Annotated in this window: 118 protein-coding genes and 1 pseudogene (2 of these 119 cut by a window edge); 33 read left to right on the top strand and 86 right to left on the bottom strand. The window is 43.7% G+C overall.

Annotated elements, in window-relative coordinates:
* Both rluA and rapA read right to left on the bottom strand, forming a co-directional pair.
* Positions 1–557: the 5' portion of a bifunctional tRNA pseudouridine(32) synthase/23S rRNA pseudouridine(746) synthase RluA gene (rluA, locus tag VHA01S_RS01035; RefSeq protein WP_023402497.1), read on the bottom strand. The gene continues 181 nt to the left of window position 1, outside the view; only the first 557 of its 738 coding nucleotides appear in the window; the start codon lies at positions 555–557; the stop codon falls past the left edge of the window.
* A 13-nt stretch (positions 558–570) separates the two neighbouring features.
* Entirely contained in the window at positions 571–3,477 is a 2,907-nt protein-coding gene (gene rapA / locus VHA01S_RS01030; protein WP_023402496.1) for an RNA polymerase-associated protein RapA, read from the bottom strand.
* Between the two features lie 299 nt (positions 3,478–3,776).
* Between rapA and VHA01S_RS01025 the strand changes: the two genes are divergently transcribed.
* A complete protein-coding gene (locus VHA01S_RS01025; RefSeq protein ID WP_023402495.1) occupies positions 3,777–5,153 on the top strand; it encodes a PhoH family protein in 1,377 nt (458 codons plus the stop codon).
* A 77-nt stretch (positions 5,154–5,230) separates the two neighbouring features.
* Here VHA01S_RS01025 and VHA01S_RS01020 read toward each other — a convergent pair whose 3' ends face one another.
* Both VHA01S_RS01020 and mpl read right to left on the bottom strand, forming a co-directional pair.
* On the bottom strand, positions 5,231–5,872 hold the full coding sequence (locus tag VHA01S_RS01020; RefSeq protein ID WP_023402494.1) for a flavin prenyltransferase UbiX: 642 nt from the start codon (positions 5,870–5,872) through the stop codon (positions 5,231–5,233).
* Positions 5,863–7,227, bottom strand: coding sequence for a UDP-N-acetylmuramate:L-alanyl-gamma-D-glutamyl-meso-diaminopimelate ligase (mpl, locus tag VHA01S_RS01015; RefSeq protein WP_023402493.1), 1,365 nt, complete (start codon positions 7,225–7,227; stop codon positions 5,863–5,865). Before mpl ends, VHA01S_RS01020 begins: the two co-directional genes overlap by 10 nt.
* Before the next feature lie 220 nt (positions 7,228–7,447).
* Between mpl and fbp the strand changes: the two genes are divergently transcribed.
* The gene (gene fbp, locus VHA01S_RS01010) at positions 7,448–8,464 is read left to right on the top strand and encodes a class 1 fructose-bisphosphatase (RefSeq protein ID WP_023402492.1); all 1,017 of its coding nucleotides are present in this window, start codon (positions 7,448–7,450) and stop codon (positions 8,462–8,464) included.
* Here fbp and VHA01S_RS01005 read toward each other — a convergent pair.
* The 4 genes from VHA01S_RS01005 to tamA form a co-directional block, all read right to left on the bottom strand.
* Positions 8,461–8,982, bottom strand: a complete 522-nt coding sequence (locus VHA01S_RS01005) for a lipocalin family protein (RefSeq protein WP_023402491.1) — start codon at positions 8,980–8,982, stop codon at positions 8,461–8,463. The two genes, fbp and VHA01S_RS01005, sit on opposite strands and share 4 nt — an antisense overlap.
* A 47-nt stretch (positions 8,983–9,029) precedes the next feature.
* Complete coding sequence (locus tag VHA01S_RS01000; protein WP_023402490.1) at positions 9,030–9,374, bottom strand: gamma-glutamylcyclotransferase family protein; 345 nt, start codon at positions 9,372–9,374, stop codon at positions 9,030–9,032.
* Between the two features lie 92 nt (positions 9,375–9,466).
* Entirely contained in the window at positions 9,467–13,312 is a 3,846-nt protein-coding gene (tamB, locus tag VHA01S_RS00995; RefSeq protein WP_023402489.1) for an autotransporter assembly complex protein TamB, read from the bottom strand.
* A 2-nt stretch (positions 13,313–13,314) separates the two neighbouring features.
* Complete coding sequence (gene tamA / locus VHA01S_RS00990; RefSeq protein ID WP_039969911.1) at positions 13,315–15,039, bottom strand: autotransporter assembly complex protein TamA; 1,725 nt, start codon at positions 15,037–15,039, stop codon at positions 13,315–13,317.
* Positions 15,040–15,175: 136 nt separating this feature from the next.
* Here tamA and msrA point away from each other — a divergent pair, with 136 nt between their 5' ends.
* From msrA to VHA01S_RS00960, 6 genes are all read left to right on the top strand, one after another.
* The gene (gene msrA / locus VHA01S_RS00985; protein WP_023402487.1) at positions 15,176–15,808 is read left to right on the top strand and encodes a peptide-methionine (S)-S-oxide reductase MsrA; all 633 of its coding nucleotides are present in this window, start codon (positions 15,176–15,178) and stop codon (positions 15,806–15,808) included.
* A 110-nt stretch (positions 15,809–15,918) separates the two neighbouring features.
* The gene (locus VHA01S_RS00980; RefSeq protein WP_039969909.1) at positions 15,919–16,470 is read left to right on the top strand and encodes a YtfJ family protein; all 552 of its coding nucleotides are present in this window, start codon (positions 15,919–15,921) and stop codon (positions 16,468–16,470) included.
* A gap of 169 nt (positions 16,471–16,639) precedes the next feature.
* Positions 16,640–17,365, top strand: a complete 726-nt coding sequence (gene zrgA, locus VHA01S_RS00975; protein ID WP_023402485.1) for a zinc uptake protein ZrgA — start codon at positions 16,640–16,642, stop codon at positions 17,363–17,365.
* Between the two features lie 75 nt (positions 17,366–17,440).
* Positions 17,441–18,160 (top strand): ABC transporter ATP-binding protein, encoded by a 720-nt coding sequence (locus VHA01S_RS00970; protein ID WP_023402484.1) that lies wholly within the window; start codon positions 17,441–17,443, stop codon positions 18,158–18,160.
* A complete protein-coding gene (locus tag VHA01S_RS00965; RefSeq protein WP_023402483.1) occupies positions 18,157–19,416 on the top strand; it encodes an ABC transporter permease in 1,260 nt (419 codons plus the stop codon). The genes VHA01S_RS00970 and VHA01S_RS00965 overlap by 4 nt, the downstream gene beginning before the upstream one ends.
* Positions 19,417–19,426: 10 nt before the next feature.
* Positions 19,427–19,918, top strand: coding sequence for a DUF3299 domain-containing protein (locus VHA01S_RS00960; RefSeq protein WP_023402482.1), 492 nt, complete (start codon positions 19,427–19,429; stop codon positions 19,916–19,918).
* A 77-nt stretch (positions 19,919–19,995) separates the two neighbouring features.
* On the opposite strand, the gene cobA is transcribed toward VHA01S_RS00960, so the two are convergent.
* Entirely contained in the window at positions 19,996–20,844 is an 849-nt protein-coding gene (gene cobA, locus VHA01S_RS00955; RefSeq protein ID WP_023402481.1) for a uroporphyrinogen-III C-methyltransferase, read from the bottom strand.
* 240 nt (positions 20,845–21,084) lie between these two features.
* Here cobA and VHA01S_RS00950 point away from each other — a divergent pair, with 240 nt between their 5' ends.
* A complete protein-coding gene (locus VHA01S_RS00950; RefSeq protein WP_023402480.1) occupies positions 21,085–21,540 on the top strand; it encodes a GNAT family N-acetyltransferase in 456 nt (151 codons plus the stop codon).
* A 3-nt stretch (positions 21,541–21,543) separates the two neighbouring features.
* Here the strand turns inward: VHA01S_RS00950 and VHA01S_RS00945 are convergent, their stop codons facing one another.
* Positions 21,544–22,128, bottom strand: coding sequence for a LysM-like peptidoglycan-binding domain-containing protein (locus tag VHA01S_RS00945; protein WP_023402479.1), 585 nt, complete (start codon positions 22,126–22,128; stop codon positions 21,544–21,546).
* 287 nt (positions 22,129–22,415) lie between these two features.
* Between VHA01S_RS00945 and bamJ the strand changes: the two genes are divergently transcribed.
* The 3 genes from bamJ (at position 22,416) to VHA01S_RS00930 (ending at position 25,097) form a co-directional block, all read left to right on the top strand.
* Positions 22,416–23,036, top strand: a complete 621-nt coding sequence (gene bamJ, locus VHA01S_RS00940; RefSeq protein WP_039969907.1) for a BamJ family beta-barrel-assembly machinery protein — start codon at positions 22,416–22,418, stop codon at positions 23,034–23,036.
* 157 nt (positions 23,037–23,193) lie between these two features.
* Positions 23,194–24,462, top strand: coding sequence for an O-acetylhomoserine aminocarboxypropyltransferase/cysteine synthase family protein (locus VHA01S_RS00935; RefSeq protein WP_023402477.1), 1,269 nt, complete (start codon positions 23,194–23,196; stop codon positions 24,460–24,462).
* Positions 24,463–24,605: 143 nt separating this feature from the next.
* Positions 24,606–25,097, top strand: coding sequence for a DUF2780 domain-containing protein (locus VHA01S_RS00930; RefSeq protein ID WP_023402476.1), 492 nt, complete (start codon positions 24,606–24,608; stop codon positions 25,095–25,097).
* A 99-nt stretch (positions 25,098–25,196) separates the two neighbouring features.
* Here the strand turns inward: VHA01S_RS00930 and rplQ are convergent, their stop codons facing one another.
* From rplQ to fkpA, 37 genes are all read right to left on the bottom strand, one after another.
* The gene (gene rplQ, locus VHA01S_RS00925; protein ID WP_021712504.1) at positions 25,197–25,577 is read right to left on the bottom strand and encodes a 50S ribosomal protein L17; all 381 of its coding nucleotides are present in this window, start codon (positions 25,575–25,577) and stop codon (positions 25,197–25,199) included.
* A 26-nt stretch (positions 25,578–25,603) separates the two neighbouring features.
* Positions 25,604–26,596, bottom strand: a complete 993-nt coding sequence (locus tag VHA01S_RS00920) for a DNA-directed RNA polymerase subunit alpha (protein WP_023402475.1) — start codon at positions 26,594–26,596, stop codon at positions 25,604–25,606.
* A 24-nt stretch (positions 26,597–26,620) separates the two neighbouring features.
* Entirely contained in the window at positions 26,621–27,241 is a 621-nt protein-coding gene (gene rpsD / locus VHA01S_RS00915; RefSeq protein ID WP_021712506.1) for a 30S ribosomal protein S4, read from the bottom strand.
* Positions 27,242–27,272: 31 nt separating this feature from the next.
* Positions 27,273–27,662 (bottom strand): 30S ribosomal protein S11, encoded by a 390-nt coding sequence (gene rpsK / locus VHA01S_RS00910; RefSeq protein WP_004398450.1) that lies wholly within the window; start codon positions 27,660–27,662, stop codon positions 27,273–27,275.
* 18 nt (positions 27,663–27,680) lie between these two features.
* On the bottom strand, positions 27,681–28,037 hold the full coding sequence (rpsM, locus tag VHA01S_RS00905; protein WP_021712507.1) for a 30S ribosomal protein S13: 357 nt from the start codon (positions 28,035–28,037) through the stop codon (positions 27,681–27,683).
* Positions 28,038–28,184: 147 nt separating this feature from the next.
* Complete coding sequence (gene rpmJ / locus VHA01S_RS00900; RefSeq protein ID WP_039969906.1) at positions 28,185–28,298, bottom strand: 50S ribosomal protein L36; 114 nt, start codon at positions 28,296–28,298, stop codon at positions 28,185–28,187.
* A 39-nt stretch (positions 28,299–28,337) separates the two neighbouring features.
* The gene (secY, locus tag VHA01S_RS00895) at positions 28,338–29,672 is read right to left on the bottom strand and encodes a preprotein translocase subunit SecY (RefSeq protein ID WP_023402474.1); all 1,335 of its coding nucleotides are present in this window, start codon (positions 29,670–29,672) and stop codon (positions 28,338–28,340) included.
* A 20-nt stretch (positions 29,673–29,692) separates the two neighbouring features.
* The gene (rplO, locus tag VHA01S_RS00890; protein ID WP_021712509.1) at positions 29,693–30,127 is read right to left on the bottom strand and encodes a 50S ribosomal protein L15; all 435 of its coding nucleotides are present in this window, start codon (positions 30,125–30,127) and stop codon (positions 29,693–29,695) included.
* A 5-nt stretch (positions 30,128–30,132) separates the two neighbouring features.
* A complete protein-coding gene (rpmD, locus tag VHA01S_RS00885; protein ID WP_021712510.1) occupies positions 30,133–30,309 on the bottom strand; it encodes a 50S ribosomal protein L30 in 177 nt (58 codons plus the stop codon).
* A 5-nt stretch (positions 30,310–30,314) separates the two neighbouring features.
* The gene (rpsE, locus tag VHA01S_RS00880; RefSeq protein ID WP_021712511.1) at positions 30,315–30,815 is read right to left on the bottom strand and encodes a 30S ribosomal protein S5; all 501 of its coding nucleotides are present in this window, start codon (positions 30,813–30,815) and stop codon (positions 30,315–30,317) included.
* A gap of 14 nt (positions 30,816–30,829) precedes the next feature.
* Positions 30,830–31,183 carry a 50S ribosomal protein L18 gene (rplR, locus tag VHA01S_RS00875; protein ID WP_021712512.1) on the bottom strand — a complete coding sequence of 118 codons (354 nt, stop codon included), beginning with the start codon at positions 31,181–31,183 and terminating at the stop codon, positions 30,830–30,832.
* 9 nt (positions 31,184–31,192) lie between these two features.
* Complete coding sequence (gene rplF / locus VHA01S_RS00870; RefSeq protein ID WP_023402473.1) at positions 31,193–31,726, bottom strand: 50S ribosomal protein L6; 534 nt, start codon at positions 31,724–31,726, stop codon at positions 31,193–31,195.
* A gap of 10 nt (positions 31,727–31,736) precedes the next feature.
* The gene (gene rpsH, locus VHA01S_RS00865) at positions 31,737–32,129 is read right to left on the bottom strand and encodes a 30S ribosomal protein S8 (protein ID WP_021712514.1); all 393 of its coding nucleotides are present in this window, start codon (positions 32,127–32,129) and stop codon (positions 31,737–31,739) included.
* 29 nt (positions 32,130–32,158) lie between these two features.
* Positions 32,159–32,464 (bottom strand): 30S ribosomal protein S14, encoded by a 306-nt coding sequence (rpsN, locus tag VHA01S_RS00860; RefSeq protein ID WP_017029090.1) that lies wholly within the window; start codon positions 32,462–32,464, stop codon positions 32,159–32,161.
* Positions 32,465–32,481: 17 nt separating this feature from the next.
* On the bottom strand, positions 32,482–33,021 hold the full coding sequence (gene rplE / locus VHA01S_RS00855; protein ID WP_023402472.1) for a 50S ribosomal protein L5: 540 nt from the start codon (positions 33,019–33,021) through the stop codon (positions 32,482–32,484).
* 24 nt (positions 33,022–33,045) lie between these two features.
* Positions 33,046–33,363, bottom strand: a complete 318-nt coding sequence (gene rplX / locus VHA01S_RS00850; RefSeq protein WP_023402471.1) for a 50S ribosomal protein L24 — start codon at positions 33,361–33,363, stop codon at positions 33,046–33,048.
* Between the two features lie 11 nt (positions 33,364–33,374).
* Positions 33,375–33,746, bottom strand: coding sequence for a 50S ribosomal protein L14 (gene rplN, locus VHA01S_RS00845; protein ID WP_006075569.1), 372 nt, complete (start codon positions 33,744–33,746; stop codon positions 33,375–33,377).
* Positions 33,747–33,910: 164 nt separating this feature from the next.
* Complete coding sequence (gene rpsQ / locus VHA01S_RS00840; RefSeq protein ID WP_023402470.1) at positions 33,911–34,165, bottom strand: 30S ribosomal protein S17; 255 nt, start codon at positions 34,163–34,165, stop codon at positions 33,911–33,913.
* A complete protein-coding gene (rpmC, locus tag VHA01S_RS00835; RefSeq protein WP_021712518.1) occupies positions 34,165–34,356 on the bottom strand; it encodes a 50S ribosomal protein L29 in 192 nt (63 codons plus the stop codon). Before rpmC ends, rpsQ begins: the two co-directional genes overlap by 1 nt.
* Positions 34,356–34,766 (bottom strand): 50S ribosomal protein L16, encoded by a 411-nt coding sequence (gene rplP, locus VHA01S_RS00830; RefSeq protein ID WP_017029096.1) that lies wholly within the window; start codon positions 34,764–34,766, stop codon positions 34,356–34,358. Before rplP ends, rpmC begins: the two co-directional genes overlap by 1 nt.
* Positions 34,767–34,777: 11 nt before the next feature.
* Positions 34,778–35,476, bottom strand: a complete 699-nt coding sequence (gene rpsC / locus VHA01S_RS00825) for a 30S ribosomal protein S3 (RefSeq protein ID WP_023402469.1) — start codon at positions 35,474–35,476, stop codon at positions 34,778–34,780.
* Positions 35,477–35,492: 16 nt separating this feature from the next.
* On the bottom strand, positions 35,493–35,825 hold the full coding sequence (gene rplV, locus VHA01S_RS00820) for a 50S ribosomal protein L22 (RefSeq protein ID WP_021712519.1): 333 nt from the start codon (positions 35,823–35,825) through the stop codon (positions 35,493–35,495).
* A 10-nt stretch (positions 35,826–35,835) separates the two neighbouring features.
* Positions 35,836–36,114 carry a 30S ribosomal protein S19 gene (rpsS, locus tag VHA01S_RS00815; RefSeq protein ID WP_004736729.1) on the bottom strand — a complete coding sequence of 93 codons (279 nt, stop codon included), beginning with the start codon at positions 36,112–36,114 and terminating at the stop codon, positions 35,836–35,838.
* A gap of 19 nt (positions 36,115–36,133) precedes the next feature.
* A complete protein-coding gene (gene rplB, locus VHA01S_RS00810) occupies positions 36,134–36,958 on the bottom strand; it encodes a 50S ribosomal protein L2 (protein ID WP_023402468.1) in 825 nt (274 codons plus the stop codon).
* A 15-nt stretch (positions 36,959–36,973) separates the two neighbouring features.
* Positions 36,974–37,276, bottom strand: coding sequence for a 50S ribosomal protein L23 (rplW, locus tag VHA01S_RS00805; RefSeq protein ID WP_017029101.1), 303 nt, complete (start codon positions 37,274–37,276; stop codon positions 36,974–36,976).
* A complete protein-coding gene (rplD, locus tag VHA01S_RS00800) occupies positions 37,273–37,875 on the bottom strand; it encodes a 50S ribosomal protein L4 (RefSeq protein ID WP_023402467.1) in 603 nt (200 codons plus the stop codon). Before rplD ends, rplW begins: the two co-directional genes overlap by 4 nt.
* A 16-nt stretch (positions 37,876–37,891) precedes the next feature.
* Positions 37,892–38,521 carry a 50S ribosomal protein L3 gene (rplC, locus tag VHA01S_RS00795; protein WP_023402466.1) on the bottom strand — a complete coding sequence of 210 codons (630 nt, stop codon included), beginning with the start codon at positions 38,519–38,521 and terminating at the stop codon, positions 37,892–37,894.
* A gap of 14 nt (positions 38,522–38,535) precedes the next feature.
* On the bottom strand, positions 38,536–38,847 hold the full coding sequence (rpsJ, locus tag VHA01S_RS00790) for a 30S ribosomal protein S10 (protein WP_001181007.1): 312 nt from the start codon (positions 38,845–38,847) through the stop codon (positions 38,536–38,538).
* Positions 38,848–39,309: 462 nt separating this feature from the next.
* A complete protein-coding gene (gene tuf / locus VHA01S_RS00785) occupies positions 39,310–40,494 on the bottom strand; it encodes an elongation factor Tu (protein WP_023402465.1) in 1,185 nt (394 codons plus the stop codon).
* A gap of 150 nt (positions 40,495–40,644) precedes the next feature.
* Positions 40,645–42,738, bottom strand: coding sequence for an elongation factor G (gene fusA / locus VHA01S_RS00780; RefSeq protein WP_023402464.1), 2,094 nt, complete (start codon positions 42,736–42,738; stop codon positions 40,645–40,647).
* Between the two features lie 139 nt (positions 42,739–42,877).
* The gene (gene rpsG, locus VHA01S_RS00775; protein ID WP_023402463.1) at positions 42,878–43,348 is read right to left on the bottom strand and encodes a 30S ribosomal protein S7; all 471 of its coding nucleotides are present in this window, start codon (positions 43,346–43,348) and stop codon (positions 42,878–42,880) included.
* A 114-nt stretch (positions 43,349–43,462) separates the two neighbouring features.
* Positions 43,463–43,837: a 30S ribosomal protein S12 gene (rpsL, locus tag VHA01S_RS00770; protein ID WP_004399892.1), complete on the bottom strand. Its 375-nt coding sequence runs from the start codon at positions 43,835–43,837 to the stop codon at positions 43,463–43,465.
* A 194-nt stretch (positions 43,838–44,031) separates the two neighbouring features.
* A complete protein-coding gene (gene tusB, locus VHA01S_RS00765; RefSeq protein ID WP_023402462.1) occupies positions 44,032–44,307 on the bottom strand; it encodes a sulfurtransferase complex subunit TusB in 276 nt (91 codons plus the stop codon).
* A gap of 3 nt (positions 44,308–44,310) precedes the next feature.
* Entirely contained in the window at positions 44,311–44,667 is a 357-nt protein-coding gene (gene tusC / locus VHA01S_RS00760; protein ID WP_023402461.1) for a sulfurtransferase complex subunit TusC, read from the bottom strand.
* Positions 44,664–45,056, bottom strand: a complete 393-nt coding sequence (tusD, locus tag VHA01S_RS00755) for a sulfurtransferase complex subunit TusD (protein ID WP_023402460.1) — start codon at positions 45,054–45,056, stop codon at positions 44,664–44,666. The genes tusC and tusD overlap by 4 nt, the downstream gene beginning before the upstream one ends.
* Position 45,057: 1 nt before the next feature.
* Complete coding sequence (locus tag VHA01S_RS00750) at positions 45,058–45,771, bottom strand: helix-turn-helix transcriptional regulator (protein ID WP_023402459.1); 714 nt, start codon at positions 45,769–45,771, stop codon at positions 45,058–45,060.
* A 160-nt stretch (positions 45,772–45,931) separates the two neighbouring features.
* Positions 45,932–46,732, bottom strand: coding sequence for an FKBP-type peptidyl-prolyl cis-trans isomerase (gene fkpA, locus VHA01S_RS00745; protein WP_023402458.1), 801 nt, complete (start codon positions 46,730–46,732; stop codon positions 45,932–45,934).
* A 365-nt stretch (positions 46,733–47,097) separates the two neighbouring features.
* On the opposite strand from fkpA, the gene VHA01S_RS00740 reads away from it, so the two are divergent.
* On the top strand, positions 47,098–47,340 hold the full coding sequence (locus VHA01S_RS00740; protein WP_023402457.1) for a SlyX family protein: 243 nt from the start codon (positions 47,098–47,100) through the stop codon (positions 47,338–47,340).
* A gap of 113 nt (positions 47,341–47,453) precedes the next feature.
* Here the strand turns inward: VHA01S_RS00740 and slyD are convergent, their stop codons facing one another.
* The 4 genes from slyD to kefG form a co-directional block, all read right to left on the bottom strand.
* The gene (gene slyD, locus VHA01S_RS00735) at positions 47,454–48,002 is read right to left on the bottom strand and encodes a peptidylprolyl isomerase (RefSeq protein WP_023402456.1); all 549 of its coding nucleotides are present in this window, start codon (positions 48,000–48,002) and stop codon (positions 47,454–47,456) included.
* An 86-nt stretch (positions 48,003–48,088) separates the two neighbouring features.
* On the bottom strand, positions 48,089–48,286 hold the full coding sequence (locus VHA01S_RS00730; RefSeq protein ID WP_039969933.1) for a YheV family putative zinc ribbon protein: 198 nt from the start codon (positions 48,284–48,286) through the stop codon (positions 48,089–48,091).
* Complete coding sequence (gene kefB, locus VHA01S_RS00725; RefSeq protein ID WP_023402454.1) at positions 48,276–50,087, bottom strand: glutathione-regulated potassium-efflux system protein KefB; 1,812 nt, start codon at positions 50,085–50,087, stop codon at positions 48,276–48,278. The genes VHA01S_RS00730 and kefB overlap by 11 nt, the downstream gene beginning before the upstream one ends.
* Positions 50,074–50,670 (bottom strand): glutathione-regulated potassium-efflux system ancillary protein KefG, encoded by a 597-nt coding sequence (gene kefG, locus VHA01S_RS00720; RefSeq protein WP_023402453.1) that lies wholly within the window; start codon positions 50,668–50,670, stop codon positions 50,074–50,076. The genes kefB and kefG overlap by 14 nt, the downstream gene beginning before the upstream one ends.
* A 118-nt stretch (positions 50,671–50,788) precedes the next feature.
* On the opposite strand from kefG, the gene VHA01S_RS00715 reads away from it, so the two are divergent.
* From VHA01S_RS00715 to crp, 6 genes are all read left to right on the top strand, one after another.
* On the top strand, positions 50,789–52,708 hold the full coding sequence (locus tag VHA01S_RS00715; protein ID WP_023402452.1) for an ABC transporter ATP-binding protein: 1,920 nt from the start codon (positions 50,789–50,791) through the stop codon (positions 52,706–52,708).
* Positions 52,709–52,714: 6 nt separating this feature from the next.
* A complete protein-coding gene (locus tag VHA01S_RS00710) occupies positions 52,715–53,179 on the top strand; it encodes a TIGR02444 family protein (RefSeq protein WP_039969896.1) in 465 nt (154 codons plus the stop codon).
* A complete protein-coding gene (locus VHA01S_RS00705; RefSeq protein WP_023402450.1) occupies positions 53,172–54,152 on the top strand; it encodes a hydrolase in 981 nt (326 codons plus the stop codon). The genes VHA01S_RS00710 and VHA01S_RS00705 overlap by 8 nt, the downstream gene beginning before the upstream one ends.
* Before the next feature lie 18 nt (positions 54,153–54,170).
* A complete protein-coding gene (locus tag VHA01S_RS00700) occupies positions 54,171–54,392 on the top strand; it encodes a YheU family protein (RefSeq protein ID WP_023402449.1) in 222 nt (73 codons plus the stop codon).
* A gap of 65 nt (positions 54,393–54,457) precedes the next feature.
* A complete protein-coding gene (locus VHA01S_RS00695; RefSeq protein WP_023402448.1) occupies positions 54,458–55,327 on the top strand; it encodes a phosphoribulokinase in 870 nt (289 codons plus the stop codon).
* Positions 55,328–55,550: 223 nt separating this feature from the next.
* A complete protein-coding gene (gene crp, locus VHA01S_RS00690; protein ID WP_017029447.1) occupies positions 55,551–56,183 on the top strand; it encodes a cAMP-activated global transcriptional regulator CRP in 633 nt (210 codons plus the stop codon).
* Between the two features lie 87 nt (positions 56,184–56,270).
* Here crp and VHA01S_RS00685 read toward each other — a convergent pair whose 3' ends face one another.
* From VHA01S_RS00685 to VHA01S_RS00610, 16 genes and pseudogenes are all read right to left on the bottom strand, one after another.
* A complete protein-coding gene (locus tag VHA01S_RS00685) occupies positions 56,271–57,068 on the bottom strand; it encodes a DUF1338 domain-containing protein (protein WP_023402447.1) in 798 nt (265 codons plus the stop codon).
* Positions 57,069–57,130: 62 nt separating this feature from the next.
* On the bottom strand, positions 57,131–58,594 hold the full coding sequence (astD, locus tag VHA01S_RS00680; RefSeq protein ID WP_023402446.1) for a succinylglutamate-semialdehyde dehydrogenase: 1,464 nt from the start codon (positions 58,592–58,594) through the stop codon (positions 57,131–57,133).
* 23 nt (positions 58,595–58,617) lie between these two features.
* Positions 58,618–59,637, bottom strand: coding sequence for an arginine N-succinyltransferase (gene astA / locus VHA01S_RS00675; protein WP_023402445.1), 1,020 nt, complete (start codon positions 59,635–59,637; stop codon positions 58,618–58,620).
* Between the two features lie 24 nt (positions 59,638–59,661).
* Entirely contained in the window at positions 59,662–60,870 is a 1,209-nt protein-coding gene (locus VHA01S_RS00670; protein ID WP_023402444.1) for an aspartate aminotransferase family protein, read from the bottom strand.
* A gap of 296 nt (positions 60,871–61,166) precedes the next feature.
* Positions 61,167–61,757 (bottom strand): aminodeoxychorismate/anthranilate synthase component II, encoded by a 591-nt coding sequence (locus VHA01S_RS00665; protein WP_023402443.1) that lies wholly within the window; start codon positions 61,755–61,757, stop codon positions 61,167–61,169.
* Between the two features lie 107 nt (positions 61,758–61,864).
* Positions 61,865–62,890 (bottom strand): tryptophan--tRNA ligase, encoded by a 1,026-nt coding sequence (gene trpS, locus VHA01S_RS00660; protein WP_023402442.1) that lies wholly within the window; start codon positions 62,888–62,890, stop codon positions 61,865–61,867.
* 133 nt (positions 62,891–63,023) lie between these two features.
* Positions 63,024–63,710, bottom strand: a complete 687-nt coding sequence (locus tag VHA01S_RS00655; protein WP_023402441.1) for a phosphoglycolate phosphatase — start codon at positions 63,708–63,710, stop codon at positions 63,024–63,026.
* A 16-nt stretch (positions 63,711–63,726) separates the two neighbouring features.
* Positions 63,727–64,398: a ribulose-phosphate 3-epimerase gene (gene rpe, locus VHA01S_RS00650; protein WP_023402440.1), complete on the bottom strand. Its 672-nt coding sequence runs from the start codon at positions 64,396–64,398 to the stop codon at positions 63,727–63,729.
* A 104-nt stretch (positions 64,399–64,502) separates the two neighbouring features.
* The gene (locus VHA01S_RS00645; RefSeq protein ID WP_023402439.1) at positions 64,503–65,324 is read right to left on the bottom strand and encodes a Dam family site-specific DNA-(adenine-N6)-methyltransferase; all 822 of its coding nucleotides are present in this window, start codon (positions 65,322–65,324) and stop codon (positions 64,503–64,505) included.
* A gap of 67 nt (positions 65,325–65,391) precedes the next feature.
* Positions 65,392–66,828 carry an SPOR domain-containing protein gene (locus VHA01S_RS00640; RefSeq protein ID WP_023402438.1) on the bottom strand — a complete coding sequence of 479 codons (1,437 nt, stop codon included), beginning with the start codon at positions 66,826–66,828 and terminating at the stop codon, positions 65,392–65,394.
* A gap of 22 nt (positions 66,829–66,850) precedes the next feature.
* Positions 66,851–67,954 (bottom strand): 3-dehydroquinate synthase, encoded by a 1,104-nt coding sequence (gene aroB / locus VHA01S_RS00635; RefSeq protein ID WP_023402437.1) that lies wholly within the window; start codon positions 67,952–67,954, stop codon positions 66,851–66,853.
* A gap of 35 nt (positions 67,955–67,989) precedes the next feature.
* Positions 67,990–68,508: a shikimate kinase AroK gene (gene aroK, locus VHA01S_RS00630; RefSeq protein ID WP_023402436.1), complete on the bottom strand. Its 519-nt coding sequence runs from the start codon at positions 68,506–68,508 to the stop codon at positions 67,990–67,992.
* Positions 68,509–68,659: 151 nt separating this feature from the next.
* Positions 68,660–69,691: pseudogene (locus VHA01S_RS00625) on the bottom strand (type IV pilus secretin PilQ); the annotation flags it as partial.
* Positions 69,692–69,815: 124 nt separating this feature from the next.
* Positions 69,816–70,373 carry a hypothetical protein gene (locus tag VHA01S_RS00620; protein WP_023402434.1) on the bottom strand — a complete coding sequence of 186 codons (558 nt, stop codon included), beginning with the start codon at positions 70,371–70,373 and terminating at the stop codon, positions 69,816–69,818.
* A complete protein-coding gene (locus tag VHA01S_RS00615) occupies positions 70,370–70,915 on the bottom strand; it encodes a PilN family protein (protein ID WP_023402433.1) in 546 nt (181 codons plus the stop codon). Before VHA01S_RS00615 ends, VHA01S_RS00620 begins: the two co-directional genes overlap by 4 nt.
* Positions 70,915–71,775: a hypothetical protein gene (locus tag VHA01S_RS00610; protein WP_023402432.1), complete on the bottom strand. Its 861-nt coding sequence runs from the start codon at positions 71,773–71,775 to the stop codon at positions 70,915–70,917. Before VHA01S_RS00610 ends, VHA01S_RS00615 begins: the two co-directional genes overlap by 1 nt.
* A 132-nt stretch (positions 71,776–71,907) precedes the next feature.
* On the opposite strand from VHA01S_RS00610, the gene VHA01S_RS00605 reads away from it, so the two are divergent.
* Positions 71,908–74,568 (top strand): penicillin-binding protein 1A, encoded by a 2,661-nt coding sequence (locus tag VHA01S_RS00605; protein ID WP_023402431.1) that lies wholly within the window; start codon positions 71,908–71,910, stop codon positions 74,566–74,568.
* 56 nt (positions 74,569–74,624) lie between these two features.
* Here the strand turns inward: VHA01S_RS00605 and oxyR are convergent, their stop codons facing one another.
* The 6 genes from oxyR to argC all read right to left on the bottom strand — a co-directional run bounded on the left by oxyR (position 74,625) and on the right by argC (position 81,348).
* Entirely contained in the window at positions 74,625–75,515 is an 891-nt protein-coding gene (oxyR, locus tag VHA01S_RS00600; protein ID WP_023402430.1) for a DNA-binding transcriptional regulator OxyR, read from the bottom strand.
* A 182-nt stretch (positions 75,516–75,697) separates the two neighbouring features.
* Positions 75,698–76,045 carry a RidA family protein gene (locus VHA01S_RS00595; protein ID WP_023402429.1) on the bottom strand — a complete coding sequence of 116 codons (348 nt, stop codon included), beginning with the start codon at positions 76,043–76,045 and terminating at the stop codon, positions 75,698–75,700.
* A gap of 255 nt (positions 76,046–76,300) precedes the next feature.
* The gene (gene argH, locus VHA01S_RS00590) at positions 76,301–78,175 is read right to left on the bottom strand and encodes an argininosuccinate lyase (RefSeq protein WP_021714278.1); all 1,875 of its coding nucleotides are present in this window, start codon (positions 78,173–78,175) and stop codon (positions 76,301–76,303) included.
* A 56-nt stretch (positions 78,176–78,231) separates the two neighbouring features.
* Positions 78,232–79,446, bottom strand: coding sequence for an argininosuccinate synthase (locus tag VHA01S_RS00585; RefSeq protein WP_021714277.1), 1,215 nt, complete (start codon positions 79,444–79,446; stop codon positions 78,232–78,234).
* 77 nt (positions 79,447–79,523) lie between these two features.
* Positions 79,524–80,306, bottom strand: coding sequence for an acetylglutamate kinase (gene argB / locus VHA01S_RS00580; protein WP_023402428.1), 783 nt, complete (start codon positions 80,304–80,306; stop codon positions 79,524–79,526).
* A gap of 22 nt (positions 80,307–80,328) precedes the next feature.
* Positions 80,329–81,348, bottom strand: coding sequence for an N-acetyl-gamma-glutamyl-phosphate reductase (argC, locus tag VHA01S_RS00575; protein WP_023402427.1), 1,020 nt, complete (start codon positions 81,346–81,348; stop codon positions 80,329–80,331).
* Positions 81,349–81,479: 131 nt separating this feature from the next.
* Between argC and argE the strand changes: the two genes are divergently transcribed.
* From argE to VHA01S_RS00560, 3 genes are all read left to right on the top strand, one after another.
* Entirely contained in the window at positions 81,480–82,637 is a 1,158-nt protein-coding gene (gene argE, locus VHA01S_RS00570; protein ID WP_023402426.1) for an acetylornithine deacetylase, read from the top strand.
* A 186-nt stretch (positions 82,638–82,823) separates the two neighbouring features.
* Positions 82,824–85,454 (top strand): phosphoenolpyruvate carboxylase, encoded by a 2,631-nt coding sequence (gene ppc / locus VHA01S_RS00565; RefSeq protein ID WP_023402425.1) that lies wholly within the window; start codon positions 82,824–82,826, stop codon positions 85,452–85,454.
* A 465-nt stretch (positions 85,455–85,919) separates the two neighbouring features.
* Entirely contained in the window at positions 85,920–86,450 is a 531-nt protein-coding gene (locus VHA01S_RS00560; RefSeq protein ID WP_023402424.1) for a PadR family transcriptional regulator, read from the top strand.
* A 163-nt stretch (positions 86,451–86,613) separates the two neighbouring features.
* Here the strand turns inward: VHA01S_RS00560 and metF are convergent, their stop codons facing one another.
* The 3 genes from metF to VHA01S_RS00545 form a co-directional block, all read right to left on the bottom strand.
* Positions 86,614–87,498, bottom strand: a complete 885-nt coding sequence (metF, locus tag VHA01S_RS00555; RefSeq protein WP_023402423.1) for a methylenetetrahydrofolate reductase — start codon at positions 87,496–87,498, stop codon at positions 86,614–86,616.
* A gap of 170 nt (positions 87,499–87,668) precedes the next feature.
* Positions 87,669–90,077 (bottom strand): bifunctional aspartate kinase/homoserine dehydrogenase II, encoded by a 2,409-nt coding sequence (locus VHA01S_RS00550; RefSeq protein WP_023402422.1) that lies wholly within the window; start codon positions 90,075–90,077, stop codon positions 87,669–87,671.
* 2 nt (positions 90,078–90,079) lie between these two features.
* Complete coding sequence (locus VHA01S_RS00545; RefSeq protein WP_023402421.1) at positions 90,080–91,243, bottom strand: O-succinylhomoserine (thiol)-lyase; 1,164 nt, start codon at positions 91,241–91,243, stop codon at positions 90,080–90,082.
* 190 nt (positions 91,244–91,433) lie between these two features.
* On the opposite strand from VHA01S_RS00545, the gene metJ reads away from it, so the two are divergent.
* Positions 91,434–91,751: a met regulon transcriptional regulator MetJ gene (gene metJ / locus VHA01S_RS00540; RefSeq protein ID WP_021714268.1), complete on the top strand. Its 318-nt coding sequence runs from the start codon at positions 91,434–91,436 to the stop codon at positions 91,749–91,751.
* Positions 91,752–91,861: 110 nt separating this feature from the next.
* On the opposite strand, the gene VHA01S_RS00535 is transcribed toward metJ, so the two are convergent.
* Positions 91,862–93,124 (bottom strand): malic enzyme-like NAD(P)-binding protein, encoded by a 1,263-nt coding sequence (locus tag VHA01S_RS00535; RefSeq protein ID WP_023402420.1) that lies wholly within the window; start codon positions 93,122–93,124, stop codon positions 91,862–91,864.
* 213 nt (positions 93,125–93,337) lie between these two features.
* Positions 93,338–93,556: a 50S ribosomal protein L31 gene (rpmE, locus tag VHA01S_RS00530; RefSeq protein ID WP_021714266.1), complete on the bottom strand. Its 219-nt coding sequence runs from the start codon at positions 93,554–93,556 to the stop codon at positions 93,338–93,340.
* A gap of 300 nt (positions 93,557–93,856) precedes the next feature.
* On the opposite strand from rpmE, the gene priA reads away from it, so the two are divergent.
* From priA to hslU, 5 genes are all read left to right on the top strand, one after another.
* Positions 93,857–96,058: a primosomal protein N' gene (gene priA / locus VHA01S_RS00525; RefSeq protein ID WP_023402419.1), complete on the top strand. Its 2,202-nt coding sequence runs from the start codon at positions 93,857–93,859 to the stop codon at positions 96,056–96,058.
* A gap of 190 nt (positions 96,059–96,248) precedes the next feature.
* Positions 96,249–97,253, top strand: coding sequence for a DNA-binding transcriptional regulator CytR (gene cytR / locus VHA01S_RS00520; RefSeq protein ID WP_023402418.1), 1,005 nt, complete (start codon positions 96,249–96,251; stop codon positions 97,251–97,253).
* A gap of 66 nt (positions 97,254–97,319) precedes the next feature.
* Positions 97,320–97,880, top strand: coding sequence for an SPOR domain-containing protein (locus tag VHA01S_RS00515; RefSeq protein ID WP_023402417.1), 561 nt, complete (start codon positions 97,320–97,322; stop codon positions 97,878–97,880).
* A gap of 152 nt (positions 97,881–98,032) precedes the next feature.
* A complete protein-coding gene (gene hslV, locus VHA01S_RS00510) occupies positions 98,033–98,557 on the top strand; it encodes an ATP-dependent protease subunit HslV (protein WP_023402416.1) in 525 nt (174 codons plus the stop codon).
* Positions 98,558–98,566: 9 nt separating this feature from the next.
* Complete coding sequence (hslU, locus tag VHA01S_RS00505) at positions 98,567–99,901, top strand: ATP-dependent protease ATPase subunit HslU (RefSeq protein ID WP_023402415.1); 1,335 nt, start codon at positions 98,567–98,569, stop codon at positions 99,899–99,901.
* A gap of 164 nt (positions 99,902–100,065) precedes the next feature.
* On the opposite strand, the gene VHA01S_RS00500 is transcribed toward hslU, so the two are convergent.
* From VHA01S_RS00500 to VHA01S_RS00480, 5 genes are all read right to left on the bottom strand, one after another.
* Positions 100,066–100,890, bottom strand: a complete 825-nt coding sequence (locus VHA01S_RS00500) for a hypothetical protein (RefSeq protein WP_023402414.1) — start codon at positions 100,888–100,890, stop codon at positions 100,066–100,068.
* Positions 100,891–100,946: 56 nt separating this feature from the next.
* Positions 100,947–102,092, bottom strand: coding sequence for a zinc-binding dehydrogenase (locus VHA01S_RS00495; RefSeq protein ID WP_023402413.1), 1,146 nt, complete (start codon positions 102,090–102,092; stop codon positions 100,947–100,949).
* Between the two features lie 51 nt (positions 102,093–102,143).
* A complete protein-coding gene (locus VHA01S_RS00490) occupies positions 102,144–103,445 on the bottom strand; it encodes an MFS transporter (protein ID WP_023402412.1) in 1,302 nt (433 codons plus the stop codon).
* Positions 103,446–103,613: 168 nt separating this feature from the next.
* Positions 103,614–105,236: a dihydroxyacetone kinase subunit DhaK gene (locus VHA01S_RS00485; RefSeq protein WP_023402411.1), complete on the bottom strand. Its 1,623-nt coding sequence runs from the start codon at positions 105,234–105,236 to the stop codon at positions 103,614–103,616.
* Between the two features lie 53 nt (positions 105,237–105,289).
* Entirely contained in the window at positions 105,290–106,378 is a 1,089-nt protein-coding gene (locus tag VHA01S_RS00480) for a glycerol dehydrogenase (RefSeq protein ID WP_023402410.1), read from the bottom strand.
* A 318-nt stretch (positions 106,379–106,696) separates the two neighbouring features.
* Between VHA01S_RS00480 and dhaK the strand changes: the two genes are divergently transcribed.
* Positions 106,697–107,755: a dihydroxyacetone kinase subunit DhaK gene (gene dhaK, locus VHA01S_RS00475; protein ID WP_023402409.1), complete on the top strand. Its 1,059-nt coding sequence runs from the start codon at positions 106,697–106,699 to the stop codon at positions 107,753–107,755.
* Positions 107,756–107,770: 15 nt separating this feature from the next.
* On the top strand, positions 107,771–108,406 hold the full coding sequence (dhaL, locus tag VHA01S_RS00470) for a dihydroxyacetone kinase subunit DhaL (protein WP_023402408.1): 636 nt from the start codon (positions 107,771–107,773) through the stop codon (positions 108,404–108,406).
* A 61-nt stretch (positions 108,407–108,467) separates the two neighbouring features.
* Here the strand turns inward: dhaL and dhaR are convergent, their stop codons facing one another.
* On the bottom strand, positions 108,468–110,396 hold the full coding sequence (gene dhaR / locus VHA01S_RS00465; protein ID WP_023402407.1) for a dihydroxyacetone kinase operon transcriptional regulator DhaR: 1,929 nt from the start codon (positions 110,394–110,396) through the stop codon (positions 108,468–108,470).
* A gap of 759 nt (positions 110,397–111,155) precedes the next feature.
* Between dhaR and VHA01S_RS00460 the strand changes: the two genes are divergently transcribed.
* Entirely contained in the window at positions 111,156–112,730 is a 1,575-nt protein-coding gene (locus tag VHA01S_RS00460) for a BCCT family transporter (RefSeq protein WP_023402406.1), read from the top strand.
* 59 nt (positions 112,731–112,789) lie between these two features.
* Here VHA01S_RS00460 and VHA01S_RS00455 read toward each other — a convergent pair whose 3' ends face one another.
* Together VHA01S_RS00455 and VHA01S_RS00450 are read right to left on the bottom strand one after the other, a co-directional pair.
* The gene (locus tag VHA01S_RS00455) at positions 112,790–113,956 is read right to left on the bottom strand and encodes a nucleotide sugar dehydrogenase (protein WP_021714260.1); all 1,167 of its coding nucleotides are present in this window, start codon (positions 113,954–113,956) and stop codon (positions 112,790–112,792) included.
* A 15-nt stretch (positions 113,957–113,971) separates the two neighbouring features.
* On the bottom strand, positions 113,972–115,108 hold the full coding sequence (locus tag VHA01S_RS00450; RefSeq protein ID WP_039969891.1) for an LPS O-antigen chain length determinant protein WzzB: 1,137 nt from the start codon (positions 115,106–115,108) through the stop codon (positions 113,972–113,974).
* Between the two features lie 170 nt (positions 115,109–115,278).
* Between VHA01S_RS00450 and rfaD the strand changes: the two genes are divergently transcribed.
* A protein-coding gene (rfaD, locus tag VHA01S_RS00445) for an ADP-glyceromanno-heptose 6-epimerase (RefSeq protein ID WP_023402404.1) crosses the window boundary here: on the top strand, positions 115,279–115,343 show its start. 877 nt of this gene lie beyond the right edge of the window; the window shows 65 of its 942 coding nt (coding positions 1–65); the start codon lies at positions 115,279–115,281; its stop codon lies off the right edge, out of view.

Genomic DNA, 115,343 nt, shown 5'->3' with positions numbered 1-115,343 from the left:
CTTGCCTCACCCTCTGCATAGAATTCATCGCCGACAATAGCGTGTCCCATTTCACTCATATGCACACGTAACTGATGGGAGCGTCCGGTAATTGGCAACAAACGTACAATACAGGTTTGCGCTTCTTGCTGAACTTTTTGGTAGTCAGTGCGCGACGGTTTTCCATCTTGAGTACACACTTTCTGCCTTGGTCGATTGGGCCAATCACAGATTAGGGGCAGATCAACTATGCCTTCTTTTTCTTCTAGCTCACCCCACACACGAGCGTAGTAGATTTTATGGGTCAAACGGTATTGAAACTGCTTCTTGATGTGTCGCTCTGCGTCTTTAGTTAGAGCAAACAGCATCAAGCCAGAGGTGGCCATGTCTAAGCGATGCACGACTTGGATTTCTGGATAATCTACCACCAGACGACTCCATAAGCTGTCGTAGTGTTTTGCTTCTCGTCCAGGAACCGACAGTAAGCCTGCCGGTTTATTTGCCACCAAGATATAGTCATCTTGGTACACAATATCGATCCAAGGGGTTGTGGGTGGATTGTACTCAATCATGGCCATGCTCTATTTCACTCTAATTGTGAGAAACAACGATCAAGCGCAATGAATCCAACTGGATTTGAGCTTGAGAGATGAAACCTTCTAATTCAGTGATTTGCTGCTCAATAACTTGAACTTCTTCATCACGAATATTTGGATTCACCGCTTTTAGTGCCAGCAATCTTTCAAGTTCGGCACTTAAACTGGCTTTCATTTCAGCATTAGCTTGCTGTTTCACCTGCTCATGCTTAGGCAGTATCACTTCATCGCCTTTGGTAATTAATGCTTGAACTTGAGCTTGTACCGAAGTCACTAGTTTACTTGCCATATGACGGTTAATTGGGCTTAATTGACGGTTAAAGCTATCAAATTCAACTTGCGCTGAAAGATCATTCCCTTTGCCATCTAACATCAATCGAATCGGTGTCTGCGGTAAAAAGCGAGCGATACCACTGCGCTTAGGTGCTTGTGCATCCACTAGATAAACCAACTCTAACAGCATAGTACCAACGGGTAGCGCTTTGTTTTTTAACAAAGAAACCGCTGATGCGCCTACCCCTTCACTTAATAATAGATCAATACCGCCTTGGATCATTGGGTGCTCCCAAGACATAAAGTTCATGTCTTCACGAGACAGTGCAGTATCACGGTCAAAAGTAATCGTAGCGCCGTCATAAGGAAGCCCCGGATAGCTAGGCACTAACATATGCTCTGATGGGGTAACCACAAGAGCGTTTTCACCCTTATCGTCTTGGTTCAAGCCTATGCAATCAAATAGGCTCAGGGCAAAGCTAACAAACTGAGTGTCATTGTCTTTTGCCGCAATTTTTTCCACTAATTCTTGCGCGCGCTCACCACCATTAGAGTGCATCTCTAACAAACGGTCACGACCATGCTCTAAGTCTTGTTTTAACTGCTGATTAATTTTCACTGATTGCGCAATCACATCATCCAGCGTTGAGCTATCACCTGTCGCAATCATTTCTGTTAATTCATAAGCAAATTGCTCGTAAACCGTGCGACCAGTTGGGCAGGTTTCCGCAAACGCATTTAAACCTTCGTTGTACCAACGGGCTAATACACTTTGCGAGCTGCCTTCAAGATAAGGTACAAACACATCAATATCTGAGTTCTGACCGATGCGATCCAAGCGACCAATACGCTGCTCTAAAAGATCAGGGTTAAATGGTAAATCAAACATCACTAGCTGATTGGCAAACTGGAAGTTACGACCTTCAGAACCGATTTCTGAACAAATAAGCACCTGTGCACCGCCGTCTTCTTGGGCAAAATAGGCCGCCGCTTTATCGCGCTCAATAATCGACATTCCCTCATGGAATACCGTTGCACGAATACCTTCACGCTCACGTAATGCTTGTTCGAGTTGTAGTGCTGTGGTCGCTCTAGATGCGATCACTAAGATCTTATCCGCACGTTTCTCTTTTACTTTTTCAATCAACCAATCCACGCGGCTATCAAACTGCCACCAAGAACCTGAGTCACCTAATTCTTGGAATACCTCTTCTGGGTAGAGCATGATGCCCGCTTGTTTTTCTAAAGATAAATCAACATTAAATATCTTAGAGACTTTAATGGCGCGCACGTATTGCTCGGGCATTGTCATTGGTAATAAGTGTACGCGGCGCTCAGGGAAACCTTTAATTGCCGCACGAGTATTACGGAACAATACGCGACCCGTGCCATGGCGATCCATTAAGTTATCCACCAGTTCTTGTCTGGCTAGCGCTTGTTGCTCTGGATGCTGATCATCAGAGATCGCTTTAAAAATTGGCTCAACATCTTGTTCTGACAACAGCTCAGTTATTTGATTTTTAGCCTCGTTAGGCAATGCTTGCCCAGACAGAAGCTGGCTTACAGCCTCAGCAACGGGTGCGTAATTGTCTTCTTCATCGACAAAGCTTTGATAATCATAAAAACGATCAGGATCTAATAGGCGCAGACGGGCAAAGTGACTCTCGCGACCTAATTGCTCAGGGGTAGCCGTTAGCAGTAATACCGCAGGTATTTTTGAAGCCAAAGATTCAACCGCTAGATAGCCTGCACTCGGCGCATCGACACTCCACTCTAAGTGGTGAGCTTCGTCAACCACCAGCAAATCCCAGTCAGCTTCTAGCGCTTGTTGATGACGTTTAGCGCTGTTTTTTAAGAAGTCCAATGAACACAAAACTAATTGCTGAGTATCGAAAGGATTGGCCGCATCTGCATAAGCTTCAATGCAGCGCTCTTCATCAAATACTGAGAAATGCAGATTGAAACGACGCATCATCTCAACCAACCATTGGTGAGTCAGGGTTTCTGGCACAACAATTAAAATTCGCTCAGCGCGACCAGCCAACACTTGCTGATGGATGATCATGCCCGCTTCAATGGTTTTACCTAAACCAACTTCATCAGCCAATAACACACGTGGTGCGTAACGACGACCAACTTCTTGGGCAATGAATAGCTGATGAGGAATCAAGCCAGCACGCATGCCGGTAAGGCCACGCAGAGGGCTTTTATGCTGCTTATATTGATTGTTCAATGCGTGATAACGCAGTACAAAGTTGTCCATGCGGTCAATTTGTCCGGTGAACAGTTTGTCTTGCGGTTTATTAAATCGAATTTGGTGGCTTAAAAATATTTCTCTAAGCTCAACGCCTTGCTCACCGGTATCTTCTCTGGTACCTGTATAGCAAAGTACGCCTTTGTCTTCTGTCACGTCAGTGACGGTAAGTGACCAACCTTCATGCGCTTCAATGGTATCACCAACCGCAAAAGTAACGCGCGTGATTGGAGCATCGCTGATGGCATACAGTCGCTCTTCTTCCGAGGCGGCAAACATTAAGGTAACCGTTCGGGCATCAATTGCCACTATCGTTCCTAGCCCTAAATCACTTTCTGTATCACTAATCCAACGTTGACCAATCGCAAATGCCATTCAGCTAAAACCCTTTATCAATTTAACTCTAACAATAGTAGAAGAAATTTAAGCAAATTTACCTAAGTTTCCTGCCAGAAAAAGGGCGTAATCATAGTACATTGCGGCATTAGGAGCACGAAAAACCTTACACATACTGGGCATAAATCATGCAATCAAACTGTCAACTAAATGAAACTAAACTAGACTAAAAATAGAAGAGGTTAACGATATCTAGTTGTGCTCTCTTCATCGGTCTATCAAACTGAATATTGAGAACACTTAGGTTTCACAACATCAAATAAGCACAGGAGCCGCTTATGGGTGATAGAAAACGTAAGATTTTTGTACTCGACACCAACATCCTACTTCACGAACCGCACGCTATTTTTTCCTTTCAAGAACACGACGTCGTCATCCCAATGACGGTACTCGAAGAGCTCGACCGTATCAAAGACAGTAAACGAGATGTTGCTCGTGATGCACGCATTGCCATTCGCACATTGGAAGATATTTTCCGAGAAGCCACTCCTGAACAAATATCAGAAGGTATTTGCTTTAACACAGAAGCCAAATCAACCGGCACTTTATCCATATTGGCCGACTTTGAACTGCACGAAACGGTGAAAGCATTTGCCGATAAAGCCGGTGATAATCGAATTTTAAATGCGGTTATCCATCTGCAAAAAAAGAGCGCTTCGCGAGATGTGGTTCTGGTCACTAAAGACATCAATATGCGGTTGCGAGCCAAGGGAGCAGGAGTTCGTTACGTTGAAGATTATCGCACCGACCAATTAATTGATGACGTGCAGTATTTAACCAAGGGTTTCGTCCAATGCGAGGGCAATTTTTGGGATAAAGTCGATGAGGTTAACTCCATCGCATTAGCCGGAAAAACCCATCATTTAGTGCATCAATCAACCATAGAACAGCCGTATATCAATCAGTATGTGTTGGATACCGACAGCGACTTTGCCACTCGTGTCACTCGCATTGAAGAAGAATCCATCACCTTAAAAGATCTCGGACGAGATAAATTAATGAGTCGTCGCGCTTGGGACATTAAACCGAAAAACATCTATCAAGGCATGGCGTTGAATGCCCTACTCGACCCAGATATCGACTTAGTTATTCTAACGGGCGCGGCAGGTAGTGGTAAAACTCTATTGGCGATGGCGGCGGCATTGGAGCAGTCTGTTGAACAAAAGATGTTTGATAAAATCATCGTCACTCGCAACACTCCCGAAATTGGCGAATCGATTGGCTTTTTACCCGGGAATGAAGAAGAGAAAATGTTGCCATGGTTGGCGGCTGTCACCGATACCTTGGAAGCACTGCATAAAAACGATCACTGTACTGAAGGCTCACTCAGGTACATCTGTGAGAAAGCCAATATTCAGTTTAAATCCATCAACTTTATGCGTGGACGCTCCATTCAAAATGCCTTTGTGTTACTCGATGAGTGTCAAAACCTGACCGCTTCGCAGATAAAAACCATCATCACTCGTTGTGGTGAGGGGACGAAAATTGTCTGCTCAGGAAACTTAGCGCAAATAGATTCACCCTATTTAACCCCAGTGACATCGGGACTGACTTATATGGTTGAGCGCTTTAAAAACTTTGAAGGTTCGGCCAATGTGCATTTAAACGGTGTGGTGCGCAGTCGCTTGGCAGAGTTTGCAGAGGAAAACTTGTAGGCATTCGCTTTTATTAATTTTAGCAAGGCGTAACAAACTAGGACTCAGAGCAAGCTCTGAGTCCTAGATAAATAAGATTACTGACGTCTATCGTAACCCCAAGGCTGCACTAAATCTTGCGCAACCCCAACATGGTCGAGCACCCGCGCTACCATAAAGTTCACTAAGTCTTCAATAGTTTGTGGCTGATGATAAAAACCAGGTGCGGCCGGCATAATGGTTGCCCCCATCTTGGACAGCTTGAGCATATTCTCTAAATGTAAGGTCGAAAATGGCGTTTCTCGCACCACTAAGATCAATTGTCCACGCTCTTTAAGCACCACATCCGCAGCGCGTTCGATAAGATTATCCGACATGCCATGCGCAATAGAGGCAAGACTGCCCGCCGAACAAGGACAAACAATCATTTGCTTAGGGGCAGCTGAGCCCGATGCTACTGGAGAAAACCAATCTTCCTTGCCACACACCACCAGCTGAGCTTCATCGCACTCTAGGTGCTTTACAAGCGCAGATTTAATGGCATCTGGGCCACTCGGAAGCTTTAGGTTGTGCTCTGTGGCTAATACCACTCGCGCTGCTGATGAAATCAAAAAATAAACTCGATAATCCGCAGCCAATAGTTTTTTCAGCAAGGCTAAACCATACGGAGCGCCCGATGCTCCGGTCATCGCCAAAGTGATGCTTTTTTGCTGTGCGTCTATTGGTTGTGTTATTGGCATGAATTACCTGCTGTTTGTAGGGCATCTAGCAGTTTGCCGTGTATGCCTTCAAAGCCACCATTACTCATGATCAGAATATGATCGCCACTGCGAGCCTCAGCCACTAACTCTTTAACAATGTCATCGACAGAGTCCGAAGTAAAAGTCGGTTGTAAGCACTGCTTCGCCACATCCTTCACTGACCATTGAATTGTGTCTGGCTGATAGAGATACACTTTATCGGCCAAACCTAATGAAGCGGCCAATGTGTCTTTGTGCACCCCCATTTTCATGGTGCTGGATCTCGGCTCTAATACCGCTAAGATTCTTTGTTCACCCACTTTGTTACGTAAACCATCAAGAGTCAGTTCAACGGCGGTTGGATGATGAGCAAAATCATCATAAACCGTAATCCCATGCACTTCGCCTTTCAGCTCTAAGCGACGTTTGGTATTAATAAAGCGAGCCAATGCTTCACACGCTAAATCAGGTACTACACCGACATGACGAGCCGCCGCGATGGCCATTAATGCATTATTCACATTATGGTCGCCCACGAGATCCCACTGTACCTCGCCAACTTTTTTCTGTTCAAAGTAAACTTCAAAATGACTGCCATCAGCGTGCAGTTTATTCGCTTGCCAATCTTTATGCGTAAACTCAGTCTCACTCCAACAGCCGCGAGAGAGCACATCATTCAGAGCAGAGTCATCGGCAGGTGCCAAAATACGCCCATTGCTCGGAACGGTTCTCACCAGATGATGAAACTGACGTTTGATCGCTTCCAAATCGTCAAAAATATCCGCATGGTCAAACTCAAGGTTATTCATCACCAAAGTGCGTGGATGGTAATGGACAAATTTAGAGCGCTTATCAAAAAAGGCACTGTCATATTCATCGGCTTCAACCACAAAGAACATACTCTTACCTAAGCGCGCTGACTGACCAAAGTTACCTAATACACCACCGACCAAAAATCCCGGCTCGTAACCACAGTCATCTAGAATCCACGACAGCATACTTGAAGTGGTCGTTTTACCGTGCGTACCAGCTACAGCCAACACCCAGCGATCTTGCAGTAAGAAATCTTGTAGCCATTGTGGGCCTGATGTGTATTTCAAATTATTGTCTAGAACATACTCGACACATGGATTGCCACGGCTCATTGCATTACCAATGACAACAAGATCAGGTCGCGGTTCTAATTGCTGAGGATCATAGCCTTGAATAATTTCAACGCCCTCTGACTCTAAAAGAGTGCTCATTGGAGGGTAAACATTGGCATCACTGCCTGTCACTTTATGACCCAGTTGTTTTGCCAATACCGCAGCACCTCCCATGAAGGTGCCACAAATGCCAAGTATATGAATATGCATAACTTTCCTGTTATCCTTGCGCGGTGGCTTTATTTTTTAAGCACACCAATAAGCCGTATTAAGAGATTCTAACTAGATTCTGGACACGAACGTATACAATTCCAAGTGATTAAAGTCAGAAAATTGTGAAATAGATCGGTTAGTTTGCGTGTCTTAATATGTTTTGTGCTGTATATTTGCCTAAAAAAAGAACTTGTCATACAAATAAACGGAATCCCCCATGTCCAATTTAAGAACGCTAGGTGAATTTATTGTAGAGAAGCAGAATGACTTTCCTGCTGCAAGTGGTGAATTATCGTCACTACTCTCTTCTATCAGTCTTGCTGCTAAGCTAGTTAACCGAGAGATCAATAAGGCTGGCCTTGTTGATATCACTGGTGCTGCTGGCGCAGAAAATATTCAAGGTGAAGCACAGCAAAAACTTGACGTATTTGCGAACGATAACTTTAAGGCTGCCCTTGAAGCTCGTGACCAAGTGTGTGGTATTGCAAGTGAAGAAGAAGACCAAGCGGTTTCTTTTACTAAAGAGCAAAACCAAAACGCTAAATATGTTGTGTTGATGGATCCTCTGGATGGCTCAAGCAACATTGATGTGAATGTTTCTGTTGGTACTATCTTCTCGATCTACCGTCGTATCTCGCCAATTGGCTCTCCAGCTCAAGAAGAAGATTTTCTTCAGCCTGGTACAGAGCAAGTTGCATCTGGTTATGTAATCTACGGTTCTTCAACCATGCTAGTTTACACAACAGGTGCAGGTGTTCATGGCTTTACGTATGACCCTTCAATTGGTGTTTTCTGCCTATCTCATGAAAACATGACGATTCCTCAAGATGGATTCATCTACTCTATCAACGAAGGTAATTACGCTAAATTCCCACTAGGTGTGAAGAAATACATCAAGTATTGCCAAGTAGAAGACACTGAAACTAAACGTCCATATACCTCTCGTTATATCGGTTCTCTAGTATCAGACTTCCACCGTAACTTGCTAATGGGCGGCATCTTCTTGTACCCAAGCACTCGTTCTTACCCTCAAGGTAAACTGCGTCTTCTTTATGAGTGCAACCCAATTGCATTCTTGATGGAACAAGCAGGTGGTAAAGCGACTGACGGTACACAGCGCATCATGGAGCTTAAACCAACAGAACTACACCAACGTGTTCCGTTCTTTACTGGTTCAAACTCAATGATCGATACGCTGCATGAGTTTATCGCACAGAACCCTGACGAATATTAATCTGCGGTCTGTTTGACCCAAATTAATTGACTGATATCAAAGCCAAGCTCTTCTGCTTGGCTTTTAAATTTCTGCTGTATCTCGGCGCTCACTTCAGGAGTTCGAGACAATAACCATAGATAGGAATGATTAGGGCCTGAGATGAAAGCGTAATCGTAGTTTTCTTTCTCAAGTTCAAAGACGATATAAGAGCCATAAAATGGGCCAAAGAAGGACACTTTTAAATAGCCCTCATCGCTAGAATCGACAAAATAGGCTTTGCCTTCAGCACTTTTCCACTCTTTATCTTGGGTAGAATAACCGCGATTTAATACCTGAACTCCGCCGTCTTCCTTCATTGAATAAGTTGCAGTGACCTGATTCATTCCTCGTTCAAAAGAATGGTCCAAACGCGCAATTTCATACCACTTACCTAGATAGCGGTCTAATTGAAAATCCTTAACTGCGGCCACTTTTTCCGGCTTGCCCACGCAGCCAAATAGCATGATACATGCCAATACTATTAACGGTTTTTTCATCTTACTTCCTTGTTTAATGAAGATAATTTTTAGGGTTATTTGTATGACTAATTACGTAGATTCCAGTCTCCAGACTCTATCGCTTTACCTGATTCAGTGCCCTGATAGATATAAATCCAAGCTTCACCAAAGGTGGTGTCGATAGTCTCTCTGCGGTATTCAATGGGTATATCTTCCAAAATATCTAATTTAGCCAACACCTCATCACTGATTCTATACACTTCTCCTGTGATGCTGTTGTGACCTTCCACAATGCCAGGGTAAGCACTAAAATCATACAAAGAATATTGTGCGGGTGTTTCATAGATGCCAAGCAAATCACTCTCTTGCAAAAGGTGATGATTAGACTCGCCTTGCCTTAAGGTTCCGTAAACAAAAACTAAATGCTGCATACCCTCATCCTGTGTCTATGATACCAATCGTACTAAATAACGGGTCATTCTAGCTTGTTAAAATACTCACTTACTTAGTGTGATTGATATGATTAATCAAATTCAAACTGATACAACAAATCTACTGCACTATCGGTACCTGAAACCAACTCTAAATAGAGATCCTTCATTAAACGATAACGGAAGGTAAATTCACCAATAGATTCAAAAATCCCAACGCCATACTTAACCTGTAACCCCGGTAGAATGTAGCCACTCACAGTCACTTGCGAATCATCTCCGCTACCTGCGGTATCAAGTTGCAGATCACTTACGCCAAAGGCTTCACCGATTTCACCGACCACACGTCCACTACGAGCTAAACTCAGCCCAATCAAGGCAGTGGTCATCGCATTGCCACCGGACTCACTATCCAGATCTTGTCCTCGCAAAATATATGATAAGGCATTGGCTTGCGGCATGGATGGCTCTGAGAACACTTCAATACTTGGTTCATCAGCAGGGCCAGTAACTTTGATTCCGGCAATAACATCATCTTCAGTGTTATCTGGATTACGAATCGCTTTAATGGATAAGTATGGCAAATCGGCCGGACCATTGAACTGAACTTTACCCTCTTGAATAAGTAAGTCTTGACCGAATGAGCGATATTTACCATCAACGATATTCACTTCACCCAAAATAAACGGTGCATTGTTCTTTTGCGAAACGTTCATTTCACCCACCAGACCGCCTTTCAAACCAAAGGCGCTCAGTAAGAAGTCATCCCCGATCACCACCTTAATATTGGTTTTTATTTCAAATGGGAACTTGCTACTTTCTTCTAAAGGTTGCAGGTCTTTATTCACAATCACTTCATCAGAAGAGACTGAAATTGCCGATGGCGGAAGTTCTTCAACCGTAATTCGTCCCCACGGCAAACGTACTTCACCTTTGACATCAATTAATCCCGGAGATATTGCAACATCAATATCGGGTTCAACCTTAGCTTTAACCATTGGCGGCACTTCGACCAATAATTGGTTAGCTGACAAACTGAGGTTAGCTCTCCAATCATCAATATTTTGCCAATCTCCATCACCCTTCATCAATAAGTCACCGTCTTGGGTCACTATGGTTGAATCCAGTTTGCCTTGATAGCCAGAGAAAGTAGCAACTACCTGACCACCTGTGATATCCACAGGGCTAATATCACCGGTGGCTATTATGTTTTCTACTCTAAAATCACCAAACACTTGAGGCTTAGTTACCGGCCCTTTGAGCTTAATATCAGAATTGATATCAGCCGCCACTTTACTGAACTCACCGAACATTGGAGCAAGCATATCTAAAGTGATTTTTTGCAATTGCAGTTGCGCATCAATCTGTTTGTCTTTTTTGGAGACTTTATCCAGTTCAACCCGACCTTTCACCGCACCATTATCGGTTAGGTCGATATCCCAATCGGCTTTTAAGTCATCTTTGAGCAAGCTAGCGGTAACATCAATGCGATTCCAACCTACGACCAAAGGGCGATCAAGTTGCTGAGTTACACTACCTTGTGGAAGATCCACTTTCATCTCTAGCTCTGGTAATGCGCTTGGCGACCATTTGGCGCGCACTGTGGCATCAACGGTACCGACAACCGAAATATCTTGTGGCATCAAAGCGGCAACCTGTGAGAAGTTAAAGCTCTGAATACTGGCAAAAACTTCCCCTGACTGACCAGCATTCACATCTTTGTCTAAGCACAATTTAGAATCGGCTTGTAACCAGCAATGCGCTTCCACAAAAACACTTTGTGTGTTGCCGTCATAGGCCAGTTTGGGACTGTGGTCGACAACCCACTCACCTTGCACTGTAGTTAAACTGGCATCTTGCAGTTCGCCTTTCCATTGAATACCTTGCTTAGTATCTAACGAACCTTGAACGCTAAAGCCCCCTTGCAACACATCAGAATCGATACTAAAAGAGGCTCGATGATTCTCTTCAGAGCCGCTAAAGCTAAATTCACTGCGTTTCACTTTTTGTTCTAAATGCTGCAGCCCTGCCACTACGACATCGAGATCGCCTTGCGGCGCAGGTAGCGGGGTGACATCCCCTTTTAGGGAAACAGATGCGACAGTGAGTTGGTCGAGCCAAGCAATTTTAGTGGCGGTAACATCAGCAATGATCTCAGGGGTCGCAAATGGCCCACGAACCTGAATTAAACCTATCGCCTTACCTGAGGCATCTGGCACTGTGTTTTTGATTTCAGGAATATCTAACCGAGTATCAATATTCCAATTTTGGTCTAAGTTACCAGACACTCGAATATTGTTCTGACCATGCGCCACCACAATACCGGGAGTATTAACCCTAAAGTCACCTTTTCCGGAAATGTCCTTCGCTTGCAAAACACCGTTAATATTTAACGGGTAGTTACGGAAAATACCGTCAATATCCAGATGAGATAACTCAACTTCCCAACCACCTTTTGTTGGCAAACGTCCGGTAGTTTCTATATCACCGCTAATATCACCCTCAGCATTCGGCCAATAACTTCCTGGCTGGATATGCTGTAAGTTCAACTTCGCATCCCAGTTAATTGGAGCGGCCCAATTGGCTAAAACCTGCCCTTTGATGACACCTTTAAGTGTTTGTACATTGATGTTTTTCAGATCTATCTGCTCTAAATTCCCCTCACCATCCACAGCTAAATTGACATCAGGGATCTGCTTACCTTGAGCTGCCGCTTGTAAATCCAGTGCGTACTGGGTTAACGAGCCTTTGGCTTGTAAACGAGCAATTTGCGCTTTGTAATCGGCTTCACCGCGCAATGGCCACTGCACCTTGGTTTTGGTCAAATCAATATCAAATGGAATATTAGGATCAAGCAAAGCTAAATTAGCATCGAGATCAGCAACCACGAGATCCCTTAACCCTGCATTTAAACTCAAATCAGCGGCGCTGCCTTTGGCATTTAAGAACAAAGATTGCCCTGCTAAGGTGGTTTGTTTTATTTTTGCATCCAGATCTAGCGATAAAGGATAATCGCCCTTGAGCTCAGCGGTGGCATCTAAATTTAAATCCAGTTGTGGCATCACTAATTCAAACTGTTGAATCGTGACATTATTGCCGTGGGCCTCACCAACCAGATGCGCTCGAGTTATTTCAACCGCAGGTTCGGTGATTTTAAAATCTGTTACCGTAATGTCTTGCACCGTTGCACTCAGTGGTATCCATATTTCAGGCAACACGATATTAATATCGGTCGGTGCATCAGAAGCTTTTGTGGTAGGCGGTGGCGTGCTTGAGGGCGGTTCTGCCTTGCTTGGAGCAAGAGTGACTCTACCACCATCAAAAATGGTAGGGCTTAAAATAAGGTTATCAAAACGCATTTTTGCGCCACTTTCAAACGTTCGCCATGCCGCTTTATTGCCTAACACGTCAAGCGAGATATCGTTGAAATATAAACGCTCAATATCAATACCTAAGCCAAAGGGTAATGAAATGCTGGTGAGTGGCTCGCTTGGTTCTTCGGCGACATCCTCACTCACAGGCAGTTGGGCTAATGAGAAATTGGCCCCTTCAACCCCTAAAGTTTTAATGCACACTTTCATTTCGGCAAGGCAGCGCAGCTGAATATCCAACTCTAATTTGTCGGCGGTTAAGGCAGCGGTTAAATCAGGGTTATCATAGGCAATGCCGTGTAACTCAAAATCAGTAAGCAGCGCCCCTTCTGTACTTTCAACCTTTAGCTCAGGGACAAATTTTTCCGCCGCCCAAAGAATGCTGTTTAAACCGGGATTGGTAAATAGCAGTCCCCATAGCAAAATAAGGATAAGCAGAATAAGTGCCAATACACCTAACGATATATGGGTAAGAGTCCATAGAATGCGACGCCATAACGGACGTTTTTTCTTAGTTGGCGTTGGCGCAGCTGCGTTGGCTTGATTATTTTTTTTTGGCTCTGTCATAGTTACAACTCCGGTCCCAAACCAAAGTGAATCTGGAACTTATCGGTTCCTTCATCAGCATCTAAACCAAAGGCAAAATCAAGCCTTACAGGGCCTACTGGAGAAGCCCAGCGAATACCAACACCGGTGCCGGTTTTCCATTCTGGGGTTTCGTTCCATGCATCACCATAATCTACAAATGTCGCTAACCACCAATCCCCATAAACACGGTACTGATACTCTAAACTGGTTGTGGCCATAAACTTAGCCCCGGTGAGCTTACCTTCGTCGTCTTTTGGAGAGATGGATTCATACTCATAACCACGCAGATTATTATCGCCACCAGCAAAAAAACGTAACGATGGCGGAAGGTCAAATACCGACTCAGTAAAGTTTGCGCCACCACCGACATAAAATATGCCACGATGATTCTTTTTATAACTGCGAATCCATGTGGTTCGTCCCAGAACCCTTAAAACTCGAGCTTCGGAGAACAGCGCCGGATCGCCATACTCAAAAGTAATGGACTGTTTATCACCCCATGTTGGCATAGGACCACCTCGGGTACGTGTTTTAGAAAACGACACACCAGGCAACAACATAGTGAAGTTATCTTCTTGAGAACCCTGAGTAAAATCTTCATTAAGTAAGCGGATAAATACGGTTCGATGCCAACCACTATCCAAAGCCCAATGTCGCTCTAGACCTAAGCTGGATTCAAAACTGGTGGTATCGTTATTATCAAGATGCTTCATACCATATTGAACACGGTAGTACTCACGCAGCACATCTTCTAAAGGGATTTTATAACCCACCACAATCTCTTGCTCTGGTTTAGAAAGAGAGAAGCTACTATCGAAACTGTGGCCTTGTGGATTTAGCCAAGGTCGTCGCCAATTTAATGATCCTCGCACGCCAACATCGGTCGAATAACCGATACCGGTCTCGACTTGGTGACGTGATTGTGGTGACAACTGAATAGTCATCGGCAACTCTCTATTTCCATCACCCACTTGGCTCAAATCTGGCTCAACAAATACGCTTGAAAACCAAGATGTACTGGACAGGTTTTGGTTGAGCAAACCTATCTTACTGGCTAAATAAGGGTCACCCTGCTCAAATGGAACTAAAGATTGTACTCGTTGCTCTTCTATCTGAGAGCCCAAGATCTTAGTTGGACCAAAGCGATATCGAATACCACTTTCATAGTGAAGATGAATAAAGGCTTTATTGAGCTCTGGAGAGATCTCTAAACGAGTAGTGCTAAAGTCGCCTTCAAAATACCCTCGTTTTAACGCTAGATTACGCAAGCCTGATTTAAGTGCGTCATACTCACCATGATTGAGTCGTTTACCTACTTTTAAGTTACTCGACTTAATCAAGGCTGCAAATTCACGATCGTCTTTGGCTTCTCCGCTAACCTTGATATCAACAGTATCAATCATTACAGGATCGCCAAGTTTGACATCAACCGTGAGCTTTTGATCTTCCTCATTCACAGTAAAATGAAGGATTGGATGATAGTAGCCCAAAGCCCTAACGGCTTGAACAATGCTATCTTCAACACGAGATTGAAAACGAAGGGAGGTGGAATATTCATCTTCTGGAATGGCAGACAAATACGCCTCAACGTTATCTTCGACCTCACTAGAAAGGCCGTTGATGTTGAGAGTTGCCTCGGCTCGACACATTTGGCTTACAACCAAAAGGACAAAAGCGATAAATATCCGTATTACGCGTTGATTCATTTTTTAATGGTTACTGTACTTCCTGTAACGAGACAGATGTGTAGGCAGAAAATTTCCCCATGGGTCGACTAAGTAGTATAAAGGATTGATCCGTGATAAAAAATTTAAAAAACACTTACTTTTGCTAGGAGAGCACATGTTTGATAAACATACCATGATTTCAAAGGAAGATGCGTTGTCTGGGCGCACAAATCCTATCGTTAAACTGGGTCATCATTTTGTTAATCATACTGATTTGACCGCGCCACCGGCGAAAGGTTGCCAAAACATATTACTCGGATTGGGTTGTTTTTGGGGAGCCGAACGCCTTTTCTGGAACACAGCAGGAGTAATTTCAACATCAGTGGGTTATAGCGGTGGATATACACCAAACCCAAGCTATGAAGAAGTCTGTACCGGACAAACCGGACATACCGAAGTAGTGAGTGTTATTTTCGACCCACAACAGATCTCCCTAGACGCTTTACTGCAACTGTTTTGGGAAAAACACGACCCGACTCAAGGGATGCGTCAAGGCAATGATGCCGGCACACAATATCGCTCGGCTATCTATTGCTATGACGATGAACAAATGCGTATTGCTAAAGCATCATTAACAGCCTATCAGCAACTGCTCACGCAATCAGACAAGGCTTCAATTACCACTGAAATCGCCTTAGCCGGTCCTTATTATTTTGCCGAAGAGTACCACCAACAATATTTAGCCAAGAATCCAGACGGTTATTGTGGCCTCGGCGGAACAGGAATTTGCTTCCCTCCACAGAACTAATATGGAACTTCACAGGTGTAAATAAATCTACTTACCATATACTTAAGGCAAATTATCACTTGTAGTTGCCATACTTATAAGTGGCTATTCACATAACAATGGATTTAAACATGCAAATAAAAACCCTACTCACTGTATTAGCTATCACTGTGCCTTGTTCTTCATGGGCACTGAATATGCCAACTGGAAAAACTGCGCCTGCGGTGAATGTTTCCAGTTTTGGAGAAGTAATAGCCAATCAGGATGATATAACATATCATCAGTGGGATTCAGCAAGCATGGTAGGAAAAACTCGCGTAATCCAAGCTATCGCTGGGCGCTCTGCAGCTAAGGCAATAAACAAGCCTATGATAGATGCGATTATTAGTGCTGATTTCCCAAAAGATAAGTATCAAACGACCACTATTGTGAATCAAGATGATGCTATCTGGGGTACCAGCTCTTTTGTTAAATCCAGTGCTGAAGATAGCAAACGTGATTTCCCATACTCTTCTATTGTCTTAGATGAACATGGTGCGGTGGCTAAAGCATGGGACCTTGAAGCAAAAAGCTCAATGATTGCAGTTCAGGGTAAAAACGGAGAGATCCTTTGGGCTAAAGATGGTGAATTAACTCCTAAAGAAATACAGCATGTTATCTCTTTAGTAAAAAGTAACCTATAAGCCCAACCATATAAACTTCGCTGTCTAAATGAGCTCTATTGGCTTGTTTGTCATGATATTGACGCCTTTTTGAGGTTCAATTGAGTAGAAATAACAGCCATATAGAAATATGAATGAAAAATACCGACGTTACAATACGTCGACTTTGCATCAATAGGTAATTAGAACAATGATAAAAGCTGTTAAGCCACTACTTTTCTCCCTAAGTGCTCTGACGCTAGCGGTAACATCTATCTCAGCTCACGCTGAAGAACATTTCCGTCAGCATGGTGCTCATGTACACGGCAGCGTTGAGCTAAATATCGCTCAAGACGGCCAAGATCTTTTAGTTGAAATCCGTGCTCCAGGCGCTGATGTGATCGGTTTTGAGCATATGCCAAAAACGGAAGAGCAACATAAGATTTTTGATAAAGCAATGGCGCACTTAAACTCTGCTGATTCTATTTTGCAAATCAGTGATGAAGCGGGTTGTACACTCACGACTAAAGAAGTGACTCCTGCTCTTTCTGAGGGTGATCATGATGACCATGAGGGTCACGACCACGAAGGCCATGATCACGATGGACATGACCATGACGGGCACGATCATCACGCACATGAAGGCCATGACCACGAGGGGCACGACCATGACGGCCATGATCACGACGGGCATGACCATGACGGACACGATCATCATGCACATGAAGGCCACGACCACGACGGGCATCATGACGGACATGGTCAATTTAACATTGCATACCAATATCAATGTAAAGATATGAGTAAACTGACTCAAATTGACACAAATTGGTTCAAGCTATTTAGTGGCACTAAGGTTATCCACGCAAACTTGCTAACAGATTCAGCTCAACTTGCTACAGAGCTCACTAAAGGCAACAGCGTTATTAAGCTTTAGTCTCTATGGTCACTACTAAACTAAAAGTAGTGACCATTTCTCGTCACTTTTCGGCAGATTGTAATAGGAAACATAGTGACTACACACTCTCAAACAGATACCGTAATCGAACTCAAAGACGTTCGTTTCTCATGGCCGGGTAACTCCAAACCTACTTTAGATATACCGACACTTACGGTTAAACAAGGTCAGCACATCTTCATTAAAGGGCCTAGTGGCTGTGGCAAGTCGACACTTCTCAGCTTACTTACCGGTATCGCGACCAGTGACAGTGGCTTCCTTAAAGTATTAGACACCGAATTATCTAGCCTTTCGCAAACTCAAAGAGATCGTTTTCGCGCTGACAATATAGGCTATATTTTTCAACAATTTAATTTACTGCCTTATTTATCTGTTATTGATAATGTGATTCTTCCTTGCCAATTTTCACAGCAAAGAAAACACGGAGTTGATGGCGACCTAAAACAACAAGCACGCCAACTATTACAGCGCCTCCACCTTGCAGAAGAGTTATTAGATAAACCCGTTATCGAGCTCAGTATTGGTCAACAGCAACGCGTCGCTGCAGCGCGCGCCTTAATCGGCAAACCACGACTGATTATTGCTGACGAACCCACTTCCTCATTAGACTTTGCCAATCGCACAGCATTTTTAGAGCTATTGATGGAGCAGACAGAGCAAGCCAAATCGACCTTGGTTTTTGTTAGCCATGATCCAACCCTTGAAGGCCTGTTCAATACTCGCCTCAACCTTCAAGAACTCAATCAAGTTAAAGCCGAGGTAGTAAGCAAATGAACACCACTGCACATTTAGCTTGGAAAAGCCTTTCAAACCGAAAAACAACCGCTTTTCTCACTATTTTGACGGTCGCTATTTCCGTCATTTTATTACTGGGTGTTGAGCGCATTCGTACCGAAGCGAAAAACAGCTTTTCCAACACCATTTCTGGTACAGATTTAATTGTTGGTGCTCGCTCAGGCCAAGTAAACCTGCTTCTTTATTCTGTTTTTCGTATTGGTAATGCTACTAATAATATTGACTGGAAAAGCTTTGAAGAGTTTAGCCATAGCCCGGTTGTCGATTGGGCTATCCCTATTTCTCTTGGCGACTCGCACAAAGGTTTTCGAGTCATGGGTACGACCCAAGCCTATTTTGACCATTTTAAATACGGCAAAAAACAACACATAAAACTGAGCGCAGGTAAGCCATTTACCGGATTATTCGAAACTGTCATTGGCTCAGAAGTCGCAGAAACTCTGGGTTATAAAATTGGCACAGAGATCATTATTGCGCACGGCATTTCCGACGTAGGGTTTGCCCGACACGATCACCTTCCATTTAAAGTGGTGGGGATCTTAGCGCCAACAGGCACACCGGTAGATAAAACGGTGCACGTTTCCCTAAAAGCCATCGAAGCCATTCACGTAGGGTGGGAATCTGGAGCCAATTTAGGCGGCAACCCTGGCGCTGATGCACTGAAAAAAATGGATTTCCAACCTAAGCAGATCACCGCCTTTATGTTGGGGCTCAAATCAAAAATTCAGACTTTTGCTCTGCAACGACAAATCAATACCTACAACAAAGAGCCGTTAAGTGCCATTCTTCCGGGTATTGCACTGCATGAGTTGTGGGGAATGATGTCCATTGCCGAACAAGCTTTACTGGTTGTGTCAGGATTTGTCGTGATTTCAGGTTTACTTGGTATGCTCAGTAGCTTGCTTACCAGCCTACAAGAGCGCCGCCGAGAAATGGCCATATTACGCGCTATGGGTGCACGCCCTAAACACATTTTTGCCTTACTCATTAGTGAAGCGACCGCTCTAACTCTGGCTGGTATTGTGACGGGGGTTGCGGGCCTTTACGCTATGTTATTTATCCTGAAACCCATCATCCTAAAGCTCTATGGCATTAGTATTGAATTAAGTATGCTAACCGCACATGAATGGACCTTAATCGGGTTAGTTCTTGGAGCTGGTGTTATCATCGGCTTCATTCCAGCCTTTAGAGCATATCGCCAGTCACTCGCTGATGGCATGACTATTCGAATTTAAGAGACTATCAATGAAAAAGCTCACACAATGTTTTTTTATGTTGGCACTAACCCTGTCATCACTGTTAGCCCACGCTGAACCACTAGAGCTGAATTGGATTGATCTGATTCCTGAAAGTGAACGCGCCCAATTTGATCAACAACAAATGCCGATGCCTTCATCACACGATGGTGGCGCAGCACCGCAAGCTAAAATTGGTTCTGTGCGTACCGAACTTGATGGCAGCCAAGTAAAAATCCCAGGCTTTGTTATTCCACTGGAAGGCGATGCGAATAACGTGACTGAGTTTCTTTTAGTCCCTTACTTTGGTGCTTGTATTCACGTTCCGCCACCGCCACCAAACCAAATCATCTATGTGAAATTCCCAAGTGGTGCGCCAGTACAAGAATTGTGGGATGTGGTGTATGTGGTCGGTGAGCTAAAAGCGCAAACCGTCGAGCATGAACTGGCCGAAACTGGCTACCTGCTAAACGGGACATCGCTGGAACCGTATGATGATTAAGTGATTAACATAACAGTGCGATAAAATGGAAGATGAGCCATACATAGAGGGTCTATGTATGGCTTTTTATGTTTAATTTACTTTACTTTTACTTGAGCGTGAGCCTGCTCTGTTTGCACGCCATCGGTATCAAACCACGCTAGTTTTTTACCTAAAGCAACCACCTCTCCCACTACGATTAAGGCTGGAGATGCCGCGTGTTTAGATAGCTCACTCAATTGCGATAGATTGCCATAAATGACCTTTTGTGCTGCTTGAGTTCCGCGCTCAATAATCGCTATCGGTGTGTCTGCCGCGCGTCCATACTGGGTGAGTTGCTGCTCGATAATGCTCGACTTCATTAAACCCATATAAATAACCAGAGTTTGATTTTTACGCGCTAAGGTCGACCAATCTACTGACGAATCTTCATCTTTTAAATGCCCAGTCACAAACATTGCCGTCTGAGCATAATCTCGATGTGTCAGCGGTATTCCAGCATACGCTGTCGCGCCAGATGCTGCGGTAATGCCAGGGATAACTTGAAAGCTAACTCCATTATCCACCAATACTTCCAACTCTTCTGCACCACGACCAAATATGAAGGGATCGCCACCTTTAATTCTCACGACTCGGTAGCCTTGTTTAGCAAAGTCCACTAACAGCTGATTGGTTTTATGCTGAGGGACGCTGTGCGCTCCTGCTCGTTTGCCCACACAAACCAAAATCGCATCGGCTGATACCAAAGATAAGATCTCATCCGACACTAGGTAGTCATACAGAATCACTTCTGCTTGTCTTAGCATGTTCAATGCTTTGATGGTCAAAAGCTCAGGATCACCCGGTCCTGCGCCAACAAGTGCCACTTGTCCTGGTTGTAGTGCGGTATAAGGCAGCTTTGAATCAATCGCAGTGCGAGGGCTAATAGGAACAACAGTGTCGAGCATAATCACATCCTTGTTATAAGAGTGAAATGATTATGCCGTGTACAGTTTATAACTGGAAATTCTATATTTGTATCTGTTATTCCTTAATCGACTTAAAAACAAACTGATGACTTAGGATATTAAGAATGACTCATTGTTCAGCTTAAGTTGGTTACCACTCATCTATACCGCTCAGTACAGCAACATTTACTTATGCTAACCTATTGTTCTTAATCTCTACTGACACTGGTACTTCTGCTCATGCTCGATTGGCAACTACTCGCATTCGATGAAATCGACAATCACCTTCTTTATCAAATTCTTAAACTGCGGGTGGATGTATTCGTAGTAGAACAAGATTGTGCTTATCCAGAACTGGATAATAAAGATCATGCACAAGGGGTTAAGCATTTAATCGCTTTACAAGATAATGAGGTACTTGCGGTGGCTCGCTTAATTCCTGCGGGGATTTCATATCCTACTGTGAGTATAGGGCGCGTGGTGGTCAGCGCTACAGCGCGAAAGCTCAATCTGGGTCACCAGTTGATGGAAAAAGCGGTAACAGAATGTCAGCGACTATGGCCCAATCAAGCTATTGAGATTGGTGCGCAAGCTCATTTACAAGCTTTCTATCAAAGACATGGTTTTGAGGCATTCTCAAAACCTTATCTGGAAGATGGGATTCCTCATATAGACATGCGCCGAGAGGCAATATAGCGTTTATTTACTGCGACCAAAGCCACCATTTGAAAGGCGGAAAAACATGACCGACTCTTCAGAGCTTTCTAGTTGCAGAATATCTAAACGTCCGTTCACATCGCGTTTAAAACGAACCAATTGACCTTGCTTGATTTGGCTCAGTGGTTTGTCTACGCCTTCAATTTTAGCAAGGGCATTGAGATCGGTCATCGATAGATCGTTGTTACGAAATACATTCGCTAACGTATCTCCGGATTTTACTGTGTACTCAATCCACTGCCCATTCACCGAATCTTGACTACTCGTTTCAGAACCAGAGGCAATCACAGTGTTTGTGCCTTGCTCACTTAAACCTCGAGTATTAATAGGCACAGAAACTCTTTGATTGGCAGGCGTGCTCACTTCTTTATCAACCGAGACTTTAGGTTCGGGCATAATAATGAGTATTAAGGTGACAGGTACCAGTATCATTAGCGCACGTCGATGCCACTTAGGGAAAGCTGTAACCCCTTGTTTTATCTTTGAAGGTAGCGCCATCCACTCTATTTGGTTCCACTTGTCTGTCAACATTTCTGTATGTGTCTTAGAGCGGGTACGTCGATTCATCCTATATCACTCCGACTTATCCATTTCTATCAGGATATAAAAAAAACAGTGCAATGAACACACCCTCGGTCTCAGTGAAAGATAATTAAACACAATTAACTGCAAATGAGCACTAATTTGACCGAGTAGTAGGCTTAATTAACCAATTTGAGAGCAAAATTTAGGCCTAGGTTTAATTTTTCTACATTATTTGACCACTATCGAATATCAGACCTTAGCAACAATTTTCAACTTCAATCAGAACTGGTATGCTTGCGCCTTTATATCAAAAACTGAGAGAGACAACTATGTCTGAAGTTCAATTAGAAACTGTAGAGCAAAAAGCTAGCTACGGTATCGGTCTACAAATGGGTCAGCAACTGGCTGGCAGTGGTCTTGAAGGCCTAAACGTTGACGCAATCGCGGCAGGTATCGCAACAGCATTGACTGGCGGCATGCCAGCAATCGAAGTTGATGAAATCAACAACGCTCTTCAAGAACTTCACACTCGCGTAGAAGCTGCACGTGCTGAACAAGCTAAAGTTGCTGCTGCTGATGGCGAAGCATTCCTAGCTGACAACGCTCTTCGTTCAGAAGTGACTGTTCTTGAGTCTGGTCTTCAATACGAAGTACTGACTGAAGGTACTGGTGAAGTTCCAACATCTGAAGCACAAGTACGTGTTCACTACCACGGTGAGCTAACTGACGGAACTGTATTTGACAGCTCTGTATCTCGCGGTCAACCAGCTGAGTTCCCTGTAACTGGCGTTATCAAAGGCTGGGTTGAAGCACTGCAACTAATGCCTGTTGGTTCTAAGTGGAAACTGTACATCCCACAAGATCTTGCATACGGTGAGCGTGGCGCTGGCGCTGCAATCCCTCCGTTCGCAGCTCTAGTATTTGAAGTAGAACTACTGGACATCCTGTAATTCTCGCATAGCTATTGTTTTATAAAGGCTTTTTCTTCGGAGAAAGCCTTTTTTTATATCTGCTTAATATCAAAAACTTGTTATCTCTGCCCTTGCGAACCCATAGTAAAACATGGCATCTTAATTCTAATTTCGCTCACAAGGACAGGAAGAACCAATGAAAGACGAAACTCTTGCAATACATCATGGCTATGAAACGGACCCAACCACTAAATCATGTGCCACTCCAATCTATCAAACTGTCGCCTATGAATTTGACGATGCTCAACATGGCGCTGATTTATTTGATTTAGCCGTTCCTGGTAATATCTACACTCGTATCATGAACCCAACCAATGATGTATTAGAAAAGCGTATGGCGGCCCTGGAAGGCGGTATTGCAGGTCTAGCGGTAAGTGCAGGCAGCTCTGCAATCCACTACGCGGTGCTTACCCTCGCGCAAGCGGGTGACAATATTGTTTCGACACCTCAGCTATACGGCGGCACTTACACCCTGTTTGCTCATATGTTCCCAAGCTTAGGTATCCAAGTAAAATTTGCCGCTGACGATAAGCCTGAGACACTGGCTGCGTTAATTGATGACAAAACGAAAGCGGTATATTGCGAATCTATCGGTAACCCTGCCGGTAATATTGTGGATATCGAAGGCATCGCCACTGCCGCACACGCCAAAGGCGTACCTGTCATTGTGGATAATACCGTTGCCACACCCGCAGTATGTAAGCCAATCCAATACGGCGCTGATATCGTAGTGCACTCGCTGACTAAATATGTAGGCGGACATGGTACAACTTTAGGCGGCATGATCATCGACTCAGGTAAATTCCCTTGGGCAGAGCACAAAGAACGTTTCGCTGTATTGAATCAGCCGGAACCTTCTTACCATGGCGTAGTATATGCTGAAGCCTTTGGTGAAGCTGCATTCATCGGCCGTGCACGCACAGTACCTTTGCGTAATACCGGTTCAGCATTATCACCAATGAATGCCTTCATGTTGATGCAAGGTCTAGAAACCTTATCACTGCGTATGGAGCGTCACTGTGAGAATGCGATTAAGGTGGCTACCTACTTGCAAAACCATCCAAAAGTTAGCTGGGTGAGCTATGCAGGCCTACCTGACTCACCTTTCTATGAACTCGCACAAAAATATATGCAAGGTAAGCCATCTAGCATCCTTTCGTTTGGCTTAAAAGACGGCTACGAAGCTGGGGTGAAGTTTTATGATGCGCTACAAATATTTAAACGCTTAGTAAACATTGGTGATGCTAAGTCATTAGCCTGTCATCCGGCTTCCACCACTCACCGCCAATTAACTGAGCAAGAGCAGAAGAATGCGGGCGTAGCGCCTGAAATGATTCGCTTGTCGGTTGGCATTGAGCACATTGACGATATTCTTGCCGATCTTGAGCAAGCATTGAATCAATAACCACGAATTGGTTTTCAACTAATGATACGACGGCGCTTAGGCGCCGTTTTTTATTGCCAGTTCCGAGCAAAGCTATCAATCCTTTCCTAGACTTAAAGCAATTCATATCAGTATGAAGAACTTTAAATTACGAGGGATTGGAAATGAAGGGAATAGCTGTATCAACCTTAATCAGCGCTTTGGTGCTAAGTACGCCAAGTTATGCATTCTTTGGCTTTGGCTCAGATGACGATGAAGATAAGAAAACTGACATGTCTGCGCTTACCGGACAAATCTCGCAACAGCTAAACTCAGCGCAAAGCACACCACTTACAGATCTACTGAGTAGCCAACTGGACGTCACGCCAACACAAGCGGCAGGTGGTGCCGGCGCACTATTATCTTTAGCTCAAACTCAGCTATCTGATGATAATGCCAGTGAGTTAAGCTCGCTTATTCCGGGGCTAAGTAGCTTTACAGGATCTACCGGATTGACCTCAATGATCACCAATATGGATTCGGTGAAGAGTACCTTTGAAAGTTTAGGGCTTGATCCTTCATTAGTATCTCAGTTTGCACCGGTTATTTTGCAATACCTGACTTCTGAAGGTGCCAGTAGTGGCTTATTAGGTTCGTTGTCGAGTTTATGGGGATAGTTGATAAAGCAGCGTGAAGATAAAATTTATCGAATAGCCAAATAGCAGATACAAAAAAGCCGAGCATAAATGCTCGGCTTTTTAGTTCTAACTGAACTATTACTCAGCAGCTTCTTCAGCAACTGGACGATCTACAAGCTCAATGAATGCCATTGGTGCTTTATCGCCAGTACGGAAACCAGCTTTTAGGATACGAGTGTAACCGCCTTGACGGGCAGCAAAACGTGGACCTAGTTCGTTAAATAGTTTTGCCACAACTTCGTTATCACGAGTGCGAGCAAATGCAAGACGACGGTTAGCAACACTGTCAGTCTTAGCTAATGTAATCAAAGGCTCAACTACGCGACGTAGCTCTTTTGCTTTTGGCAATGTAGTCTTGATAACTTCATGACGTACAAGAGAGCTAGCCATATTGCTGAACATCGCTTTGCGATGTGAGCTGTTGCGGTTGAGTTGACGACCACTCTTACGATGGCGCATGACCTAATCCTTCTAACTAATATCGGTTAATCTTCAGCGATTGACGCTGGTGGCCAGTTTTCTAGGCGCATGCCTAGAGACAAGCCGCGAGAAGCAAGCACGTCCTTAATCTCAGTAAGTGATTTCTTACCAAGGCTAGGGGTTTTAAGAAGCTCTACTTCAGTACGCTGAACAAGATCACCGATGTAGTGAATCGCTTCTGCTTTTAGACAGTTTGCAGAGCGAACTGTTAGCTCAAGATCGTCTACAGGACGAAGTAGGATAGGATCGAACTCCGGCTTCTCTTCGATTGGTTCTTGAACACGTACATCACGAAGATCTACGAAAGCATCCAATTGTTCAGCAAGTATAGTTGCTGCACGACGGATTGCCTCTTCTGGCTCAAGAGTGCCATTCGTTTCCATATCGATAACAAGCTTATCCAAGTCAGTACGTTGTTCTACACGTGCCGCTTCTACAGCGTAGGCAATTTTGTCTACTGGGCTGTAAGTTGCGTCAACAAGTAGACGACCGATTGGGCGCTCATCTTCTTCAGTATGGATGCGAGATGAAGCTGGAACATAACCACGACCACGTTCAACTTTGATACGCATAGCGATATCAGCGTTGTCATCGGTTAGATGACAAATAACGTGCTCTGGGTTAGCGATCTCTACATCACCATCGTGGGTGATGTCACCTGCAACCACAGGGCCTGAGCCTGATTTGTTCAGTGTAATAAACACGTCATCTTTGCCTTCCGCTACGCGTACAGCCAAACCTTTAAGGTTCAGTAGGATTTCAAGAATGTCTTCTTGAACGCCTTCTTTAGTGCTGTATTCGTGTAGCACACCTTCAATCTCAACTTCTGTTACGGCACAACCCGGCATAGAAGATAAAAGAATACGGCGAAGTGCATTACCAAGAGTATGGCCAAAACCACGCTCTAATGGCTCAAGAGTTACTTTTGCGTGTGTCGTATTGATCTGTTCGATATCAACAAGACGTGGCTTAAGAAATTCTGTTACAGAACCCTGCATTGTGTCCTCTCTTTAGTTTAAACCTTACTTAGAGTAAAGTTCGACGATCAGGTGTTCGTTGATGTCAGCAGACAGATCAGAACGTTCTGGTAAACGTTTGAATGTGCCTTCCATTTTGCTGCCATCTACTTCAATCCAAATTGACTTTTCACGTTGTTCAGCAACTTCTAGAGCGGCTTTAATGCGAGATTGCGTTTTAGCTTTCTCACGAATTGAAACAACGTCATTTGCCGCTACTTTGAATGAAGGAACGTTAACAACTTTACCGTTAACTAGGATAGCTTTGTGGCTAACTAGTTGACGTGCTTCTGCGCGAGTTGCGCCAAAGCCCATGCGGTAAACTACGTTATCTAAACGACCTTCTAGAAGCTGAAGCAGGTTTTCACCTGTGTTGCCTTTAAGGCGTGCAGCTTCTTTGTAGTAGTTACGGAATTGTTTTTCTAAAACGCCGTAGATACGACGAACTTTTTGCTTCTCACGAAGCTGAACGCCATATTCAGATAGACGACCGCGACGAGCGCCGTGTACACCTGGTGCGTTATCAATTTTACACTTGGTATCGATCGCGCGGACACCAGACTTAAGGAATAAGTCAGTACCTTCACGACGGCTAAGCTTCAGCTTAGGACCCAAATATCTAGCCATGTTCTTTCTCCAATATTCCTAAAAACGAAACTTAAACGCGACGTTTCTTAGGTGGACGACAACCGTTATGAGGGATCGGAGTTGCATCAACGATGTTAGTGATGCGGTATCCAGCAGCGTTTAGTGCACGGATAGTTGACTCACGACCTGGACCTGGGCCCTTAACCATAACTTCCAAGTTCTTTAGGCCATATTCTTTAGCCATTTCGCCAGCGCGCTCTGCTGCAACCTGAGCTGCGAACGGAGTTGACTTACGAGAACCACGGAAACCTGAACCACCTGCAGTAGCCCAAGCTAGTGCGTTACCTTGACGGTCAGTAATGGTCACGATTGTGTTGTTGAAAGAAGCATGAATGTGCGCTACGCCATCAGCTACTTGCTTGCGAACGCGTTTACGTGCGCGAGTTGGTTGTTTTGCCATTGTACTCTACCCTTCCGACTATTTCTTGATCGGCTTACGCGGACCCTTACGGGTGCGAGCGTTGGTTTTAGTACGCTGTCCACGTAGTGGTAGACTGCGACGATGACGAAGACCACGGTAACAGCCAAGGTCCATAAGACGCTTGATGTTCATTGATACTTCACGGCGTAGATCACCTTCTACAGTGTATTTAGCTACACCATCACGCAGTTGATTGATCTGATCTTCAGTTAGTTCACTGATCTTAACATTTTCAGCAATACCCACTTCAGCTAAAATAGCTTGAGAACGAGTCTTACCGATGCCGAAGATTGCAGTTAATGCAATCACAGCATGCTTATGATCAGGAATGTTAATGCCTGCTATACGGGCCACTATTCACTCCTAGTACTTATGTAAAGAATTATCCGCAGCAGAGCCCGTCTAGGATACGCTGCGGCATACTACTTCTTTTGCACGCAAAAGGTAGGCCGAGGAATATACTCGAACCTACCCAATTTTTCAAGTAAAAACTTCTGCTAATTAGCCTTGGCGTTGTTTATGCTTTGGCTCACTGCAGATCACACGCACAACACCGTTGCGCTTGATGATCTTACAGTTACGGCAGATTTTTTTAACGGAAGCACGAACTTTCATTGCTAAACTCCGTAAATGAAATCTGGAACTACAACCGAATTAACGGCCATAACCCTTCAGATTTGCTTTCTTCAACACAGAATCATACTGTTGTGACATCAGATGAGTCTGTACCTGTGCCATGAAATCCATGATTACAACAACTACGATTAGTAGTGATGTACCGCCAAAGTAGAAACGTACGTTCCACATGACCATCATGAACTCGGGAATCAGACAGATAAAGGTAATATATAGAGCACCTGCAAGGGTTAGTCTAGTCATTACTTTATCAATGTATCTAGCTGTCTGCTCTCCTGGGCGGATGCCGGGTACGAAAGCACCAGACTTCTTCAAGTTATCTGCTGTCTCACGCGGGTTGAATACCAACGCCGTGTAGAAGAAACAGAAAAAGATAATCGCTGACGCATAAAGCATAACATATAGCGGCTGACCTGGGCTTAATGCTAGTGACACATCAGTTAACCAACCGAATGTCGCACTTTCGCCGTTCTGACCGAACCACTGTGCTAATGTTCCTGGGAACAAAATAATACTTGATGCGAAAATTGCAGGGATTACACCAGCCATGTTTATTTTCAATGGTAGGTGTGAACTCTGCGCTGCATATACCTTACGACCTTGTTGACGCTTGGCGTAGTTAACGACGATACGACGCTGACCACGTTCCATGAATACAACAAAGTAGATAACAGCAAATGCAATTACTGCGATTAACAGTAGAAGAAGCACGTGCAATTCACCTTGACGCGCCTGCTCAATTGTAGACCCGATTGCTTTAGGCAATCCTGCAACAATACCTGCAAAGATGATTAACGATATACCGTTACCAATTCCGCGCTCTGTAATTTGTTCACCTAACCACATTAAGAACATGGTGCCGGTTACTAAACTTACGGTTGCAATCAGGGTGAACATGGTTTGGTTGATAACAACCAGATTGTCGACCATATTCGGTAAGCCTGTTGCTATACCTATAGCTTGGAATGTTGCAAGTACGAGCGTGCCGTAACGTGTGTACTGACTTATCTTACGACGGCCAGCCTCACCCTCTTTCTTTAGCTCAGCTAAAGCAGGGTGAACAACAGTTAGCAATTGGACCACAATCGATGCCGAAATATACGGCATGATACCAAGGGCCAAGATAGATGCACGCGAAAGTGCACCACCGGAGAACATGTTGAACATTTCAACGATGGTACCTTGTTGCTGGTCTAACAGTTGGGCAAGTACAGCCGCGTCAATACCAGGGATCGGCACAAAAGAACCCGCACGAAACACCAACAAGGCACCTATTACGAATAACAGGCGTGTTTTCAATTCCGATACGCCACTTTTTGCACTACTAAAATCTTGTCCTGGTTTTTTAGCCATCTGTACCTTTCCCTCGAAGATTATTCTTCGATTTTACCGCCGGCAGCTTCAATAGCAGCTTTAGCGCCTTTAGTTACGCGAAGACCTTTAACAGTCACAGCTTTGTTAATTTCACCAGAAAGAACAACTTTTACAAATTCGATGTTCTTAGTGATTACGTTAGCAGCTTTAAGGCTGTTTAGATCTACAACGTCACCAGTTACTTTCGCTAGCTCAGCTAGACGAACTTCAGCAGACACTAGGCTCTTACGAGAAGTGAAGCCGAACTTAGGTAGACGCTGTTTCAAAGGCATTTGACCGCCTTCAAAACCTGGACGAACACTGCCGCCAGAGCGTGACTTTTGACCTTTGTGGCCACGGCCACCTGTTTTACCAAGGCCAGAACCGATACCACGGCCTACGCGCTTCTTAGAAGGCTTAGAACCAGCAGCCGGTGATAGAGTATTCAAACGCATTCTGATTACTCCTCAACTTTAACCATGTAGTAAACCTTGTTGATCATGCCGCGAATTGCAGGCGTGTCTTCAAGTTCTACCGTATGGTTGATGCGACGAAGGCCTAGACCACGTAAGCACAATTTGTGCTTAGGTAGACGACCGATTGAGCTTTTAGTTTGAGTTACTTTGATAGTTGCCATGGTGCTTACTCCGAAATATTTTCAACAGTTAGACCACGTTTAGCTGCAATCATCTCTGGAGATTTCATGCCGCTTAAACCATCAATAGTCGCGCGAACTACGTTGATAGGGTTTGTTGAACCGTATGCTTTCGCAAGTACGTTTCGAACACCTACAACTTCTAGTACTGCACGCATCGCACCGCCGGCGATGATACCAGTACCTTCCGCAGCTGGCTGCATGTATACTTTAGAGCCAGTGTGACGACCTTTCACCGCGTGGTGAAGAGTACCTTCATTAAGCGCGATCGTAACCATGTTACGACGAGCTTTTTCCATTGCTTTTTGAATCGCTGCAGGTACTTCACGAGCTTTGCCGTAACCGAAACCTATGCGACCGTTACCGTCACCAACTACTGTTAGTGCAGTAAAACTAAAGATTCGACCACCTTTAACCGTTTTAGCAACACGGTTAACGGCGATTAATTTTTCCGCCAAATCTGAAGCTTGTTGTTGTTCTTTAGCCATCGATCAACCCTACCTTAGAATTTCAGACCAGCTTCGCGAGCAGAATCTGCTAGCGCCGCTACTCGACCGTGGTATTGGAAACCAGAACGATCGAAAGCAACATTTGAAATGCCTTTTTCGATAGCGCGCTCAGCAATAGCTTTACCTACAGCTTTAGCAGCGTCAACGTTACCAGTGTTCTTAACTTGCTCACGGATCGCTTTTTCTACAGTAGAAGCAGCTGCGATAACCTCAGAGCCGTTTGGTGCAATAACCTGTGCATACACATGACGAGGAGTACGGTGTACTACTAGACGGTTCACACGAAGTTCAGCAATCTTACGACGTGCACGTGTAGCACGACGGATGCGAGATGCTTTCTTATCCATAGTGTTACCTTACTTCTTCTTAGCTTCTTTGGTACGCACATATTCATCTGCGTAACGAACACCTTTACCTTTATAAGGTTCAGGCTCACGGTAAGAACGAATGTTAGCCGCTGTTTGACCAACTAGTTGCTTATCAGCACCAGTTAGAACAATTTCAGTTTGGCTAGGACATTCGGCTTTAATACCCGCTGGCACTTCGTGCTCAACTGGGTGAGAGAAACCTAGAGTCAAGTTTACAGCGTTGCCTTTGATAGCAGCACGGTAACCAACACCCTTAAGAACTAGTTTCTTAGTAAAGCCTTCAGTAACACCAACAACCATGTTGTTTACAAGTGCACGCGCAGTACCAGCTTGTGCCCAAGCACCAGCTACACCTTCACGTGGACCGAAAGTTAGGTTGTTCTCTTCCTGAGAAATTACTACTGCGTTGTTGAAAACGCGAGAAAGTTCACCCTTAGGGCCTTTCACAGTAACTTCTTGACCATTAATCTTCACCTCTACTCCAGCTGGAATAGCGACAGGTGCTTTAGCAACACGAGACATATTCTACTCCTTAAGCTACGTAGCAGATGATCTCACCACCAAGACCCGCTTTGCGAGCGGCGCGGTCAGACATAAGACCTTTGGAAGTGGACACTACAGCAATACCCAAACCACCCATCACTGAAGGAAGGCTGTCTTTATTTTTATAGACACGCAGACCTGGACGAGAAACACGTTGGATTTGCTCGATTACTGGTTTTGCTTGGAAGTACTTAAGAGTAACTTCTAGCTCTGGTTTTGCTCCGCTTTCAACAGCGAAGTCTGTGATGTAACCTTCGTTTTTTAGCAAAGTAGCGATTGCAACTTTAAGCTTTGAAGAAGGCATTTTTACAGCAACTTTATTTGCTGACTGACCGTTACGAATGCGGGTCAGCATATCCGAAATCGGATCTTGCATGCTCATACGATTTACTCCAAATGATTAAGTGGCAATTACCAGCTAGCCTTACGAAGACCCGGAATCTCGCCTTTCATGCAAGCTTCACGAACCTTAATACGGCTTAGACCGAACTTACGTAGGTAACCGTGTGGACGACCAGTTTGGTTGCAACGGTTACGCTGACGAGATGCACTTGAATCACGTGGTAGAGATTGTAGTTTTAGAACTGCATCCCAACGCTCTTCTTCAGATGCGTTAACATCACTAATAGTGATTTTAAGCGCACGACGCTTTTCAGCGAATTTTGCTACTAGCTTAGCACGTTTAGTTTCGCGTGCTTTCATAGATTGTTTAGCCATAACAGTAACCCTTCACCTTACTTACGGAATGGGAAGTTAAAGGCAGCCAGCAGAGCTCGGCCTTCCTCATCGGTGCTCGCAGAAGTCGTGATAGTAATATCAAGACCACGAACGCGATCAACTTTATCAAAGTCGATTTCCGGGAAGATGATTTGCTCGCGAACGCCCATGCTGTAGTTACCGCGTCCGTCAAAAGACTTAGCGCTAACACCACGGAAGTCACGTACACGTGGTAGAGCGATGTTAATCAAACGCTCCAAGAAATCCCACATACGTTCGCCACGCAAGGTTACTTTACAACCGATTGGGTAGCCTTCGCGGATTTTAAAACCAGCAACAGATTTACGCGCTTTAGTGATTAGTGGCTTTTGACCAGAGATCGTTGCCATATCAGAAGCTGCGTTTTCTAGAAGCTTTTTATCGTTGATTGCTTCACCCACACCCATATTAAGGGTGATCTTATCGATTCTAGGGACTTGCATGACGCTTGTGTAGCTGAACTCTTTGGTAAGTTCAGCGACTACAGACGACTTGTAGTAATCATGCAGTTTCGCCATAGTTCACTCCAAATTACTCTATTCTTAGTTAGAAACGGTTTCGCCGTTAGACTTGAAGAAGCGAACCTTCTTGCCATCTTCGAAACGGAAACCGATACGGTCTGCTTTACCTGTAGCTGCGTTGTAGACTGCAATGTTTGAAGCATCAATTGCTGCTTCTTGCTCTACGATACCACCTTGAACATTCATAGCCGGTACAGGCTTCTGATGTTTCTTAACAAGGTTGATACCTTCAACGATAACTTTACCAGTTGTCAGAACCTTAGTTACTTTACCTTTCTTGCCTTTATCTTTACCAGCAAGAACGATTACTTCGTCATCACGACGGATTTTAGCTGCCATTTTACTGCTCCTTATAGTACTTCTGGAGCCAGTGAAACAATCTTCATGAATTTCGCATTACGAAGTTCACGAGTCACTGGGCCAAAGATACGAGTGCCGACTGGTTGCTCAGTAGTGTCGTTCAACAATACACAAGCATTACGGTCGAAGCGAATGACAGAACCGTCTGGACGACGTACGCCTTTACGAGTGCGCACAACAACCGCCTTCAGTACATCACCTTTTTTTACTTTACCGCGAGGAATTGCTTCCTTAACAGTAACTTTGATGATATCACCGATATGTGCATAACGACGGTGTGAGCCACCCAGAACCTTAATACACATTACCTTGCGCGCGCCAGAGTTATCTGCAGCGTCAAGTGTACTTTGCATTTGGATCATTGTTAGTGCTCCGCTAAATATTAAAAACTAGACCCTCTCGGGTCGGGCTGCCTCTTTAAAGGGATGCGAATTGTAACACCCTTTTACCCAATTGGGTAGGCAAAAAATAAGCGGCTCCCAAAAAATCCTGGAAGCCGCTTTAAGTTGTTAAAAACTAACGAAAATTAAACTTTCGCTTTTTTTACAACTTTTACCAAAGTCCAAGATTTAGTCTTAGACAGTGGACGACACTCTTGAATTTCAACGGTATCGCCTAGGCTACACTCGTTGTTTTCATCATGTGCGTGGATCTTAGTCGTGCGCTTTACGAACTTGCCGTAAATAGGGTGTTTAACCATGCGCTCGATAGCAACAACAATAGACTTATCGCCTTTGTCACTTACGATACGACCAAGTGAAGTACGGATTTTGTCGCTCATTATGCGCCTGCCTTCTCAGTCAATATGGTTTTAACACGTGCGATATCACGACGTACAGCTTTAAGAGTATGTGTTTGCTGTAGTTGACCAGTCGCAGCTTGCATGCGCAAGTTGAACTGTTCACGTAGCAAATTCAATAGCTCAGCGTTAAGTTCTTCAACGCTCTTTTCACGTAGCTCTTGTGCTTTCATTACATCACCTGCTTAGTTACAAATGTTGTTTTGATAGGCAGTTTACGTGCCGCTAGGCGGAACGCTTCACGTGCCAACTCTTCAGGTACGCCATTCATTTCGTACATAACCTTGCCAGGTTGGATTTGAGCAACCCAGTACTCAACGTTACCTTTACCTTTACCTTGACGAACTTCAAGAGGTTTTTCAGTAATCGGTTTGTCTGGGAAGATACGAATCCAAATTTGACCTTGACGTTTAACATGACGTGTCATAGCACGACGTGCCGCTTCGATTTGACGAGCAGTAATACGTCCACGACCAACAGCTTTAAGACCGAATTCGCCGAAGCTTACTTCAGTACCTTTAGCTAGGCCACGGTTACGACCAGTCTGAACCTTACGGAACTTAGTACGTTTAGGTTGTAGCATCTGTCGACTCCTTACTTACGGCCTTTACGCTGCTTCTTAGGCTTGTCAGCCTTTGGCTCTACTGCATTAGCAGCTGGCATACCGCCTAGGATTTCACCTTTGAAGATCCAGACTTTAATGCCGATCACACCGTATTGGGTGTGAGCCGAAGAAGTTGCGTAATCGATGTCAGCACGAAGGGTATGTAGTGGCACACGGCCTTCACGGTACCATTCAGTACGCGCGATTTCAGCACCGCCAAGACGGCCGCTTACTTCTACTTTGATACCTTTAGCGCCAAGACGCATTGCGTTTTGTACCGCGCGCTTCATAGCACGACGGAACATAACACGACGCTCTAGCTGAGACGCGATGCTATCAGCCACTAATTGACCATCTAGCTCAGGCTTACGTACTTCAGCGATGTTAATTTGCGCTGGTACACCTGCGATTTTAGCTACAGCTGTGCGTAGCTTCTCAACGTCTTCACCTTTCTTACCGATAACAACGCCAGGGCGAGCAGTGTGAATAGTCACACGAATGCTCTTAGCTGGACGTTCGATAACGATACGTGAAAGAGACGCTTTTGAAAGTTCCTTAGTAAGGAACTGACGTACCTTGAAGTCGCCGTCTAGGTTGTCAGCGAAATCTTTGGTATTAGCAAACCATGTAGCATTCCAAGGCTTGACGATGCCAAGACGAATACCATTAGGATGTACTTTCTGACCCATTGCTTATCTCCTAGTCTTAAGCGTCTGCAACAACAATTGTGATGTGGCAAGAACGCTTCAAGATACGGTCGGCACGGCCTTTAGCACGAGGCATAATACGCTTCATGATAGGACCTTCATCTACGAAGATTTTAGCGACATTTAGATCGTCGATATCTGCACCTTCGTTATGCTCAGCGTTCGCGATTGCTGATTCAAGAACTTTCTTAACTAGCACAGCAGCTTTTTTGTTGCTGAAAGTTAGGATTTCTAGTGCTTGATCAACATTCTTGCCACGGATTTGGTCCGCAACAAGGCGAGCTTTCTGTGGAGAAATACGAGCAAAGTTATGTTTAGCTAAAGCTTCCATTATCTACTCCTTATTTCTTCTTGGCTTTCTTATCTGCAGCATGGCCGCGATAAGTACGAGTTGGCGCAAATTCGCCCAGTTTGTGACCGATCATTTCTTCGGTTACGAATACTGGTACGTGCTGACGACCATTATGGACAGCGATGGTCAAACCAATCATTGTTGGGATGATCATTGAACGACGGGACCAAGTCTTAATAGGCTTTTTGTCTCCGCTTTCCACCGCTTTCTCTACCTTCTTCAGCAAGTGCAGGTCAATAAAAGGACCTTTCTTGAGAGAACGTGGCATGGCGATTCCTCTTTATAGATTACTTGTTACGACGACGTACGATGTACTTGTCAGTGCGCTTGTTCTTACGAGTCTTAAAGCCTTTAGTAGGCTGACCCCAAGGTGATACTGGGTGACGACCACCAGAAGTACGACCTTCACCACCACCGTGTGGGTGATCTACCGGGTTCATTACAACACCACGTACGGTTGGACGTACGCCGCGCCAGCGTGAAGCACCAGCTTTACCTAGTTCACGTAGCATGTGCTCAGAGTTACCAACTTCACCGATCGTAGCACGACCCTCAGAAAGAACTTTGCGCATTTCACCTGAACGTAGGCGTAGAGTTACATATGCACCATCGCGAGCGATGATTTGTGCGTATGCACCTGCAGAACGAGCAATTTGTGCACCTTTACCAGGCTTAAGTTCAACACAGTGTACAGTTGAACCTACTGGGATGTTGCGCATCGGCAGAGTGTTACCTGCTTTGATTGGCGCATCAACACCAGACTGGATTGAATCTCCAGCTGAAATGCCTTTTGGTGCAATAATGTAGCGACGCTCACCGTCTGCGTACAGAACTAGAGCAATGTTTGCGCTACGGTTTGGATCGTATTCTAGACGCTCAACTTTCGCTGGGATGCCATCTTTAGTACGTTTAAAGTCAACTAGACGGTAGTGATGTTTGTGACCACCACCGATGTGACGTACTGTGATACGACCGTTGTTGTTACGACCACCATTCTTAGAGTTTTTCTCTAGAAGTGGAGCGTATGGCTTACCCTTGTGCAGGTCAGCGTTAACAACTTTAACTACGTGACGACGACCAGGGGAAGTCGGCTTACATTTAACAATAGCCATTCTTAACTACTCCTGTTATTCCGCACCGCCAACGAAGTCAAGATCTTGACCTTCTTTCAAGGTAACGTAAGCTTTTTTCACGTCTGAACGACGGCCTTCACGCATACCTTGACGTTTGGTCTTACCCTTAAGAACAAGAGTATTTACAGACTTAACTTCAACTTCAAATAGCTTTTCTACAGCTGCTTTGATCTCTTTTTTAGTTGCATCTTTTGCTACTTTGAAAACGATAGTGTTCGCTTTCTCTGCAGCCATAGTTGCTTTTTCAGAGATATGTGGAGCACGTAGAACTTTTAGTAGACGCTCTTCAGTGATCATGCCAGCATCTCCTCAACTTGCTTCACTGCATCAGCAGTAATTAGAACCTTGTCGAATGCAATTAGGCTTACTGGATCAATACCAGCTACGTCACGTGCATCAACTTTATAAAGGTTACGAGCAGCTAAGAATAGATTCTCATCTACTTCACTAGTCACGATTAGAACGTCGTTAAGCTCAAGATCTTTAAGCTTAGCTACTAGCTCTTTTGTTTTTGGTGCTTCTACTGAGAAGTTATCAACAACGATTAAACGCTCTTGACGAACAAGCTCAGAAAGAATGCTTTTCATAGCACCGCGATACATTTTTTTGTTTACTTTTTGGCTGTGATCCTGTGGTTTCGCAGCAAAAGTAACACCACCTGATCGCCAGATTGGGCTACGAATTGTACCAGCACGTGCACGGCCAGTACCTTTTTGACGCCATGGCTTAGCGCCACCGCCAGATACTTCAGAACGAGTCTTTTGAGCACGAGTACCTTGACGAGCACCTGCTGCATAAGCAACAACTACTTGGTGTACAAGAGCTTCGTTGAAGTCACGTCCGAAAGTAGTCTCGGAAACAGTTAGTGCATCAGCACCTTTAACCATCAATTCCATTACTTACTCCTAGACGTTATGCTTTAACAGCTGGTTTTACGATAACGTTGCCGCCGATTGAGCCTGGTACTGCACCTTTAATAAGAAGCAGATTGCGCTCAGCGTCAACACGTACGATCTCTAGGTTTTGAGTCGTTACACGCTCAGCACCCATGTGACCAGCCATTTTCTTGCCTTTAAATACGCGACCTGGAGTTTGACATTGGCCAATTGAACCTGGTGCGCGGTGAGACAAGGAGTTACCGTGAGTCATATCTTGAGTAGAGAAATTCCAACGCTTGATAGCGCCTTGGAAGCCTTTACCTTTAGAAGTACCAGTAACGTCTACTTTTTTTACTTCATTGAAAAGTTCTACGTTTAGCTCAGCGCCAACTTCAAACTCTTCACCGTTTTCTAAACGGAATTCCCAAAGACCGCGACCTGCTTCAACACCTGCTTTCGCAAAGTGACCAGCTTCGGCTTTATTAACGCGGTTAGCTTTCTTAGCACCAGCTGTAATCTGGATTGCAGAATAACCATCAGTATCAAGAGTACGAACTTGTGATACACGGTTGTTTTCTACTTCCACTACAGTTACTGGGATAGAAACGCCTTCTTCGGTAAATACGCGGGTCATACCCACTTTACGTCCGACTAGACCAATCATTCTTCTAATCTCCCTTAACCTAGGCTGATTTGAACATCAACACCAGCAGCAAGGTCTAGACGCATAAGAGCATCTACAGTCTTGTCAGTTGGTTCAACGATGTCGATCAAACGCTTGTGTGTACGAATTTCATACTGGTCACGTGCGTCTTTGTTAACGTGTGGAGAGATAAGAACAGTGAAACGTTCTTTACGAGTAGGTAGTGGAATAGGACCACGAACCTGCGCGCCGGTACGTTTTGCTGTTTCAACGATTTCCGCAGTTGAAGCATCGATTAGTTTATAATCGAAAGCTTTAAGGCGGATACGAATACGTTGGTTCTGCATGAGACAGAGCTCCAATTAATAATTAAATACACAAACAATATCGCCACTCACTCTTAAATTAATAAGGGAATGCCGATTGATTTATGTGAAACCGTAGCTTCCAAAATCAGGAAGCATTGTCAGCTAATTTTCGATTAACTTATAGCATAAAGCTAGTTTATTAATTGTATTAACCGCGAACATAAGCTGAGTATACGTTACCTAGGTTTCCCTAGCTCCTCAGTGCTCATTGGTTCACAACCGACTTAAGTCAGTGCGAAGGATTATACAGATCGTAGAGGGGGATGCAAGAGGTGAGCGAAAATTAATCGTAATTTACGTAAAGCCACTAGAGACTAGCACTAATATCCACCCTCCCCTGTACTGCCCTCACTATTTTTAGCATAAAAAAAGGGAAGCCTAAGCTTCCCTTTTAAATGCAGTTTCTTCTTATGAAGAAGTGTGCAAGATTTTAACTAAATATTAGTCAAAGATCTTAGCAACAACACCAGCACCAACAGTACGGCCACCTTCACGGATTGCGAAGCGTAGACCTTCGTCCATTGCGATTGGAGCGATTAGCTCAACAGTCATTTGAACGTTGTCACCTGGCATTACCATTTCTACGCCTTCAGGTAGAGTGATGTCGCCTGTTACGTCAGTTGTACGGAAGTAGAACTGTGGACGGTAACCTTTGAAGAAAGGAGTATGACGGCCGCCTTCATCTTTAGAAAGAACGTATACTTCTGACTCAAATTTAGTGTGTGGGTTGATAGAACCTTTAGCAGCAAGTACTTGGCCACGTTCAACGTCATCACGCTTAGTACCACGTAGTAGTGCACCAACGTTCTCACCAGCACGACCTTCGTCAAGCAGTTTACGGAACATTTCAACACCAGTACAAGTAGTAAGAGTAGTATCTTTGATACCAACGATTTCTACTTCGTCACCTACGCGTAGGATACCGCGCTCGATACGACCAGTAACAACAGTACCACGACCTTGAATTGAGAATACATCTTCAATTGGTAGTAGGAACGGTTGGTCAACAGCACGCTCTGGAAGTGGAATGTAAGAATCTAGTGCTTCTGCAAGCTCAACAATCTTGTCTTCCCACTGCTTCTCGCCGTTTAGTGCGCCAAGTGCAGAACCTTGGATTACTGGAAGATCATCTCCTGGGTATTCGTACTCAGAAAGAAGTTCACGAACTTCCATTTCTACTAGTTCAAGTAGCTCTTCGTCATCAACCATGTCACATTTGTTCATGAATACGATGATGTAAGGAATACCAACCTGACGACCAAGTAGGATGTGCTCACGAGTTTGAGGCATTGGACCATCAGTTGCAGCAACAACTAGGATACCACCATCCATTTGAGCAGCACCAGTGATCATGTTTTTAACATAATCGGCGTGTCCTGGACAGTCTACGTGTGCGTAGTGACGTTCTGGAGTATCGTACTCTACGTGAGAAGTAGCGATTGTGATACCGCGCTCACGCTCTTCTGGAGCATTATCGATAGATGCGAAGTCTTTAGCTTCACCACCGTATACTTTTGAAAGAGTAGTACAGATAGCTGCAGTTAGAGTTGTTTTACCGTGGTCAACGTGGCCGATAGTACCAACGTTTACGTGCGGTTTCGTACGTTCAAATTTTTCTTTAGACACGATCGTGTTCCTTCCTAGTTATGATTCGCCGCGACCGAACATAGTCGAGGCGCGCCAGAATTTGCTATTTTAAGCATCAAACGCCTTTAGCGCAATATTTAGGCGCACTGATTTGAAAAAATTCATCAGTTCTATTTAGCGCCTAAATGATTAACCACGCTCGGCAATAATAGCATCAGCCACATTCTTCGGCACTTCAGCGTACTCACTAAACTCCATAGAGTAAGAAGCACGGCCTTGTGTCGCTGAACGTAAGTCAGTTGAATAGCCAAACATGACAGACAATGGTACCTGCGCACGGACAACTTTGAGTCCAGCAGTTCCGTCTTCCATGCCTTCAATAATGCCGCGACGACGGTTTAAGTCACCTACTACACTACCCATCCAGTCTTCTGGCGTGGTTATTTCAACTTTCATCATTGGTTCAAGGAGAACTGGTTGTGCATCAAGTGCACCTTCCCTGAACGCCATTGAGGCAGCGATTCTAAACGCTATCTCACTTGAGTCGACATCATGGTAAGAACCATCAACTAAGGTCGCTTTGACATCCTGCATAGGATAGCCAGCAAGCACACCATTAATCATTTGCTCTTCGATACCTTTCGATACCGAACTGATGTATTCGCTAGGAACTACACCGTCCACAATATCGTTCACAAAAACAAAACCTTCGCCCGGTTCTGATGGCTCAAGCTCAAGCCATACGTGACCATACTGGTTACGTTCACCTTGACGAATAAATTTACCTTCAACCTTGGTTTTGCCACGAATTGCTTCGCGGTAAGCAACCTGAGGGTTACCTACGTTACAACCAACGTTAAATTCACGCTTCATACGGTCAACGATGATATCTAAGTGAAGCTCACCCATACCAGAGATCAAGGTTTGACCCGTTTCGTTGTCCATTTCTACGTGGAAAGAAGGATCTTCTGCAGCTAACTTTTCTAAAGCAATGGCCATTTTATCTTGGTCTGCTTGAGATCTAGGTTCTACCACAATTTGAATTACAGGGTCAGGAAATTCCATACGTTCTAGAATCACCTTGTGATTCTGATCGCACAATGTATCACCTGTCGTCACATCTTTTAAGCCGATAACGGCCGCGATGTCACCTGCGTACACTTCTTTCACTTCTTCACGCTTGTTCGAGTGCATTTGTACAATACGACCAAGACGTTCTTTTTTCTCTTTAACTGAGTTGTAGACTGTTCCAGCCGATTTGACAACTCCAGAGTAAACGCGCATGAAGGTTAAAGTACCTACAAACGGGTCTGTTGCAATCTTAAATGCTAATGCAGAAAACGGTTCTTTATCATCGGCATGACGCTCAACAACATTTTCGTTTTCATCAACGCCTTGAATTGCGGGTACATCAACAGGTGATGGTAAGAAATCAACAACTGCATCAAGTACTGCTTGAACACCCTTGTTTTTAAAGGCACTACCACAAGTTGCAAGTACAATTTCGTTGTTAAGAGTACGAATACGTAGACCTTGTTTGATCTCTGCTTCCGTTAACTCACCTTCTTCAAGGTACTTATCCATCAGCTCTTCATTAGCTTCAGCGGCTGCTTCAACTAAGTTAGTACGCCATTCTTCTGCGCTTTCAAGCATATCAGCAGGGACATCTTCATAAGAGAAAGACATACCTTGATCAGCTTCATTCCAGCTGATGCGCTTCATCTTGATCAGGTCTACAACACCTGCAAATTCATCTTCAGCACCAATATTCAATTGAATAGGCACTGGAGTTGCACCAAGACGCTCTTCAATTTGGTCAACAACGCGCAGGAAGTCAGCGCCTGTACGGTCCATTTTGTTAACGAACACTAAACGAGGAACATGGTACTTATCTGCTTGACGCCAAACTGTCTCAGATTGAGGCTCAACACCCGATGCGCCACAGAAAACGACAACGGCACCATCAAGTACACGCAATGAGCGTTCTACTTCGATAGTAAAGTCAACGTGTCCAGGGGTATCGATAATGTTGATGCGATGATCTTGGAATTGAGCTTCCATACCGCGCCAAAAGGTGGTGGTCGCCGCAGAAGTGATAGTAATACCACGTTCTTGCTCTTGCTCCATCCAGTCCATGATAGCTGCGCCGTCATGAACCTCACCAATTTTATGAGAGAGACCGGTATAGAATAGAATACGCTCACTTGTGGTTGTTTTACCTGCATCTACGTGAGCTACGATACCGATATTACGGTAGCGCTCAATAGGAGTTTTACGAGCCACGATTCTATCCTCTTATTAGGGACTATTAATGTTTTAAAAATATAGGCTTTTAAAATATGAATAGACCCTATTTTTCCTTTCTGAAAAATAGAGAAATGCAGCGAGCAAGGCTCGCTGCATTAAAGGTCTTACCGAGGGATTACCAGCGGTAGTGAGCAAACGCTTTGTTAGCGTCAGCCATGCGGTGAACGTCTTCACGTTTCTTAACCGCAGTACCTTTGTTCTCAGACGCATCTAGCATTTCAGCAGCTAGGCGTTGAGCCATAGATTTTTCACCACGCTTGCGCGCAGCTTCAACCAACCAACGCATAGCAAGTGCGTTACGGCGAACCGGACGTACTTCTACAGGTACTTGGTAAGTTGAACCACCTACACGGCGAGATTTAACTTCTACCGCTGGGCGAACATTTTCAAGAGCTTCTTCAAATACAGCTAAGTGGTCTTTACCAGACTTCTCAGCCATAACTTCTAGTGCAGTGTAAACAATTTTTTCTGCAGTAGATTTTTTTCCGTCAACCATAAGGATGTTAACGAATTTTGCCAGCAATTCAGATTTGAACTTAGGATCTGGAAGGATCTTACGCTGACCAATAACGCGACGACGTGGCATAGGAATTTCTCCGTTGTCTTCTTCAGGTTATCCAAAACTTTACAGTTTCTTCAAAATTAATATGTAATTTTAATGTTTGGCCTTACTTAACGCTTCTTTATAACAAGAAGGGCATTAAGACTTAGGACGCTTCACACCGTACTTAGAACGACCTTGTTTACGGTCATTTACGCCTGCACAGTCAAGTGCACCACGAACAGTGTGGTAACGTACACCAGGAAGGTCTTTAACACGACCGCCACGGATAAGAACAACACTGTGCTCTTGAAGGTTGTGACCTTCACCGCCGATGTACGAAGTCACTTCAAAGCCGTTCGTTAGACGAACACGGCAAACCTTACGAAGTGCTGAGTTAGGTTTTTTTGGTGTAGTTGTGTAAACACGAGTACATACACCACGTTTTTGTGGGCACGCTTCTAGTGCAGGCACGTTGCTTTTAACAACTTGCTTTGCACGTGGCTTGCGTACCAACTGGTTAATAGTTGCCATTAACTAGCTCCTGATTACTTAAAATAAGCTTTGTGAAAAATCTAAGCCCTATCACACTAGTGCAATTAGGGACGCGAAATTCTATTCGGGGACGGGAGGGGTGTCAAGAAATATACAGATCTTTTTTAACATCTGAGCCGATCCGCGACAGATCGATACTATATTCGCTATCTAGAATCGTTTTTAGGGGGTATTTACCAAGTTAAGGATTTACTGTGCTCTGCTGTAAGGTCAACAAAACCGGCAAAATCGACACATTCAATATGTGTCGCACACACCGCTTCTAATCCTCTTGCGCTCACGTCAGGCTGCAAAGCCTTAAGCGTCACTTGCTTAGGCAAACAAGCGTGCAATTTGTGCTTAGGATTGATGGCATACACGGCCTCTTCAACCAGTAATATGCTGTCTTTTTCTAGCACATACGAAGATAGAGTCTCTACAAAGTGCAAACGAGTTACTATGTGCAACATAATTTAAAACCTTAATACCACATCACAAGCGGCCAGTTTTTGGGCAATTTCAGTACCGCTGAGTAACTGCGCATCCAAAAATAAGTCATCCGCAGAAAAGCCAAAGTCATTAAGGCTAGCGTCACAGACAAACAAATCTTCTATCTCATATAAATCCAGCAGTCGAAATGCTGAGATATAGTCGCGACTCAATATCGATTGCGGTTGTTGATGCTTTAATAGCTGACTGACACCATCACCAATAAAAAACAGTGACAGATTTTCGCTGTATGCTGAAGTTGCTAAAACCGCATCAAGTGCTTCACGCCCAGCAGCTGTAGTGTGTGGTGAGGTCGTAAATACAAAGGCAATACTTTTCAAAACTGCACTACCCTATCCTGACTCAGTAACGATTCGGCTAAACTGCCTAATCCAGACTGTTCAAAACCATCGGCAAGATTAGATTGCGCCAATTGGTGTTGCTCGGCTTCTTGTTGCCCGACCATACCTCTGCGCAAGGCTGCCGCTACACATGTTTGCAATAACACCCCATGCTCTGCTGCCAACTGCTGCCACGCCGAAACCAAATCAAATTCATCATTAGCAGGCACAGTTAAACCGTTGCCGTTTGTGACGCCTTGTTGGTAAAAGAAAACATTCACTAAACGGTGGCCTTTGTTGATCAGAGCTTTGGCAAACTGATAAGCATTCAAACTTGACTGCTCACCATATACCTCACCATTCACCACTAAGGTGTACGTTAAGCTCAAATTACTCGTCCTCAGTCTTACGCTGACGAATATACAAATACACTGTATGTTTCGAGATATTCAAACGATCGGCCACACTACTGATAGCATCTTTTATATCAAAGATACCTTTGTCATACAGTTCCATGACGATTTGACGGTTTTTAGTGTTATTCGACACCATCTTATCCGCATTCACTTCATCAATGGTGCGTTCAACGGTTTGATCCACCAGCTCTTCAACATCACTGGCAAAATTCACTGACGAAGCCGCAGCTTGTGCTTCTTCAGTTGGCATAAATGAAGTCAGCACTTGCGAGAAAGGAGCATCTAAATTGACATTGATACAAAGAAGCCCAATCACTCGGTTATCGCCATTGCGAATCGCCACAGTAATCGATTTCATTAATACCCCACCTTTGGCGCGAGTAAAGTATGAGCGAGAGAAGTTTCTTTCTGAACCTTCAATGTCTTTTAACATTTTAAGGGCAAGAACTGTAATTGGAGAACCTACCTGACGGCCAGTATTTTCGCCATTGGCTATGCGTATAGCCGAGGTATTAAGATCTTCTAACGAGTGCAGAACGATCTCACAAAACTGTCCTATCAAACTGGCAATACCATCAACTACTGCTTCATACGAGCGCAGGATGATCTTGTCGTGCTCTGTAAAAGGTTTGATATCAACAGAATCCAGCTCTAATAGCGATTCAGCATCAATAATTTCAGTGTTCACGTATCTATCCAGTTAATAATTCAAATAATAAGTTAAAGTTTATCAGATTATTTGAAAAAAGAGAGAGCAACCTGAATTAACACATTAATATTCTGATCTAAATCATAAACAAAATGCAAAAAACCGAGGCAAGCCTCGGTTTTATAAAGCCTATTTGCTATTACTTAGTAGCAGGCTGTGCCGCTGGAGCTTCAATACCTAGCAGCTCAACTTCAAACACTAAAGTAGAGTTAGCAGGGATAGCTGGAGACTCTTGGTCGCCGTAAGCTAGCTCTGGTGGGATAACAAATTTGTATTTAGAACCCACTTTCATAAGTTGCAGACCTTCAGTCCAACCAGGAATCACACGGTTAAGTGGGAATGTTGCTGGTTCGCCACGGTCGATAGAGCTATCGAACTTAGTGCCGTCCGTTAAAGTACCTGTGTAGTGAACTTTAACTACGTCGGTAGCTTTAGGAGTCGCGCCGTCACCTTGTTTTTCAACTTGGTAAAGGATGCCAGAATCAGTTTTGGTTACGCCATCTTTCTTAGCAAAATCAGCACGGAAATCTTCGCCAGCTTTCAATGCTGCTGCTGATTTAGCCGCGGCTTTTTCAGCCATTTTCTTGCTAACGCGAGCGTCTAGACCTTCAAGAACCGTACGGATTTCATCTTCTTTAAGACCAGCATTACCGGCAAATGAATCCGTAATACCTTTCAGTACCATTTCATCGCTAAGCTCAATACCAATCTCTTTTGGTTTCTCTACACTTGCTTTTAGGTAAGTTGCAAATGAAACACCGATTGCGTATGCCGCTTTATCGTCGTCAGATTTAAACTGCATTGCGCTAGCTTCTGCTGGAGCGGCTGCTTCAGTTGCGGCTGGGGCTGCTGCGTCTGTCTTTGGTGCTTCTTCTTTTTGACAACCAACTGCTAGGGCAACTGTTGCTGCAAGCAGAGAAAGTTTTAGCATTGATTTCATTTATTTCTCCAAATCATGGCTTAGCCACTACTTTAAGCACTATTAGGTGCAAATTGTTTCCGTTAATATTTTATTAAAATTAACAAATTACAGGTCAGTGTGCGAATTATAATTACGCCTACACAACCTTTAATTGTCATTTCTAAGTAAAAATGTGTGAGATAGGGACTTAGACCCTACTATTTAGATTAGTTCCCTAGTAAGCGAGTTAAATCGCCTGATTGGCTTCTATAAGAGTCCATTTCCCGCCAACCCTACGGCTATTTCCCTGCCAGTATTCGGTTATAAGGGTAGGATATAGAGATGAAGGCACAGGTAATCTAAGGTAAACTGCTCCCCGTTATCGATTTTATAGGCTCAATGCAATGTCAGATACAACAGAGATTTCAACACTAATCCAAAAGCTTAATCAGAAAATTGATGATCTTGAGTGTAAAGCGGCATTTCAAGAACAAACCATCGATGAACTTAATGATGCACTAAGTCAGCAACAATTACTGATTTCAAGAATGCAAACACAAATGAAATACGTAGTGGGTAAAGTGAAAAACATGGATACCTCTAACCTTGCCGATCCATCTGAAGAGACCCCACCACCTCATTACTAATCTCTATTTGCTGCACATCACGGCACTACCTGTAAAACGAAAAAAGCCTCCGATTAGGGAGGCTTTCTAAATTAAGTCTAAGTGATTTAACTTTTAGTAGTTAAAGCAGCAGTCTAGTGGTTAGAGCAGCAGTCGTCGCCTTTACCACACTCACCTTTACCACCACAGCATTCATGATCGTCATGGTCATGAGCGCCTTCTCTGTGGATGTGGCCGTGTGCAACTTCTTCTTCTGTTGCTTCACGAATCGCCACTACTTCTACGTCAAACGTTAGAGTTTGACCTGCTAGCATGTGGTTACCATCAACAACAACTTCGTCACCGTCAACTTCTGTAATTTCTACAGGAATTTGGCCTTGGTCTGTATCTGCTAAAAAGCGCATGCCAACTTCTAGTTCATCTACGCCTTGGAATACATTGGCAGGAACACGTTGCACCATAGCGTCGCTGTGCTCACCGTACGCTTCTTCAGGACTTACAGTCACGCTGAACTTGTCGCCAACTGCGCGGCCAGCAAGAGCTTTTTCTAAACCAACTACTAGGTTGTTGTGTCCGTGTAGATAATCCAATGGTGCATCCACACCGGCTTGATCAACAACTACGCCTTCTTCAAGCTTTACTTGATATGCAAGACTTACTACTGAGTTATTGTCGATTTTCATAGTCACTCCAAAAAGTTGGTTATTCAACTGTTCAAAAAAGAGGCGCAATAATACAGACTAACCTTTGCCATGGCTAGCGCTTAATTCTATTCTGGTTTAAAGATCCCAATCATATCCTGATCTTTTGCTTTTTGTTGCTTTTCTGCGGGCAAACGAGGCTGTTTATAATCACAACTCACACATTCTACCCATTCGATATTATTCACTTCCCACCAGCGCAAGCTATCCATATCGTGACACTCTGGACATTCAGCACCCGCAATAAATCGTTTTCTAATTTTCATCATTTCTATTCCAGTAATTGCTCGACTGACGTTCGTTTTCTATTTCTCGACCAAAGATCTCTTCTAGCTCTTTACGTGCTTCTTTAGCTCGCAGGGCTAAATCACTTTCATCACTATGCTGAGGCAACAACTCTTTCAGCATAGTATTATCTAACTTATTAAAATGCTTAGCGGCGCGAGTGGCTTGATGAGGGTGCATACCTAACGCAACCAACAATTGTCGCCCTAAATCTAACGCGCCCAAAAAGGTTTCTCGTGAATAACCTGGCACGCCATGATTGAGTAATTGATAGGCTTCTACGCGACTGCGCGCTCGAGCAAAGACTTTTAAATTAGGGAAATGTTGCTGGCATAACTCAACAGTGCGAATGATCTCATCAGGGGCATCAGTACACAGCACTATCGCTTCTGCATTTTCAGCGCCTGCTGAACGTAATAAGTCGATATTAGTGACATCCCCAAAATAGACTTTATAACCAAATTTACGTAATAGTTTTATCTGGCTTGGGTCGCTTTCTAAGATAGTCAGCTTTACTTTATTAGCGTACATCAAACGACCAATCACTTGGCCGAAACGACCAAAGCCCGCCACGATAACTCGCGGTTCTCGATCGCGTACCTGTTCGTGAGATTCCGCTTCATCACTGCTATTAATGCTGCGCGAATAAATCCACGACTGTACTTTTAATATTAGCGGCGTGGTCACCATAGACAAACTGACCACCACCAACAAAAAGCTAGCCACAGAATTAGATAACAGACCCAGCGCTAATGACGCAGTAAAGATAACAAAAGCAAACTCGCCACCTTGACTTAAAATTGCCGCCATTCGACTGCGCGATTTAGACTTGATGCCAAACAGACGTGCCAGTACATATAAAATGAGCCCCTTGGCGGTGACTAACCCCACTACCGTTGCGAGAATCAATAAAGGACTATCAAATAGTAAGCCTAGATTGACCGACATCCCCACCGAGATAAAAAACAGCCCAAGCAATAAGCCTTTAAAAGGTTCAATCGTGATTTCTAACTCATGCCGGTATTCGCTTTCAGCCAACAACACTCCCGCTAAAAATGTACCTAACGCCATCGACAAGCCAAGATGTTGCATGGTTACCGCAATGCCAAAGACCACCAGCAGTGCAGCGGCGGTAAATAACTCACGCGTTCCAGTTGAGAGTACGAATCGAAATAATGGCCTAAGTAAGAAGTGTCCAGCTACCAATAAGCCCACCACGGCCAACAATGTCATCCCTACATCAGCCCAATTACCGGCAACCTCTCCTGCTAGTAAAGGCAGTAAAGCCAACATAGGAATCACCGCAATATCTTGGAACAGCAATACCGCAAATCCTGACTGGCCGGTTTCACTTCCCGCCAACCCTTGCTCATCAATCACTCGCAGTGCAATAGCGGTTGATGACAACGCCAAACCCATGCCAATGGCAATACTGCTCATCCATGATTGACCCAATAGGAATGCCACCATAGAGATAAACAGTGTCGATATAACCACTTGGGCTCCGCCTAATCCTAAAATAGGGATGCGCATCGCCCACAGTTTTTTAGGGTTCAGTTCCAAGCCAATTAAAAACAGCAGCAGCACCACCCCAAGCTCTGAGAAGTGCAAAATGGCATCGACATCATTAATTAAAGACAGTCCCCATGGGCCAATCACCACTCCCGCTAGCAGATAACCTAATACTGAGCCAAGCCCCAATCGTTGTGCCAAAGGCACTGCGATAACGGCCGCACCTAAAAACAATACACTGCTTTCAATGAGTTCATTATTTAGCGCCATTACTGCCCCCTTCCACATCCGCTTGCTCAGCCAGAGGATTTGCCAACCATTGTCGATATTGCAAAGCATGTTGCGCACGCTCGGTGTCAGGAATCGTACGTGACCAGTATAAAACCATAGGTTCAATCCAATGCATCTGACACAGTAAAGCGGTCAACTCAAACGGTTGTAATATTTGCTCTAGAGGGTATTTATTATAGCCTTGCGGAGAAAAGGCTGACTTTTGCCCTCCGGTCGTTATCACACTGCGCCAATGCTTTCCTTGCAGCGCACAGTGAGAGCCAAAAGCAAATCCTTTATCCAACACGCGATCCATCCACTCTTTGAGCAAGGCAGGGCACGAATACAAAAACATAGGGTGTTGAAACACGATGACATCGTGCTGTAGTAAACGTTGCTGCTCTAATGCGATATCAATAAAAAAGTCGGGATATTCAGCGTATAAATCGTGAACAGTAACATTGGGCAATTCTTTGATTTGATCAATCATGCACCGATTAGCCACCGAGCTATCCGGTTCAGGGTGAGCGTATATGACCAACACTCGAGGGACACTTGAGGGGTAAGCAGACAGCTTTGTCATTCCTTGACACTTTCCTTAACTGTTACATTGCCCTCATCCTATCATGTCAAGGGATCGACTTTTACCCCTATTCCCCCTAATATGCGAGCAACATATTCGATTAACGCTTAGCATTTTCATGATTACGATTTCAGACATTCAATTATTGCGCGGCGGTAAAGCACTTTTACAAGATGCTTCTGCCACTATTCATCCGGGAGACAAGGTGGGCCTTGTTGGCAAGAATGGATGTGGTAAATCCACCTTATTTGCTTTAATGAAAGGTGAATTGAGCATTGATGCCGGCGACTTTAAACAGCCCAAACACTGGGAGCTAGCTTGGGTAGCCCAAGAAACCCCTGCTTTAGAGCGTACTTCAATCGAATATGTCATCGATGGCGATAGAGAATACCGCCAACTTGAAGCCGATTTAGCCAAAGCTGAACTGGCTGACGACGGCAACAAGGTCGCTGAACTGCATGGCAAAATTGAAACCATTGGGGGTTATTCAATTCGTGCTCGCGCGGCAGAGTTACTGGATGGTTTAGGTTTTTCTCAAGCGCAAATGCAATGGAACCTCACCCAGTTTTCGGGGGGTTGGCGCATGCGCTTAAACCTTGCCCAAGCACTGCTGTGTCGCTCTGATCTATTGCTACTTGATGAACCAACCAACCACTTAGATTTAGACGCGGTAATGTGGCTAGAACGTTGGCTGCAAAACTATCGAGGCACACTAGTGCTCATTTCCCATGATAGGGATTTTCTCGATCCTGTCGTGGGTCGTATCATCCATGTTGAAAACGAACAATTGAATGAGTACACAGGTAACTACTCATCATTTGAAAGCCAGCGTGCGCAAAAACTGGTCTTGCAACAAGCCATGTATCAAAAGCAACAAAAACAAGTGGCTCATATGCAAAGCTATATTGACCGCTTCCGTTATAAAGCCTCAAAAGCGCGCCAAGCACAAAGCCGTATTAAAGCCTTGGAGAAAATGGAGCAAGTGTTGCCTGCGCAATTTGATAATCCATTTAGCTTCCAGTTTCGTGAACCTGCGGCGCTGCCAAACCCAATTGTCATGATGGATCACGTATCAGCGGGTTATGACGACACGCTGATCTTAGAAAAGATTCGCTTAAACTTGGTTCCTGGTAGTCGTATTGGCCTGCTTGGCCGTAACGGAGCAGGTAAATCAACACTAATCAAATTGCTGTCTGGTGAACTGGCTTCGAAAAGCGGTGATTTTACCTACTCGCAAGGGGTAAAAATCGGTTACTTTGCTCAGCATCAATTAGAAACGCTGCATCCTGATGAAACTCCGCTACAACATTTAATGCAAATTGCACCCAAGCATACTGAACAGCAGTTGCGTGACTACCTAGGTAGCTTTGGCTTCCAAGGCGATAAAGCGCTTGATAAAGTTGCGCCTTTCTCTGGCGGTGAAAAAGCCCGTTTAGTGCTGGCGTTACTGGTGTGGCAAAAACCTAACTTGCTACTACTGGATGAGCCAACCAACCACCTTGATTTAGACATGCGCCAAGCCTTGACCATGGCTCTGCAAACCTTTGAAGGTGCCATGGTTATCGTCAGTCACGATAGGTATCTACTGCGTGCGACCACCGATGACCTTTACCTAGTTCACGACAAACAAGTTGAACCTTTTGATGGTGACTTAACCGACTACTACAAGTGGCTAACCGAGCAACAAAAAGAGATCAAAAAAGCGCAATCGAGTGATGAACCTAAATCTTCTGTGCATTCAGCGGCGGCGAAAAAAGATCAAAAACGCAAAGAAGCTGAGTTTCGTAAACTCACCGCGCCCATTCGTAAAAATATCACCGCTTTAGAAAAGAAAATGGATAAGCTCAACAAGGTGTTAGAGCAATGCGAAGAGCAACTTAGCGATACCGACCTGTATCAGGCGGAAAACAAAGCTAAACTTACTCAAGTGCTCAGCCAGCAAGCCAGTGCAAAATCGGAACTTGAGGAAGTGGAAATGGAATGGATGACAGATCAAGAAACTCTAGAAGAAATGCAACAAGAGCTGGATAACGAATAACAACGGATGGACAGCACGCCGAACCGTCTTTTGACCCTAGATAGTTTGTGGCAATTTAGTTTGCGCTACTACTGTGTGCAGGAGATCAAAGAGGCGTGCTTGCACCTGCAAAACCATTTTCACGGCAATGTAAATCTGCTGCTCACGGTAAAATGGCTTGATGAACAGCACCTCTCTTTTGCCGATTCGCAGTGGCCTAAGGTAATACAAAGCCTTGCTCGCACTGAGCCTTTATTGCTGCATTTCAGAGAGTTAAGACGAAAATCCAAAGCGCATTTACCCGAGTCTTTATATCGTGAGTCTCTACAATTTGAGTTGCAACTCGAACGCCAACAACAAGCCGATATTGTCGCGGTACTTCATCAATTGCCCCTGACAGCAGTGACTCAGCCCCACTTAATCAACGACTATTGCCGCCAACTAGGTGCGCAGCAACTCGCCGAGATATTTAATAAGCAAATTCATGATTAATCGCTTTTCTCCGCATTGGAGCATTCAAAACCCACATATCCAAACGCTCATGCCTAGGTTTATTCGTCGGCAACCTCTGTTTACTCCAGTTTGGGAAACATTAATCACCGCTGATGACGATTTTCTTGATTTGGCATGGAGTGAACACTGGCAAGCACCATCTGCGCAGAATAAGCCTATATTTATTCTCTTTCATGGTTTAGAAGGAAGTTTTAACAGCCCTTACGCTCACGGACTGATGCATGCCTTTGCCAACAAAGGCTGGCTATCAGTGATGATGCATTTTAGAGGTTGCAGCGGTAAACCGAACAAACAAGCACGAGCCTACCACTCAGGGGAAACCGAGGACGCACGCTTTTTCCTCCAGCAAATCCATCAGCGTTTTCCCAATAACCCTAAAGTCGCGGTTGGGATTTCGCTTGGCGGAAACATGCTAGTGAACTATCTCGCACGTTATAACGAACAACCTTTGGTTGATGAAGCGACCGTGATCTGTGCGCCACTGGATTTAGCCGTGTGCTCGCAACGCATTGAACAAGGCTTTAGTAAGCTCTATCAAAATTACTTACTGAACTCGTTAAAAAAACACTCATTACAAAAAATTGAGTTGCTAAAAGAAGCCATCGGCATCGATATTGATACCATCAACAATATGCGTTTGTTACATCAATTTGATAACGCAATTACTGCCCCACTGCACGGTTACATCGACGCGAAAGATTACTATACGCGATGCTCTGGACTGCCAAGGCTAAATGATATTCAAATTCCAACACATATTATTCATGCTAAGGATGACCCGTTTATGACCGATGACGTGATCCCGACATTTAAGCTAAACAGTAATCTCAACTATCATTTAGTCAATAATGGAGGGCATGTTGGCTTTGTTGGAGGGTCGCTAAGCTCTCCTCATTTTTGGTTAGAGATGGCGGTACCTAGCTTTTATGATAAATTTACGCCTCAACAATAACTTAAATAAGTATCTAGCATGATTGTACCGTGGAAAGAAATTGCCCCAGAAACACTAGAAAGCCTGATTAAAGAGTATATCCTGCGAGAAGGCACCGATTACGGAGAAGTTGAAATATCTCTTGCGGATAAAGTGGACCAAATCAAGCAACAGCTTCAACAAGGAACAGCGGTTATTGTTTACTCCGAATTACATGAAAGTATCGATATAAAAGTAAGTCATAACTCGAAACCTTTATAACACTGAAATAAGCGAGTGTTATTTGTATACTATTCATTCGCAACAAATCACAGACAAGGAAAGTCATGTCAGCTAAACATCCGATCATAGCGGTAACTGGCTCCTCTGGAGCAGGCACCACCACCACCTCTGAAGCCTTCCGTAAAATGTTCAATATGATGAACACTAAGGCGGCTTGGGTTGAAGGAGATAGCTTTCACCGCTTTACTCGCCCTGAAATGGATGTTGCTATCCGTAAAGCTAAAGAGCAAGGGCGCCACATTAGCTACTTTGGTCCTGAAGCCAATGACTTTCCCGCCCTAGAAAACTTCTTCAAGGAGTATGGCGAAAAGGGAGAAGGCAAAGTACGTCGCTACCTACACACATTTGATGAAGCGGTGCCTTACAACCAAATGCCCGGCACATTTACCCCGTGGCAAGAGCTTCCAGAAAATAGCGACGTTTTATTCTATGAAGGCTTGCACGGTGGCGTAGTGGATAGCACTTGCAACGTTGCTAAACATGTTGATTTGCTGATTGGTATGGTGCCAATAGTAAACTTGGAATGGATTCAAAAGTTTGTTCGCGATACTCGCGACCGAGGGCACTCACGAGAAGCAGTGATGGACTCGATCGTGCGTTCTATGGATGACTATTTAAACTTCATCACCCCTCAGTTTTCACGCACCCATATTAACTTTCAACGTGTACCAACGGTGGATACCTCAAATCCACTCAACGCCAAGGGCATTCCAAGCTTAGATGAAAGCTTTGTGGTGATCCGTATGCGCGGCTTTAAAAACGTCGATTTCCCCTATCTTTTAGCCATGATAGATGGCTCATTTATGTCTCGACATAACACCTTAGTTGTACCCGGCGGCAAGATGAGCTTCGCCATGGAGCTCATTATTCGACCTATATTGCAACAACTGCTAGAGACAGGAAAGATAGGCTAAGGTCCGACCTTAATCACACTCTTATTAAAGAGTGTGATTAAGGACACGCTTTTGTGTGAAAATTCAACAATGCATGACGATCAAAATCAAGAAATTTCGCTGAAAAAAAGTTACTATTCGTACTGCAAAAAATTAAACGTAGTAGCAGCAACTACACCCCTCGCCCCTTAGATGGCGATGTCTGGGGACATAATTATACTCGCTGAGAGAGGAAGATAAGAATATGGTTTTAGGTAAACCTCAAACAGATCCAACTTTAGAGTGGTTTTTGTCACATTGCCACATCCACAAATACCCTTCAAAAAGCACATTGATCCACGCTGGCGAAAAAGCGGAAACTCTTTACTACATCGTAAAAGGTTCTGTAGCAGTACTGATTAAAGATGAAGAAGGGAAAGAAATGATTCTTTCTTACCTTAACCAAGGTGATTTCATCGGTGAGCTAGGTCTTTTTGAAGACGATCAAGAGCGTACCGCATGGGTTCGTGCTAAATCTCCATGTGAGGTTGCTGAAATTTCATTCAAGAAATTCCGTCAGCTAATTCAAGTTAATCCAGACATCCTAATGCGTCTTTCTTCGCAAATGGCTAATCGTCTGCAAGTGACAAGTCAAAAAGTAGGTGACCTTGCGTTCCTAGACGTGACTGGTCGTATTGCTCAGACTCTGCTTAACCTTGCTAAACAACCTGACGCAATGACTCACCCAGACGGCATGCAAATTAAGATCACTCGTCAAGAAATTGGTCAGATCGTAGGTTGTTCTCGTGAGACTGTAGGTCGTATCTTGAAGATGCTTGAAGAGCAAAACCTGATTTCTGCACATGGTAAAACTATTGTGGTTTACGGTACTCGTTAATCAACTTTAGATTAAAATACTAAAACCGCTGTTATTCAACAGCGGTTTTTTATTGCCTGCACTTCCGATATTCCGTTGAATAACGTGTTATTTACCACTATTGGTGCTTTCAAAAATCTTATCAGCTGATGCCTCTACAAAGCCTTGATAAAGCTGGCCTTGGCTATCTTTATAACGCTTAGCAAACTCATAAAAACCACCCGGCACGCTTTGTATGCCATTGGTAAATTTAACCTCTACCTTATCGGCCATGGTCGAAGATTGTTCTAATAACACCTCTGGTGTTCCTTTTACTTCACCGCCAGAAGCATTGATGGCAAACTGCTTTTCTTGCAAAAAGGCATTCACCTCGCCCACCTCAGCAAACTGCGCTAGTTGATTAACGCTGACGGTAAAATGATTGGCTCCATAACCATGTGCGGCAACCCATGCGGCGTATTCACTCTCTTGTGCTAATTGCTGATATTGCTCAAAGCTCAAATCCCATAAGCGTCCGCCATGCAAAAAGTTAGAGCCCACAAGTTGTTGTGGATCTATTTGCTCAATCAATTGCCTGACAATGGCCTGCAATTCGTCTGAACACTGCTCTAGTTGTAATTGACTAATAAAGACTTTGGGGAAATCAGGCTGTGGGTGCTGATAGTGCTTTGCCACCAATTTTTTGGCTTTGAATACATAGTCACCACCTTCTTGATAACCAAGATCGAGAAAGGGCTGTGCTAAAACATCTAAGCCAACGGGCGAACAAGCAAAAGTTCGCAACGCAATATGATCATTAATCAAAGCTTTATCTTGCTTTAATAATTCGTGGATCACCTGCGATGATGGGCAGAGCCTGCCATTAAAATCATCCCACAACAGGTCAAATAGCTTTTGTACACCCATAACCCCTCCTTAGTTAGCCAAACGCAATTACTAGTCACACGGATTGTTAGTTGAACCGACGGTTAGTCGAACTCAATTCCCGGAGATAATGTTTCCGGTAGAATTGGCGCATCACCTTGGATAGACGCCATTGGATACGCACAATAGTCTGCGGCATAGAATGCACTCGGTCTTAAATTACCCGATGCTCCCGGCCCGCCAAATGGTGCATCGCCACTGGCTCCTGTAATAGGTCGATTGCGATTCACAATGCCTGCACGGATTTCATCTAAGAAGAATTGCCACTCTTCATCACGAGTCGAGATAAGCCCTGCTGAAAGCCCGTACTGGGTGTTATTGGCCTGCACCACTGCATCTTCAAACTGAGTAAAGCGCGCCACCTGCAACAGTGGCCCAAAGTATTCTTCATCCGGTAAGTCAGCAATAGCACTCACCTCTAAAATCGTCGGCGAAATAAACGCATCATTGAGCAACTGCCCATCAAGTAATGGTTTAGCACCAAGCTCTATTAAAGATTGTTTAGCTGCAATAATTTGCCCAGCGGCAGTTCGAGAGATCAATGTCCCCATAAAAGGTTGAGACTGAGCAAACGGCTGATCCATTTTCAGCTTCTTAGTCACCTCAACAAGACGAGCGATAAGAGCGTCTCCAGCCTCACCTACGGGTATATACAAACGCCTTGCACAGGTACAGCGCTGACCGGCACTGATAAACGCAGATTGGATTATGGTGTGTACAGCAGCATCTAATTCACCAAACTGCTCACTGACAATAAGAGGGTTATTGCCTCCCATTTCTAGCGCTAACATTTTATCCGGCTGCCCCGCAAATTGACGATGCAGAATATGCCCAGTATTAGCACTGCCGGTAAACAGTAGACCATCTATTTGCGTCGACTCCGCCAGCGCTATTCCCGTTTCTTTAGCGCCCTGCACCAAATTGATAACGCCAGCAGGCAGTCCCGCTTGATACCAAAGTTTGATGGCTAATTCGCCACATAACGGCGTGAGATCGGACGGTTTAAATACAACGCTATTCCCTGCCAATAAAGCAGGAACAATATGTCCATTTGGCAGATGAACAGGGAAATTATAAGGCCCAAAGACCGCCAATACACCTAACGGGCGATGCTGTAGCGTGACATCATTTCCCGCAACTTGTTTATGCTGGGTACCGGTTCTTTGATGATAGGACTTAATTGACAGGGCAATTTTTCCCGCCATCGCCGCTGCTTCGGTGCGTGTTTCCCATAAAGGTTTGCCCGTCTCTTTCGCCACAGTTTCAGCAATAAGCTCAGCGTTTTCTTTCACTAACTCAGCAAATCGCACCATGATTTGTTCTCGCTCAGCATAGGGACGCTTCTTCCAGCTAATAAAAGCATGTCGCGCACTGGACACCGCCAGCTCAACCTGCCCTTTACTAGCCGCATGCCCCTGCCAAATCACTTCACTGTTATAGGGAGATAAAGAGCAAATTTCATCACCTTGTCCTGAAATCCACTCACCGGCTATAAAATGCGTTTGCATACGATTCATCCTTGTTATTCGAGTTATACAGCGGCCATGCGAACCCAGTCGCCCACTTCAACTTGAAGGGCTTTGGCAACTTTAGGGCTAATGATGACGGTTTGGCTTGCTGCATCAAATGCAGCTTGTTGAGCGACGGCTCGGAAATGTTCAAACGAGGTATTACAAATCAGATAGTTAGTCGAACTGCCATGTTCGGCAATCGACACCTTAGCTCGAAAAGAATGGCGCACAGTATCGATATTACGCAGGTCACACTCTACCGTTGGTCCCGCATCAAAAATATCGACATAATCCCGACAAGTGAACCCTTCATTTTCCAGTAGCTTCAAGGCAGGGCGAGTATTGTCGTGTACCTGACCGATAACCGCTTGCGCCTCTTTACTCAACAGGTTGATATAGATGGGCAGCTTAGGCATCAAATCGGCAATAAAGCCCTTTTTACCTATCCCTGTCAGGTAATCGGCCATCGTAAAGTCGATGGAAAAGAAGTGTTCTTGCAACCAATCCCAAAATGGCGAGTTGCCCTTATCATCAGAGACTCCGCGCATTTCAGCAAAGATGGTTTTAGAGAAGCGATGTGGATGCTCTGCTAACATAAGAAGGCGAGATTTAGACATTAGGCGGCCGTTGAGACCGCCTCGAAATTTAGGGCGTAAAAACAAGCTGCAGATTTCACTACAACCTGTGTAGTTGTTGCCAAACGTTAAGAGTTTGACCACATTATTGACCCCTAGCTTTGGCGAGGAATGCACCACCTTACTGATGTGGTAAGAGTAAAAAGGCACATCCCAACCAACAGACGCTTCAATGGCAGTAGTACCTGCTACTTCACCGGTATCGCAATCAACCCCAACCATCAAATAGCCTTCGTCACCCGGTTGGGTAACGTCTGGTTTTGAAAAGCTATTGACCGAATGCTCGATTCTATTTTGCAATAACTCTTCATTGACGGGCAAAGAAGTAAAACCGTGACCAGACTCTTCTGCACATAAATACAGAGCCTCATTATCATCCTTGAAAATTGGGCGTACTACCAACATCTGACTATCCTCCCTGATAGAAAGCTAGGCGTTATATAATTTTGCTACTGCTGCTTCGAAGCGTTTAAGTCCTTGTGTAATTTCTTCTGTCGTGATCACGAGTGAAGGCGTAAAGCGAACCACATTTGCTCCAGCAACTAACACCAGTAGTCCCTCTTCACCTGCCGCAACTAATACGTCACGAGCTCGGCCTTTCCAGTTGTCATTAAGTTCAGCGCCCAGTAGTAGCCCTTTACCTCTAAATTCAGCAAACATTGGATACTTAGCATTGATGCGCTCAAGCTCGGCACGGAAAATAGCTTCACGATCTTTCACACCTTGCAGAACTTCAGGCTGTGAAATGTGATTGACTACCGCTTCTGCGACAGCACACGCCAATGGGTTACCGCCATAAGTAGAACCATGAGTGCCCACTTTGAAATGCTGCGCTAGCTTATCGGTGGTTAACATAGCGCCGATAGGAAAACCGCCACCTAACGATTTAGCTGTACTCAAGATATCAGGTGTCACACCTAATCCTTGGTAAGCATAGAAATCACCTGTACGACCATTACCTGTTTGAACTTCATCAAAAATCAGTAGTGCATTGTGCTTATCACACAGTTCACGCACTGTTTGTGCAAACTCTGGCTGTGGCGAAATAATGCCACCTTCGCCTTGTAGAGGCTCCATCATCACCGCACAAGTTTCGTCAGATATTGCAGCTTTGAAGGCTTCGATATCGTTGTAAGGAATATGCTCAATATCACCAGGCTTAGGACCAAAACCATCAGAGTAAGCGGCTTGTCCACCCACGGTCACAGTAAAGAAAGTTCGACCATGAAAACCTTGATTAAAAGCGATGATTTTTGATTTTTGACTACCAAACTCATCGGCAGCGTAACGGCGTGCCAATTTTAAAGCGGCTTCGTTCGCTTCTGCGCCTGAGTTAGCAAAAAAGACTTTATCAGCAAAGCTCAATTGAACCAGTTTCTTACCTAATCGAAGTGCCGGTTCGTTGGTCATGACATTACTTAGGTGCCATAACTTATTGGCTTGCTCAGATAAGGCTTCAACCATGATTGGATGACAGTGCCCTAAACAGCTCACCGCAATCCCACCCGCAAAATCAATGTATTCGTTGTCCTGCTGATCCCAGACTCGCGCACCTTGCCCTCGAACAGGAATAACCGCCATTGGGTTATAGCAAGGAATCATTACTTCATCGAAGTCTTTACGCGTTACATCTGTCATATCCATCACTCCTTTATGCATTTTCCCTGCAACGGTAAAATTCGTTATTTATGCATTGCAGAAGACTTTTCGTCTATATAGGCATTGTATTAACAAGTTATTAACTATTTCAAGCTAAATATCTGTTTTATTGGCCTAGTATACCGAACAAATCGTGCACAGTGTGACTCGATAGGGATAATAAAGAGAAAAAGATATCATTGAGCATAACAAACACCTGCACAACACCAATAATTCTAGATAAATATTATGCAAGCAATCTCAATAGATATGCGTTTTTGATTATAAGCTGTGAACTATAGACAAGCAGTATGCTTAAAGAAGTTAGCTAAGATCTCTAGTCCCTGCTCTGTCTTAATCGATTCTGGATGAAACTGCACCCCTTCGATAGGCAAGGTCTTATGACGATAGCCCATGATCTCTTTGGCTTGTCCATTTTCATCAACCGTCCATGAGGTCATTTCAAGGCAATCAGGTAAAGAGGTTTTTTCTACGATCAGAGAATGATAACGAGTGACCGTGAGTGGATTATTTAAATCAGTGAATACGCCTTGGTTGGTGTGGCGAATTGGAGAGGTTTTTCCGTGCATGACTTTATCCGCACGAATGACTTTCCCACCCAGCACTTGAGCAATCGCTTGATGGCCAAGACAAACGCCAAGTAAGGGTACTTTCCCCATGAACTCTTGAATAACCTGTAGCGAAATACCCGCTTCGTTAGGTGTACAAGGCCCGGGAGATATCACAATGGCTTGTGGTTGTAAGGCATGGATTTGGGCAAGGGTAATGGCATCATTGCGTACAACTTTAGTCTCGCAACCTAACTTACAAAAGTATTGATAGAGGTTGTAAGTAAAAGAGTCATAGTTATCAATGATTAACAGCATACAAAAATCCAAACAAATAAAAAATGCCACCACCTTTGAGGCGATGGCATTCTATCACAACTGATTTGAGCCCGCGTTTAATTAAAAGCAGTGCTTAAGTAAGAGGTTTAAAACGGGCGCTTAACAAAACCAACCGCTTGGTAAACTTTTTCCAATGTTACCGCAGCTCGTGCAGATGCTTTTTCAGCGCCCGCTTTCATAACTTTGTTAAGATAAGGCATGTCCTGACGAACACGACGATATTCAGCTTGAATTGGCTCTAGCATTTCAACTAAGGCTTCGCCCACATCTTTCTTGAATGGGCCGTACATCTCAACACCTTGGTATTGAGCTTCAATTTCAGCAAAGGTTTTATTGGTAGCGGCAGAGTAAAGACCCATAAGGTTTGCGATACCCGCTTTGTTTTCTACATCATAAGCAATGCGCGGTGGATTTTCTGGATCCGTTTGCGCTTTGTTGATTTTCTTGATGATCGATTTAGGATCTTCAAGAAGCGTAATCACGTTCTTACGGTTATCATCCGACTTCGACATCTTCTTGCTCGCATCTTGTAAGCTCATCACACGAGCATTCACAGTTGGAATGTGCGGTTCTGGGATTTGGAAGATAGGCGATTCAGGGGTTGCGTAGATGTTGTTAAAGCGGTTTGCGATATCACGAGCTAACTCAAGGTGTTGCTTCTGATCGTTGCCCACCGGCACTTGGTGCGCGCCGTATAGCAAGATATCGGCTGCCATCAATACTGGGTAATCATATAAGCCCACATTTACGTCATTCGCGTAGCGTTGCGACTTATCCTTAAACTGAGTCATACGATTTAACTCACCCATTTGGGTGTAGCAGTTTAGAATCCAGCCTAGTTGAGCGTGTTCTGGTACGTGAGATTGAACAAACAAAGTGCTCTTTTCTGGGGTTACGCCGACTGCAAGACAAATAGCCAGAGCGTCTAGAGTTGCTTCGTGCAGAGCTTTAGCATCTTGACGTACCGTGATGGCATGTAGGTCAACAACACAGTATTGACAGTCGTAATCATCTTGCATCTGATTCCATTGACGCAGAGCACCAAGATAGTTGCCAATGCTTAATTCACCAGACGGCTGAACACCGCTTAACACTATTGGTTTAGTGGTCATGATAATTACTTCCTCAATACTTCTAAAATTAATTTTTTATACGATAAAACAGTGTACTCATCGACAAATATATTGGAAGAAAAAAAACAGTAAAACGAGCCTAAGTTGACAATTCAGGCTCATTCATTGGGGATCAGTGGCAAGATGGCAGCAGTTCAACTAACTGTGATAAGTCGTCAATCAGATAATCGGGGTGAGAAGACTCGATAGGCTCACCGTGATTATAACCATACGGTAAAGCAACGGATGTCACTCCGGCATTTTTCGCGGCCAGAATGTCGTTTTTAGAATCTCCAATCATGATCATCTCGGCCGTTGAAAGCTGATGCTTTTCAAGCAGGTGATTCAGTGGCATTGGATCGGGCTTTTTCTTTTCCAGAGCATCGCCACCTAATACGTCGATGAAGAGGTCACTAAGACCATGCTGAGATAGGATCTCTGGTACAAACTGATAAGGTTTGTTGGTCACAATCGCCAATAGATAACCGGCTTGATGAAGCTTATTTAGCGATTCTGCAACGCTAGGATATAAGTTGCTTTGCGTGTGTCCACACTCGGCATAAAAGCGGTCAAAATACTGGCGCGCTTGTTGCTTAGTTTCGTCACTCAATGCTGGGTCAATGTGCATGCTTCGACTTAAAGCACGCGCCACTAATACATCTGCGCCATTGCCTACCCACTCGCGCACTTGCGCTTCAGAGACACTTGGGTGCCCCATAGCTTGTACCGCTTGATCCGTTGCAATGGCAAGATCTGGAACACTATCGAGAAGCGTTCCATCAAGATCAAAAGCCAATAACTTAGTTAGATTTAGAGCCACAGTTATTCCACCTTAATTATTTCACTTTCGCTAATTCGGCGCGCATTTCATTAATCACCTGTTGATAATCAGGTTGATTAAAAATCGCCGAACCTGCCACAAACATATCCGCACCCGCTTCCGCAATTTCACGAATGTTGTCAACCTTAACTCCGCCATCGATCTCTAAACGAATATCACGACCGCTTGCGTCAATACGTTCACGTACAGCGCGTAGCTTATCTAAAGTGTTAGGGATAAATGACTGACCGCCGAAACCTGGGTTTACAGACATCAATAAGATCATATCAACCTTATCCATGATGTAGTCTAAGTGAGTCAAAGGAGTGGCTGGGTTTAATACAACGCCCGCTTTACAGCCGTGTTGCTTGATGAGTTGCAAAGTGCGGTCAACATGCTCAGACGCTTCGATATGGAAGGTAATCATGCTGGCACCCGCTTTAGCAAATTCTGGAACAATAGAATCAACAGGCTTCACCATCAGGTGAACATCGATAGGTGCGGTAATGCCGTAATCACGCAGTGCTTTACAGATAGGTGCGCCAAAAGTCAGATTTGGCACATAGTGATTATCCATTACATCAAAATGCACTACATCGGCACCGGCGGCCAATACACGCTCAACATCTTCGCCTAAACGAGCAAAATCTGCAGATAAAATAGATGGTGCAATAAGAAAGTCGTTCATAGCTGTTCCCTAGAATAATGCGTTCAATTTGCGCGCAATTCTACAAAAGCAAACTATAAACTAAAAGGACAATTTACAAATGAATGTCAATGTTGCGACTGGTGTTAAGCATCACGATTAAATAAGGCTAACAATTCGTCCACCTTATTGCGTCCTGCGCCATTTCGGCTAATGGTGCGCTTCACTTTCACCACATTCAGTTGCGCGCCATGATATAAGCGACGCGTTAATACCGTGTCATGGTTTGAGATCAGTACCGGGATGCCACGCTTATTGGCAGTGCGCTCGGCAACATCCGCTAATGCGGCTTGGTCATCCAGAGAAAAACCATTACCTGAGTAGGTAGTAAAGTTTGAAGTGGTCGATAACGGCGCATAAGGCGGATCGCAGTAGATAACACTGCCCTTTCTGGCACGCTTAAAGGTCTCTAAATATCCTTCACAGACAAAAGTCGCTTTACTGGCTTTTTCAGCAAAAAACTCCAGTTCTTGTTCTGGGAAGTAAGGCTTTTTATACGAACCAAACGGCACATTAAAACCGCCTTTTTTGTTATAGCGACATAAACCATTAAAACCAAAGCGATTCATATACAAAAAGGCCACCGAGCGAAACTGAATATCATCGCTGGCGTTGAACTGTTTGCGAACGTCTAGATACACTTCTTTTTGATTGTATTCAGCGGTGAACATGCGTTTTGCCTCATTGATATAAGGCTGCGGATCATGCTTTAACAGATTGTACAGATTGATAAGATCTGGATTGATATCTGCAAGTAGGTAGTGTTCATAGTCGGTATTTAAAAATACCGAGCCTGCCCCAACAAAAGGTTCAACTAGCTTTTTTGCTTGTGGTAGATGACGCTGAATATCATCAACGAGTCCATATTTACCACCTGCCCACTTTAAAAAGGCTCGTTGTTTTTTCATTGCTGGTCTTCACTACCCATAGTTTCTAGGACGCGGAATGTATCACAAAATGACATATGTCTCAGTGTTATTTTCCTGCCACAACCTCTTTGTGCACTTGTGACATCGACTTAACCCAAGGGCCGACACTTTGTAGCGCATCGGGTAACTGTTCAATTGCTTCACTGGCTTGCTTTACAAAACGGAAGTCTTGATAGGTAATAATGTACCAAGTTTTACCCGAACGAGGTGTCGGATAAATGCGTACTTGGTTTTGCAATTGGTGCTCATCAATAAACGCCTGCACTTCTCCCATACTGCGTAATGCGCCAAGTTGTACGGTATAGCGCTTACTGCTGATAGCCAGCAGTTCATCTCGCGCAAAAGAGAAATGGACTATTGGCTGAGTGCTATTGTCTTGTTCTGCAGATGCCGATGGAGTGGCAATTGTCGAAGTCGACGGCTTCACTGTCGGCTTCACCACTTGCGTTTCAGTATCAATCAAAGAATCAACCACCTTGTCAGGAACAACGACTCGTTCTTGACCACGGCTATTATCATCTAAAGTGATGGTTTTACCGGTTACTGGTGGTGGCAATTGATGGCTATCGTCAGTCAGAGTTTGTTCTTCTTTAGCCGAAAAATCAGCAACCTGTTGGTTTTGTACGCTTTCAGATTCAGGAGTGGCTTTCTCAACATTGCTACTTAATGCCTGATCGGTTGCATCGGGCTGCGAAGTAGAGTTTGAAGCGGATAATACCCACCAAGCGATTAACGCAATCACAATAATGAGAATGATCACAACAACGCCGGATTTGGCTGAGCCATTGTGAGAAGATAATGCCGTTTTCATTGGTTTCACTTTACTTCCTAATGCCATTAATTCGCCCGGATACTGAGGGCAACGATTCGCCTTTTTACGAATACTGTCGCGCTTGTTCAAGCTTTCAAATTTTCTAAGTACCATCAACTCTAAGAAAAATTCCACCTCTGTTTTTGGCAGAGGCTCAATAATGAGTTGTACAGGTTGAGTATTAAATTGATGACATAGGGGCAGGATTTTCTTTGACAATAAGTCAGGGCCACATGCCATGATTACATTGATAGTCCACGTAGGGTGAGCTTGAATGCGCTCGACCAAATTCCACAAGGACAAAAGAATTTCTTCGGAGAATAAGCCAGCATCATCCACCAAAATAGTAAATTCAGCCGCCGGTAAGCCTAATGCTTGGTCTAAATTTTCAAAAATAGAGTGCTGCGCAGAATACGCATGATTAGTAGTCAGTTGTGCCAATAAGGATTCAGCCATGTCTTGCTCTGACATCGCAGGTTCACCGAGTAGCTTAGCTTTATAACCGACAATACATTGTGAGAAATGACGCTCAAGAAGCCAGGATTTACCTGCCCCTCTTGAGCCAATCAAAGTAACGAGATTTGAGCCAAAACGAGTCATCAGACGCAATTTATCTAGCAACAACGCCTGTGATTGTAACTCCAATGTTCTGGCCTTATGAGACTGACTCATCCACTATCCCTGTATGTTACTTTTATTTACGTCCGTCCTCGATAGCTTGATAAACATGCGTAAGGTCGATTTCGCTAATCACTTTGGCACTACCAATTGCATTGGGTAACACTAAGCGTAAACGTCCCGACAGTACTTTTTTATCGCGCATCATATGCTTCATGAAGTCCTCACCAGACATGCTCTCTGGTGTATGTACAGGTAAATCGCAGGCAATAAGCAGTGATTCAATTCTGTCGACATCAATAGCATCAAGCATTCCAGCATAGGCTGCCGTTCTTGCTGCCATTACGGTACCTGATGACACAGCTTCGCCATGTAGCCAGTTACCATAGCCCAATTCAGCTTCAATAGCATGACCAAAAGTATGACCAAGATTCAATAACGCTCGAATACCTGACTCTTTTTCGTCTTGAGCAACAACATCAGCTTTAATTTGACAGCAGGTAGCCACCGCTTTGATAACCGCACTACTCTCTAGCTCTGTCAGTGATTCGATATGTTGTTCTATCCATTCAAAAAATGGCTTATCTACAATCACACCGTATTTCACTACCTCAGCCATACCGGCCGAAAACTCTTTATCAGGCAAAGTGGCTAAAGTATTGATATCAATAATCACAGCTTTAGGTTGATAGAACGCGCCTATCATATTTTTGCCTAAAGGATGGTTAACCGCAGTCTTGCCACCAACAGAAGAATCGACTTGAGACAGTAGAGTTGTCGGAATTTGCACAAAATCTACACCGCGCTGGTAACACGCAGCCACAAATCCCACCAGATCACCAATGACACCACCGCCTAATGCAACTAAAAGTACGTCGCGGCTGTAGTTATGCTCAAGCAAAAAGCTCATCACATCATTAAAGGTTTCTAGGGATTTATATTGTTCACCGTCAGGCAGTTCTAAGACTTTTGTGTTGCACCCTAACTCAACAAATTGTTGCTTCACTCTATCAGCGTAGAGAGGACCAACGGTTGTGTTAGTGATAATAACCACTTGTTGCTGTGATAAATCTTTTGACGATGGGAATAGACTTGAAAAGAGGGCCGGGTTACCCAATAACCCAGCACCAATTGAAATTGGGTAGCTTCGCTCCCCTAAACTTACCGTGATCCGTTCCATGGGATGCTCTCCTCAGTAAGATTAACGTTGGAAGATTAACGCTCTTCCAACATTTTAACGATTTGATTTGCAACTATTTTTGCACTTTGATCGTCAGTTTTAACCGTATAGTCTGAAACTTCTTCATACTGTGGGTTACGCTCTGCAGCTAAAGCCTCAAGAACCTCACGAGGTTCATCAGTTTGCAAAAGCGGACGCTTTTTATCGCGATTAGTGCGAGCAAGTTGTTTTTCGATAGTGGTCTCTAGATACACTACCACGCCACGAGCAGATAGACGGTTGCGGTTTTCTTTACTCATTACTGAGCCACCACCGGTCGCAAGAACGATACCCTGTTCTTGGGTAAGGTCATTGATCACACCTTCTTCACGCTTGCGGAAGCCTTCTTCGCCTTCCACATCGAATACCCAAGCGATATCAGCGCCAGTGCGCTCTTCGATTACCGTATCAGAATCAACAAACTCCATATGAAGTTGCTGTGCTAGGTGTCTACCTATTGTGCTTTTGCCGGCGCCCATTGGGCCAACAAGGAAAATATTACGTTTTTCAGCCATGTTAAGCAGTATTTTACAACGTTAAAGTCAAATTACACCGCCACCTTCATTTTACCGCTAAATAGTCGGTATAGAGAAATGACGCCAAGTTCCTCACATATGAATCGTGATAAGACCCGAAATTATCTGGATTTGCCATCAACAATGCAAATTATATTTTATCTTTTTTTGGAAAGAGGATGGAAGGAGTGACAAATATCAACAACTCACTACGTCCAAACTTGTCAGAAGTTCGCTTAAAAAAGCGACCAAACCAAGGAATATCAGAAAGATACGGTACTTTCTCAACATTTCGGATAATGCTTTTCTGATAAATTCCACCCAGTACAATAGTTTCACCATTTTCAACCAAAACTTGCGTTTGCACACGTTGCGTGTCGATAGCTACCGATTCACCGATGCCAGTTTTGACCACTTGACCAGGTCTGTCTTGGGTCACTATCAAGTCTAAAACTAGATGATTGTCTGGCGTTATCTGCGGAACCACCTTCAAACTCAGCACCGCTTTACGAAATGAAATGGATGTCGCGCCACTTGAAGCCGCTTCTAAATAAGGGATTTCTGAACCTTGCTCAATATAAGCAGCCTGCTTATTGGTGGTGACTAACCTTGGGCTGGAAATAATTTCAGCCCTTGATTCGGCCTGCAGAGCAGAAAGCTCTAAATCAAGTAAGGTATCTGAACCTAGTTTTGCCAATTGAAAAGCAATCGTGGAGGCATTGGGGTTAGCTAATCCCAAGTTCACATTTAAATGATCGACCAAATCCGTACTGCCCTTTGACGCTTCAATACTAGGGGTGACTTTGCTATCCGTATTAATATTGCTAAAGCCCCAACGCACGCCAAGCTCATCCAATTCGCCCTCATTGATAGTGACGATTCTGGCCTCAATTTGTACTTGTTTAACTGGGATATCTAAAGATTCAATAATCTCAACAATACGCACTAAATTGTCGGGATGATCATAGATAAGCAATGAGTTAGTTCTGTCATCGACCGCGATAGAACCAAATTCTGAAACCGTCCCTACTCGGCGATGATGATCCAAAATATCGGCAATATCTGACGCTTTAGCGTATTTAATCGCGAACAGTTGTGAAGATAACGGTGGATGAAGAGTGAGAGTGTTCAATGCTTCCAATGGATTAATTGTGAGTTCTGGCTGACTAGGTGCAATTGCCACGGCGGGTTGGGATGAATTATTGCGAACCTCAATCGCTGGCGCAGAAAACCACTGCTGCTCCTCGGCAAGCACTGAACTAAAAAAAAACCATAGAATAAGGATGAAAGAAGTACGTTGCATGTGATTATTCCCCTACTTCATCCCCAACAAAAAAGTCGAACACAAATTGCCCATCAATCCGGTTGCTCTGCACCGAATCCCGCGCCAAGGTCATACTTTCTAGAGCGACAAAATCTGAATATTCCATCACCCTTTGCACTAAACTTCTAACGGCAGAAAACTCTCCTTGTACCTCCACCGTGAGGCGATGGCTGTTAGGTGCTTTATGCCATTGCCACACACTAAGAAGTACGGAAGAGCGCTGTAAATCAGCAGAGACATAATTAAACAGATTCACTTTCGACAATGTTAAGGGGCGATTCATTGTCAGCTGTTGATATTGAGCTTGATAATCGGGTTGTGGCTGGGCCAGTAACTCTAACTTTTTTAAATAAATAAGATGCTCATGCTGCTTGGATGACAACTGTTCTATGAGTTCTTGTTGTTTAGGTTGAATAAGCGCAATCCAAACTCCCCATGCACCAAGCACGCAACTGCTTGCCATTAATACACTGACGCCATAAATCCAAGCTTTAGGGAAATAAAGCCAGCGACTCCAATCGTAAAACAATAACCAACTCACAGTGCTTCACTGACCAGTTGAAATGAAATTAAGAACAGAGTACTGGTTTGCATATCATCGCTAGTCTTTGGTAGCAGTTGTTCAATCTGTAGATACTTTAAAAAAGGCGATTTGGCTAAATAATCCATAAAAGGGCTAAGTTGATGGAGATATTGCACCCTTCCTTTGATTTCACATTCTGAAAATTGGCAAGCAAAACTCAACAAGCTGATGCCTTGCATCGCAGGTTTATGGGGCAAAATATCAATGGGTAAAGGACGCTCGCCTTGCGCATAATAGCTCTGAACGAGAAGCAGGCGCTCACGCCAGTTAGTTTTCTCATCTGCGATACGAGTCGCCTCAATATGAATGCGCTTCGCTGCATTTATTTCAGAGTTCAATGCTTGTAACTCAACACGCAGTTGCTGTTGATATTGCGTGGTTAACCTCAAAGCAATCAGCAGGCTAATCAAGACTAATAAGGGCAACAAAGTAAGGCGTAGCCAGAAAACCCACTTTTTACGCCGTGCTATCTGTTCTCGCCAAGGAAGGAAGTTAATCATTAGACGACCTCACACCACGACATAGCGCCGAGCGCACAAGCCAGTGCTGGATAATACGAACTAAATGCCATCAGTTCCGTGTCTTGAGCTTTATCCTGCAACAGTTGTGAGGCATCAATACAACACACTGTTGAGTAGGTAGCGGTTTTATCTTGAAAGTTCCTGACTTGCGTCTGAGAGCCAAATAACAACAAACTCAAACTCGACCCTTCTGCTTGTAAACTCACCGCTAATTCATGCTGCTGTAAGCTCTGCGCCAGTTCAGAAAAACGGCAGGGATTGGAATCAAATGTATGTGTGGTCAGTCGCCCGTCAAGAGATACCGCTGTGATTTTGTCATCGCGGATTTCTAAGGCATAGTGAGCCGTTAGTTGGCTATCAGATAGTAATTGCTGGCTCAAGATAGCTAAATCGGTCAGCGCCCACCCCACCACATTAATGGTTAAGCTACTTTCCTTTAGCAAAGTATCCAATGTCTCCTTTTTGCAGATAAATAAGTCTATATCCTCTGGCGTACTTTGCTCTGCACTGCGTTTATAATCATAGGCGAGAGGGTCTTGTCCTAACACTTGAGATAACTGTTCACGCACATAAGATGACTCTTCATCTACGGATAACGGTGAATTTATAACAGAACTCTTACGTAACACCTCTTCAAATTGTAAGCTTATTGCGACACAATTCCGCCATTTTGGTAAATGCTTATTTAGCTCTGCGCTAACGGATTTCCAATCATTTTTACTTTTAATCGGATAAGTCAGGCAATCCTGTATTTTCCAACCCAATTTACTGTTCTTCAACACAACACAAATCAGTTTGTTTTGACGTATAGAAATGCCGGAAAATATGGAATAAAGCATACAAATCCCTGTTAAATACAGTAAATATCAAAAATTTAGGTAGCCAATGAAAAAAGCGGTTACACTAAGTTATTGTTTATGCTCATTGTTAATATGAGCAAATTTAAATCTTTCAAAAACAAGGAAACTTGGGTGAAGTTCATAAAGATTACGTTAGTTCTTGCACTGATTTGCATAGTTCTTGGGCTAGGTACAATTTTTGGTTTTTACTATTATCTAAAGCCTCAATTGCCGGATGTGGCAACGCTGAAAGATGTTGAACTGCAAACACCAATGCAGGTATACACACACGACGGTAAGCTAATTGCCCAGTTTGGCGAAAAGCGTCGTATCCCTTTAAAACTTGATCAAATCCCTCAAGAACTGATTGATGCTGTTATCTCTACCGAAGATAGCCGCTTCTATGAGCACTATGGTTTTGACCCTATCGGTATTACTCGCGCCGCTGTCGCCGTAATCTCAACAGGTTCAGCCAGTCAAGGGGCAAGTACCATTACTCAGCAGTTGGCTCGAAACTTCTTCTTATCCAATGAGAAGAAAGTAATGCGTAAAATTAAAGAGATATTTATTGCCGTTCACATTGAGCAGTTATTGAGTAAACAAGAGATCCTCGAGTTATACCTCAATAAAATCTATCTAGGACATCGCTCCTATGGTGTAGGTGCCGCTGCCCAAGTTTACTTTGGTAAAAGTCTACAAGACCTCACGCTAGGTGAGTTGGCGGTGATTGCCGGCCTACCCAAAGCGCCGTCGACCATGAACCCTATCTATTCCATTGATCGCGCCACTACGCGACGTAATGTGGTACTGGGCCGAATGCTAGCTGAGCAAAAAATCACTCAACAGCAATTTGATGATGCGACAGCAGAAGATCTGTTAGGTGAAACTCATGGCGCACAGCCACAAGTAAGAGCGCCATACGTGGCAGAGATTGCTCGTGCTTGGATGGTGAAAAAATTTGGTGAAGAAGCGGCTTATACCTCAGGTATGCGCATCTACACCACGGTAGATTCAAAACTGCAAAATGCAGCTAATATTGCGGCTGTCACTAACCTTGTGAACTACGACGAACGTCATGGTTACCGTGGTGAAGAGAAAGTCGTTTGGGCAGCCAATGCAACCGCTATGGATCAACCTGCTCTAGAGAAATACCTACGTACCCAACCAAGCTACGGTGCTATGCGCCCGGCTGTGGTCACTAACATTGAGGGTAAAACGGCTCAAGTTTTCATTAAAAGTTATGGTTACCAAACTATAGAATGGGATGGCATGAGTTGGGCTCGTCGTTATAAAACCGATAAGAGCCAAGGTCCTGCACCGAAAAGCGCATCTGACATTCTAGAAGTTGGCCAACAAGTTTGGGTTCGTCCAACGGACATAGCTCGCGCACTGACTCCTGTAGAAACGCCTGTCGTTGATACAAAAGCAGATACAGAGCAACAGCCTGCAGAAGAGCCAACGCCGATTGTTTGGCGACTAAGCCAAATACCAAGTGCGAATACAGCAATGGTTTCAATTGAACCAACCTCAGGGCGTATTACCTCATTGGTTGGCGGGTTTAACTTTGTACACAACAAGTTCAACCGTGCCACTCAATCGTTACGTCAGGTAGGCTCAAGTATTAAACCATTTATCTATTCGGCTGCGATTGATGATGGCATGACTTTGGCAACCTTGATCAACGATGCCCCTATCAACCAATGGGATGAGAGTGCTGGTACTGCGTGGCGTCCTAAAAACTCACCACCGACTTATCTTGGTCCAACGCGTCTTCGTATCGGGCTTGCTCAATCGAAAAACGTAATGGCGGTGCGTGTATTGCGTGCTGTGGGTCTGGATAAGACTCGTGATTACCTCACTCGCTTTGGCTTTGCTAAAGAGAACACGCCGCGCTCAGAAACCATCGCACTAGGTGCCGGTAGCTTGACACCAGTGCAAATGGCGCAAGGTTATTCCGTATTTGCCAACGGCGGTTACTATGTAGAACCTTTCTACATTGAACGTGTAGAAAACCCATATGGTGAAGTTCGTTTCCAAGCTAACCCAACGGTTATCTGTAAAACTCACTGTGACAACACCTTAGTGACTGACGTGACTAAACACGCTCAAGATCATGAGATGAAACTAACAGAGCTAACCAATGACAAAGGTGAAAGTATTCAGGCTGAGCATACTCAACCAAGATACGCACCAAGAGTGATTACCCCACAAACCGCTTTCTTAGTTAGAGAGTTGATGTACAGCAACATCTGGGGTGGTGGTAACTGGTCTAAAGGTACTGGCTGGAATGGCACAGGTTTCCGTGCGCAAACCTTAAAACGTCGTGATATCGGCGGTAAAACAGGTACCACTAACTCATCGAAAGATGCTTGGTACAGTGGCTTTGGTCCAAATGTTGTTGCCGTTACTTGGGTTGGTTTTGATAATCATAACCGCAACCTAGGACGTACCAGCAAAAACGCTAACCTAGGCTCTAAACAAGCCTCTGGCGGTGAAGCGGGGGCTAAAACAGCGCAACCTGCGTGGATTGACTTTATGCGTGTGGCATTGGCTGATAAGCCAATTAAACGTAAGCATGTGCCTAGACACATCATTCAAGCGCGTATTGATCGTAGTTCTAGCCTACTGACACAAAAAGCCGACGAAACATCTCGCTTTGAGTATTTTCTAGAAGGCACAGCACCAACAGAATACGAACCTGAAAACACCAGCAATGGATTCTACGGCGAAGATATTTTCTCCAGTGACTCCTCTGATAGTGAGGATGGCGAAGATAGCGGAAGCTTATTCTAAGTATTAGAAACACAAAATCCCCAGACAACGTCTGGGGTTTTTTTTATCTCGCTTAATCAAGACTCTTGCAAGCTATTGGCAATATACTTTGCTAATGCCTCAAACCTTGGTTTGAATGGTGAGCCCGGTCGATAAGCCAAAACCAATTTTCTACAGGGTTGAGGGTTGACCGCTTCAATATAGCTTACGCCATCTTTAGATTTTTCCTGTGGCACCGCTAATTCTGGTAACAGAGTAATGCCCGATCCCGCAGAAACCATATTTCTCAGTGTTTCTAAGCTAGTTGCTTTAAAACGTTGATCTTCCACTGCGCCAGAGGCGAAGCAAAACCCTAATGCTTGATCTCGCAAACAGTGCCCGTCCCCCAAAGAAAGTACTGTACTGCCTTGCAACTCCTGCATATCCAGTTGCTCTAGCCCGCCCCATCGATGATTTTCAGGAACCGCCAGAACCAAAGGCTCTTCATATAGATCTAACTCATTAAAAGGTTCGGTTTCTTTTACCGCGGCCAGAATAAGACAATCCAGTTTTCCCTCTTCCAATTGTGAAACCAACTGATGAGTTTGCGCTTCATACAGGAACATTTCTAAATCAGGAAAATCATGTTTTATCTTAGGGACAATCAGCGGCATCAAGTATGGGCCTACCGTAGGAATAAACCCAATATGTATCGGCCCTTGCATTGAGTCACCCTGTGCGCTGGCCATTTCAGTAAACTGCTTAATTTCCGCAAGTACCTTCTTGGCTTGTTCGACAAGTAACAGCCCAGCATCGGTAAACAACACTTTGCGACTGCTTCTTTCAAGTAAAGCGGTACCTAATTCATCTTCAAGTTTACGAATTTGACCACTTAACGTCGGCTGACTCACAAAACAGGCTTCAGCGGCCTTACGAAAATGTTTGTGCTCTGCCAAAGACACTAAATATTCAAAATCTCTAATATTCAAAAGCTTTTCTCAATAAGATTTACCTATCAAAAAGATAACACCAAACGCTAATACCTATCAAAAGAATTCCTAAATAACGTGGGGAACCCTTCAAAAACTGACATTAGATTTAACTATTTTACTGCGATAGGTTTCATATAAATAAGAAAATCTATAGCAAATAGTGCTATTAGCTACCGGTGTTATTTTTCTGCAGCAATCACTGAGATCTCAACTAACAGAGCTTCACGAGCCATATCTGCGGTAACACATGCTCTCGCCGGTGCATGACCTTCTGGTACCCAAGCATCCCAAACGGCATTCATTTCTTGGAAGTCCTGCATGTCTTTGATGTAGATAGTAGCAGACAGCATATGCTCTTTATCACTGCCCGCTTCGAGTAGCAGTTCTTCTACTTTATCCAGCATAGTTTGGGTTTGCTCAGTAATGCCTTTAGTGGCATCGGCACACACCTGACCACACAGGTAAATAGTCCCGTTATGCTTAACAATACGGCTCATTCGTTGTTTAGTTTGTTGACGTTCAATCATGGTATTTTTATCCCCTTAAAATAGAGACGGCATTGTAAATAAGTTCATGTTTGTGGGGCTAGATGAATGATTAGAAAGTGTCTATGAGATCGAATAGCAAATGACAGAAAATCGCTACAGCGCATAAAAACAAAAAGCCCTTGAACAGATTTGCTCAAGGGCCGTCTTAGAAATGGTCTAAGAAAAGCAGTGGTATTGTTATAGACACTGCTTTTTTAAACTAGTTCCTGATATTTAGCATAGTGCTGTGCAACATTAAGCGACGTTAACCGTGGCAATGATTTGCTCATTAAGATTCAGTTCTAATGCCACTTCATCACACGCATGTTGACGTGGACATTGTTCACAGTCTTTTAGCACTTTCTCTGGTAATAGCATTTTCGAGGTCGGAATGAAGTGATGCTTCATAAAGAACTCTGGCGTTCTAGTCAGTACAAAGACTTTCTTAATCGCCATTTGACGAGCTCGTTCTACCAAGTGCTGCACAACCGCTGTGCCTTGACCTTGTCCCTGCCAACCCGCTTCTACACCTAGAGAGCGAATTTCAGCTAAGCCTGAGTCATACACATACAGAGAAGCACAACCTGTCACTTCACCAAGATGCTCTGCGACCGCAAAAGAGCCAATATCACGGATCAGTTCACTGCGGCTACGCGGCAAGTTTTCACCTAAGCCAGCCCAGTAAGCCACCATACCTTCTAAGGTATCGATATCAGTGAGGCGAGCAGCGCGAACTTTAACGCCAGAGGTGTCTCTTTGCTCTAAACGTTGCTGTGCTTGCTCAACCGCATGCGCCACTTGTTGAGGGCTTACGCCGCCCAGTGCCGAACGCTTCTCAAGGCAAGAATCTATGGTCAGAATCTCGTACACATCATGCTCAATAACATCAGAGAACTGTTTCAGCTCTTCAATGCTCAACTCTTCCAGTGCGCAACCTTTGGCAATGGCCGCCACAACCGCAACCCCAACAATATGGTGCGCTTCACGGAATGGAATACCTTTCGCTACTAAGTAATCAGCAAGCTCAGTAGAGTTCGCATAGCCTTGTTTCGCCGCTTCAAGTGTACGTTCACCGTTCACTTTGATGCCTTCAAAACACAGACCCGCCATTTCCATACAATCGTTCCAAGTGTCTAAGGCGTCAAATAGACCTTCCTTATCTTCTTGCATGTCTTTGTTGTACGCTAGTGGCAATGCTTTAACTGTCATCATCATGCCAGCCAGTGAGCCGTATACACGACCACACTTACCACGAATCAGCTCTAGTGCATCTGGGTTTTTCTTCTGTGGCATCAATGAAGAACCTGAAGTCACAGTATCCGCTAATTCAATGAAGTTAGACTCACCTGAGTTGTAGAAGATCATATCTTCTGCCAGACGAGAAAGGTGCAACATTGACAGGGATGCAATCGACATCAGCTCCATAACATGGTCACGATCAGAAACAGAATCTAGGCTGTTACGAGTTGCGCGACGAAAGCCCAGTGAATGCGCGAGTTGCTCTCTATCCATTGGATAAGCCGTACCTGCCAATGCGCCAGAACCTAGCGGACAAGTGTCTAAACGCTTGATTGCGTCACTCAATCTTGAGTAATCACGCTCTAGCATTTCAACGTAGGCAAGACACCAGTGTGCAAAAGTTACCGGCTGAGCACGCTGTAAGTGCGTGTAACCTGGCAATACCGTACCTTGATGTTGCTCAGCAACAGAAACCATTTTGGTTTGCAGTTTATCTAAAGCAATCAACAGTTGATTACCTTGCTGACGACACCACAGTTTAAGATCCGTTGCTACCTGATCGTTACGTGAACGACCGGTGTGTAGCTTCTTACCCAGATCCCCGACTTTGCCGATTAACTGTTGCTCTACCCATGAGTGGATATCTTCAGCATCAGATTGAAGGATCTGTTCAGGATCCTCCATCACTTCAAGTTTTAGCTCGTTAAGTGCTAACTCAAGTTTCTGCTGCTCTTCTTCTGTTAGAACATTGACCGAATGCAGAGCCTTAGACCAAGCGATCGAGCCAACAATGTCTTGCTCAGCCAATCGGTAATCAAAGCGAAGTGAATCGTTGAACTGTTTAAACCGAGTGTCTGCTGCTTGGGTAAATCTACCGCCCCATAATGCCATTGTGTTCTCCTGAAATTCCTTAGTCTAATGCTGCTTACTTTATTCTATTTTTAACGCTATTTCTTTAATTCATTAAGAGCGCGGATTCTGCTTGAAAGCGAGTACAGACGGATAAAGCCTTCAGCATGGCTTTGGTCGTACACTTCGTCTTCGCCGAATGTAGCAAACTCTTCAGAGTAAAGGCTGTTGTCAGAACGTTTCTGAACAACGGTAGCTTGACCTTTATACAGTTTAATTACCACTTCACCATTCACATCTTGAGCCAGTTCATCTGAAGCAGCAAGGATTGAACGACATAGTGGAGTAAACCAACGGCCATCATAGACAAGGTGAGACGCTTTTACGCCCAACTCTTCACGGAATTCAAAAGCAGCTTTATCAAGCACAAGTTGCTCAACGGCACGTAGCGCTTCCATGATGATAGTGCCCCCTGGAGTTTCGTAACAACCACGAGATTTCATACCTACAAGACGGTTTTCTACGATATCGATACGACCAACACCGTGTTTAACGCCTTTTTCATTTAAGAATACTAGCGCGTTGTATGGCGTCATTTTCTCGCCATTGATCTCTGTCACTTCGCCTTTTTCAACTTTAACAGTCACTGTTTCTGATTCGTTTGGCGCTTGCTCTGGATCAACTGTCCATGCCCAGCAATCATCGTTTGGCGCATTCCATGTATCTTCTAGAACGCCACCTTCTGTTGAGATGTGCCATGCGTTTGCGTCACGAGAGTAGATTTTAGTCAGTGATGCAGAGCAAGGGATGTTACGCTCAGCTAGGTAATCTAGACACTCTTCACGGCTTACTAGATCCCACTCACGCCAAGGCGCAATTACATGTAGGTCTGGTGCTAGAGCAGCAAATGCGCCTTCAAAACGAACTTGGTCGTTACCTTTACCTGTACAGCCGTGACACAGTGCGTCTGCACCTACTTTACGTGCTACTTCAACTTGAGCCTTAGCGATAATAGGACGTGCCATAGAAGTGCCTAGTAGGTACTTACCTTCGTAGCATGCGCCTGTTTTTAGCGTTGGGAAGATGTAATCCGCTACCATTTCTTCTTTTAGGTCAGCAATGTAACAAGCCGATGCACCCGATGCTTTCGCTTTTTCTTCGATGCCTTGTAGCTCTTCTTCGCCCTGACCTACATCAGCCACAAACGCCACAACTTCACAGCCGTAGTTTTCTTTTAGCCAAGGGATGATAACTGATGTATCTAGGCCACCAGAGTAGGCTACAACGACCTTGTTTACTTTAACTTTGCTCATACTAAATTCTCCGATAAATAGGAAAGTTGCTTGTGGAACATTCCTAATAATTGTTATTTACTAAATGTAATTGCCTACTATTCAGGCTGAAAAAGGGTGCCAACATTTTGTCCGGCAAACAGTTGTTCTAATTTTTCTGGGTAGCGCCAAGAAGCGACTTGGATAGGTCGACCTAAATCGCTAGCCGCTTGCAGTGCAGCTTGAACTTTTACGATCATTCCGTCCGTGATCACTTGTCCATGAATTAACTCATCCGCTTGTTTCTCATTCAAACTCTCGAGCAAATGTCCTTTACCGTCTAGCACACCACTCACGTCAGACAATAATGCCAGTTCCGCATCCAAAGCACCTGCAACGGCAACGGCGGCTTGATCGGCATTTACATTCATCATTTGCCCAGCAGACGTTAAGCCAATTGAGCTAATGATAGGTAATGTGTTGGTTGCCAAAATGGCTTGTAATAAACTTGCGTCTACAGGCGTTGCTTTACCGACTGCGCCCAATTCTGGATCAAGCTGTTCGATATGACACAATCCGCCATCAGCAAGACATAAGCCTGCGGTTTTTAAACCCGCTTTAATCGCTTCGCCTTGTAGCATTTTGTTGGCAGTACCTGCTAATGCGCCTGTAATTAGAGGAATCTGCTCTTGTGGAGTCACGCGCAGTCCGTCTTTCTTAGTGGAAGTCAGTTGTAAGCTATTTAGCAACTCATCCACCAAATAACCGCCTCCGTGTACCACAACAATTGAGCGTTGAGATTGTTGAGACGCTTGCTCAATCGCCTTAAATAACTTCGACAAAGTTTCGCTGCATTCAAGTGCTGCTCCACCTAATTTAATCACTAACGGTAATGTGCTCATAAATGACTTCCTTTGCGACGACTTAAAACAACGCTGTTGTTTCAGGGAATTGATTACGAATATTCAAACATTGCATTGCTTGCGCAGATGCCCCTTTTAATAGGTTATCAATCGCAGAAACGACGATAAGATGTTGACCTTGTACTTTCCAACCAATATCGCAGAACGGTGTGTATTCCACGTCTTGTATTTTAGGCATATCTTGATGCTTTAGCCTTACTAACTCAGCGTCGTTGTAGGCTGAAATAAAGGCTTGCTCTACTTGTTCTGCGCTCACGTTGTCAGCTAGCTTGAGGGTAATTGTCGCTAAAATACCGCGTTTAAAATTACCTAGGTGAGGAGTAAAGATCACCTCTTGCCCTAAATGATTAGCAATTTCAGGTTGATGACGGTGAGTAAATACACCATACGCCTGTAAGCTCACTTCGCAAAAGCTATTGGTTTTGCTGGCTTTGATACCTGCGCCAGAAACGCCACTCACTGCATTGATAACCGGCCATTGCTTGCTATCTAGTAAACCTGCTTCAATAATTGGCTTAATCGCCAATTGTGATGCTGTTGGGTAACATCCTGCTACAGCCACTAAGTCAGTTTGTGCAATCTGCTCTTTATTCCATTCTGCTAAGCCATATACGGCTTGCTCAAGCTCTGCTAAATGTTCGTGCTCAAAACCGTAGTATTGAGTGTAGAAATCATCGCCTTGCACTCGGTATGCACCAGACAAGTCAAACACCTGACAATGATGGCTTAGAAATACTGGCGCTAAGTCGTGACTCACTTGGTGAGCAGTAGCAAGGAAAACAATATCAGCCTGTTGCGCGACTGCATCCACATCATTAAGTGGTAACAGTGGCATATCAATTTTACCAAGTAACTTGCCATGTAACTGACTAATAGGCTTATTTGCGTCTAGACTGTTGGCTGAAACATACAAACCTGATAGCGTGAGACTAGGATGTTTAAGTACCATATTGGCAAGTTCAGCGCCGGTATAACCGCTAGCTCCAATAATCGCTACTTTAAGTTGTTTTTCGTTAATCATCAGCCGACTCTATAAAATTGATTATTAATGTAACTAAAAAGGCTTATTTTGCTTTTTTATTCATTCTTTGTGACTTAGTATGTGTTTTAACCTTTCATTAGTTATCTGTCAATAGTGGATGCAAAGATAATATGCCTATACCTAAATTTGTTGATATTTATCAAGGCTTGATAAGTACTTCTTCCATCAGTTCTACCGACCCAAAATGGGACCAAGGAAACGCACAAGTTATTGCCAAACTTGCCACTTGGTTTGAAGACCTAGGTTTTACTGTGACCACAGAAGAAGTTGAACCCGGAAAATTAAACCTAATGGCTCAATTGGGTAGTGGTGAAGGTGGACTGTTACTTGCGGGACACACGGATACTGTTCCCTTTGATCAAGGTCGTTGGAATTTTGACCCTCACCAGTTAACTCTGTCGGATAATCGCTATTACGGCTTAGGCACTGCGGATATGAAAGGCTTCTTTGCTTTTATCCTAGATGCAGTAAAACAAATGCAAAAAAACGGCACCGATTGGAGCACGCAAAACAAGCCTTTGTATGTTCTTGCCACTTGTGATGAAGAAACCACTATGCTCGGTGCTAAGCATTTTGCCAAAGAGGCTCCCTTTAAACCTGACTACTGCATCATTGGTGAACCCACTAACTTAGTGCCGATACGTGGCCACAAAGGACACATGGCAAATGCCATTCGTATTACCGGTAAATCAGGGCATTCATCGGATCCTGCGCTAGGAATAAATGCGATAGAAATCATGCATGAAGTGATGTATTCGTTGATGCACCTAAAACAACAGTTGATCAAAGACTACCACCATCCTGGATTTGCTATCCCTAACCCAACTATGAATTTGGGGCACATTCACGGCGGTGACAGTGCCAACCGTATTTGTGGCTGTTGTGAATTGCATTACGATCTTAGACCGCTTCCAGGTTTAAGCCTTGAGAGCCTAGATCAATTACTGCACGAGCATCTACAGACTGTGATGCAAAAATGGCCCGGACGAATTGAAGTCAAACCACTGCATCCGCCAATTCCAGGTTATGAATGTCATGCCGATCACCACTTTGTGCAAGAGATGCAGCTTATATGCGATACCGAATCACAAACGGTCAACTACTGTACAGAAGCGCCTTATTTACAAGAGTTATGCCCTACTTTGGTGATGGGACCGGGATCTATTGACCAAGCGCATCAACCAGATGAATTTTTAAGTTTAGATTTTATAAACCCAACAATTAATATTTTACAAAAATCGATCAATCAATACTGTTTTTCGAGTTAGTTTTAGCGATTAGTGAAATAAAGTTTCAACATAAAAATTGTTTGAGTCAGCTATTATGATTCAAATCAATTCAAACGTTGGTTTTTCAATCAAATTTGTTCAAAGTTTGACTCTCACCCCTTTTCTTCGATAGATTGGATCTTAACTCAAGGAAAGGTGTGTAATTTAATTACGAGGCTCAATGAAATGAATAAGAAATATTCTGCACTTACCAGTAACGTGAAGATGCTTGGTAATCTACTTGGCAGAACCATTAAAGACGCCCATGGAGAGGAGATTTTTAATAAAGTTGAAACTCTTCGTAAGTTGTCTAAGTCGGCTCGTAGCGGTCATCAAGAAGATAGAGAGGCTCTCATCCATGAGATTGAGAACCTGCCGGACGAGCAATTTATCCCCGTCGCTCGCGCATTCAACCAATTTTTGAATCTGACCAATATAGCCGATCAGTACCATACAATTTCTCGTCATTGCGAAGAGCATGTTTGCGAACCTGATGTACTTCAGACTCTGTTTAGTAAGCTTCACTCTAAAGAGATTTCTAAAAAAGAAGCGTCAGACGCAATCAAGAACCTCAATATTGAATTAGTGCTAACCGCACACCCTACCGAAATCTCTCGTCGTACCATGATCAACAAGCTACTTAAGATAAACGACTGTTTATCTAAACTAGAGCTTAGCGATATCGGTCACTCTGAACGAATTAAAACAGAGCGCCGTCTCGAGCAACTTATTGCTCAAAGTTGGCACTCAGATGTTATCCGTCAGCAACGCCCTACTCCTCTGGATGAAGCAAAATGGGGTTTTGCGGTTGTTGAAAACTCTCTTTGGGAAGCAGTACCTGATTTCTTACGTGAGTTAGACGAACGAGTATCGACTCACCTAGATGAGCCTCTACCTATCGATGCTCGCCCTGTGCATTTCTCTTCTTGGATGGGGGGTGACCGAGACGGTAACCCGTTTGTCACTCATAACATTACTCAAGAAGTACTGTGGTTATCTCGCTGGAAAGCCGCTGACCTATATCACGCCGATATCGAAGAGCTGATCACTGAGCTATCAATGATCGAGTGTAATGCAGCAGTACGTGAACTTGCAGGTGACAGTCACGAACCGTATCGTGGCATCCTAAAAGAAATGCGCACTCTGCTTAACAATACCCGTAAATCAATTTCAGCAAGACTGGCTGGCGATATTATTCCCAATGTCAGCATCTTAGAAACTGCTGAGCAACTTTGGCATCCACTACATACCATCTACACCTCTCTACATGAGTGTGGCATGGGCGTGATTGCCGAAGGCTCGCTGCTTGATACGCTTCGCCGTATTAAATGTTTTGGTGTGCACCTTGTTCGACTAGACATTCGCCAAGAGAGCACCGAGCACTCAAAAGCCTTGTCTGAAGTTACGCGTTTCTTAGGTCTAGGTGATTACGACCAGTGGAGTGAGCAAGATAAAGTTGCATTCCTAGTTAAAGAGCTTAGCGATAATCGACCTCTTATCCCGCACAACTGGGAACCATCACCAATGGTTAAAGAGGTGATTGAAACCTGTAAGACTGTTGCTGCTCACCCTAAAGAAGCCTTTGGTTCTTATGTTATTTCAATGGCACGTACCGCTTCTGACGTACTTGCTGTTCACCTATTGCTGCGTGAAGCTGGCTGTAAATTCCGTTTAGGCGTTTGTCCATTATTTGAAACTCTAGAAGATTTGAATAACTCAGAATCTGTCATGCAACAGCTGTATAGCATTGATTGGTATCGCGGATTTATCCAAGGCGAACAGATGGTCATGATTGGCTACTCTGACTCAGCAAAAGATGCCGGCGTAATGTCTGCAGGCTGGGCGCAATACGACGCAATGGATAAGCTAGTTAAAGTCTCTGAAGCGGAAAATATCGACCTGACCTTGTTCCATGGTCGTGGCGGTACTATCGGCCGTGGTGGCGCTCCTGCACACGCAGCATTGTTGTCTCAACCACCAAAAAGCTTAAAAGGTGGCCTACGTGTTACTGAGCAAGGTGAGATGATTCGCTTTAAACTTGGTCTACCACAAGTGGCTGTCAACAGCCTGAACTTGTACGCTAGCGCCATTTTAGAAGCTAACCTTCTTCCGCCTCCAGAGCCAAAACAAGATTGGCGTGATCTTATGGAAGTGCTATCACAGGTTTCTTGTGAGTCTTACCGTAATGTTGTCCGTGGCGAAGCAGACTTTGTTCCTTACTTCCGCGCAGCCACACCTGAGCTTGAACTAGGTAAACTGCCACTAGGTTCTCGTCCTTCGAAGCGTAACCCGAAAGGTGGCGTAGAAAGCCTACGTGCGATTCCATGGATCTTCTCATGGAGCCAAAACCGTCTGGTACTTCCTGCATGGTTAGGCGCAGGTGAAGCGATTCAATACTCCATTGACCAAGGTCATCTAGAGTTACTAGAAGAGATGTGTCGTGAATGGCCGTTCTTCTCTACTCGCTTAGGTATGTTAGAAATGGTGTACTACAAGTGCAGCATGGATATCTCTAAACTGTATGATGAGAAGCTCACAGACCCATCACTATGGCGTTTAGGTGAAAACCTTCGTGGACAACTACAAAAAGACATCCAAACGGTTCTGAAAGTAGAAAACAACGAGAACCTAATGCAAAGTGACCCATGGGGTCTAGAGTCCATACGTCTACGCAACATCTATGTTGATCCATTGAACATGTTGCAAGTAGAGCTTCTAAAACGTACTCGACAAACAGAAGAGAATAACCCTGAGCTTGAAGAAGCTCTGATGATTACCATTGCTGGTATTGCAGCCGGAATGCGTAACACAGGTTAAGTTCGAGCAGCGTTTATGATGCTTAGAATTCAAGCCCTAGCTCATTGAGCTAGGGCTTTTTTATATTCTCGACTTATCGCATCGCAAAAGACAAAACCGTGATATACCCACCATTTCATCCAACCGACAACAGGACTTGTTAGGCTTTTTGAGCAAGTTGGCAATATGAGACAAAAAGCAGTAAACATGTTTTTGTAATACTTATTTTTCGTTAATCTAACGCCAAAAAATGATAGTAAACTGTTAGCTTATAGGTAGGGGATCTTGGGTTTCACAATAAAAATAACGAGACACAATATTCCCTATTTATTAGACATAATAAAATAAATTATGGTCAGGTGAGAATGGCTTAAAAGGTAATACATGCACTCATGAACTTCTTGAGTGGCTCGCACTCTTCAATGATGACCAACTAGAGTCTGAACTGTGCGTTGTTTTTTATATGCAGTAATTTGGAAGAACAACATGTCATTACCACACGTTATATTGACCGTACTAAGCACAAAAGATGCTACCGGTTACGACATTACAAAAGAGTTTTCTTATAGCATTGGCTACTTTTGGAAAGCAAGCCACCAACAGGTTTACCGTGAGTTAAATAAACTGGCAGAAAACGAGCTCGTTACTTGTCAGCTATTCCCTCAATCAGGCAAGCCTGATAAAAAGATTTACTCAATCACAGAGCGCGGCCGTGAGGCACTGGCTAAATGGTTTGAACAACCTATTTCGCACCCAACAGTGAGAGATGAGTTTGCAGCTAAACTTTATGCATGTGAAGTTCAGCCTGCTGAAGGTTTTTCTGACCAACTGCAACTTGCACTAAGCGATTCACGTAAACTGGTTCAGTTCTACAAAGAAATCGAAGATACACATTACTCTGATACTCGCATTTTGAGCCACAAAGAAAAAATTGAACGACTAACCTTACGTCGTAATCTTTTGACTCGCGAAGCTTGGAATGAGTGGGCGGAAGAAGTGTTAAGCGAGATTGCTTAACTGAAAAACAAAAGGACCTAGCTTGTAATGCACTGGGTCCTTTGTTTTATTTGGCTTAGTTGTAAATCTGAACTCTGCTTAAATTCTTATTAAACGTATCCCTATCGTTAGCAATCCTTATCCGTAAACTCTATATCTCTAGCTAAGTATTCTCAGATGAGAACTATGGGCGAACACCTAGCGTGTGGCACAAGGCATAAGTCATTTCAGCGCGGTTCAACGTATAGAAGTGGAAATCCTTTACCCCTTCACGACTTAAAATACGCACCATATCAATAGCCTGACTAGCCCCAACCAATTGACGAGTCATTGGATCATCATCCAACCCTTCAAACTGTTTTGCCATCCATCCAGGTACTTTCACGTTGTTCATTGCTGCAAAGCGAGAAGCTTGCTTGAAGTTAGACACAGGCAAAATACCCGGAATAATCTCTACATCGATACCCGTTGCTGCACAGCGGTCACGAAAGCGAAGGTAGCTTTCAACATCAAAGAAAAACTGCGTGATTGCGCGGTTGGCGCCCGCATCAACTTTACGCTTTAGATTTAATAAATCAGATTGGGCACTTTTCGCTTCGGGATGCACTTCAGGAAAAGCCGCTACCGAGATATCAAAATCATGGCGAGATTTTAGCAACTCAACCAAATCAGAAGCGTACATATCTGGCGTACCACCGTTTGGCGGAATATCACCGCGCAGTGCCACAATGCTCTCAATACCGTTTTTCCAGTAGTCATCAGCAATGGTGATTAGCTCCTCGCGAGAAGCATCAATACAAGTTAAATGCGGCGCCGCAATTAGGTTGGTTTGGCTTTTGATTTCTTTGATGATTGAGTGCGTACGATCGCGCTCACCAGAGTTGGCACCGTAGGTCACAGAGACAAATTTAGGTTTCAATGCTTTTAAGCGATGTACCGAGTTCCACAGAGTCTCCTCCATTTTTTCACTGCTAGGAGGGAAGAACTCGAAAGAGACATTGATATTATCAGAAAGCTCAGCAACGTTTTGATTAAGTGCATCAATGTGGCTCGCGTGTGTATAACCCATATTTCCTCTCCCTGTGCATCAGCACAATCACATAATTTTGAACGTTTAGACGTCTATATGTCTAGATAATGTAAATTTATGAGAGGGATGTCAACAAAAATTCGTACAAAAGTTGAGTCTTTTGGGGGAGAAGCATCCAACACGAACGCATTGGATGCTTTAGATAAGAATTATAATAGACTAGATAAGCGATTGAGATCGGACTGCAAGGCACCTGCCGTGACTTCTCGACCCGCACCAGGGCCGCGTATAACCAATGGGTTATCTTTGTACCATTTACTCTCAATAGCGAAAATATTGTCACAAGGCAGTAAGTTAGCCAAAGAGTGGTGCGCTTCAAGCGCCTCTACGCCCACTGTCGCCTCTCCTTCTTTTGAAAGACGTGCTATGTATCGCAGAACCTTTCCTTCGCTCTGTGCTTTATCTAAGCGCTCTGCTAGTGCTTCATTCAACACGCTGGCTTGCTGGAAGAATTCATCCACAGATAAGGCCAATAAACTCTCAGGAACTAAAGATTCAACCTTCACCCCTTCAGGCTCCAGATCTAAGCCTGATTCACGCGCCAAAATCACTAATTTACGCATCACATCGGTGCCATCTAAATCAGCTCGAGGATCAGGTTCCGTTAGCCCTTGTTGCCAAGCTAAGTCAACCAACTCACTAAATGGAATAGAGCCATCATACTGCTGGAACAGCCATGACAAGGTTCCCGAGAAGATTCCTGATAATGCTACAATTTCATCGCCGCTTTCTCGCAGGTCTCTCACAGTATGGTTTACCGGCAATCCAGCGCCCACAGTGGCGTTGTACAACCAATGACGTCCCGTTTTAGCAAATACATCCTGTACTTGATGGTAAAACTCACTTGGCGCAGAACCTGCCAGCTTATTCGCTGAGATTAAGTGCATGCCATGTTCGGCAAACTCTAGGTAGCGATCGGACACTTGCTGACTGGCCGTTACATCCAATACGATAATTTCATCAAAGCTCGATTGACGTTTAACTAGCGGTAGCCAATCTTCTTCGCTACTAACCGCATTATCGGAGAACTGGCTGTTGACCTTGCTGGCATCTATGCCATTTTCATCAAACCAATAACTCTGGCTCGCAATTACCCCGATAAGGTCAAAGCTCATGCCGCGACGCTTTTCTAACTGGTCTTTTTGCGTAGCAAATAGCTCCAACCAATTAGAACCAATATTACCTTTACCACACAATACGATGCCAACACGCTTTTGTGCTTGGAATAACTGATTGTGTAGCACTTTAAGCAGTGAAGGAATCGCACTCGTTCTTACTATGGCGATAATGCTCAGCTCAGATTCGGTTTCAAACATGAACTCAACATTGACGCTTTTCAGTGTTTGGTAAAAACCAAAACAATGATTGGCGTTGTTAGTCACACCGGCCCCTACAGCGGCCAGCATGGATAAGTCAGTTTTCACGGCAACAGACACATCAAAGTTTGCCGCTTCGATGCAGGCTAAGGCGCCGGCTAATAGTTCGCTGGTATAAGCCAGACGTAAGCAGTGCTGATCCGATTGTGACTCATAGGCCAGTGGCGCAAGCTGCGCTTTATTCAGCAAGGCCAACACTTGCGGCTCTAAACTTTCAAAATCATGTGCAGGGCTTAAAGTCAGCTCAATCAAATTCACATCATCTAATGAGGTCACTATCTTAGCGCCTCGACCAGAAGCTAATACACGCTCAATACGCGTTGAACCTGACTCTGGTTGGTGACTGCAACGCAACTCTAAATCCATAGCACTTTGTGCGACAGGTTGTAGCGTACGGCTGTGCAGTACCGGAGCGGCAAGGCGCGCTAATTCACTGGCTTCATCAAGACGAAGCAGTGGCAGTAAACAGGCATCTTCGACAATGCGCGGGTCTGCGCTATATACGCCCGCCACGTCACTCCAAATAGTGACTTTGGCCACTTCAGCCAAAGCACCTACTATGGTCGCCGAATAATCGGAACCATTGCGCCCAAGCAGTACCGTTTCACCTTGTTGGTTATGCGCCATAAAACCGGTAATAACCAAGCGTTTTTGAGGATGCTGAGCTAACACTGATTTCAATAATGGCCAAGAAAGGTTGCGATCAATTTCTGGCTGAGTGCCCGCTTCTGCGCGCAAGAAGTCACGAGAATCAAGCGCTGCACTAGGCATACCTCTATCACAAAGCAGCGCACTAAGGAGACGAGACGACCACACTTCACCGTGACCTAATGCCGCTGATTTTTGCTGCTCAGTCAACGGAGCATTTAGCGCACTTAATGCGGTAAATTCTCGGTTAAGCTGTTCTTGCAAAACACTCGCCGTTTGCTGAGGAAGCAAATCGGTAATCAATTGATTTTGATAGCTTCTTAGCTCAAGTAAAATCTCATGCGCAATACGTCCATCTTTTTCTAAAGCCGCTAACCAGCGTAACAAGTTGTTAGTGGTTGAGCCCGCAGCAGAAACAATCACTAAGTCACTCTCATTGGAGTACTCAGCTAATATATTGGCTACGCGATCAAAGCATTCTGCATTTGCCAGACTACTACCACCAAACTTATGCAGTTGCGTTGCGTTGTTCATAATTAACCCTCGACCGAATCAAATGCTTGGGCAAGATCATCAATAAGATCGTCACTATCTTCTAGCCCAACAGACAGACGTAATAAGAAATTAGACACACCAGCTTCAGCCAATGCTTTTTCACCCATAGCTCTATGAGTCATAGTCGCAGGGTGACAAATCAAACTCTCTACCCCACCTAAAGACTCCGCTAAAGAGAACAATGTTAAGCTGTTAATAAAGGTCTTCAGTTGCTCTAAATCACCATCAAACTCAAAGCTGAGCATGCTACCAAAACCAGACTGCTGACGTTTAGCAATGTCATGGCCAGGGTGATCTGGCAAGCTTGGGTGATAAATGGTTTTGACACGCTTTTGAGATTGTAGAAAGTTTAAAATAACTTGTGAGCTTTCTTCATGCACACGCATACGTGCACCTAAAGTGCGAATGCCGCGCAATGTCATATAGCTATCAAAAGGCGTGCCCGTTGCACCAATACAGTTACCCCACCAGCCAAGTTCTTCAGCATGTTGTTCGGTTTTAGTAATCACTACTCCGCCAATCACATCCGAATGACCATTAATGTATTTAGTGGTGGAGTGGATAACAAAATCAGCACCAAGCTCTAATGGTCTTTGGTAAATTGGGGTTAGAAATGTATTGTCGACGCCCACTAATGCCCCCACAGCCGCCGCTTGCTGACACACTTTCTCAATATCAACCACTCGCACCAATGGGTTCGATGGCGTTTCAATAAGAATCAGTTTTGGCTTTTTGGCAATCGCTGCAGCAAGGGCTTGATCATCTGATTGATCGACAAACTCAACCTTAAAGTCACCTTTTTGCGCACGAGTGTTAAATAAACGGTAAGTACCACCATAACAATCGTGAGGCGCAATAATTAAATCGTCTGGGCTTAAAAATGCCGAAACCCATAAATTGAGTGCTGATGTACCGCAGTTGGTGACAACAGCGCCTTTACCTGACTCCAACTCAAACAGTGCCGTCTCTAAAAGCCCACGATTAGGGTTTCCAGAGCGGGTGTAATCATACTTTGGTACATCTCCAAATGAAGGAAAACCATAGTTTGTGGACAGGTAAATAGGGGGAACAACAGCATGGTGCTGGGTATCAGACTCTATACCGGTGCGTACGGCAATGGTCGATGACTTATGTTTACTGCTCATTTTCTTGTCCTTCCTTTGGCAGTGACTGGTGGAGTTTGTAACCAATCAAATTAATCTGAATCTAATACTAGATTACCGTGATCAGTATTAGACTTCAACACATCTAGACGTCTAAATGCCTTTACATATAGCAGTAAATATCGCTAGAATTGGAAATTAACTTCTTAAAACTAAGTAATAAAGGTTTCCAATGGCAGACTGGAATGGCGAATACATCAGCCCATATGCTGAACACGGTAAAAAAAGCACTCAAGTCAAAAAGATCACTGTGTCTATTCCACTTAAGGTTCTCAAAATTCTAACTGATGAGCGAACACGTCGTCAGGTAAACAACCTCCGCCATGCAACCAACAGTGAGCTTCTATGTGAAGCTTTCTTACACGCTTATACTGGCCAACCACTCCCTACCGACGAAGATCTGAGAAAAGATTGCCCAGATGAAATTCCAACTGAAGCAAAAAAAATCATGTCTGATCTCGGTATTGAATTAGAAGTCTTCGACGACTAACACTAGTACTAAACTAGCACAACGCTCAGATTTAACTCATAAAAAAAGGGGCTAAAGTGATCACACTCTAGCCCCTTTTAATTTTCGGTTATTAACCCTGCATTCTGCTATTAGCTCTGCATATAATTCTCTGGAAGCTCAATGCGAGCAACGCCAGAGGCAACCGCTGCTTCCGCTACCGCTCTTGCTACGCGAGGTAACAAGCGTGGGTCCATTGGTTTAGGGATAATATAGCCATTACCAAACTCTAATGACGTTACCCCAGCCGCTTTCATCACTTCTTCTGGCACTGGTTCTTTTGCTAACTGGCGAATTGCTTCCACCGCCGCTAGCTTCATTTCAATATTAATCTCACTGGCTCTCACATCTAAAGCGCCACGGAAGATAAATGGGAAACAAATAACGTTGTTCACTTGGTTTGGATAATCAGAACGTCCCGTGCCCATAATCAAATCACTACGCACTTCATGAGCACGCTCTGGTTTAATTTCAGGATCAGGGTTAGAACAGGCAAACACCACTGGTTTGTCCGCCATCAAGGCCAATGCCTCAGGTGACAACAAGTTAGGACCAGATACGCCAAGGAACAGATCCGCGCCTTCAATCACATCTTCTAGGGTACGTTTGTCGGTATTGTTGGCAAACAGCTGTTTGTATTCGTTAAGATCGTCACGGCGAGTATGAATAACGCCTTTACGATCTAACATGTAGATTTTTTCACGCTGTGCGCCACATTTAATGAGTAGCTCCATACACGCAACTGCCGCAGCACCGGCGCCCAAGCATACAATAGTAGAGTCACACAGTTGCTTTCCTTGTAGCTCTATTGCGTTAAGCATACCGGCGGCGGTCACAATCGCAGTGCCGTGCTGATCATCGTGAAATACCGGCACATCGCATCGTTCGATAAGACGACTTTCAATCTCAAAACAATCTGGCGCTTTGATATCTTCTAGGTTAATTCCGCCAAAGGTATCGGCAATCGCCGCCACGGTATCGATGAACTCATCAATAGTGCGGTGCTTTACTTCAATATCAATAGAGTCCAAACCGGCAAAGCGTTTGAACAATAACGCTTTGCCTTCCATAACCGGCTTAGAAGCCATTGGCCCTAAGTTACCTAAACCCAAGATAGCGGTGCCGTTTGAAATAACCGCAACCATATTCCCTTTGGCTGTGTACTTGTAAACGTTATCAGCATTTTGGGCGATTTCACGTACTGGCTCTGCAACACCTGGGCTATAAGCTAGCGCTAGATCATGAACTGAATCAGCAGGCGTTGTTAATTCAACAGCTATTTTTCCTGGCTTAGGAAACTCGTGGTAATCGAGAGCTTGTTGGCGGAAATCATTTATCGGTTGGTCATCTGACATCTAAGAGCATCCCTTCGTGGATATTAGGAGAAAGTAAATAATTTGTGATTGTAAATAAAAAACAGGCAATGTACTACAAAGTAACCAGAGTAAAAAAGAGAATGCTTGGAATTGCCAGATCGAAATGAAGGTAAATAACTTGGATAATCAATTTGTTGTAGGATCAAAAAAGGCCGCCTAGGCGACCTTTTTTCTGTATCTTTACGACTAAGATTATTTCTTAGAAGAAAGAGCACCGAAACGCTTGTTAAAGCGATCAACACGGCCGCCAGTATCAACGATACGTTGCTTACCAGTGTAGAACGGGTGACATTTGTCACATACGTCTAGGTGGATAGATTCTTTAGCTAGAGTTGAGTTGAACTCAAAAGTATTTCCGCAAGAGCAGTTAGCTGTTACAGATTTGTATTCAGGATGGATACCTGGTTTCATGGGAAAACCTCATTTATAGGCCGCGTCGCTATCCAAATCTAAGGTTGGACACCACACGTAGTTTCTAACAGTGACACCGCGTAATACAGCATCTTCAAGGCGCAGTATAGTAATGAATTAGTCTTTAAGGATCAACTGATTTGTCCCTTTTTTCGCCACATTCACCATAATATTCCTATATATAGCCATATGCGAGACAACACTTGGCTAAGTGCTCAATATTTTTCATCATCTCCTCGGTCTTTTTCTAGTATCATCATCTGTGTAATTATCTGATTGCAGAAACATCAAAGAGATCCCATGCGCCCAACAATTGCTAGAGTTGCCCTGCCCGTACCTCTAGATAAAGAATTTGAATACCTTATCCCATCGCACTTATTTCCTGTTGTGGGTGTGCGTGTATGGGTGCCGTTTGGGCCAAACAAACGACTTGGCGTGATCACCGCCCTCACCCATCAATCAGAATACGATATTAATAAGCTCAAGCCTTTAATGACCGTGCTTGACGTTGAGCCTATATGGCCAGATAAACTTTATAAACTGATTCATTGGGCTAGCCGATTTTACCAGTATCCACTCGGTGAAACATTAAATGGGGCTATGCCCGGCGCTCTGCGTAAAGGTAAACCGGCACATAAGCAGCCACAGAAAATATGGCAGCTCACCGAAGCAGGTCGTAACCAGTTAATGCAAGGCTTTGGACGAGCAGTTCAGCAAGCTAAGGTGATGCATGCTCTGCAATATGGCGCACTGGCTCAACATGAGCTTGCCACTTTAGATATCTCTAGCTCTGTTTTAAAAACTTTAGAGCAGAAACAATGGGTAGTTTGTTCAGAAAGTATTGAAATAAATGATCAATGGCCAGCTGAGCTCATTAATGAAGACGACAAGCGTCAACTCAATCATGAACAAATGCTGGCAGTAGTCACCGTCAACCACATTGAAGGGTATGAATGTGCGCTTCTCGATGGAGTCACAGGTTCAGGTAAAACTGAGGTTTATCTTCAACTTATAGAATCGGTCATCCTGCAAGGTAAACAAGCGTTAGTCTTAGTCCCCGAAATAGGCTTAACGCCGCAAACCATCAACCGATTTAAACGACGCTTTAATGTGCCTATTGAGACCATTCACTCAGGTCTTAATGACAGTGAACGCTTGAATGCATGGCTGGCCGCCAAAAATAAAGAATGTGGCATCCTAATTGGTACTCGCTCGGCACTGCTGACCCCTTTTGCCAACCTTGGCATTGTCATTGTCGATGAAGAGCATGACTCTTCGTATAAACAGCAAGATAGCCTGCGTTATCATGCTAGAGATATAGCCATAATGCGCGCCCACTCAGAAAGTGTGCCGGTTGTCTTGGGCTCAGCCACACCATCTCTAGAAACCTTAAACAACGCCCTTTCAGGAAAATACTTACATCTTAAACTGACTGAACGCGCTGGCGGTGCTAGCCCAACTAAAAACAGCGTGATTGATGTAAAAGGTTTATATCTAGAAAGTGGCTTAAGCGCGCCACTGATCGCACAAATGCGTAAACACCTACAACAAGGCAATCAGGTGATGCTGTTTTTAAATCGCCGCGGTTTCTCTCCCGCATTAATGTGCCATGAGTGTGGCTGGATTGCCGAATGTGCTCGATGTGACGCTTACTATACCTTCCACCAAGGAAGCAGTGAGATGCGCTGTCATCACTGTGGCTCACAAAAGCCGGTCGTTCATCAGTGCCATAGCTGTGGTTCAACTCATTTAGTTACGGTCGGAGTTGGCACAGAACAGCTTGAAGCGCACTTAGAAACCTTATTTCCAGAGTTTAAAACCATTCGCATTGACCGAGACAATACGCGTCGTAAAGGCAGTCTAGAGAGCGCATTAGAGTCAATTCGCAATGGTGAGTATCAAATTCTGATTGGTACGCAAATGCTTGCCAAAGGGCATCACTTTCCAGACGTGACGTTAGTGGCTTTACTTGATGTGGATTCATCATTATATAGCAGTGATTTTCGGGCTTCAGAAAAGCTAGCGCAATTGTTTATTCAGGTGGCAGGACGTGCGGGACGCGCCAGTAAGCCTGGACACGTGGTGCTACAAACTCATCACCCAGAACATTCACTGCTACAAGCTTTATTACACAAAGGCTATCCTGAGTTTGCCCAAAGCGCCTTAATGGAACGTAGAGTGGCGCAATTGCCTCCCTATGCCAGCCTGTCTTTGTTTCGAGCTGAATCGAATAATTCGCAACTGGCGGAAGATTTTTTAAGGCAAGTAAGGCAAACCTTAGAAGCGCACCCTTTGTTTGATGAGCAATGTTGGGTACTTGGGCCAACACCAGCACCGATGGCGAAACGAGCAGGAAAATCTCGTTGGCAACTTATTTTACAATGCCAACTACGTTCAACCATGCAAAAACTACTTATGAGTGCCAAACCTGCACTAGATATGCTGCCTAATGCAAAAAAAGTTCGTTGGAACATAGATGTAGAACCAATGGACCTAAGTTAAACCACATGCATATGGCGAAATGCGAGTCACTTCACAGTAAGTTGTGCAATTTTGCTACATGCCCCTTAAACTGTTTGGCGAAAACTCGTTACACTTATTTTTCACTCGCAATTAAGCTTAAGTAGTTGAAATAAGTTTGCGTCATGGATTGAATCAAACACGCGCTAAATTTCATAGAGGACGACGTACTATGGCGACGATGAAGGATGTTGCTGGACTTGCTGGAGTATCAACAGCGACAGTATCAAGGGCATTAATGAACCCAGAAAAAGTATCCTCTTCCACTCGTAAACGAGTAGAAGATGCGGTCATTGAATCTGGCTATTGCCCTAGCACTATCATGCGCAGCATGAAGCGCAATGAGTCAAAAACTCTCGTCGTTATCGTCCCCGACCTTTGTGACCCTTACTTTTCTGAAATTATTCGCGGCATAGAAGTAGCGGCTTCAAAGCAAGGCTACCTTGTATTGCATGGTGACAGTTCACAACAAAAATGCCGTGATAATTCACTGGTCAACTTAATATACTCAAAACAAGCGGATGGACTGATTCTGCTCGGCACCGACTTGCCTATCGATGCCAGTATCGCGGAGCAAAAAAATCTGCCGCCAATGGTCATGGCATGTGAATACGCCCCTGAATTAGAGCTACCAACTGTACATATTGATAACCTGACTGCGTCTTTTCAGGCGGTAAACTATCTTGCTAAATTAGGACACAAACGCATTGGAGAGATCTGTGGCCCAGACAATGCGCCACTTTCTAGTTTCCGTAGCCAAGGTTTCCAACAAGCATTACGCCGCGCCGGATTAAACATCGACCTAAGCAACTCTGCTAGCGGTGATTTTAGCTTTGAATCTGGCGCTGCCGCACTGCGTAAACCCATGAATGCCGGTTCTCCACCTAGCGCTATCTTTTGCCACAATGACATGATGGCCATTGGTGCAATCAAAGAAGCCAAAAATATGGGGCTTAGAGTTCCACAAGATATTTCATTTATTGGCTTTGATAATATAGAGTTCTCAGAATACTGCGATCCGCCACTTACAACCGCCTCTCAACCCCGTTATGATATAGGCTATCAAGCCACACAAATGTTGTTTGAGATACTCAGTGGCAACGAGATCAGTTCTGACTCACGACTATTAGAAACAGAGCTGATCATTCGACAAAGTACCCTACCTCCAAGTTATTAGGGTCTGTTATCTGAACGTTTTCTGCATTACCATAGAAAACGTGATCAATGGAATAGATTAATTCGAGTGGCAAGAAAAGACTATGTAAAGGGTGGCCGTACGCAACCTAAAAAAACGCGTAAGCCAACCCCATCAAAACAATCTAAAAAACCTTGGAAGATGATCGTCTTTGCTGGCGCATTGATTGGGGTATTTAGCTACGGGTTATATTCCTTAAGTAAAACCCCTGAACCTCAACAACCAGTAGACGTGAACTTAACGGCAAAAGAGGAATCGACTGCGAAGAAGGGTGCAGAAAACCTGCCACCTCCTCCAGAAGAACAGTGGGAATATGTTAAAACACTGCCTGAACGTGAAATTAAAGTCGTTGCCAAAGAAGAAGTTCTACCGAAAATACCTTACGTGATGCAATGTGGCGCTTACCGTACTCTTGCACAAGCGAAGTCACGCAAAGTCGATATTGCTTTTCAAGGTATAAAAAGCGAAATACGACAGAAGCCTGGTAGCCATTATCATCGCGTCATTCTAGGGCCTTACCCTCGCAAACGTAACGCAGAGCGTGACAAGCACAAACTGCAGCGCGCTAAAATTGAACCTTGTATGATCTTAAAAGATCCAGGTTACTAATCTATCAGCCTCGGTTAGCATGCTAACCGAGGCTGATTTACTTTGATTTGCGGTAAGCCGCTACTCCTCTGTGTCATCACCTTGAATTTACTCCTGTCCGTCCCCACTTCATTTTAATCTCACTGGTGAAATTAGAATTAGAAGGAAACCTCGTGACTACCATAGTATCCGTACGCCGAAATAATAAAGTCGTCATCGCTGGTGATGGACAAGTATCTCTAGGCAACACAGTAATGAAAGGCAACGCTCAGAAAGTTCGCCGACTCTACAACGACAAAGTTCTTGCCGGTTTTGCTGGCGGTACCGCCGACGCATTTACCCTATTTGAGCGACTAGAAAGCAAGCTGCAAATGCACCAAGGCCATCTGACTCGCGCCGCTGTCGAGCTGGCTAAAGACTGGCGTAGCGACCGCGCTCTGCGTCGCTTAGAGGCTCTGCTTGTGGTCGCCGATGATACCGCCTCTTTTATCATTACTGGTAATGGTGATGTAGTTCAACCAGAGCACGACCTTGTTGCTATTGGTTCTGGTGGCAACTTTGCTCAAGCAGCTGCTACCGCACTACTAGAAAACACCGATTTAAGCGCCAGAGAAATTGCAGAAAAGTCTCTCAATATTGCAGGTGATATCTGTGTCTTTACCAACCATCATCACACTATTGATGAACTTGAATACTAAGGAATTAATATGTCTGAGATGACTCCTCGTGAAATTGTTCATGAACTCAACCGTCACATCATTGGCCAAGATAACGCCAAACGTTCAGTTGCTATTGCCCTGCGTAACCGCTGGCGTCGCATGCAATTAGACGAAGATTTACGCGCTGAAGTGACACCAAAAAATATCCTAATGATCGGCCCAACCGGTGTAGGTAAAACAGAAATTGCTCGTCGCCTAGCAAAACTGGCCAACGCACCTTTCATGAAAGTAGAAGCCACTAAGTTCACTGAAGTGGGCTATGTAGGTAAAGAAGTCGAAACTATCATTCGCGACTTAACTGAAGTTGCGGTGAAAATGACTCACCAACAAGCTACTGAAAAAGTGAAGTACCGCGCTGAAGAGCAAGCCGAAGAACGTATTCTCGATGCATTATTGCCACCGGCGCGCGATGCATGGGGTGAAAACGAAAAGCCACAAGATAACAGCTCAAATACTCGTCAAATCTTCCGTAAGAAACTGCGTGAAGGTAAATTGGACGACAAAGAAATTGATATCGAAGTTGCTGCGCCACAAATGGGCGTAGAAATCATGTCACCTCCAGGCATGGAAGAGATGACGAACCAGCTACAAGGAATGTTCCAAAACCTTGCTGGTAATACTAAGAAAAGCCGTAAGCTAAAGATTAAAGAAGCATTCAAAGCATTAGTTGAAGAAGAAGCGGCTAAGTTAGTCAACCAAGAAGAGCTTAAAGAAGACGCTATCTTCAACGTTGAAAACAACGGCATCGTCTTCATCGACGAATTCGATAAAATCTGTAAACGTGGCGAAAGCTCAGGCCCAGACGTATCTCGTGAAGGTGTGCAACGTGACTTGTTGCCACTGATTGAAGGAAGCACAGTATCGACCAAACACGGCATGGTGAAAACTGACCATATTTTGTTTATCGCCTCTGGCGCATTTCAAGTGGCTAAGCCTTCTGACCTTATCCCTGAGTTGCAAGGTCGCTTACCGATCCGTGTAGAGCTAGAAGCACTTTCAAGCCACGACTTTGAACGCATTCTAACCGAGCCTAGAGCCTCTTTGACAGAGCAATACGTTGCCCTTCTTAAAACCGAAGATGTGAACGTAGAGTTTACCGAAGATGGTATCAAGCATATCGCTGAAGCGGCATGGCAAGTCAATGAAACCACTGAAAATATCGGTGCGCGTCGCTTATATACAGTGATGGAACGTCTAATGGATGAAATCTCTTATGACGCCACGGAAAAATCAGGCTCTGAACTGAAAATTGATGCTAGCTATGTAGAAAGTAAACTAGGTAAGCTGGTTGAAGACGAAGATTTGAGTCGCTTTATTCTGTAGAAGATAAACCTGAGCTATGCGTAAAATGTTAGCTCAGGTTTTTTATAGCTGTTTTTAATAACTATTTTTAATAGCAAAGAATCGATTAACAACACCGTTTTATGCTGTACTTGATTACTGCATAAAACGGTAAGTGTTGCATTTATCAATAAAAATAAATTTAATTAATGAGCCACAACTGTGAGATCAAAAGTATACGCAGGTAAGAAGAACATCAGAATACTCCACACTACCAAAATCACATGCAGAACATCATTCTCAGAGAACCAAATACCTTTTTCCCACAAGATTTCGCCAATTCCCTTCTTCCAATATTTATCGAAAAAGTAATAAGACGAGAAAATCAGAACCCATGAAATCATACAAAGCAGATCATAGGTTGCACCTGTCTTAATATACGACACGGTATTGATAAGACAAAATGCAATAAAGCTAGGCAACGATGCCATCATCATAAATTCAAATGTGATGACCGATTGAGTGGCAGTAAATGCACCCCAAAACGTTATGATGGTATAGGCTACGGTTAAAATACCCGCATACCATAAGAAAATATCAAACCAAATAGACGTTTGAGGAATGGAAGTGTAGGCAATAGCCACTACCATCGCATTCATACTAACTTGTTGGAATATTAAGTAGATAACCTCCCACCAGGTAGTCCATGAACACTCATCTCGATACTTAGCCTTCATTTCATAACCGAAAGCTTGGTAACTAGTACCTGCAATAAGGGCACCAACACCCCATAGAACTAGAGATATACCCCACCAAATGCGAGACATCTCACCTTCATTCATCACTAAGAAGACCACACCCGCTAAGGTTACTAATACACCTAGTAAATAGACCCAAAACGTTGATGATGGTTGGCTAATATCAACTTCTTTACCGAGCAAGTTCATTCGCTTCAGTGGTTGTTTTTCTCCCCAATTTTCTTTGGTTAACGTGGGGTGTTTTATCTTATGCACATTTTCGAAGATAGACATAATTATTCACTCTTTGTAAAAGGCGAGGCTACCAGAGCCTCGACTGATTTGAATTATTAATCGTGACTAGGGATAAGAACGAGCTTACCTACGTGTTTGCGAGTCTGAAGCGCTTTTTGAGCTTCAACGATGTTCTCTAGCGGGAATGTTTTCGCAAGAGCTGGCTTAATTTCACCTTTCTCGATAGCTTCAATTAGGCTTGGGAATACAGGTTCATCCCAACCAGTACAACCAACTAAAGTTAAGTCTCGAAGGTACATAGTGCGGAAGTCAAGCTCTACTAAAGGACCTGCAATCGCACCAGATGAAGCATAGCGGCCGCCACGTTTTAGCATTTTAAGGTTGTTGACAAAGTTCTCGCCCGCTACGTTATCGATGATGATATCGACAGACATTTCGCCTAGCACATCTAGAGCATTACGACCGTAATCGATAACTTCATCAGCGCCGTATGATTTCACTCGTTCAATTTTATCTTCACCTTCAGCAGCACCAATAACATAAGCGCCTCTGCGTTTTGCTAACTGAACAACCGCAGAACCTACACCACCAGATGCACCTGCAACGTAAACTCGATCGCCGGCTTTAACACCACTACGTTGCACCATATTTTCAGAAGTACCGTATGCACATGGGATAGTACCTAGTTCAGCATCCGTCCAATCACAATCAACCGGGAATACTTCACTTGAAGTGATTTTCACATATTGAGCGAATGCACCATCAAAGTCAGAAGCCATCCAGATGTTATCGCCAGAGTCAAAGCCGTTTTGACGAATACAAGCACGGATAAGAACGCGTTTGCCCACTAGGTGTTGATCTGCTTCGTCGTAAGCTTCCACAACAACACCAGCACAGTCAGTACCTTGGATGAATGGGAATGGTGTTTCTTCGTTCCAACCACCATCTTTCTCTTCGCGAGCATCACTAATTTCAGTGTCATCGCCAGAAAGAGTGTTTGTTCCTTGAGTTACTTTTTGAGAGTACCAACCAATTCGTGTATTAATTTCAGTATTATTAACACCAGCGGCCAATACTTTAATTAAAACCTCACCAGTACTAATTACAGGCATTGGAACATCTTTATATTCAAGCATTTCATAACCACCATTACCCATAGTGACTACCGCTTTCATTGTTTTATCGCCTTCTTTAATATTAAAACGATTTTTATCTTTATTAATATGTAGATTAACTTTCATTGTATTTCTCTTTATTTGTTCGTGATACAACATAATGTTGCAATAAATAAATTAAGCGATGGCTTTCTCAGTCTTCACTAATATTTCTTTTTCTACGTTAGTTGATTTAGCATCTTCAGCTTTAGATAGTTTGTGGAATACAAGCGCTAAGATTGCACCGATAAGACCAATAATCATGGTTGCGATGAAATACGCTTTATAGCCGCCTTCATTACCATAAGTACTCCAAAGAACGCTGTTCATTTGAGGGATAAAGATATCTGGGAAATAACCAATTAAGCTCACACAACCAATTGCTGTACCGGTTAGAGTCGCGCTAATTTTAGCTTGTCCTAGTAATGACCAGTATGTACCGCGAATGATATAAGCAAAGAAGCCAGTTAGAAGCACTAGTGCACCAATGAGTGTTGCACTTGCTGAGCTAGAAATTAGCGCTAATGCTAGCAAGCTTAGACAGCCGCCGATCATGCCGATAAATACGGTAATTGCTTTGCCAATTTTGTCAGCTAGGTAACCACCGATGAAACCACCAAGTGGACGCATCCAAAGCACACCAACCATAGTTGAGCCTACAGCGACAGCATCAAAGCCTAGATTGGTTTGTAAGTGACCACCGTAATAGTAAGTTGCCCAAAACACTGAATAACCACAGAAAATAATCAAGCCATGGATGTATACAAATTTATTTTTAAGGATTTTACCTACATCTTTTAGTTTGAACCCTTCTTCTGTTTTTTCTACTTTTTCGTCATGAGTTTTAACAAAAATAGCCACTAAGATAGCAATCACTACTAGAGCAATCGAATACATATAGATAACTGAAGTCAATGCAGTCGCTTTACTAGTAATCTCTGTGCTACCAGCTAGCGTGGCAGAGAATAATGCTAATGCGATACTACCTAGGGCTGCTTCAACTAAGCCTCGACCGCCGTCTAAAATACCGAAGAATCGCCCTTCCTCTTCTGGAGTAGATAGCATCTTAGTTAGCTTCATATGTGCAGACCAGAAAGTCAGTACAGAGAAGATACCCCATACAACAAAGCAACCGACTACACCATTAAAATCTGGTACTTGAGCAAACCAAAAACCACCAACTGCAGTACCTAGCAAGCTAACAACTAATAATCCCTTCGCACTAAATTTGTCACTTAATACGCCACTAGGGAAATAACCTGCAATAAATACTAAACCCAGAATGGAATAAATATTATTTAAATCGGTTACACTCATTTGGAAGACTTCTAAAATAGTCTCTTGATATTGCGCCTTTAAATATACTAGGGGGAATACCGCTCCAGCTGCGAGTATGACTAACGCAAACTGGAAATATCTTGCGAGATTTTCTTTTTTCATTTTAATTTCCTCGGTGGACCAGGGTCCCTCAATAAGTCAGAAGACTACTGATAAGGACCTGATTCCATATTTCACGTTTATATTTTTTAATACGTGCTATCCACTAAGTTACTGACTATCTGTGTAGGGTAATTCAAATCAGCAACTCTATTCGTGAGATATCCTTGATTAAAATTGATTGAATACAGTTTCTACCGCAAAGGCACCTGGATCTTTGGTTCCTGACAAGCTGTCGCTATTTAGATAAGACGAACGGCCTGCTTTTGCATTTGTCATCTTAGCTGTCGCTTCTGCACCCGCTTTTGCCGCAGCAATTGCCTGTACAAAGCCTTGCTCAGCCCAAGCTTCAAGTGCAGGGTGAAGTGCATCAATCATGGTGCGGTCGCCAGGTTTTGCGCCACCATAAGCCATCATTTGAGCTAAGCCTGCTTGTAATGCTTTAGGTAAAGAGCCATTCAAGTCATAGTCACGACCCGAGGCAGTGAATAAAATAGAAAGTAATACACCTGAAGAGCCACCCATTACTGTGGTCAAGCAGTTAGCAATAGTTGTAAGTAACTTTGCTTTGTCTTGCAGTGGTAGGTTGTTGGCTTCAAGCTCGGCAAGGATCTTACGTGCACCAGCGGCAAACGTAGAACCTGTATCACCATCACCTACAATTGAATCCAAGTGGTTAAGCTCACCTTCGATCTCAATGATCGACTGGCACACTTTGCTTAGAACCAAAGCAGTTTCTTGATCGTGTGAAGGTTCAAAGACATTCTTCGCCACTTGATCTTCGCATGCAGTAATAGGCAATTCACGACGAGCAACAACGCCTGGCCATGCAGCGGTTTCAACGCCAAACTCAAGTGCTTTCGCAATCTCTTCAGTCAATTGAATGGTGGAAATAGAGAAGCCTTTCATATCTATTGCTGTCATCAAAGGACCACTAACAATAAATTTTGCTCTTGAGCCTAGCTCTGATTCCATCAATTCTTTGGCTACGATATTCATCTCAATAGGAGATAGGCCACCAAGGTTATTCAATAGCAGTGCATTCTCTTCGACTGGCTTAGCAGCAACTAGCTTAGCGACCATAGTAGACACAAGATCTTTAGCTGCTGGCAGATCAATCGTTTCGATACCAGGTTCACCATGAATACCAAGACCTAGCTCAGCTTTACCTAAAGCAATACGATCGTTAGTTTCGCCAGGTAAAGAACAGCTTGTTAATGCAACACCAATAGAGGCAATTTTATCGTGAGCATCAATAGCAGCTTGTTTTACCTCTTCTAATGAGCCACCGTTTTCAGCAACATAACCTGCGACTTTTTGTACAAACAAAGTCCCTGCGATACCACGTGGTTGAGGATTGCTTGGGATAGAAATGTCATCACCCACCACAATCAAATCTACCTTGCGACCCATCTCTTTTGCTTTTTCAACAGCCAAGCCAAAGTTTAAACGGTCACCGGTATAGTTTTTGATAATAACCAAGCAACCCGCGTCGCCAGTAACATGCAAAATAGCATTTAATACTGCATCCACACTTGGAGCCGCAAATAGATCGCCACATACCGCAGCAGTCAACATACCTTTACCAACAAAACCAGCATGTGCAGGCTCATGGCCAGAGCCACCGCCACAAATTAATGCAACTTTGTCTTTATTCCAGTCGTTACGAGCAACAATTTTAATATCATTGTTGAAATCTAATAAGGTTAGATTCTCTTTTGACCCGGTATAAAGGCTACCGAGAATAGAATCAATAACGATCGATTCTTTTTTATTTAAAATAAGATCAGACATATTTATCTCTTTATAAGATTTAAGTGTTTTATTTACTTATAAATAATTAAGGTTTATTTATTTAAACCTATTTGGTGTGCAGTCAATAATGCTGCATAGACTGAATCTTCAGTTACAGGGAACGGCATATTGTGAATAGTTTCACCTTCTGCAGTTGAGCCTTGAGCAACTTCACGTAGTTTATCGTGGTTAATTTCAGTAACACCCATGTCAAATAGATTGGTAGGCAAGCCGACGCTACGACAGAAGTCGAGTACGGTATCAATTTCTTCTTGCGCTGCATTTTCCAGAACTAATTGAACTAAAGTACCAAATGCTACTTTTTCACCATGGTAAAGGTGGTGACACTCTTCAAGTTTAGTTAGACCGTTGTGGATAGCGTGTGCACCCGCAAGACCACTACTTTCAAAGCCAATACCACTTAAGTAAGTGTTTGCTTCGATGACGTTTTCTAGCGCTTTAGTACTGACGCCATTTTCCGCCGCTATTTTAGCTTTTACACCGTCTTCAAGAATGGTTTCGTAACACAATTTAGCTAACACTTGAGCTGAACGTGTTGGTGCACCACCTGCCATTGTTGCTTTACCTGAAGTCATGTTGGCACGTGCTTCAAAGTAAGTAGATAAAGCATCCCCCATACCAGCAACCAATAAGCGAACTGGCGCTTTAGCGATGACCGCGGTATCCATGATGACCATGTTCGGGTTTTGCGGGAACATTAGGTATTCACTGAACTCACCCTCTGGGGTATAGATAACAGCAAGTGCACTAGTAGGGGCATCCGTAGAGGCGATAGTAGGAACAACCACCACTGGAATTTTAGAGTAGAAAGCAACAGCTTTAGCTGTATCTAAGGTTTTACCACCACCGATACCAACAATAACGTCGTTCTTTTGAGTCGCAACAATATCAAGCACACGTTCAATTTCTTTACGAGAACATTCGCCGTTAAACAATTCCATAGTAACTGGGGTATTTTCGGCTGCGAAGCTACCTTTTACTTTTTCACCTACTAAGCCAGTGACAAACTCATCGGCAATTGCTATAGGGTTTTGACCTAGAGTCAATACGTAGCTTGCGATAGACTCAATTGCATTTTCACCTTGAACATATTTACTTGGGCTAATAATTATTTTATCCATTTTCTTGACCTTTCGTTTTTGTCTTCTTTAAACGTTGGAATCATCTTATTAAATGAATATAGAAAACCTGAAGAAATTATTGTTCATTTCAAGTTGAACTATGACACTCATATCAAATAGCATCAAATAAAGTAATCGTTAAAAGTGAAAGCAATATCAGCGTCACACTTACTATTAAATACTTAAAAATACGTTTCAAACTGAAACGTCGATGCAAAAATGAACGTTTCAAAATGAATCAAATAGAAAAAATTGATACTCAATATTGAGTGTTTTATTATTGTCTAAGCCCTACTAATAATAGCTTTAAAAAAGATAATGAAAAAAATAATAAATAACATAGAACACATTGTGCTAGAGCAAACAAAAGGTCTTATCGCATCACGACCAAGCCTCAAGATGAATAATAACCCTTGTTATGTCTGGCACGAGTCATCTCCCAATCAAGTGGCCTTGGTTTCTGGTGGTGCCTCTGGTCACGAACCTCTACATACAGGCTTTGTGGGTAAAGGTATGATCACTGGAGCCTGTCCAGGAGAGATCTTTACTCGTGCAACCCCAGATCAAGCCTACGAATGCGCTAGCCAAGTAAAAACAGAACAAGGTGTTCTATTCTTTATCAAGAATTACATTGGCGACATAATGAACTTTGAGCTTGCAGTAGAGTTACTGCATGCTGATGGTGTAAAAGTGGGCTCTGTACTTATTGATGATGATATAGCCGTTAAACGTAGCTTATACACCACAGGTCGTCGCGGAGTCACAGGGACGGTTTTAGTGGAGAAAATTGTCGGTGCTGCAGCGGCTAAAGGCTACACTCTTGAGCAATGCGAGGAACTAGGTCGCCGAGTTAATAATCACTGTCGAACTATCAGCGTAGCGCTGAAATCTTGTATCGTTCCTGCCGCTAGACAAGCCTCTTTTGAACTTGCAGATAATGAAGTTGAATTTGGTGTCGGTATTCACGGCGAGCCTGGCATTGAGCGCATCGAATATCACAATGCAAATGATTTAATCACACGCATGTTTCTGGCTTTAAAAGAGGATAATGAATACACTCGCACCTTACGCACTTGGGATCGTGAAGAAGGTAAGTGGAACGAAATAGAATCCTCTATTGATACTTTCTGTGAAGGAGACGATTACATCGCTATCGTCAATGGACTTGGCGGAACTCCGGTATCTGAGCTTTATATCGCCTACAATCAACTTTGGAAGTGTTGCCAAAACTCCAACTATCATATTGTACGAAATATGGTAGGTAACTATTGTACAGGCCTTGATATGGAAGGTCTCTCCATTACCTTACTCAAAGCAGACCCAGAGATGGTTGAACTGTTTGATGCCCCTGTCGATACTGCCGCAATCAAGTGGTAATGCAAGGACAATAAAATGCTGATCGAGAAACAACATATTGTACAGTGGCTTGCACATTGCGCGAAAAACTTACAACAAGAACAAGAATTTCTAACCGATCTGGATCGTGACATAGGTGATGCTGATCATGGGGCACACCTCAATCGCGGTTTTACCATCATAGCGCAAAATCTACCCAAAGTTGAAAGGCAGAATATAGCCACTATTTTAAAAAACGTTGGTGTGACTCTTCTCTACAATGTTGGAGGTGCAAGCGGACCCTTATATAGCACCTTGTTTCTGCGTACAGCTGAAGCGATTGGTACGCGAGAACAGCTCTCTTTTGAAGAGCTTATTGATTCATTGAAGCAAGGGGTTGATGGCGTCATTTTGCGTGGTAAAGCTAAGGCTGGTGAAAAAACCATGTGTGATGTTTGGATACCCACGATAGAAACAGCCAAGCTTAGTATTGCCTCGGGAGCTGATATCCATTCCCTATTAGATGAACTAGTAACGACCGCAGAGAAAAGCGCAGTCGCAACCATTGAGATGCAAGCAAGCAAAGGCATCGCAAGACATTTAGGGCAGCAAAGTATTGGTCACCAAGATCCAGGTGCGACCTCTTCAGCAATAATAATTAAAGCGCTTGTTCAAGCTTTGAAGGGCAACTAAAGCTCTTTTATTACTTTCTTTTTTAAGGCTAGGGAATACTAAGGCTCCCCCCACTTACAACCTAGCCGACCTCTACCAACTCTTCTAATTGATACTTTTTAACCTTACGCCAAAGAGTGGTACGACTAATATCTAATGCATGAGCCATATCTTGCATTTTACCGTCGAACACCTTCCATGACTGAATAATGGCCTGCTTTTCTAATTCTTCTAAGGTCAAAATGGACATTTTAGGTGGCTTATCTTGCAGAGAATAACGCTTAAACTCATCAGGAACATCCTCCAAAGTGACTTTATTACTGCCTCGATTTAATAAAATTTGCTCAATGATATTGCTCAGCTGCGGGTTATTCCCCGGCCAACTATACGCATTTAATATATCCAACACTTCACTATCCAGTTCAATCGTCACTTTGTGAGTGTATTCATAGTTTTCAATAAGACTAAAGATAATCTGCTCAATGTCTTCTTGGCGCTTTCTTAATGGCGGTATGTGCAATTGATTAGGCGAGATCTCATAATACAGTTGTCGAGCAAACGCACCCTTAGCAACCAACTCACTCATATCGGCGGTCGTACTGGTAATCAACTGAAAATTCACGCTGACTAAGCGCTGGCTATCACTACGACTAATATGACCCGTTTTAAGTAATTTTAAAATAACACCTTGTAGCTCAATACCAAGATAATCTAGATTCTCTATGTACAGCGTTCCATTTTGTGCCAGTTCAAATTTCGATACTTGCCCCTCCCCTCCATCAAAACCTAGAGCATCTCGAATTAACTGATAAGGATTGGTAGAGCGGCAATTTAAGGTAACAAATGGGCCTGAGCTGTATTCACTTTCATTATGAATAGCCAACGCCAAATCAGCTTTACCGACCCCTTCCTCTCCTGTAATTAAAATAGGTAATTGAGTTTTGATTGCTCTGCGCGCAACTTTGATCAAATGTTGCATTTTCTTAGAAGAATTAGGGAGCTTATCTAAGGTACAACTGACTTCGTGGTTTTCTTTGATCTGACTTAATACACCCAATTTATCTATCGGATGAAGAAATAACAGATGAGTAGAGTCGGACGTACAACGATAGGTAATGATCGCTTCAATGAAACGTCCGTTGAGTTCAAACGTTGTTTGCTTCTGACGAAGTGTTTCACGTTTTTGAATACAATCAACAATGCTCGGTGCAAAGCGAATTACATTAAACACTTCTCTATCGAGCATATCATTGCTATGCACATCCAGTAACTTTTCGGCTTGGCTACTGATATAAGAAATCGTATTTTCACTGTCCCAAGAAATAATACCATCTTCCATATAATCCAGAGCAACAGTGTGCGCAGACTGAAGACGATTCATATTTTCTTGTTCACTTTGGATATACAGTTGCAAGCTCACTTCTTTAGCACAAGAAGAAACTACAGCAAGGTTTTCGGTATGATAATCTTCAGCATATCGCACCATCATTACCGTGCCACGTAATTTGCCATAGATATCAATAATAGGAGCGGCGGCGGCAGCAATATCATGCAGATCACGTTTAAAATGATCGCCAGCATAAACCAAGCTTGGCATATTGGTATCCATCGCAAAACTCACTGCATTGGTACCAATTTTATCTTCACTAAGAAAGCATCCCACCTTAATGCCCAAGCTTTCCATTTTGAACTCAAGTTCGTGATGCCCAATGGTAAACATGACACATCCATTATCATCGGTGACCAATAGCAATAGCTTCTCATCACGAAGCAGATCGTAAGTGTCTTCAACTACAGTAATGGCGCAGTTAATCACGCGCTCAGTATGGCGCCTCAAAGATGCAAGCGTAAAGCCTGATGCAATATGAGGTTTAGACCAGTTATAAGCACTCATCTGTTTTACACAGCGCTGCCAAGACTGGAAAACTGGCGACAATGAAAACTCAGGGGAAACCCATTGATGCTTTTGGAAAAAATCCCAACGAGTTTTACTCTCTTCGATACAAAGCATATGCTAAATAGAACAATTGATAATTGCCGTATTATAATCTCTCATGGTCTGACTTATTGAAGTCTCTATCACATTAACTCAACCGACGTTCAAAATTGAACATGACCTAGTCAATAAACAACATAATCTTATAGATCTATTACTACCCTTAGCTCCAACAATAAAAAATACAAATATAATTTTATTTAAATCAACAACTTAAATAAAAATGCTTGTTATTACTTAACCGTTTTTTCCTATTAAAATTGTTGCTTCAACAGTAAAAATTCAATCCTTAACGCCTCTTTTTTATGCTGACAATTTCAAATTGAAACTTATTACCCATAAATGGTGTTTCATTTTGCAACGCCATATCGCGAATAATGCCTAAAAGGTGATCAAGTTAAACATTTTAATTCGTTACCTATATTTTAAATCCAAACTTTGACTGAGGCTTCAAAGTTTAGATTTAAATACAGATTGATCACTTCCTTCTTCGAACGAACCTCTCATAAAATTAATCTTAGATTTAGCACAGAGAGTTCTGTTTCATAATTAAACATACTGCATCAAATAGATACTTAGTTAGAAGCGTAAGACATGAACAACATAACTCATTAAAAATTATGTAATTTACAACAACTCACAATTATCAAATAGCTCCTCTTAATTTTATAGGAATAAAATCAGATAGGACCTTATTGTTAATTTACTATGTACATCATGGTAACTTTATAAAGAGCAATTGATGATTGGTTATCAAAAATAACAGGTTATCTAATGAATAATTCATTGCGGTATAAGGTATTTCTTCCTCCTCTAATCTTGTTAATCTTTGCTGTTATTGCAAGTTTTATCGATCTATCGGCTTTCTTAAGCGTGACGACAGCAATCAACAATTGGATACTAAACTCTTTTGATTGGCTATTTTCTCTTGGTGCATTCTTCATGGTAGTCACTACTATCATTGTGTTCATGTCACCTTTAGGACGAGTTAAAATTGGTGGGAAAGATGCGAAACCATTACTGAATAAGTGGCGCTGGGGTTCGATCACCATATGCACAACAACGGCAGCAGGCATGCTATTTTGGGCAACGGCAGAACCTCTTTATCATCTGCACACCCCACCAGAATCACTGAATTTGGTCGCAGGTAGTTCAGAAGCCGCTGACTTTGCTTTATCTACTATGTATATGCATTGGTCGATCACACCATTCACTATTTATGCAATTCCAGCCCTTGCATTTGCCCTGGCGTTTTATAACTTAAGTCACCGTTTTTCTATTAGCGCAGCCTTACAGCCTATATTGGGTAGATACCTATCAAAAAACGTTGGCGGTGCCGTTGATTCTATTTCGATGTTTGCACTCGTCGCAGGTATGGCTTCTTCATTAGGCACAGGGGCTCTTGTGCTTTCCAATGGCATCACCGATATTACAGGCCTTCCTAGCAACGCATTTCTACTTGGCGGTGTTATTGTCAGCATTGTTGTTAGCTTTGTTGCATCATCTGTATCCGGTTTACACAAAGGGATTGCTCGCTTATCTTCAATTAATACGCTTATATTCTCTATCATTGCCCTCACCGCACTGAGCTTTGGACCAACACAGGAAATATTTACCCACGGTATACAGGCTCTTAAAGATTATCTATCTGAATTTGTTATACGTAGTTTCTCTTTAGAACTAGCGCAAAATGATAATTGGTCAAAAAGTTGGACTGTCTTCTATTGGGCTAATTGGATGGCTTGGGCTCCCGTCGTGTCCTTATTCCTTGGAAAAATCGCACGAGGACACTCAGTAAGAGCGTTCTTAACCGTAAATATTATTATTCCCGCAAGCTTCTCTTTACTATGGATGGCGATCTTCTCTGGCATGATTTTAAATCTAGATATTGCGAGCAACGGTGCTTATTACGATATGCTCAATCAAAGTGGCCCTGGTGCGGTGATATATGGCTTACTTCACCACCTTCCTGCTTCAGGAATTTTAATCGGAATGTTCGTATTTATTGCTTTTCTTGCCTATGTCACGGCAGCTGACTCAAACACAGAGGCAATCTCTTCTCTTTGTATTGATGAGAGTAATCAATTTCAAGAAGCCGAGAACACTAAGATTAAAGCAAAATTAAAAATCATATGGGGAAGCGTCATCGCTATTGTAGCTTGGGTGATGACTGCATTTTCTGGAGTGGACGGTATTAAAATGATGTCAAATCTAGGCGGGTTTCCAGCACTGTTTGTGGTGATCGCAATGACTATTGCACTTTGGGTTTGGATAGTAAGAAGCTACAAAGGCGTATTTTCCACAGACAAACTTCAGCACAAGCATCAACATGATAAATTGGCATTGTAATTAATATTAGGCCCTGCAAAAGCAGGGCCTAATTATTAGCTTTTAGGATACAAAGCCGATTAATCGCTACCAAATAAATCGCGAGTATAAACTTTCTCGGCTACGTCCTTGATCTCTTCAACCATACGGTTAGACACAATCACATCAGACACCGCTTTAAACTCTTCTAGGTCGCGAATATTGCGTGAGTTAAAGAAGTGCTCTTCTTGCAGCACAGGTTCATACACAACCACTTCAATCCCTTTGGCTTTCAAGCGTTTCATGATGCCTTGAATAGAAGAAGCACGGAAGTTATCAGAACCTGCTTTCATGATAAGACGGTAAATCCCAACAATCTTAGGGCTACGCTTAATGATGGAATCGGCAATAAAATCTTTACGAGTACGGTTAGCATCAACGATCGCGCCAATAATATTGTTTGGCACTTCCTGATAGTTTGCTAGTAACTGCTTAGTATCTTTAGGTAAGCAATAACCGCCGTAACCAAAAGAAGGGTTATTGTAGTGATTACCAATGCGTGGGTCTAAGCCTACACCTTCAATGATTTGACGAGAATCTAGACCAATAGCTTCAGCGTAAGAATCCAACTCATTAAAGTAAGCAACACGCAGTGCTAAATACGTATTAGAAAATAGCTTAACAGCTTCTGCTTCTGTTGAATCAGTAAACAAAACATCGATATTTTCTTTTTGTGCACCTTCAACCAATAAGCCAGCAAAGGTTTCAGCACGTTCACTGCGCTCACCAACGATAATACGAGATGGGTACAGGTTATCGTACAAAGCTCGACCTTCACGCAGAAATTCTGGTGAGAAGATGATATTGTCACAGCCAAACTCTTGCTTAATGCGAGCAGTATAGCCAACTGGAACTGTTGACTTAATCACCATGACCGCTTGTGGGTTAATCGCCATTACATCTTTAATGACCGCTTCTACTGACGAAGTATTGAAATAATTCGTTTGCGGGTCGTAATCAGTTGGCGTTGCAATCACGACAAACTTAGCGTCTTTGTATGCCAGTTCTTTATCCAAAGTCGCCACAAAATTCAGCTCTTTCTCGGCAAGAAACTGTTCTATCTCTACATCTGCAATTGGAGATTTTTTCTTGTTTAACAGCTCAACCTTCTCAGGAATGATATCCACTGCAACCACTTCATTGTGCTGCGCTAGCAACACTGAGTTCGACAAGCCTACGTAGCCTGTTCCTGCGATAGCTATTTTCATGCTTTTTCTCTTAAATTAATTATCTTCTTTGCGGCCAAAGGCAAAACGAACTAGAACAATACCCACACCAAACATACCGCCAAATAGAACACCTAATACAGCGATGAGTGCTCGTTTAGGCGCATCACGATTAATCGGCTGCTCTACATCTTGAATAAAACGATATGATTTAAAGTTTATATTGTCATCAATAGACAACTTACTCATCAAGTCCAATTTGGCATCGATCTGTTGCAACCTTGGCTCAATCACGGCTAAGTTTTTAACGCTCTCCAAAGCCGTTATTTTAGCTTTGATCGCTTTTGCCCCTAAGTTTATGGCAAACAATTCTTTATCACCTAGATTCTGCACAGGAGAGTTCACTGATGCCGCTTTAGCAATGTCATAAGCATATTTAGCTCGTTGCAATTCAACACTTAAAACCTGTTTGGCTTGAGACTCTAAAATGGTTTTTTGTTGTTGCAACTGCACTTGTTTAGCATCTAATGTCGCTTGTAAGTTTCTAAATGCATCGGCTTTTACTTTCTTTTCGATCATTGCGACATAATCATTCAGCAGCTTATAGCTGTCTAATTGAGTCGTTGCTTGCAATGACAAACTGTATTCATCACGACGTCCCTTTTCTGCAGGTGATGCCGAGATTTTTTGATACCACTCACTATAAAGACGTCTTTGTTGTGCGTCTGTATCCGCATCGGCGTCTTGCTCAAGTTGATTTTTAAACGCCAAAAACGTTTCATTATTATCAAAAAAAGTCTTCTTGTTGGCGGTGGCATTAAATGAACGAACAAACTGCGCAAAAATCTGACTTGGATTGACTAAGTTGTCCAACTCCTTACTAACGCGCACAGTACCGTCATCTTGATAAGTATCAAAAATCGGCTGGAAGGATTTTACTTGTTGGCGATAAATCGCAAAATCATTGACTTGAGGCTCGACAATTCTCGCTTTAGAACTCCACCACTCTTGCGCATTCAGTGCATACACGACAGCTACGCAAGCAAAGATAAAGGTAGAAATAATAATTAGAAACTTGCCCTTCCAGAGCGCTACAAACAAATCACGAAGATCGATTTCATCATCTTGGTAATAAGCATCCATTGCAGGCTGCTGATTGGATGATGTCGGGTGGTTAGATTGATTCAAGTTCATTCCTCTATAACTTTATCTTATCGTTTCTACGGGAGTAATAATCAACATCAATAAACTAGGCTATTGATCATCTACATTGAATTTAAGTTTCTCATAAATCGAGCTTTAATTCCCTAGATTTTAGTTCCTTGTTATACTCAGGAATAGTTGAATTTGAAGGAAAATACAAAATGATCATAGTAACCGGTGGTGCTGGAATGATTGGCAGCAATATTGTGAAGGCCCTAAACGATAG

The organism is Vibrio halioticoli NBRC 102217 (genome assembly GCF_000496695.1).
Lineage (GTDB): Bacteria > Pseudomonadota > Gammaproteobacteria > Enterobacterales > Vibrionaceae > Vibrio > Vibrio halioticoli.
Note: the sequence above shows the minus strand (reverse complement) of the source record. Positions and strands in the feature narration are given on the sequence as shown.

Bases quoted from the DNA above. Each gene is read 5' to 3' on its own strand.
- rapA (WP_023402496.1), bottom strand. From the start codon at position 3,477: ATGGCATTTGCGATTGGTCAACGTTGGATTAGTGATACAGAAAGTGAT.
- VHA01S_RS01025 (WP_023402495.1), top strand. From the start codon at position 3,777: ATGGGTGATAGAAAACGTAAGATTTTTGTACTCGACACCAACATCCTA.
- VHA01S_RS01020 (WP_023402494.1), bottom strand. From the start codon at position 5,872: ATGCCAATAACACAACCAATAGACGCACAGCAAAAAAGCATCACTTTG.
- mpl (WP_023402493.1), bottom strand. From the start codon at position 7,227: ATGCATATTCATATACTTGGCATTTGTGGCACCTTCATGGGAGGTGCT.
- fbp (WP_023402492.1), top strand. From the start codon at position 7,448: ATGTCCAATTTAAGAACGCTAGGTGAATTTATTGTAGAGAAGCAGAAT.
- VHA01S_RS01005 (WP_023402491.1), bottom strand. From the start codon at position 8,982: ATGAAAAAACCGTTAATAGTATTGGCATGTATCATGCTATTTGGCTGC.
- VHA01S_RS01000 (WP_023402490.1), bottom strand. From the start codon at position 9,374: ATGCAGCATTTAGTTTTTGTTTACGGAACCTTAAGGCAAGGCGAGTCT.
- tamB (WP_023402489.1), bottom strand. From the start codon at position 13,312: ATGACAGAGCCAAAAAAAAATAATCAAGCCAACGCAGCTGCGCCAACG.
- tamA (WP_039969911.1), bottom strand. From the start codon at position 15,039: ATGAATCAACGCGTAATACGGATATTTATCGCTTTTGTCCTTTTGGTT.
- msrA (WP_023402487.1), top strand. From the start codon at position 15,176: ATGTTTGATAAACATACCATGATTTCAAAGGAAGATGCGTTGTCTGGG.
- VHA01S_RS00980 (WP_039969909.1), top strand. From the start codon at position 15,919: ATGCAAATAAAAACCCTACTCACTGTATTAGCTATCACTGTGCCTTGT.
- zrgA (WP_023402485.1), top strand. From the start codon at position 16,640: ATGATAAAAGCTGTTAAGCCACTACTTTTCTCCCTAAGTGCTCTGACG.
- VHA01S_RS00965 (WP_023402483.1), top strand. From the start codon at position 18,157: ATGAACACCACTGCACATTTAGCTTGGAAAAGCCTTTCAAACCGAAAA.
- VHA01S_RS00960 (WP_023402482.1), top strand. From the start codon at position 19,427: ATGAAAAAGCTCACACAATGTTTTTTTATGTTGGCACTAACCCTGTCA.
- cobA (WP_023402481.1), bottom strand. From the start codon at position 20,844: ATGCTCGACACTGTTGTTCCTATTAGCCCTCGCACTGCGATTGATTCA.
- VHA01S_RS00950 (WP_023402480.1), top strand. From the start codon at position 21,085: ATGCTCGATTGGCAACTACTCGCATTCGATGAAATCGACAATCACCTT.
- VHA01S_RS00945 (WP_023402479.1), bottom strand. From the start codon at position 22,128: ATGAATCGACGTACCCGCTCTAAGACACATACAGAAATGTTGACAGAC.
- bamJ (WP_039969907.1), top strand. From the start codon at position 22,416: ATGTCTGAAGTTCAATTAGAAACTGTAGAGCAAAAAGCTAGCTACGGT.
- VHA01S_RS00935 (WP_023402477.1), top strand. From the start codon at position 23,194: ATGAAAGACGAAACTCTTGCAATACATCATGGCTATGAAACGGACCCA.
- VHA01S_RS00930 (WP_023402476.1), top strand. From the start codon at position 24,606: ATGAAGGGAATAGCTGTATCAACCTTAATCAGCGCTTTGGTGCTAAGT.
- rplQ (WP_021712504.1), bottom strand. From the start codon at position 25,577: ATGCGCCATCGTAAGAGTGGTCGTCAACTCAACCGCAACAGCTCACAT.
- VHA01S_RS00920 (WP_023402475.1), bottom strand. From the start codon at position 26,596: ATGCAGGGTTCTGTAACAGAATTTCTTAAGCCACGTCTTGTTGATATC.
- rpsD (WP_021712506.1), bottom strand. From the start codon at position 27,241: ATGGCTAGATATTTGGGTCCTAAGCTGAAGCTTAGCCGTCGTGAAGGT.
- rpsK (WP_004398450.1), bottom strand. From the start codon at position 27,662: ATGGCAAAACAACCAACTCGCGCACGTAAACGCGTTCGCAAGCAAGTA.
- rpmJ (WP_039969906.1), bottom strand. From the start codon at position 28,298: ATGAAAGTTCGTGCTTCCGTTAAAAAAATCTGCCGTAACTGTAAGATC.
- secY (WP_023402474.1), bottom strand. From the start codon at position 29,672: ATGGCTAAAAAACCAGGACAAGATTTTAGTAGTGCAAAAAGTGGCGTA.
- rplO (WP_021712509.1), bottom strand. From the start codon at position 30,127: ATGCGTTTGAATACTCTATCACCGGCTGCTGGTTCTAAGCCTTCTAAG.
- rpmD (WP_021712510.1), bottom strand. From the start codon at position 30,309: ATGGCAACTATCAAAGTAACTCAAACTAAAAGCTCAATCGGTCGTCTA.
- rpsE (WP_021712511.1), bottom strand. From the start codon at position 30,815: ATGGCTAAAGAACAACAACAAGCTTCAGATTTGGCGGAAAAATTAATC.
- rplR (WP_021712512.1), bottom strand. From the start codon at position 31,183: ATGGATAAGAAAGCATCTCGCATCCGTCGTGCTACACGTGCACGTCGT.
- rplF (WP_023402473.1), bottom strand. From the start codon at position 31,726: ATGTCTCGTGTTGCTAAAGCACCTGTCGCTATTCCAGCTGGAGTAGAG.
- rpsH (WP_021712514.1), bottom strand. From the start codon at position 32,129: ATGAGCATGCAAGATCCGATTTCGGATATGCTGACCCGCATTCGTAAC.
- rpsN (WP_017029090.1), bottom strand. From the start codon at position 32,464: ATGGCTAAACAATCTATGAAAGCACGCGAAACTAAACGTGCTAAGCTA.
- rplE (WP_023402472.1), bottom strand. From the start codon at position 33,021: ATGGCGAAACTGCATGATTACTACAAGTCGTCTGTAGTCGCTGAACTT.
- rplX (WP_023402471.1), bottom strand. From the start codon at position 33,363: ATGGCAGCTAAAATCCGTCGTGATGACGAAGTAATCGTTCTTGCTGGT.
- rplN (WP_006075569.1), bottom strand. From the start codon at position 33,746: ATGATCCAAATGCAAAGTACACTTGACGCTGCAGATAACTCTGGCGCG.
- rpsQ (WP_023402470.1), bottom strand. From the start codon at position 34,165: ATGAGCGACAAAATCCGTACTTCACTTGGTCGTATCGTAAGTGACAAA.
- rpmC (WP_021712518.1), bottom strand. From the start codon at position 34,356: ATGAAAGCACAAGAGCTACGTGAAAAGAGCGTTGAAGAACTTAACGCT.
- rplP (WP_017029096.1), bottom strand. From the start codon at position 34,766: ATGCTACAACCTAAACGTACTAAGTTCCGTAAGGTTCAGACTGGTCGT.
- rpsC (WP_023402469.1), bottom strand. From the start codon at position 35,476: ATGGGTCAGAAAGTACATCCTAATGGTATTCGTCTTGGCATCGTCAAG.
- rplV (WP_021712519.1), bottom strand. From the start codon at position 35,825: ATGGAAGCTTTAGCTAAACATAACTTTGCTCGTATTTCTCCACAGAAA.
- rpsS (WP_004736729.1), bottom strand. From the start codon at position 36,114: ATGCCACGTTCTCTCAAGAAAGGTCCTTTTATTGACCTGCACTTGCTG.
- rplB (WP_023402468.1), bottom strand. From the start codon at position 36,958: ATGGCTATTGTTAAATGTAAGCCGACTTCCCCTGGTCGTCGTCACGTA.
- rplW (WP_017029101.1), bottom strand. From the start codon at position 37,276: ATGATCACTGAAGAGCGTCTACTAAAAGTTCTACGTGCTCCACATATC.
- rplD (WP_023402467.1), bottom strand. From the start codon at position 37,875: ATGGAATTGATGGTTAAAGGTGCTGATGCACTAACTGTTTCCGAGACT.
- rplC (WP_023402466.1), bottom strand. From the start codon at position 38,521: ATGATTGGTCTAGTCGGACGTAAAGTGGGTATGACCCGCGTATTTACC.
- rpsJ (WP_001181007.1), bottom strand. From the start codon at position 38,847: ATGCAGAACCAACGTATTCGTATCCGCCTTAAAGCTTTCGATTATAAA.
- rpsG (WP_023402463.1), bottom strand. From the start codon at position 43,348: ATGCCACGTCGTCGCGTTATTGGTCAGCGTAAGATCCTTCCAGATCCT.
- rpsL (WP_004399892.1), bottom strand. From the start codon at position 43,837: ATGGCAACTATTAACCAGTTGGTACGCAAGCCACGTGCAAAGCAAGTT.
- tusB (WP_023402462.1), bottom strand. From the start codon at position 44,307: ATGTTGCACATAGTAACTCGTTTGCACTTTGTAGAGACTCTATCTTCG.
- fkpA (WP_023402458.1), bottom strand. From the start codon at position 46,732: ATGAAATCAATGCTAAAACTTTCTCTGCTTGCAGCAACAGTTGCCCTA.
- VHA01S_RS00740 (WP_023402457.1), top strand. From the start codon at position 47,098: ATGTCAGATACAACAGAGATTTCAACACTAATCCAAAAGCTTAATCAG.
- slyD (WP_023402456.1), bottom strand. From the start codon at position 48,002: ATGAAAATCGACAATAACTCAGTAGTAAGTCTTGCATATCAAGTAAAG.
- VHA01S_RS00730 (WP_039969933.1), bottom strand. From the start codon at position 48,286: ATGAAAATTAGAAAACGATTTATTGCGGGTGCTGAATGTCCAGAGTGT.
- kefB (WP_023402454.1), bottom strand. From the start codon at position 50,087: ATGGCGCTAAATAATGAACTCATTGAAAGCAGTGTATTGTTTTTAGGT.
- kefG (WP_023402453.1), bottom strand. From the start codon at position 50,670: ATGACAAAGCTGTCTGCTTACCCCTCAAGTGTCCCTCGAGTGTTGGTC.
- VHA01S_RS00715 (WP_023402452.1), top strand. From the start codon at position 50,789: ATGATTACGATTTCAGACATTCAATTATTGCGCGGCGGTAAAGCACTT.
- VHA01S_RS00710 (WP_039969896.1), top strand. From the start codon at position 52,715: ATGGACAGCACGCCGAACCGTCTTTTGACCCTAGATAGTTTGTGGCAA.
- VHA01S_RS00705 (WP_023402450.1), top strand. From the start codon at position 53,172: ATGATTAATCGCTTTTCTCCGCATTGGAGCATTCAAAACCCACATATC.
- VHA01S_RS00700 (WP_023402449.1), top strand. From the start codon at position 54,171: ATGATTGTACCGTGGAAAGAAATTGCCCCAGAAACACTAGAAAGCCTG.
- VHA01S_RS00695 (WP_023402448.1), top strand. From the start codon at position 54,458: ATGTCAGCTAAACATCCGATCATAGCGGTAACTGGCTCCTCTGGAGCA.
- crp (WP_017029447.1), top strand. From the start codon at position 55,551: ATGGTTTTAGGTAAACCTCAAACAGATCCAACTTTAGAGTGGTTTTTG.
- VHA01S_RS00685 (WP_023402447.1), bottom strand. From the start codon at position 57,068: ATGGGTGTACAAAAGCTATTTGACCTGTTGTGGGATGATTTTAATGGC.
- astD (WP_023402446.1), bottom strand. From the start codon at position 58,594: ATGCAAACGCATTTTATAGCCGGTGAGTGGATTTCAGGACAAGGTGAT.
- astA (WP_023402445.1), bottom strand. From the start codon at position 59,637: ATGTTGGTAGTACGCCCAATTTTCAAGGATGATAATGAGGCTCTGTAT.
- VHA01S_RS00670 (WP_023402444.1), bottom strand. From the start codon at position 60,870: ATGACAGATGTAACGCGTAAAGACTTCGATGAAGTAATGATTCCTTGC.
- VHA01S_RS00665 (WP_023402443.1), bottom strand. From the start codon at position 61,757: ATGCTGTTAATCATTGATAACTATGACTCTTTTACTTACAACCTCTAT.
- trpS (WP_023402442.1), bottom strand. From the start codon at position 62,890: ATGACCACTAAACCAATAGTGTTAAGCGGTGTTCAGCCGTCTGGTGAA.
- rpe (WP_023402440.1), bottom strand. From the start codon at position 64,398: ATGAACGACTTTCTTATTGCACCATCTATTTTATCTGCAGATTTTGCT.
- VHA01S_RS00645 (WP_023402439.1), bottom strand. From the start codon at position 65,324: ATGAAAAAACAACGAGCCTTTTTAAAGTGGGCAGGTGGTAAATATGGA.
- VHA01S_RS00640 (WP_023402438.1), bottom strand. From the start codon at position 66,828: ATGAGTCAGTCTCATAAGGCCAGAACATTGGAGTTACAATCACAGGCG.
- aroB (WP_023402437.1), bottom strand. From the start codon at position 67,954: ATGGAACGGATCACGGTAAGTTTAGGGGAGCGAAGCTACCCAATTTCA.
- aroK (WP_023402436.1), bottom strand. From the start codon at position 68,508: ATGGCTGAAAAACGTAATATTTTCCTTGTTGGCCCAATGGGCGCCGGC.
- VHA01S_RS00615 (WP_023402433.1), bottom strand. From the start codon at position 70,915: ATGATTAACTTCCTTCCTTGGCGAGAACAGATAGCACGGCGTAAAAAG.
- VHA01S_RS00610 (WP_023402432.1), bottom strand. From the start codon at position 71,775: ATGCTTTATTCCATATTTTCCGGCATTTCTATACGTCAAAACAAACTG.
- VHA01S_RS00595 (WP_023402429.1), bottom strand. From the start codon at position 76,045: ATGATTGAACGTCAACAAACTAAACAACGAATGAGCCGTATTGTTAAG.
- argH (WP_021714278.1), bottom strand. From the start codon at position 78,175: ATGGCATTATGGGGCGGTAGATTTACCCAAGCAGCAGACACTCGGTTT.
- VHA01S_RS00585 (WP_021714277.1), bottom strand. From the start codon at position 79,446: ATGAGCAAAGTTAAAGTAAACAAGGTCGTTGTAGCCTACTCTGGTGGC.
- argB (WP_023402428.1), bottom strand. From the start codon at position 80,306: ATGAGCACATTACCGTTAGTGATTAAATTAGGTGGAGCAGCACTTGAA.
- argC (WP_023402427.1), bottom strand. From the start codon at position 81,348: ATGATTAACGAAAAACAACTTAAAGTAGCGATTATTGGAGCTAGCGGT.
- argE (WP_023402426.1), top strand. From the start codon at position 81,480: ATGCCTATACCTAAATTTGTTGATATTTATCAAGGCTTGATAAGTACT.
- ppc (WP_023402425.1), top strand. From the start codon at position 82,824: ATGAATAAGAAATATTCTGCACTTACCAGTAACGTGAAGATGCTTGGT.
- VHA01S_RS00560 (WP_023402424.1), top strand. From the start codon at position 85,920: ATGTCATTACCACACGTTATATTGACCGTACTAAGCACAAAAGATGCT.
- metF (WP_023402423.1), bottom strand. From the start codon at position 87,498: ATGGGTTATACACACGCGAGCCACATTGATGCACTTAATCAAAACGTT.
- VHA01S_RS00550 (WP_023402422.1), bottom strand. From the start codon at position 90,077: ATGAACAACGCAACGCAACTGCATAAGTTTGGTGGTAGTAGTCTGGCA.
- VHA01S_RS00545 (WP_023402421.1), bottom strand. From the start codon at position 91,243: ATGAGCAGTAAACATAAGTCATCGACCATTGCCGTACGCACCGGTATA.
- metJ (WP_021714268.1), top strand. From the start codon at position 91,434: ATGGCAGACTGGAATGGCGAATACATCAGCCCATATGCTGAACACGGT.
- VHA01S_RS00535 (WP_023402420.1), bottom strand. From the start codon at position 93,124: ATGTCAGATGACCAACCGATAAATGATTTCCGCCAACAAGCTCTCGAT.
- rpmE (WP_021714266.1), bottom strand. From the start codon at position 93,556: ATGAAACCAGGTATCCATCCTGAATACAAATCTGTAACAGCTAACTGC.
- priA (WP_023402419.1), top strand. From the start codon at position 93,857: ATGCGCCCAACAATTGCTAGAGTTGCCCTGCCCGTACCTCTAGATAAA.
- cytR (WP_023402418.1), top strand. From the start codon at position 96,249: ATGGCGACGATGAAGGATGTTGCTGGACTTGCTGGAGTATCAACAGCG.
- hslU (WP_023402415.1), top strand. From the start codon at position 98,567: ATGTCTGAGATGACTCCTCGTGAAATTGTTCATGAACTCAACCGTCAC.
- VHA01S_RS00500 (WP_023402414.1), bottom strand. From the start codon at position 100,890: ATGTCTATCTTCGAAAATGTGCATAAGATAAAACACCCCACGTTAACC.
- VHA01S_RS00495 (WP_023402413.1), bottom strand. From the start codon at position 102,092: ATGAAAGTTAATCTACATATTAATAAAGATAAAAATCGTTTTAATATT.
- VHA01S_RS00490 (WP_023402412.1), bottom strand. From the start codon at position 103,445: ATGAAAAAAGAAAATCTCGCAAGATATTTCCAGTTTGCGTTAGTCATA.
- VHA01S_RS00485 (WP_023402411.1), bottom strand. From the start codon at position 105,236: ATGTCTGATCTTATTTTAAATAAAAAAGAATCGATCGTTATTGATTCT.
- VHA01S_RS00480 (WP_023402410.1), bottom strand. From the start codon at position 106,378: ATGGATAAAATAATTATTAGCCCAAGTAAATATGTTCAAGGTGAAAAT.
- dhaK (WP_023402409.1), top strand. From the start codon at position 106,697: ATGAAAAAAATAATAAATAACATAGAACACATTGTGCTAGAGCAAACA.
- dhaL (WP_023402408.1), top strand. From the start codon at position 107,771: ATGCTGATCGAGAAACAACATATTGTACAGTGGCTTGCACATTGCGCG.
- dhaR (WP_023402407.1), bottom strand. From the start codon at position 110,396: ATGCTTTGTATCGAAGAGAGTAAAACTCGTTGGGATTTTTTCCAAAAG.
- VHA01S_RS00460 (WP_023402406.1), top strand. From the start codon at position 111,156: ATGAATAATTCATTGCGGTATAAGGTATTTCTTCCTCCTCTAATCTTG.
- VHA01S_RS00455 (WP_021714260.1), bottom strand. From the start codon at position 113,956: ATGAAAATAGCTATCGCAGGAACAGGCTACGTAGGCTTGTCGAACTCA.
- VHA01S_RS00450 (WP_039969891.1), bottom strand. From the start codon at position 115,108: ATGAACTTGAATCAATCTAACCACCCGACATCATCCAATCAGCAGCCT.